We start from the raw sequence: 115,343 nt of genomic DNA, 5'->3' as shown, positions 1-115,343 counted from the left end.
CGCCGGCAGGTTTGAGCAGCGGGATAATTTCTTCCTCTTTGTAGGAAGACTGGCCGCGGAGAAAGGTATTACTGTTTTGCTAAATGCTTTCCGTGCCTTACCGGACGCCAATATTGTTATTGCCGGTGACGGACCTGATAAAGAGGCGTTGGTCCGGGAGTTCGGTGGCTTGCCCAACGTACGTTTTGTTGGAAAGAAAACGAAAGAGGAAGTCATCGGTCTTATGAAATCGTGCCGGGCGCTTGTTTTCCCTTCTATCTGGTATGAAGGATTACCACTTACCATTATTGAGGCATTTGCTACCGGAACTCCTGTAATTGCATCCAGGCTTGGGGCGATGGAGGAAATGATCAGTCATGAAGGGAATGGTATTCTATTTGAGCCAGGTAATGCCAGGGAATTGGAGCAGGCCATTTTAAAGTATAATCAATATATTGCCCAGGGAAATTACTCATTATATGAGGCGGCCAGGCAAAGCTACCTGGAACAGTTTCATCCCGATAAATGTTATGAAGAAGTAATAAATATATACAAGCATGTTATAGCATCCAGGCAACTCAAAAAAAACGGGATCTATGGATAATGTAATAGCGCCGGAATCACCGATACAATTTAAAGTCAATAAATGGGCTTTATCATTCTTTTTGATAGCCATTTTGATCGGGACTTTTTTGAGGATTTCGCTGCTCGTAATTTATCCACTGGTCTCTTTATTCATTTTCTTACAACTAAAGCTGCGTGTATCGAAGTATAGTATTGTATTGCTTGGCTTAATTGGCCTATCGCTGTTCCTTTCTTTTTTTAGCGGATGGTATTTAAAGTATAAGCTCCTCTCTCTTTATTACATGCTGCCTTTTATTTTCCTGTTATTCGGTAATCCGGGGAAATACCTGGCTGATGGTCAAAACCTGGTAAGCATTTTTTTTAAATGCCTGTCGGTAATAGCTACTATAAATAATATGATAGGAGTGATCCAGGTGATCCGGAACCCTACTTCTGATGATAGTTTTATAGGTATTTATTCTACCTATTCTATTTCTATGGGGGGGCTGGTTATACTGAATATGGTTTTGTTTGCTTATTATTTCTATTTATACCTGGCCACAAAGAGCAAAAAAAGGTTATGGATTTCTTTATTCTTTCTGGCTTCCTGTGTGATGGGATTTTATGGAGGCGGGCTGGTGGCATTTGTTATTGCTTTTATTCTGTCTTTCTTCCGGCTACGGTTCTCAGCAATCATCAAATCGGTTTTCATTTCCCTTGTTTCTATTGTCGCCATTTATTATGCACTGGCCTGGTTAAAGCCCAGCGTATTGCGTTATAATATTGCTAATATTAAGAAAGTTGTGCAGTTTGATCTTCAGAATGGACCGAGGAAAGTAATCGCTTTTCATAATTATGGGGTGGCTTATCCTTCCAATGTTAAGGACTTTTTGTTTGGCTCAGGGCCTGGCACCTTTAATAGCCGCAGTGCTTTTATGGTGGGGAGCCCTTCTTTCTTTACAGCAGTTTCTTTTTTAAAATCGGGCAATCAGCCTTATTATTTCAGAGAGTATGCCTATACACTCTGGAATGATACCAATACGTCTCAGGCGCTGTTCCAGGATGGATTCCGGAACCAGCCTTTTTCGTCACTGCTGGCCTTTTTAGGCGAATATGGCTTTTTATTCACGCTCTTTTTCGGGTGGTTTTATTACCGGCATTACCGGCAAATTACTCATATACAGGTTATAAATGCCCCACCGGAATATGCAGCTTATCGAAAGTTGCTGAAGTTTCTATTTATCTTTTTACTACTCTTGTTATGCATGGATAATTTCTATGAGTACCCTGAAATTATGTTACTGATCCTTATTATTATTAAGTTGATGCATGTAGAAATAACAAAGATGTCGCGCATAACTGCTTAGTTTTTCCTTGCCAATACTACATTGTTGAAAAAAAGCGATCTGTTGCGGGGCAGTATAAAGGAGATGATAGCCCCGGTAATATTGATAGGCACGATCAATAACATGGATAACAGGTAGTGCAATGCCTTGGATTTTACGGCACTTTTTATGACTTCATAAATGTACAATGACGAGAACTGACTGATGACCTGTGAGAAGTGCCCGCTTTTATGGATCTCAATGATAGAAAAACCATGCTTTTCAAGCAGGTGCTTTATGCCAAATGAAGTATACCTGCCGAAATCATAAGGGATTTCATGTTCGTTCCAGCAAAAAGGTACGGTGATAAGGATCTGCCCATCCTTTTTTAAGACCCTGCTTAATTCGGGAAGGACCTCATCAATATTGAACACATGTTCAAGTACTTCACTGCAAAAGACAGCATCAAAGCTATCCGCACTGAATGGGAGGGTCTTTCCATCATAAAATACATCTATCTGCGAATTGGTATGGTCATGGCCGGTTTGCTCAATATCTACGCCGATATAGTCAGTAACATGGGTAAATAAATTCCGGTAGGGCTTTCTGCCACATCCAAAATCCATTAGCTGGCCTGTTTGTTTGGCTGCCAGCATTTTGATATGTATAAAGATCCCTCTCCTGACAAAGAAAAGCGGATTGACCAGTATTCCTGCCAGGGTTGGCTGAAAGCTTTGTTTTCTAAGATATTGAACTATTTTTTGCTTCATGAAATAAGAAGTTTGTTATTTGGGCTCAAACAATACCATTGCATCTTGAAAAATAACAGTCTGGTAATAATCTATTCCATCTATCGTATATTTCTCCCTGCGTCCTTCAAGGCTGATGATGGCATCGGGTACATAATGATCAGGGTATATGGTAGATTCATTCTTGACGAAAACATGTTTTATAGTTCTGTGCACCCCGTCCGAGCATGACAAATATTTGTAATAAGGATAGTCCCATGAATCGCCTCCTATGTACAGGCCCAGCCTGGTATAGGGCTTGTTCTTAAGGTATGCCCTTATTTCTTTGGCAACATTAGGAATAAGAGCGTTGTCAAGCTGGGAATGATACACTTGTTTGTTATAAGGAAATGGATGGCTGTTACTTTTAAACAATGCATTGAATGAAAAATACAGCACTGGTAGGTAACTGGCAAGCTGTATCCATTTATTAAACCTTCCTATTTCCATACCCAGCAACACACAGTACAACATGAATAAGCCTGTCTGCAACCTGTTTGTCCATGGCTGCCACTTCAAAAGTACGCAATATAGCAGCGCTGTTGCCATGAGGGTAGCTACAAAGAGCGTATAATAGCTGATACGACTGTTGTACAGACTCTTTTTAAACAGGAAGAGGATACTTGCCAATAAGATCAGCAGTATATGTATAAAGTTTTGCATGTAATCTTCGTGGTAATAGAGGCCCTCACGCATCCAGTAAGTGGGCACAAAACTGTATTGGGGATCATCAATATCCACCCCCATTGCTGCAGCTTCGGCTGTCAGGCCATCCTTCATTTTTCTGTTGACAGGAAGGTGGGTCATCAAATTTTTGATAGCAATAAACGCAATCGGTTTGATGGCCATGCCTCCATTGCCGGTACTTGCATGGGTAGTGCCCAGCGGTGAGCCGGTAAGAAATGTATTACGATAAAAGTAACCACTGTTGATGAACACAGCTATTACTGGAACCAATGCGAATAAAAAGGCTTTTCCAAGCGCTTTTTTAAAAGGCTGCCGGTATTCTTTTATCAAGGTCAGTAAATACCAGCCACAAAAAGGAAGGGCAAATATATAGGCTGTTCCTTTGGTGAGGAGCGCTAATCCAAGAGAGGCGCCTGCCATCAGAAGTAAAATACCTGTGACACGCCTGAGCAGGAGAATGGTACAATAAACAAAGGCGATAATAAAGAAGGCCACAACGATGTCATTCTGTGTAGTATTGCTTTGAATAATGGCCATTGGTATCAGGCAGGCATAGAAGGCGGTGGCCAATTGCTGTTGGGCAGAGCCACCCAATTCTTTAGTAATAAGGCTGATGGTTGTAATACAACCTATGAAATAGAAAAGCTGGACCGAATTGGCAAGTATATCCCCTCCGGCCAAAACCTGAAAATGTAAGATAACCCATTCTGCAAATGGTTGCAACTCGAGCTGACGTACTATATGTGTTTGATAATACGCGATGTTTTTATTTTGCACCCAATGGGCTACCCTGGCCATGTGATAGGTCATGGAGTCATAATTATTGGGTGGGTATATGATAGCCAATATGAACGATACTAATACACAGATCGCCATTATCCAAACCATCCATCCAAAACGGTAAATGCTAACCGTAGCAATTAGTATTTCCCTAACCTTAGCCAGGCGGATACGCTTATATAAACAGGCTCCTAATAAAGTCAGGAGTATCAGTAACCATGATAGTAATACATACCCGAAACTGAGCATGGAATAAGCGCTTAATCCTTCTGTAATAAGAACGAGTAAAAGGCCATGCAGAACTGTAGAGAACAGGAATGCGATACGTAATTTTGTGAATGTACCCGCAGCATCAACAGTGGTATATAGGAGAATGAAAAGTACGAACCAGCAAAGAACAGGAGCCAATGTGAATAAGACCATATAATACACTGTTTAGGATGCCTTCTGATGAAGGCCAAAAGTACTATTTTTGGCATTCCATAGCTTTAATCCGGGGCTTGCGTTCCAATCTCAGACCGGAATACCTTTCTGTATTACCCTATTGTGATCAAACCTTTTTAAGGCTTCCTGAACCTTTGTTGTATCAATGCTTTTAACAGCAGCCAGATAAATAAAGAGTTGGTGTACAGGTACCGTTTAAACATCCGGCGCGGTTCCTGCAGCAGGCGATATAACCATTCCAGTGAAAGTTGTTGCATCCACCTGGGCGATCGTTTGCGTACACCAGCCATAACGGGAAACGCCCCACCTAATCCGAGCAAAGGGGCATTAATGGCAGTGGAACTGGCTGCCATCCATTTTTCCTGCTTGGGACATCCTAATGCTACCAATACGAAATGGGCGCCTGAGTCGTTGATGCGCTGAATATCGGCCAGCTTTTCCGCATCTGTTAATGGCCTGAAGGGAGGAGAAATGGCGCCTGCCACCATAACGCCGGGATATTGGGTGTTGATCAATCCGGTTAATTTGTTCAACACCTCCTCCGTTGAGCCGTATAAGAAGATCTTTGCCGATAGTGCAGATGCGCGTTCCAGTATGGCCGGCATAAAATCCATTCCGGCTATTCTTTCCTGTTGCTTCCTGTACAGCCAGCGGGTAGCCAATGAAAGCGGTTTTCCATCAGGTAATACCAGGGAGGCTTTGTCCAGCTCATTTTTGAATGACGGATCATTGTAGGCTTCGATGGTCATATGTACGTTGGCAAAGCATACAAAGCCCGGCCGGTGTTGTAACCCCCATTCGCTGATGGTATCAAGGCTTTCTTTAAAAGACAGACTATGAACGTGCAAACCAATGATGTGAAACCTTTCATACATACCTTGCCAGGCTTGTTTTTGAGGGGGCCAAAAAATTGGTGCAAAGATATGTGTATGTAGGCTTGCTTTTTGCTTATTCTCCGGCAGGTGGGTGCTTACAACGTGTAGGCATGACATATCACCATGGTTAATATAAAAAGTTGTTAAAAAGGCAGCTAATAAAAGAATCTGCTAAAAATAAATAATTCAAAGCAACGTTTACTTTTCGCAAAGGGTCAGGTAAATAGAATTTTAGTATAAACAATAATGCTTATCCGAGCATGCTTATAATAAAATTTAACAAATTACCATATTGATTGCCATGGTATTTTGACAAAATTTACTTTCTTTGCAACCAGAAAGGCGTAAGTAGAATTAATCACTATTATTGAATGGCCTTCCTTAATCAGGAAGGAAAAGCATTATTAACGATGATGATAACGACCTTCTCCAAAATCCAGTCCTTTGAAAGAACGACTGGAGTATCTGTTGACACTGCCGCCTTACGAACTTACCTCATTGAGAAGCGTAACTACTTCTTAGCCAAGCGTATATTTGATATTATATTGTCTTCTTTCGTAATTGTTTTCCTCCTGAGCTGGCTGGTTCCTATTATTGCAATACTGATTAAACTTGATTCTGCAGGCCCCGTATTCTTTGTCCAAAAGAGGGTAGGCCGTTGGGGTAAAAGCTTTAAATGCTTGAAATTCAGGACAATGATTGTTAATGACCAGGCCAATTCAAAACAAGCTACTGAAAATGATAACCGTATTACCTGGATAGGTCATTTTCTGCGCAGGTCAAACCTGGATGAATTCCCCCAGTTTTTTAATGTGCTGATGGGACAAATGAGCATTGTAGGCCCCAGGCCTCATATGCATGCTGATTGTAATGCTTTTTCCTCTGTTGTTCATAACTATAAGTTCAGAAACACGGTTAAACCCGGTATTACCGGTCTGGCCCAGGTAAAAGGATACCGTGGTCCTACCAAGAACTTTGAAAGCATCTTCCACCGCTATCAGTTTGATGCATTTTATGTGCGGAATGCCAATTTCTGGCTGGATATGCGCATTGTACGCAAAACAGCGTCACAAACGTTCAAAATGATCTTTTCGAAATTTTTCCCTGCCGAGATACAGAACCAGGAGATCGCTGCTCCTGCGCCCAGGAAATGGGCAGCTTCTTTCAGAAGCCTTAACTAATTGTTATTTGCCCCATCCTTCGCGGTCCAGACTCCTGTATTGAATGGCTTCTGCCAGGTGTTCGGGCATAATTTCATCACTTACTGAAAGATCGGCAATGGTGCGACTTACCTTGAGTATACGGTCATAAGCCCTGGCAGAAAGGTTGAGCTTCTCCATAGCAGTTTTAAGCAAGTGTTGTCCTACTGTGTTGATGGTACATATCTGTTTCAATTGCTTACTGCTCATCTGTGCATTACAATATATGCCGGGATGATCTTCATAGCGGGCCGCTTGTATGGCCCGGGCCTTTATAACCCGCTCCCTGATAACCGATGAAGGTTCTCCATTCTTTTGTGTACTCAGCTCCCCAAATGAAACGGGCGTTACTTCTACATGCAGGTCAATCCTATCCAGTAAGGGACCGGAGATCTTGCTTAAATACTTTTGAACATTACCCGGCGGACAACTACAGGCCTTGGTTGGATGGTTATAGAAACCGCACAGGCAGGGGTTCATAGCCGCTATCAGAATGAAGTTCGAAGGGAAGTCTACTACCATCTTAGCCCTGGAAATAGTTACGCGTCTTTCTTCTATGGGTTGGCGCATTACTTCCAACACAGTTCTTTTGAATTCAGGTAGCTCATCCAGGAATAAGACACCATTATGGGCAAGCGATATTTCACCAGGCTGTGGTATGCCACCCCCACCTACCAATGCCACATCGCTTACTGTATGATGAGGAGAGCGGAAGGGGCGTTTGGCTATCAGCATCGAGTTGTCGGGCAGCTTGCCTGCTACTGAATGGATCTTGGTCGTTTCCAGCGCTTCCTGCAGCGATAGGGGCGGCAGGATGGTAGGTAGCCGCTTTGCCAGCATCGTTTTGCCCGCACCAGGAGGACCTACCAGGATGGCATTATGTCCACCAGCCGCCGCTATTTCCAATGCCCGCTTTATATTCTCCTGGCCTTTTACATCGGTAAAGTCAAAGTCAAAATTATGTTGTGCCGTAAAAAACTCATCCTGGGTATTGACAGTAACCGGTGGCAGGGACTGTTCATCCTGGAAGAACTGGATGACTTCATTGATATGACCTGCCCCATATACGTTCAGGTTATTGACAATGGCTGCTTCCCTGGAATTCTGTTTGGGTAGTATCAATCCTTTGAATCCTTCCCTGCAGGTTGTTATAGCTATAGGCAAAGCCCCTTTAATGGGGCGGATGGTACCATCGAGATTAAGCTCTCCCATAATTACATATTCCTGTAACTTCTCCGGATCAAGTAATTGTTCGGAAGCTGCCAGTGTGCCTATTGCAATGGCGAGGTCAAAAGCAGAACCGGTCTTTTTAATATCTGCGGGTGAGAGATTGACCACCAGCTTACGCCGGGGCATAAAGTAATTGTTGGTCTTCAGGGCGCTTTCCACCCGTTGTAGACTTTCTTTAACAGCGCTGTCGGGCAAGCCTACGATATAATAATCGGCGCCGCTCATTTCATTCACTTCAATGGTTATGGTGATGGCTTCTACACCATATACGGCGCTTCCAAAGGTTTTAACAAGCATGGATATTGGCAGTTTATCTTTGGTTAAGTCAGTAAGATAAACAAAATATGTAATATAATGACGGCCCTTAGCGGTAGAAGTAACTATTGCCCCGGCAGTCTCAAGATGGTTTTACAGTTCCTTCATACAATAGCTTGACTGATGGATCTGCCGATACCTGTTCTACCGGGGTGGTAACAGGTATTGACAGGCTGGTTTGTTTATCCTTTACCAGGATTGTTTTATTAAAGAAAAACTTACCGCTTTGTCCATAGAAGGATAACTCCAGCGGAAATTGGAAAGGAGTATCTTGTTTTTGATTTACAGTGACCAATACTGCTTTTTTGGGTTTGTCGTATTGCCAGGTAATATCCAACACGGGATGACCGGGCGTAAATAACCATTGCCTGAAGAAGGGTTGAAGGTCGCGGCCGGATACTGCTTCCATAGCTTTGCGCAGGTCATCAGTAGAAGCATTCTTGCCACTGAATTTTGCATAATAGGAGCGAATGCCTTTCCAGAACAGGGAATCACCCAGTTGACCCCGTAACATATGCAATACCCATCCGCCTTTCTGGTAGGAGTTAGGATTAAGTAAGGCCATATAATCTTTAACGGAGGAATCAACCACCGGCTTTTGTGTCCGCTTCGTATAACTGATCACCTGACTGCGGTCTTCCAGCAACATATGCCGGGCGGTGTCTGATCCATATTTGTTTTCAAAGTAAAGAATGGTCATGTAAGTGGCAAATCCCTCACTTAACCAGATATGCGCCCATTCTGTTTCAGTAGCCATATCCCCAAACCACTGATGGGCTATTTCATGGGTCAGTAAGGATTCTGATTTACGGGTACCTGTTACAGAGTTCTCAGAATAGAAGATGGCGCCTGCATTTTCCAGGCCGCCAAACATGGTCTTGGATTGCACGTTGGCCAGCTTCTTATAGCCGTAAGGACCTACATTTTTGATAAAGAAGGGAAGGATCTCTGTAGCCTGGGCATAATCATAAAAACCTTTCTCTTTATTCTCCGGGTATACCCAGCTATAAACAGGAATACACTGAACATCCCCGGCATATTGAACAGCAAAATCAGCCACGCCTATCACCATTATCTTCATAGGCAGGGGAGCGGTTTCCTTATAATGGGTAAGCTTAAGGTTATTCTCAAGGGATGTTTCTTCTACCTGTATTCCATTGGCTACTACCTGGTAATGGTCGGGGGCCGTAACAAGGAAATCTACCGGCGCCTTATCTGCCGGATGATCTACACAAGGAAGCCAGTTACGGGCACGGTTGGGCCAGTTGTCTGCAAAAAATCCACGGTGCTTGTATTTGTTATTGGCTATGATAAGACCATCGGCAGGAATACCTTCATAGCTGATCTCAATGGTCTTTTTATCGCCGGCTTTGGCCGGGAGGTCTATGTGAATAGAATCGGCAGACTGATGAAAGGGCAATATCTGATTGTTGGCTGCTATTTTTTGTACCGTCATTCCCTTGCCATCGGCCCGTTTGGATACGAGTTCAAACGTAAGGGAGCTTACATTTTTTAAGAATAATACCTCAATGGTGGCTTTCCCCTGGATGTTGTTGTTGTTATCGTTGAGCGTTACTGCGAAGGTATAGTGCTGTACATCTATGGCAGCGCCGGGCTTTTGAGCGAGGGCGTGGTTAATAACAGCCAACACCAGTACCAGGAAAACGACTTTCTTCATGCCGGGAGGATTTTGGATGAAGATATAAGAAAACCGGAAAAAAACCGGTAGCATAGTGAGGAATGGTTACAATTTCTCCAGCAGCTCTACCACCTTCTCCCGTTTCAGGATCAGGTAGCCCAGCCTGTCATTGCTGATGCCTTCTTTTAGCTGGTAGCTAAACTGCAACTGGTCGCCGTTTACGGTAGTTTCAAAGTAGCGGAAGGAAATATTGGGGTATTTACGCAGGTCTTCACCAATCTCATACAGGTGGGTAGACAGGATAAAGAGCGCACTTTTTATTTTGATCAGTCCCTGGATAACAGTAAAGGAGCATTTCATGGCATCCTGTACATTCGTGCCTTTAAATAGCTCATCAATCAATACCAGCCATTTGCGGCCATCATTGATCTTGATAATGGTATTGCGAATACGTTGTACTTCATTGAAGAAATAGCTTTCCCCCTTTACAATATTATCTACCACATTGATATTACTCAGGAGGCCATCAAAAGTTGTCAACCGCATGGAAGCGGCAGGTACGCCCATGCCCAGGTGGGCCAGGAATACTGATGAGCCTACAGCCTTAATGAAAGTACTTTTGCCAGCCATATTGGCCCCTGTGAGGAAAACGAAATTGCTTTCCTTGTTCATCTGCACATCATAAGGCACAGGTGTTGGCAACAGGATATGGTATAATTGTTTGGCATCGATCAACGGCTGGTCCTGCACAATGAATTCCGGAAATGAAAGCTGGTAATGTTTCATGGCGGTAGCCATGGAATACCAGGCATCAAAGCGGCCATAGATATTGATCAGCTCAAATACGGGCGCCTTGAAATGATCTTTCACATAAGCCCCGTAATAGATAGTCTGTGTCAGGTTAAACTTGGTCCCTGCAGATACCTGGCTCAATTCCCGGATCTCTTTTTTATTCATCAGGTCCCGGGCGCGGTGCAGGTAGGAGCGGATTAAGACAGGCGCCTCATTATTTTCAAACAGCTCAATCAACTGGTGCATGCCCCGCAGGAAGTCGGCAAAGTGCGAAAGGGAATACCTGACCAGTGAAAAATCGGCTGCATGGAATACTTTATAGGTGAGGGCATTCAGTAAATTGGCCCCCGGCATTGAATCAATATTGCTGTCATAGAACCGTTCAATCACCATCACTGTTCCATTGGTAATAGTGAGTGGCCAGTCATTGATATTATTGTAAATGGTGCGGATGATCTGTTGGGTTTCCTGTATCTGCCGCAGTTCGCTGAAAGGATTACTGAAGAATTTCAACAACCACTCCCGCCCTTCCACTGTACGGGTAAAGTTCAGCTTGTGAAAAATAGAAAATTCCTCTTCATGCTGAAAAATGGAAAGGTCGTTATACGTGGTATTGTCTAATTCCATAGTGTTGAATTGTGTCCTGGCCTTAACCTCCTTCACCCATTTTAGTATGTTTTGTTCAGACAATTTAGGAATTTATCGGTCAAAAGACAAACGTTGACCTTTTTGAGATTCATTCCATACCCCATTTCCATAAACCATATGCCCATTGACAAACGTATTTGTTATAGTAGCGGGGAAGGTGAATCCTTCCAGCGGGCTCCAGCCACATTTATACAGGATATTGCCGGGGGTAATAGTATAAGGCTTTTGAAGGTCTGCTATGACCAGGTCGGCCTTGTAACCTTCCCGTATAAAGCCCCTGTCGGCAATCCGGAAACAGGTAGCAACCGCATGGCTCATTTTTTCTACTACCTTCTCCAGGGAAATGGCGCCCTGCTGCACATAATGCAGCATTAAAAGCAGGGAATGCTGTACCAGGGGCAGGCCGGCATGTGATTTTTCATACCCCCCATTACCGGCTACCAGTTGTAACGTGCCGTCTGGCTTTCGCTCATATCCTTTTTCTTCCAGGGTATGAGGAGCATGATCGGTGGCAATAATATCCAGCCGGTCGTCCAGCAGGGCTTTCCATAAAGCGGTACGGTTATGCGGCGCTTTGATGGCGGGGTTGCATTTAATGCGATTGCCCAGCGTGGCATAATCATCGCCCGTAAAATGCAGGTGGTGTACACATACTTCAGCCGTAATGTTTTTCTGTTCCAGTGGCACCATGTTGGAAAATAGCTGCAACTCTTTTTCCGTGCTGATATGTAATATATGCAGGCGGCTGTTGTGCTTCTTGGCAAACTGGATGGCCGTGAGTGAAGATTCAAAGCAACCATTTTCGTCCCGGATCAATGGGTGATCTGATGCTTCCAGGCTGCCTTTTTCTTTCTTAATGCGTTCAAGGTTGGCTTTGATGATCTTCTCATCTTCACAATGCGTGGCGATCAGTACTTCACTGCCGCCAAATATCTTATCCAGGGTAAGATAATTGTCTACCAGCAGTCCGCCGGTAGAAGATCCCATGAAGATCTTCACTCCGCAAATGTCTTTTTTGCGGTCGTTGGTTCTAAGTACTTCATCAATATTATCATTGCTGGTACCCATAAAAAAGGAGTAGTTGGCCAGTGATGTGTTGGCACCAATGTTGTACTTGTCTTCCAGCAATTGCTGGGTAAATACGGGCGGCATGGTGTTGGGCATCTCCATAAAAGAGGTAACACCTCCGGCTACTGCTGCTTTGGATTCTGTGTAAATGCTGGCTTTGTGGGTAAGGCCAGGCTCCCGGAAATGCACCTGGTCATCAATAGCGCCGGGTAATAAATGTTTGCCTTCGCCGTTTATTTCTGTAACAGCGATGCCAGGTTGAACAGAGGCGCCAATCTTTTCAATACGGCCATCCTTAATGAGTACATCATTGACTACCGACCTACCCTCGTTGACCACCGTAATATTCTTAATCAGGTAATTTTGCATATCTTGAATTCTGAATAGTATGTTTTTAGCTAATCTATAGTCCCATGAAGCTCTTTTATAAGCACAGCTTTAAAGAGCAGTTAGGACCTTCATTAGCCCATATTAAATAAACGAACATGCAATTTATCGCAAAATCCATTCTCCGGCTATCCGTTTTATTGTTTCCTGCTGTTTCATTGGCCCAATCCACTTACCTGCCACAAGGAAGTAAGCATCAGCCTTTCCTGGACCGGCTGGAAATAAAGCTGCAGAACAATACAGACCTGAATGTAAGCACCTTAAAGCCATTAAGCCGCCGCATGGTAGTACGGGTAGGGGAGTATGCCGATTCCATACAAAAAGCAAGCGGTAACCTGCTATCGGTAGTGGATCAATACAACCTGACAAGCTTATTAATGAATAGTTCGGAATGGGTGCAGGGCGATACGACCGGCTTTACCAGCAAAAGACCCATCTGGAATACCTTCTATAAAACCAGGGCCAATTTCCTGGAAGTAAACCAGCCCGATTTTTTCCTGGCGGTAAATCCTGTTATACAGCAACAGCAATCCATAGAAAGTGATAATACTGATGAACGGATATTTCTGAATACAAAGGGATTGGCCATACGGGGGATGATCGCCAAACGGCTTGGCTTTTCGGCTTATTTTACCGATAACCAGGAGCGGGCCCCTTTGTTTGTACAGCAGCGTATCATCGGCAATGATGCTGTGCCCGGGGTGGGCTTTTATAAGGACTTTAAAACAACAGCCACTGATTATATTGATGCCCGGGGTTCTATCAATTTTACGGCTGCGAAATACCTCGATTTCCAGTTTGGTTATGATAAGAACTTTATTGGTAATGGCTACCGCAGTTTATTCCTGAGCGATTTTGGTAATAGCTACCTGTTCCTGAAGATCAATACGCGGATCTGGAAGCTGGATTATATGAACCTGTTCATGGAGCTGGTGCCGCAAACGATCAATATCAGCGCGGGAGATAAATTGCTCGACCGCAAGTATACTGCCATGCATCACCTGAGTATGCAGGTTACGCGATGGCTGAATATTGGCGTATTTGAAGCGGTGACCTTTGGCCGTAAAAACCGTTTTGACCTGCTGTACCTGAATCCCCTTATTTTCCTGCGGGCTTCTGAGCAACAGGCCGGCAGTGCCGATAATGCCATTATAGGGCTTGACCTGAAAGCCAATGTAGCCAAACGCTTCCAGTTTTACGGACAGTTCATGCTGGACGAATTTGTACTGAAAGAGATCCGGGGAGGCAATGGCTGGTGGGCCAATAAATTTGGTATACAAGCCGGCGCAAAATACATTGATGCCTTTGGTATCAGGAATATGGATCTGCAGGGAGAATTGAACCTGGTGCGTCCCTTTACCTATTCGCACAGTGATTCAGTGGCCAACTACACCCATTACAATCAACCGCTGGCGCACCCGCTGGGCGCTAATTTTGTGGAAGCCATCGGTGTCATCCGCTACCAGCCCCATCCGAAATGGACTACCTCGGCCCGGCTGATACTGTGGCAACAGGGTACCGACACGGCTAACAGCAATGTGGGCAGCAACATCTTTATGTCTAATACCACCCGGGCCTACGATTATGGTTATAAACTGCCCAACGGCCCCAGATCTACCGGCATCAATGCCCAGCTACTGGCATCCTACGAATGGAAGGAAAACCTGTTTATTGAGGCTTCGGCCCTTATCAGGCGCCTGTCTTCGGACATGACGTCCGACCATAATATTTCCGTATTTACCCTGGGGGTACGGATGAATATGTTCAGGCGGGAATATGATTATTAAGTCATAGCAATAAAAAAGCAGGGGCACTACTGCCATCCTGCTTAAATGTAACCGGTATAGCCTTAACAAGAGCTTAAGGGTTATACCTGTAGGAAACCACCACTGTTTTTTTGGACCTGACTAAATCCGAATTGCTAAAGTACAGGGTAGATCATAGCATCGTCACGGGCTGTATGTGAATACCCGGACTTTGTATGTGAAATGCAGAAAATAAGGGGTGAAGGGGGACGCGTTCCGGGAAGTTTACCTGAAGTCAAAGTTCCTTAGAAATTCTTCCTTGTAATTACGGCCGATGGGCAGCTCAGCCTTATTGATCTGTACCTCCTGGTCATTGAAGGACTGAATGGCATTGATATTAACGGCATAAGACCGGTGTATGCGTACCAGGGGCTTGTAATTGATCTTTTCCAGTAATTGGCTGAGTGATAAACGCAGTACAAATTTTTTCTCCTGCGTAATGACATTTACGTAATTGTTGTCTGCTTCTATGTACAATAGATCGGGTAGCTTGATCTTGACGAATACATAATTGTTCTTCACAAAGATGTAATCATTCATTTGCAGTACGGTCTCTTTGTCCGAAGTATCCGGTACCGGGCGTTCTGCGTTTTTTTCCATGGAGATCACCTTGCCGGAAGCTTCCTGGTGGCGTGCCATGGCAAAGTTATTAATGGCCAGTTCAATGGCTATGCGTACGTTGGTAACGCTGTAGGGTTTGGTAAGAAAGGCAGCCGCCTGTATATGCTTTACGCGATTCACGGTTACCGGATCGGTAAACGCGGTAAGAAAGATAACGGGTACTGTTCTTTGTTGCAGCAGTTCTATGGCCGTATCAATACCGTCTTTATCGCCAATGATGTTAACATCCATCAACAGGATGTCTACTTTATTGTTGCTGAATAATTCTTTGGCTTCTGCTGCATTATCGGCAATGCCGGCAATATGATAACCATCATTTTCCAGTCCAGCCGCCAGGTCAAGCGCTACAATGGATTCATCTTCTACGATCAGTATGTTTATCTTTTCGGTTGCCATGTGTATCTTTTTAACAGTGCTGCGGACAGCATTAAGCCACCTCCCTCGGTATGGTGATGGTGAATGCCGTGCCGCCATCAATTACCAGTGTTTGTTTTGCCCGCATTTGTTTGCACAATGCGCCGATCAGTTGCTTGCCAAATGAATTGCTTTTCTGCTTCCAGGTTTCTTCATTAATACCAATGCCATTGTCCCTGATCAGGAAAACCATATTGCTGGTATCTTCTGTAAGGCTGATCAGCAAGGAGGGATGTTGAATGTCCCGGTACGCATATTTCAGTGAATTGGTGATCATCTCATTAATGATAAGGCCAATGGGTAAAGCCTTGTCTATATCCATCATTTCACGGTCAATCCTGATCTGGAGGTCAAAATGGTCCCGGTCAAAACCATAAGAAGCAAGCAGTGACTCTGCAAGGTCAGTGAAATACTCCTTCATATTCACGGATGTCAGCTCATCTTTTTTATAGAGGCGCTGGTGAATAAAGCTCATGGCCTGTACGCGCTGCTGGCTTTCCCGCAATACAGATACAGCTCCCGCATCCTGTACTTTATAGGTTTGCAGGCTTAGCAGGCTGCTAACGATCTGCAGGTTGTTTTTTACCCGGTGGTGCAACTCCTTCATCATCGTTTCCAGGTTCTTCGACTGGAGGGCTATCTGCTGCCGTTGCTTTTTTACCCGGCGATAAAGCCATATCATACAAACAGCCAATGCTGCAAATACGATCACGCCGATCACCAGCACCGTGATCCGCTTGTTCTTATCGCTGCTCTCTATTCGCAGCGTTTGGATCTGCGATTCCTTCTTAGCTGTTTCGTATTTTGTTTGCAGGTCTACTACCTCGTTGGTCTTAGCCACATTGTTTAATGAATCATCGAGCTTGTCAGCCAGTACATAATAATGCAGTGCCGAATCGTATTGCCTGCTGGCCTGGAAAGAAGTGTGTAATTGCCGGTAGGCATTTACCAAACGTTCCGGCCAATGTAACTGGAGGGCCGTTTCCTCCATCTTACGGGCATACAGCAAGGCCTGTGTAGGATTGTTCAGTTTGACATATACATTGGAGATATTGCCATAGTTGAATGACAGGCTGGAAAAGTTATGATGGCTTTTATTGAAGGCAACAGCCTGAAATAAATAGTCCAGTGCTTTGGTATAATCTTTTTTGTGTTCCAGGTATACCTGGCTTATATTATTGTACAGTTTGCCGGTATGCTGTGTTCCTTTCCCCGACCGGATCAATTGCAGTGCCTGGGTGTATACCCGGTAAGCAGTGTCGTAATAATGCTCCCTGCCCGGCATTTTACCCATATCCCGGTAAATAATGCCCTGGCTACTAAGGGCATCAACCATGCCTGCTGTATCTGGTTTGGAATGATAAAGCTGGTAAGCAAGCTGGCTGTAATCAATGCCTTTTTCCAGGTATTTCAAAGTGAGGTTTGAGCCCGACATGTCTTTGTACACCTGTGCGATGTGAAGATAGCCGCCTGCCTGTGAACTGGTAGCCTTTAATTGTTCATAGATCTTTATGCTGCTGAGAAATTCATCCAGTGCGGCAATATAGTTGCCCCTTTGGCGCTTGACAATCGCTATGTATAGCGTGGCATCTGCTATGCCTTTTTCATATTTTATCTGTTCGGCCAGCGCTTTGGCCCGCTGAGCGATGCTGGTTATACTATCCTGGTTGATCTGGAGATAGGACGCTGCCAGTTTATTCAGCAGGTTCACTTTAGCAGTATCATTGGGGAGCGTTGATAATTTCTTTCGCAGGCTATCCTGCCGGATAGCGCGATCCTGGGCCATGGCAGGCAGGCTAACGATAACAAGCATCAAACTGATACCTGTAAGATATAGTGTTTTTGTAGGCAGGGCTCGTGGGTTTCCTGTTACGAAGTTAATGGGGAAACGGGCTTTTACATAATCGCTTTAGAAAATGATGTAATACGCCTTGGCGATGCAACATAAAGAATTGAAAATTAAAGATAAAGAGAGGCATCCTTGTTTATCAGGCATAAAAAAACCTCCCGTTTTGGCGGGAGGTGCACTAATCAAAATACATTAACCATTAAACCTTATCCTATGATGATACAAAGATATATAAAAAAATATCAATACCATTCTTTGTGTAAAAGATGTGCTTTATTTTAATAGTCTTTTAAACACTTGTGCCGGAAGCACAGATTGTCACTTTTTTTTCGTATATTATCAGTAACCGCAGCTATTGTTTACCCTTCAAAAATTAAAGAGAACAATATCATCCTTGAGTTGAGCTTGTCAATGGTGTTGGAGAACTTCAGGTTCGGGTCACGGGAATGGGTATTCATGAGGCCATTGCTGAATTTGATTTCCGGGGAAAGGATAAATACCGGGAAGTAAAAGCTGAACCCAATGCCGGCCTCTACGCCAAAATCATATTTAGACAGTTTCACCAGGTTCTCTGCCCGCCGGGCGGTGGAATTGGAAGCGATATCATATTCAAACTTGGCTCCCCCAAACATGTATACACGGAAATTATTGATCCGGTCCGACCGGAATTTAAGGTGAACAGGCAGGCCCACCAGGATGGATTCCAGCCTTTTGGTCATTACCTTTTGCTCTTCCTTGGCCCCATCGGGCGTTTTTAAATGGTAGGTGAGATTTTTATAAGAGAATAATAATTGCGGGAAGATGGCCCTTATTTCAAAGCGTTTGGAAATACGGTAAGTGTGCATACCCGCCAGTCCAAATCCCCCGGCATTCTGCGCCTCTATACTTTGTATACTATCCTGTTGCAGGAAAGTGGGGTCGTGGGTAATATTGAAACGGGAAGAATTATAGATAAGTCCAATACCTAAAAAGTACTTCTTATCATCATGATCGGGAAGATTCAGCTCTATTTCCTGTGCCTGGCTTTGTAAGCAGGCGACCCATAAAGTAAGCACGGACGCCAATCGTATCAACTGGCCCTTTTTCTGCCGCAATAAATAGTACATATTCCTAAACTCAGCCTTTTTAAAGAAGTGTCCGAAAACCCAACTTGTTGTAAAATGTGTAGAAATGTTTCGCCTTCAGGAAATGCTTTAACTGATTTATTTAAATATTGATACGCGTCTTTATTCTTGGTCAGCCAGCGCCCCGCCTGGGGTGCTATGATCTTCATGTAAAGGTTATAAAGTCCTTTAAACCAAACCTTTCTGGGCTTTGAAAACTCCAATATCACCACTTTTCCTCCCGGCCTGACTACCCGGTACATCTCACTGAGCCCTTTCTCCAGGTTTTGAAAATTCCGGACGCCAAAGGCAACCGTAATGGCATCAAACGAATGGTCAGGGAAATTTATTGCCTCGCTATCGCCCTTCTGCAATTCTATATGATTATTTAACAAGAGCTTCGCAATCTTCTGCCTGCCAAGCTGGAGCATACCCTCCGAAATATCTATGCCAATTATTTTCGCGGGTTGCAGGTATTTCCAGGTCGTAATGGCCAGATCAGCCGTACCCGTAGCCACATCCAGCACCTGCTGGGGTTTCAGTTCCTGCAATTCCCGGATAGCCCGCTTGCGCCAGTATACATCAATACCGCCCGACAGGAACCGGTTCATAAAGTCATACCGGAAGGCAATCTGGTCAAACATACTGGCCACCTGCTCTTTCTTGCTCTGCTCTGACCCTTTAAAGGGCACTATGGTATCGTGTGAATAACTGGGCATGGAGCGCGAAGTTAGGATAAAGTTGCTGGTTTCCGGTGCGGGACAGCCGTACTCTCTTCCCATTCCCCATCCATAGCGCTTCCGGAGCGGCTTCTATGCGCAAGCTCTAATAACCCCTATATAACCCTAATACATCCTCTACTTATCCCGTACATATCCCCTTCTTTATAAGATGGGAATATATACGGGATATCATGGGGTTATATAGGGAATATCTACGGGATATTCCGACTTCCGGGTAGGGTGTTCCATGCCTCAGCAGCGGAACAGCCATGCTCAACAGCCGCTAATCGGTATATTTACCTCAAAATGAGGGTTCCCGCTTGCTGCAACGCTCCACGATACAATTGCTCCGCTTCCATTTCTCCTTCTTCCTGTTGCCCGTCTACCTGTTTGCCCTGAGCCAGGTACCGGCTATCCAGGTGGCGCATGCCCTGCTGATCTTTTTTATCCTGCACGGGCTGGTCTATCCCGCCAGCAATGGCTATAATTCGTATATGGACAGGGATGAGGGGAGTATCGGGGGGCTCAAAAATCCCCTGCAACCCACCCGGCAATTATTCCGCGTAAGCGTGGTAATGGACCTGGCGGCAGTGGGGCTTAGCCTTTTGGTGAGCTATCTGTTTGCGGCTTGTATTATTGCCTATATCCTGGCTTCCCGGGCCTATAGCTACCGGGGTATCCGGCTGAAGCAATACCCGGTCATTGGTTACCTCACCGTGGTGATTTTCCAGGGCGCTGCTACTTTTTTCATGGTATACCATGGCAGCAGTGTAAGTAAAACGGTAGAGGTGCCCTTAACAGGAATGGCGGCTGCCAGCCTGCTGATCGGCGGTTTTTACCCGCTCACGCAGATCTACCAGCATGAGGCCGACAGGAAGGATGGGGTGCGAACCATCAGCGCGGCATTGGGATACCGGGGTACCTTTATTTTCACGGCTATCGTTTACAGCCTGGCCATGGGGCTGCTGGCTTACCTGTTCTTCAGCAAGGAGGAGCAAACAAAATTCCTTGTTTTGGCAACTTGCATGCTGCCAATCCTCGTATATTTTTTTAAATGGGCGGGCGGTGTATGGAAAGATGAAAACGTGGCCGATTTTACCCATACCATGCGTATGAATATGCTGGCATCGGTTTGTACCAATATTGCTTTCCTTGTATTATTAACCTGGAATTTATTTGAGTAAGATCATCTCTATCGGTACCGCAGTACCCGCCTTCAGGCACCGCCAGCAGGACATTATGCAGTTCATGCAGGCTGTCTATGCCCTTACAGAAGCTGATAAGCGTAAGATACGTTTCCTGTATCACCAGAGCGATATAGATTCCCGTTATTCTGTGATCCCCGATTACAGCCGCCCGGCTGCCGAATGGAAATTTTACCCTTGTACGGAGAACCTGGAGCCTTTTCCCTCCCTGGAACAGCGGATGACCTGGTACCATAAATATGCAGCGCCCTTATCTATTCATGCCGTGCGTGATTGCCTGGACGGAAAAATAAAGCAGGGCGACATTACGCACCTCATCACCGTAAGCTGTACCGGCATGAGCGCACCGGGGCTGGACCTCCAGTTGCTGGAATTGCTGCAACTGCCCAAGCATGCCTGGCGCAGTTCTGTAAACTTCATGGGTTGTTATGCGGCTGTTCATGCCCTCAAAATAGCCGATGCCCTTTGTGCAGGAGATAAAAAGGCAAAAGTACTGATCGTGTGCACAGAACTTTGTACGCTGCACTTTCAACGGCAAGCTTCCGTGGATAATATTGCTTCCAGCTTATTGTTTGGCGATGGCAGCGCTGCTGTACTGGTAACCCATGCCACAGATCCCCATGCCGGGTTACACCTGGATAGCTTTTATGCCGAAGTGATCCCCAAAGGCAAACAGGACATGGCCTGGGAATTGTCGTCTTCTGGCTTTCTCATGACGCTGAGCAGTTATATTCCGGAGCTGATAGGAGAGGATATTGGCGCCTTAACCGGCAGGGCATTGAAGCAAGCCGGTATTACACCGGAGCAGGTGACCCATTGGTGCATACATCCCGGCGGTAAAAAGATACTGGAAGCGGTGACAGCCAGTTTATCGTTAAAAAAAGACGCGCTGAATACCTGTGCCGATGTGTTGAGGAATTACGGAAATATGTCTTCTCCCACCTTGTTATTTGTGTTGAAGAAACTGATGCAACAAATGACTGCGACAGCGCAAAAAGATACCCGGCAAACTGTTTTCGGTGTGGCTTTTGGGCCTGGGCTGACCATGGAAACGTTTGTAGCTTCCGCATAAGCGATGAAACCTATATCTTTTTTTAATAATAACTTTAACCCTGTGAATCTCCACCGGCGCTCATACCAACAAGAATTATTGGACAGGGATGATATTCCTTTTGCTGATATCAAAAGGAATATGCAGGAGCTTGATTTTATCAATACCTGGTTGGGTGGCCATGCAATAACACTCGCGGGGTTACGGCAATTATCCCGGAACCAGTTGAGTATTTCCGTATGTGAGATAGGTTGTGGCGGAGGCGATAACCTGGCGGCTATTGCACGATGGTGTGAAAAAAGGAAGATCATCGTTTCTTTTACCGGGATTGATAAAAACCCGGACTGCATAACGGTGGCTGCTGCCAGGAACCTGCCCCATTGTACATGGATCACGTCTGACTATAAAGAAGTGCAGTTTGAACGTAAGCCGGATATTATCTTTTCCTCCCTGTTCTGTCATCATTTCCCGGAGCGGGAATTAAAAACACAACTGCTATGGATGCATCACCATGCACGAATGGGTTTTTTCATTAATGACTTACACAGGCATCCATTGGCTTATTATTCTATTCAATGGCTCACACGATTATTTTCCAAAAGCTACCTGGTAAAAAACGATGCGCCATTATCAGTAGCCAGAGGATTTGTTAAAAATGATTGGGAACAACTTTTTGATAGCGTAGGAATCACTACCTTTTCCGTTAAATGGAAATGGGCCTTCAGGTGGCTGGTAGTAGTGAACAGTTCATCCTGAAAAACAACACAACATTAATAGCACTGGTTGACTTCCGACCCCAAATACGATATCGCGATTATAGGTGGTGGCCTGGCAGGGCTTGCCCTGTCTATACAATGTGTACGGGCTGGTTACCGTACCATCGTATTTGAACGGGAAAAGTATCCCTTTCATAAAGTGTGTGGTGAATACATCAGCCTGGAAAGCTGGAATTTTCTCGAAGAGTTGGGCGTGCCGTTGAGTGATATGCACCTGCCCGTCATTAACCGGTTACAGGTAAGTGCTCCCAATGGTAAATACCTGGAAAGCCCTTTGCCATTGGGTGGATTTGGGATCAGCCGGTATACGCTGGATCATTTGCTGGCCAATATCGCCAGGCGGGAAGGGGTAATACTGATGGAAGAGACTAAAGTGCTGAATGTAGTATACCGGAATAATGCTTTTGTTATCTTTTCTTCCCGGGGTGAAACGGAAGCAACGATCGCTGCCGGCACCTATGGAAAAAGAAGTAACCTGGACGCCAAATGGAAAAGGCCCTTTACACAGGTAAAACCCAACAAATTAAACCATTATGTGGGGGTTAAATACCATATCGAGACATTTTTTCCGGAGGATATGATCGCACTCCATAATTTTGAGAACGGTTATTGCGGTATATCCCGCATAGAGAACAATAAATATTGTCTTTGTTACCTTACCACTGCCAGGAATCTGCGCAAAAGCCACAATGATATCCAGGCGATGGAAAAAAATATCCTGCAGAAAAATCCTTTCCTGGAAAAGATATTTTCCAATGCCCGGTTCCTGTATGCAGAACCGCTTACTGTTTCCAGGATATCCTTTAACAGAAAAAACCAGGTAGAGAACCATGTGCTGATGATTGGCGATGCCGCCGGCATGATCACGCCGCTTTGCGGCAATGGTATGAGTATGGCCTTGCATGGCAGTAAGCTGGCTTTTGAAGAGATCGGCCAGTTTATGAAGGGCCATATCACCCGGTATGAAATGGAGCTGCAGTATACACAGCAATGGGAAAAACATTTTGGCCGCCGCCTGCAGGCGGGGCGCCTTATACAACGTTTTTTTGGCAGTGCCTCATTATCCAATTTTTTGATAACCACCGTAAAACCTTTTCCGAAGTTCGTTGCCTTTTTGATTGGACAAACGCATGGTAAACCTTTTTAGTGAAGTGGTATGGTCAGGACCTTTCTTTTTTTAATGGCGTTATTATTGGGGCAGTTGGCAGTGATTGCGCAGAATTATCACGCAGTTAATGGCTCTTCCTATGCAGGCAGCCTGGGAGTAGGCAACAATCCTGCTTCCATTGTGAACACACCTTTTGCCTGGGATATTGATATTTTCTCTGTGCAGGCAAAACCGGCCACCAATGCCGTTACCGTATATAAATATTCGCTGCTTTCTTCTCCCGCCAATTCCGAATACCTGTTTGATAAAGGGTATTACAAGCGTTTTGTGCAGGCCAATGCCAACGTGAACCTGCTCAATACGCGCATTGCCCTGAACCGGCGGGCGGCTATTGCCGGAGGCATCAACATCCGCAGCTATACCGGTATTAAGACCAGCCCTTATAATTTCATTGATACCCTGAGAAGCTCCCGTGCTTTCTTTCAGATGAATGGGGGAAATACAGATTATAGTCTTGATATGGTTTCCAGTAGCTGGCTGGAGATCTTTGGCACTTATGCCCAAACCATCCTGGATAATGAGCGTAGCCGGCTGAATGCCGGTGTTACCGTGCGGGTATCCCGCGGCCTTTCGGGGGCACATGCCAACCTTGCGAGCGGAAAGGTAGAAAGGGTCATAGAGAACGGACAGGAAATATATGTGCTCAGGGATGCCTATGCCCGTTATGGCTATTCCTCCAACTTTGATGATTGGGAAGATGGTAAAGGATCGGGACAGAATGTGCGGAGCTTTATGACGAATACAGAAGGAGGGGCTTCTTTTGATGTAGGCGTGGAATACCTGATCAAGCCTTATGTGATAGCCGATTTCAATGATCCGGAAGAACGTTATTATGATTATGACTGGAAGATTGGTATTTCGGTGCTGGACATCGGGTTCAACCAATATAAGCATGGTGTTAACAGCCGTATTGCGCGGGGCTTCCGGGAGAATGTTACCGACATTGACCTGGATACGAAATTTAAAAACCTGGATGGCATCAGGGGATTTAATGACAGCCTGGCTACTATTGCGGGCGCCATGGCGCAATTGACCGGGAAGTTTAATATTATCAATCCAACCAGGCTGGTCATTAATGTAGACCGGTATTTGTTTGATGCTTTTTACCTCAATGCAGACCTGTCCATCAATCTTTCTCCGCTGGCGGGGGATGGCCGGTTATATGTGCGCGAAACCAACCTGCTGGCGGTAACACCCCGCTGGGAAACCCGGCGGCTGGGATTTTATATGCCCATACTCTATAATACAGAAAAACAGCTTCGTATAGGTGGAGCAGTGAAGGCGGGGCCGCTGCTGATAGGCATTCATAACTGGGCTACCCTGTTTGCCAAAGACCGTATGCAAAACGGTGGGGGATATCTGGCGTTTATTGTCCGTGCCGGCAGGAACAGCGAGGCTAAGCGAAGCAGGAAATATGATTGTCCTCCTTATTAAGTTTCCATTTCTTTACTGGCTGCAGATCAATATTGTCCTGTGCTTAATAGAACCAGCGTACAGGCTTCCATAGGTTGTATGCCTTGCTTTTCGGCCATAGCAGCCAGCTCTTCATTTTCTGCGCCGGGATTGAAGATAATGCGTTTGGGATGCAGGGAAAGGATATAATCGTAGTATTCCTTTTGATGAGTTGGGTTCAGGTATAAAGTCACGGTATCTACATCGCCTGCCGGCTGCTGCTCCGTTTGTACATTCACATCGCCCACTGTCGACTTTTTGCGTCCTATAGCTACCACGGGATGATTATGGGCCCGTAGCTTATTAATAGCCAGGAAACTATAACGTGCCGGATTATCAGAAGCGCCCAATACCACTGTCTTTTTAGCTGTGCCCATACTAAATGCTTTATAGTATAACGAATATACCGGTTATTTGGTTGAGGGGTTAAAACAGGTGATACTTCTTGCGGGGTGTTTTGCTTACAATATCCTGTAAGGCATCTTCCACCTGCACGTATTTAAAACGGAACCCATCCTTTAATAACCTGCCTGGCAATACCCAACGGCTTTTCAGCACCAGCTCTGTTTCGGTCCCTATTAACCGGGCGCCCAATTCCAGCATCCAGGTAAAAGCAGGCAATCCAACCTTATGCCCCGTAACCCTGCGCAGTGAGCGCATGAAATCAATATTGGTAACCGGGTTGGGAGCCGAACAGTTGTACACGCCTGCTGCTTCGGGATGCTCATAGCACCATTCCACCACACGGCACAGGTCTTCTTCGTGCACCCAGCTATACATCTGTTGTCCGCTTCCCTGGTAACCGCCAAGCCCTGCTTTGAGCAGGTTGAAATAAGGGACCATTACTCCACCCGCTCCCAGGGTAATGGCGGCCCGCAAAGCTACTTTCCTGGTGGCGGGCGTTTGCTCATTGAAGAAAACCTGTTCCCATTGCTTACAAATGCCTACCGAAAAGTCTTTGTTCAGCAACCGGTATTGTTCCGCCTCTTTACCATGCAATAATCCCGCCTTCCACTTTTTCCACCGGTAGCGCAACCTGTCGAGGAATGAATAAGGCATATTGTCGTTTTTGAGGTCGCTGATCTCCCCATTTTCTTCTTCCTGTGGCCTGTCCATGGCATGCCGGTAAATGGTGGCTGAAGCAGCATTGATCCATAATGGGGGAGGGTTACTAACACGCCTGATCGCTTCTCCAATGGTATGCGTAGCATCTATCCGGCTGTTGAGCACTTCTTTCCTGTTGAGTTCATTATACCGGCAATTTACCGATTTGCCTGCGAGGTTGATCACGATATCACTGCCTTCTATATCATCCAGCCAGTGCTTTTCTACATGCCTGCCGTCCCAGCGCCAGTAGGTGATATTGTATCCGTCTGCTGCTTTTAGCAGGTGGTGGCTGTAATGGTTATTTCTATTATTCATCGCTTGGCGGCTGAGAATAATAACATGATTGTCTTTTCCGAAATATTGAGCCATTGCCTGACCAATGAAGCCGGTGCCTCCTGCAATGACTATTCTCTTGTTTCTCATATTTTCAGAAATTATTGAAATAGTATAGCTTAAAAAAAACCGGTTACCCGGTCCTGCGCTTTCTTCCCCAGGTTTATGCGTTCACCTGGTCAGACACTGCAGGTGGCATAGCATCGAGTGTCAGGGCTTTTGTTTCCCGTATACAGGTTACGAGGTAAAAGATGGCCATCAATGGGCTCACGATCAACAGCACCAGCAACCCTGAAATAATGTTCTCTCCCGGCAAACAAAGCAACAGCATCAGGATAACAAGGCCCAATGAAATGAGGTAGCCTTTGCGCATCCTGGTTTTGTAAGGCGCCCGGTAAAAGAGGTGGACTATTGCACTGAGTAACTGCCATCCTCCTACAATGAAATATGCTGCGAAAAAGAGTTCACTCAATATTTCGCCAGACGCAATGGCCATGCCTATGCCCAACACGATCAATACTGCCTGAAGAACACAATCTATCCTCTTGAATGTCTTCATAATGCCTGTTATTTAAAGAATTTCATGAGGCTTCCTACAAACCAGTTCTCATCGGCCTTTACGAGTACATCCAGCATTTTATCGGCCTGGTTGCCGAAGCGTTTGATGCCCTGCATGGTTTCCACAAACTGCTTTACTTCCTTATCCTTCTTGTCGCCTTCCACAGCGGCCAGTTGGTCCATCAGTTTCAGCATGGGATCCAACTCCCTGCGCTTACGTTCTTTAATGATCGTGGTAGATACCTTCCAGATATCCTTCTCCGCTATAAAAAACTCTTTACGCTCCCCGGGTATACTGGTACGCTCTACCAGGCCCCAGTCTATCAACTCCCGTATATTCATATTCACATTGCCCCGGCTTACACTCAGTTGTTCCATAATATCATCCTGGCTCAATGGATCGGGACTAATAAGCAACAGGGCATGTATCTGCGCCATGGTGCGGTTAATGCCCCAATGCGTTCCAAAGGAACCCCAGGAATCGATAAACTTCAGTTTTGCATCATTCAACTTCATGGAACTACTTTTCAGGTATAAAGATATACTCTATTTCTGAATTTTCAAATATTATTGAAAGTTTATTGAAGACGGAAAATCACAGGCTGTGTTTTGTAGCTTTTCACTTTACGGCCGTCCTTGACAGCGGGCGTCCATTTGGGAGAAATACGTATTAACCGTATGGCTTCATCATCCAGTGACAATTCAACAGATTTTGCTACCCAGGAATCCTGTACAATGCCATCTGTATCAACCGTAAACCATATCCTGACCGTACCTTGGATCTCCCGTTTGCTAGCGGCTTCGGGATATCTGAAGTTTTTATTCAGATACCGTTGCCAGCGGGCAAGGCCACCCTCAAATTCAGATTCTTTCTCTCCCTCTTTTAATTCATATTTTTTATGGGACGTATCTTTTGAAAAGTCTTTTTCCCACACCAGTTTCCCCATTGCAAATCGCTTCTGGTAACGCAGTCCGCCCGTATCATTGTAATAATACCAATCGCCATTAACGATACCATTTACATAATTCCCCAGGGAATCCATGTAACCTTGCCTATCGTACCAGGAATACCTGCCATGCGCTGTTCCGTTCTCATCTTTTTTATTAGTCTCTATCCTTATCAGTGGCCCATTCAAACGGTAAACATCCCATTGTTCGCAGGAATCGCCCGACGGTTTTGCCCGGGCAAAATACCGGGCATCTTTTAAAACAGTAGTACTTTTCCAGGCTGAATCAAACAAATAATAGCTTTCGTCACTTCGCTGACCGCGTACATGTAGAACCAGCACTATGCATGTAACAGTAGCAATTAGTTTTGCGTCACTCAACTTCATAAACAGCTTTTCAGGCATAAAAATAGATGGTATTGAAAGTTTATTTGGGCGTCTTGTAAGTAATAGGTTGTATTTTATAACTTTTCACCTTGCGGCCATTCTGTTGGGCAGGCGTCCACGAAGGCGATACTTCTATCAGACGCATGCTTTCCTTGTCCAGGGACTGCTCAGCAGATCTGAACACCCATGTATCCTGTACCGCGCCTGTTGTATCTACTAAAAACGCGACCCTCACCTCACCACCTATTCTTGCATTAATCGCCTCCCGCGGATAACGCAGGCTCTTTTGAAGATACAGTCGCCAGATAAAGAGCCCACCCGTAAATTCAGCCTCTTTTTCCCCTTCCTTTAAAGGCTCTTTTTTACTACCCGGTACTCTTTCGTGCTTTTTTTCACTTACTACAACATCCCTATTGTATTCTCTCGACAAATAGAGTTTCCCTTTATCATTGTAATAATGCCAGGTACCATTTCGCTCTCCATTGACATAAAAACCGGTCGAGTCTACCCACCCATCGTCATCATAAAAAGCAAAGCGGCCATGGGCTATTGTTTTCTTTTTGTCTTTATAAGACTCTATCCTGAAAAGCGGACCCCTGCGCACGTAATAATCCACCCGCCAGCAAGTATCACTGACCTTGGTGGTATAATCTACCATACTCTGGCTATAAAGATCCGTTACAGTTAATAAAAGCAGGGGGATAAACAGTATGAGAAATCGGTTCATATAAAAAGGGGTTACCTGCAAGATGCGAAAAAATCGCATTTACACAAGTAAAATCGAAGAATTAACAGGGGAACTAATCCTGAAACAGACCCGACAGGTTTCCTTATTCGAAAGAGAAAGACCCTGACAGGTTTCGTTTGCAACGAATAAGGAAACCTGTCAGGTCTTGCGGTATATAGATAGACTTTACTCCGTCTTTAAACTCTTTGTCGGATTGGCCAGCGCTGCTTTGATGGCCTGGAAGCTAATGGTTAATAAGGTGATCAGCAAGGCGCCTGTTCCTGATGCCGCAAATATCCACCAGGACATAGCAGTCCGGTACTGGTAGCCCTGCAGCCAGTTATGCATGAAATAATAAGCAAGGGGTATGGCAATGAATAAAGAAACGATTACCAGCACTACAAAGTCTTTTGACAACAGGCGCCACACGTTCAATACAGATGCTCCCAGCACTTTGCGTATGCCAATCTCTTTGGTACGCTGCTCAGCCATAAAGGAAGCCATTCCAAAAAGCCCGAGGCAACTGATAAAAATAGCCAGTATAGCAAAGAAGCCGGCTAATTTTCCCACACGCTCTTCATCTCCAAACTTCCTGGCATATTCTTCATCTACAAATTGATATTCAAAAGGCTGCTCAGGGTTCATTTTTTTGAACACGGTTTCAATGCTGCCTAAAGCGTCTTTCGCGCTTACGGCCGGATTGATCCTGATGAGTACAAAGCTTTGTGCATAGTCGCCCAGGCGGAAGACGGATGGCCGTATCTGTTCATAAGGTGATTGCATGATAATATCCTTCACTACCCCCACTACTTTAAAGGGTTCCCCAAACCGCATGATCGTTTCGCCCACCGGGTTTTGAAGGCCCATGAACTTTACGGCTGCTTCGTTCAATATCAATCCAACGGAATCGGAAGCAAAGTCTTTTGAAAAGTCACGGCCTGCCGCCAATTCCCAGCCAATAGTTTTGCCATAATTATAAGAAGTATTAATAACAGGGAAATCAACCGATAAATTAGGGTCTTTCCCCTTCCAGTCGAACCCACTGCTGGTTTGCCATGTTTCTGTTACCGGATTGTCGGTCTCTGTCATGGACAGGATCGTTCCTGTTTTTTTCAGTTCAGCTTCTACTACATTAAAATGATCATGGATGGCAGTGGTAACCATGTGCAGGGAAACGAGGCCATTGCCTTCGTACCCGATGGGACGGTTTTTGGCAAACTGTATCTGCCGGAATACAATGATGGTGCCAATGATCATGGTCACTGAAGTAGTGAACTGCACAATCACCAATGCTTTGCGTGGTACTGCCGCCCATTTACCTGCCTTGAAAGTACCCTTCAATATTTTAACAGGCTTAAAGGAGGAGAAATAAAAAGCAGGATAACTGCCGGCTATAAGACCGGTGATCAGGCAGAATACAAGTCCCAGTATCCAGAATAGTGGATTGCTCCAGGGCATAACTATTTTTTTGCCGGCCACCTCATTGAAGAAGGGAAGCAATGCTAACACAAAAATGAGGGAGAGCAGGAATGAAAAAGCTACCACCAGGATGGATTCGCTGAAGAACTGTCCAATCAATTGAATGCGCAAAGAACCAATGGCTTTACGGATACCGACTTCTTTGGCGCGCTTTTCCGAACGGGCGGTGCTCAGGTTCATAAAATTGATACAAGCCAGCAGCAATACAAATATGCCAATAATCCCAAACAGCCATACATACTTAATCCTGCCGCCGATATTCATGCCATCCTTAAAGTAAGAATACAAATGCCATTTACTCATCGGATGCAGGAAAAGTGCAGGCTTTTTCTTCGCCAGTTGCGCATTGACATTCTTTAGTTTTTCGTCTTTGATCTTTAAGGATACTTTGTCCAGATCGGCATTTTCTGCCAACTGAACATAGATCTGGAAGGCATTGGGCCGCCAGGGATCCTGTATCGTTTTTATCCAGGGAGTATTATTGAAATAAAGGTCCCAGGCCCCCATAAAATGCAGGGCAGCAAAGGAAGAGTTATCAGGCAGGTCCTCATACACACCGGCTACTTTTGCATCCATCTTATTATCAATTTTGATCACCTGGTCCATCGGGTCTTTATCTCCAAAGAATGCCTGTGCTGCAGATTGAGATAATATAATGGAGGTAGGGTCCTTTAATGCGTCTCTTGTGCCCTTGACCATTTTCAGCGTAAGCATTTCAGTAATGGCCGGCTCAAAATAATTACCCGGCTGTTTCAGCTTTTTATCACCTACCGCCAGGAGATGATCTCCACCGCCGCCACCCAGTACAACCCTGGTAAAGTCGCCACCATAATTTTTGCGCAACTCTTCGGCCAGCGGGTAGGGCACTACTGGTACGGTCTGCACTTCACCATTATTGGTTACGTGTTGCTCTACCTGTGCAATGCGGTCATAATTTGTATGGTTTTGGTCGAAGGATAATTCGTCCCATATCCAAAGGCCGATGAGCATACTTACACCTATGCCAACAGCCAGCCCACCGATATTGATAAAAGAAGAGAGTTTGTTCTTAACAATGTTTCGCCAGGCAGTTTTAAAGTAATTGGTGAACATACGTATGTTTTTACAAGGTTTTAAAGGTTTAAAAAGACCCCTAAAAGAATGGTATACTGGTTATTATCCTAACCAGTATAGTGCCATACCAGTAAATGTCTATGAATCAGTATGTTGTATATGGGTTGATTCTCCAGACTGTTCGCTTTTAATACACCAGGCGTTCATTGGCGGGCGGAGAAGCCCGGCAGGGGTCCATACAATAAATTTGACCAACGGCTAAAATAAATTTGACCTGCCTGTAAAATAACTGTTTCGCAAGAGCCGTTTATAATCTGACCCTGCTACTCTTTTCCTTTTTTTGATCGTACCCACTTATCCAATTCCTGATCGTTTAAATTGTAAACTGTATGAAAAACCTTTACACTCCAAGGTGCTCATCATGCTGTTTTTCTATTCTGTTTACTGACCCAACAATCTATAACTGACCCCGCAGGCGGCTGCCCTGTCACGCATAAGTCTGTGTACATGCGTGAGTGGTAACCGTTCATTTTTAGGTAATGACACAATAATCCCTACCCTTTAAGGTGGGTTATCCTGTAGTGGCAGGATGACCCATCCTTTCTTATGTAGCCGGAAAGTAATAATACATTAACAAACCGCTCTTTTGGTTAAGAGCTGATTTTTCGGTAAATTCGAAAAACCCATTTCAATATGATCTGGAGAAAGTTTAACGGCGATCCGCTTGAATTACCCGTCTATGATGCTGTGGAAGCAGCCATCAAACGTGAAAGCGACAAAGGTTACCACCTCAAGGTGTGCATAGGCACCGACTCCCAGGTAAAAGGTTCCGAGACAGAGTTTGCTACTGTTATTGTATTCCTGCGTGAAGGACATGGAGGTTTCATGTTCATTCACAATGAGAAAACAAAACAGCAGTATTCCATTAAGGAACGCATGCTGGTAGAGGTAGGCAAGAGCATTGAAATAGCCTACGATCTCTGCCATCTTTTTACGCAGTATGACGTAGATATGGAAGTGCATGCAGACATTAATACCAACCCGCATTTCAAGAGCAATGATGCCTTGAAAGAGGCCATGGGGTATATACTGGGGATGGGCTTTGCCTTCAAGGCCAAACCGGAAGCCTTTGCCAGCAGTAGCTGCGCCAATAAAGTGGTAAACTAAAAACCCTCGCCTTTACGAACGAGGGTTTTTTATTGTACAGTTGTGATGTATTCACGACTCAGGGCTTTGTCTCCCCCTTACAGGAGCATTATTCAATCTCACTCAGCGCTTTCTTCTTTCACTGTCTTATTACACTGCTCAATAAACTGCAGTATTTTATCTCTTCCCATTTTCTTTACCGCACTGGTTACAAAGCTGGGAGGCAGAAATTGCCAGGTCTTGCGCATGGCATCGAGGAAAGCTTTTACATTCTTGCTTACTTCTTTCTGCGATTCCTTATCGGCCTTGGTGAATACAATACAAAATGGCAATTCCCATTCACCAAGCTGGTTCACAAAATCAAGGTCTACCTTTTGAGGGGCATGCCGGCTGTCAATCAGCACGAAAATATTGGTGAGGTTTTCCCGCTTGCGCAGGTAGTTCTCAATCATCGTTTCCCATTGTTTACGCTGGCTCTGCGATACCTTGGCAAAACCATAACCGGGCAAATCGACCAGGTACCAGGGAGTAGCGATTGTTTTGCCGGGTATATACTTATCGGGCAGGCTCTCTACCTCAAAATGATTAATAAGCTGTGTCTTGCCGGGTGAGCCGGAAGTCTTGGCCAGCTTCTGGTTATCGGTCAGCATATTAATCAGCGATGATTTGCCCACATTGCTACGGCCAATAAAAGCATATTCCGGCCTGTCGGGTTTGGGACATTGTGCATAATCCGGACTACTGATGAGGTATTTGGCAGATTTGATAATCATGATAGGGCTGCAAGATACGGAATACCGTAGCAACCCGATTGTGCATGGTTTTATAACGTATGTACGCAAAAGAAATGGAGTGCAGGCACAAACCGGCAATTAAAGAAATTTAATGGTTATACAGGGCGTATCTGCACGGTGCAGTACTATTCATGGGATACAAAAAAAGCTATATTGCCTGCATGAAAAAGACATTCCTGCTTCTATGTTTACTGGGTGTGGCAGCACTCCTGCCGGCACAGATCAAACCCTTTCGTTTTGTTCATATCAGTGACACGCACATCGGCTCTCCCAACGGCAGTGCAGAAGAAGACCTGCGCCGTACTGTACGGGATATCAATGCCATGAATGATGTAGCGTTCGTCATCATCACCGGTGATATTACAGAGCTGGGAACAGATAGTCAGCTTCAACTGGCCAAACAACTCTTTGATAGCCTGCAGGTAAAATACTATATCATTCCGGGTAATCATGATAGTGGCTGGAGTGAAAGTGGCGGCGTCAGCTTTACTACCATCTTTGGGTACGATAAATTCCTGTTTGATTATAACGGCGTTCGTTTCATTGGTTGCGCTTCCGGTCCTTATGTGCGCATGAGCGATGGGCATATTCCACGCAATGCCGTAGTATGGCTGGATGAGGTATTGAAAAAAACGGATAAGCAGCAACCTATTATATTCTGCAACCACTATCCGCTCGACAATGGCCTGGACAACTGGTATGAGGCCACCAACCGATTAAAGCAATACAACACCATACTGGCCATTTGTGGCCATGGCCATAACAACAGGCCTATGAATTTTGAAGATATCCCTGCTGTGATGGGTCGCTCCAACCTGCGCGCCAAAGCAGCAGTAGGTGGTTACAACCTGGTGGATGTGCGCCCTGATTCTATTGTCTATACAGAGCGCCGCCCTGGCGTGGAAACGCTGCAGCCGTGGACAAAGGTAGCCGTGCAGGCACACCAGTATGCCGTGCCTTCCAAAAAGTTTGAACGGCCCGATTATGCCATCAATCAGCAATATGCCCGGGTAAAGCCCAAATGGACCATCGCCTCTGATGCCAATGTTATTTCCACGCCTGCTGTATACAAAGAGCACGTCATCTTCGGTAACCAGAATGGGGAAGTAGTGGCCCTCGATTTAAAGAATGGAAAACGTCAATGGTCATTCCCTACAAAAGGCTCTATCTTTTCCTCTCCGGCAGTAAAAGAGGATAAAGTAGTATTGGGATCGGGCGATGGGAAGGTCTATTGTCTCGATGTAAAGAACGGCAAACAACTTTGGGCCTATACTACGGGAGCGGCTGTATTGGGTTGTCCGGCTATATCCGGCGATACGGTATTTATTGGTGGCAGTGATCATTCCTTCCTTGCATTGGGATTGAATGATGGCCAACTGCGCTGGAAATACGATAGCCTGAACGGGCCGGTGGTAAGTACGCCGTTATTATATGAAGATAAAGTGATCTTCGGCGCCTGGGATACCTATTTGCATGCTGTAGACCGGCAAAGTGGCAAGCTGCTGTGGAAATGGAATCCCGGCTCTGCTGTCATCAACTTTTCTCCGGCATCCTGTATACCGGTGGCCGTGGATGGCGTAGTATATGTGGTAACGCCCAATCGTACGATAACAGCTATTGATGCGCAAACAGGCGCTACGCTCTGGCGCAATACAGAAACCCGTGTGCGGGAGTCCATTGGCATTTCCAATGATGGCAAATGGGTGTATGGCAAAACCATGCAGGACACCCTGGTAGCTTATGCCGCCAGCCGCGAATCGCAACGTCCGGCCTGGGTAATGCATGCAGGGTTTGGCTATGAGCATGTGCCTTCCATGCTCATTGAAAAAGAAGGGCAGATATTCTTTGGTACACGCAGTGGCGTAGTATATGCTATTGATCCGGCCCAGCGGAAAGTAATATGGGCACATAAAATTGATAACTCGATGGTCAATACGGTACGGGTATTGGACAGCAAACACATTATCGCTTCTACGATGGATGGTAAGGTAGTGTTGCTGGAAGTGAAATAGCTAAAAACAAAAATCCCGCTGATATTATCAGCGGGATTTTTTATCGGACGATAAACTAAAAACAGGGATGATCAACCACTATACCAGCATGGTGAGCGGTTCTTCCAGTAAACCTTGCAGGGTTTGCAGGAAGGCTGCACCAGTGGCGCCGTCTACTACACGGTGATCACAGGTGAGTGTAACCTTCATGATGTTGCCGATCACGATCTGACCATTCTTTACTACCGGTACCTGGTTAATAGCGCCAATGGCCAGGATACAGGATGCAGGCGGATTGATGATGGCAGTGAACTCTTCAATGCCAAACATACCCAGGTTGGAAATGGTGAAGGTGTTGCCTTCCCATTCGGAAGGTTGTAATTTCTTAGCCTTGGCTCTTTGTGCAAAGTCTTTTACTTCTCCGGCGATCTGCGACAGTGATTTCAGGTCGGCAAACCGTACTACCGGCACCAGCAATCCTTCTTCTACTGCTACGGCCACACCAATATCAATGTGGTGGTTTACGCGGATCGTGTCGCCCATCCAGCTACTGTTGATAGCCGGGTGTTTCTTCAGGGCAACGGCGCAGGCTTTCAGCACCATGTCGTTGAAGGAGATCTTATTGGTAGCTATTTCATTCAGTTTGGCGCGGCTGGCTACTGCCTTATCCATGTTAATTTCCATGGTGAGGTAGAACTCAGGGGCTGAGAACTTCACCTCAGATAAGCGACGGGAAATCGTTTTGCGCATTTGTGATACCGGCACATCGTCGAAGCTTACCTGACCAGCTACAGCAGGCTGGGCTGGTGCAGCAGCGCCTTGTTTGCCGGCAGCAGTGGCTGCAGGAGCAGCAGAAGGTTTAAAGTCGTCCACGTCCTTCTTCACAATACGGCCACCATCACCACTGCCAGGTACCTTGGAGATATCAATACCCTTTTCGCTGGCCAGTTTGCGGGCGAGGGGAGAAGCTTTTACGCGGCCATTCTCGGTAGTAGCGGCTGGCTGTGCTGCTTCCGCTTTGGCAGCGGGCTGAGCAGCAGCGGCTGGTGCACCTTCCTTAGCAGGCTGGCTGCTTGGTGTGCTTACCGTTCCGCCACCTTTGGCGGCAGCTACGATCTTGTCTACATCTACCTTGCCTTCTTCGCCAATGATACACAGCAGGGCATTTACCGGTACCTTATCGCCTTTCTGGGCGCCGATATATAATAATTTACCTTGTTTGTAGCTTTCCAGCTCCATGGTGGCCTTGTCGGTCTCTACATCGGCCAGCAGGTCGCCTTTTTTCACATCATCGCCCACTTTCTTATGCCAGGCGGCAATTACGCCTTCTGTCATGGTATCGCTCAGACGGGGCATCAGGATCACTTCCTGCATATTGGCCAGGTCGAGCGCTGGTTGCTGGGTACTGGTTGCTGGTTGGTTGCTGGTTGCAGGTTGCAGGTTGCTGGTTGCTGGAGCAGCTTCTTTTTTAGGTTCTTCTTTCTTTGCTTCGGCTTTGGGAGCAGCAGCGCCACCACCGGAAAGCAGGGAGCTGATATCTTCGCCGGGAGCGCCAATAATGGCCAGCAGGTCATTTACCTGCAGTTTTCCGCCTTTATCTGTACCAATATGTAAAAGGGTGCCATCTTTATAGCTTTCCAGTTCCATGGTAGCCTTATCTGTCTCTACTTCTGCCAGGAGGTCGCCTTTCTTTACCGAATCCCCTACCTTTTTATGCCAGGCCGCAATCACGCCTTCGGTCATCGTGTCACTCAGGCGGGGCATTAAGATCACTTCAGCCATAGTCTTTATTAATAATTTGAGATTTAATACGTCAGGTTGCTAATTGAGCGCCGAAATTACGGCAAAAGTCCGAAAGTTGGAAAGTCGGATAAGTCCGGAAATCCTGACTTCTAATTATCCACTTCCAGCTTCAGGCGGTCGCGCAGTTCCTTGACCAGGGGATACTGCTCTACAATATGTTGGTATTTTTCGCGCAGGGTAGCCGGGCGTTCTGTGGGTTCTTCCGGCGCAATAGCGTTCTCATTAACTACGATCGTGAACAGCAACTGCCGGTTGTTAAACACCTGTTGCAGGTATTCTGATAATACGCGGCGTTCGCCTTCAATGAACTTTTGTTCCAGGTTATTATTCGTGACCACCTCAAAAGTCTGGTGGTCCTGTATCACCAGCGTGGCCATCAGGAAGGATTGGTTGGCGGGATTCTTGGCCTCTTTCAATTGCAGGGCAAACTGCCGCCAGCATTCGTGTAGCCTGTCCTGGCTGAGGGGAATAGGATCGCCGGCGCTTTCTATGGCTTTGCCCACAAATTGCTGCCGGAGCGCATTCAGTGAACCCAGTTTGGAAGACGTGGTTCCGGGTTTTGTGTTTTGTGTTTCGGGTTCTTTAGGTGCGGCTGGCTGATTGATCACTGGCTGACCGGTAGCAGTTGCTGTTTGCTGGTTACTGGTGGCTGATGCCTTAGATATGGCTTGCTGATTGCCAACTGCCGCTTGCCCACTTGCCACTCGCTTCTCACCACTTACCCCTTCTTTCGTCTCAATAATCAGCTTCGCCTCATGTCCTGCAGCCTGTTTGGAAGCTTCTGGCTTCTGGCTTTTAGACTCCGGCTGCTGTTTCACTACGCCCAGGCTCTTGAAAGCAACCGGTTTTGCTTCATCAATCAGTTTTTTTTTAACAAGGCCATCGCTGGCCAGCTCTACCGCCTGTTGCAGATAGGCGAGTTTGATCAGCGCCAGCTCTACATGCAGCCGTTTATTACGGGCCGCTTTATAATTGATCTCTGTCTCGTTCAATATATTCAGGGCACTGATGAGGTAAGCTACCGATACCTGTTTGGAGGTTGCTATATAGCGGTCTTTAAAACTCTCTACTACCTGCAGCAGGTTGGCCACCTTTTCATCTTTACATACCAGCAGGTTGCGGATAAATTCAGCAAAGCCATTCAGCACCAGGTCGCCTTCAAAACCTTTGCGGTCTATATCATCATACAACAGCATAGCGCCGCCCAGGTCCTGCTGCTGCATACATTGCATCAGCTTGAAATAATAGTCGGCATCCAATATATTCAGGTGCTCCAGTGTGTTCTGGTAGCTGACCACGCCGTTGGTAAAACTCACGATCTTATCCATGATGCTCAGGGCATCACGCATACAGCCTTCACTCTTCTGGGCAATGAGGTGCAGGGCAGATTTTTCTGCATTGATCTCTTCTTTTTTGCAGATATCCTGTAAGTGCTCTACGGTATCGTTGGCGGTAATGCGCTTGAAATCGAAGATCTGGCAACGGCTCAGGATCGTAGGAAGGATCTTGTGCTTCTCGGTGGTAGCCAGGATGAAAATGGCGTAGGGGGGCGGCTCTTCCAGCGTTTTCAGGAAAGCGTTGAAGGCCGAAGAGCTGAGCATGTGCACCTCATCAATGATATACACCTTGTACCGGCCGGCCTGTGGAGCAAAACGCACCTGTTCTACCAGGGTGCGGATATCATCCACCGAGTTGTTACTGGCGGCATCCAGCTCATGGATATTCATGGAAGTACCCTCATTAAAGGAGGTACAGGAGTGGCACTGATTACAGGCCTCGCCATCGGCGCCCACATTGGTACAGTTAATGGTTTTGGCCAATATACGGGCGCAGGTGGTTTTGCCCACACCCCGCGGGCCACAAAACAGGAAGGCATGCGCCAACTGTTGATTTTTAATGGCATTTTTCAGGGTAGTGGTAATATGTCCCTGTCCTACAACGGTATCAAAAGCCTGTGGTCTGTATTTTCTGGCGGAAACAATAAACTTATCCATGTATATCCCTCTTGCGGCAAATGTAAGTAAATAACAGGGGCCCTCATCTTGAAAAAATAAGGACAGAAATATTTGGATACTTAACAGTGTTAAGTATATTTGTGCTGTTAATTTACTACTATGGGTATTTCGGAAAGAAAGGAAAAGCAGAAACAGGAGATCCGGAAAATGATCCTGGACGCCTCTATGAAGCTGTTCGTGGAGCAGGGCTTTGAGAATGTCTCTATCCGTAAAATAGCCGACCTTATAGAATACAGTCCTACAACGGTTTACCTCTATTTTAAGGACAAGGATGATATTCTTTTCAACCTGCATGAATTGGGCTTCCAGAAAATGGCGGAATACAATGAAGGGTTATGGGATATTAAGAATCCTTTGCTGCGCCTGTACAAGATGGGAGAGAACTATATAAAGTTTGGACTTAGCCACCCTGAATTCTACGATGTTATGTTTATTCAGCGGTCCCCCATGCTGGTGGTGGAGCAATCTATAGCGTGTGAATGGAAAAGTGGTGATGTGGTGCTTGGAAGGCTCAAAGATACCCTGCAGGAAGCAATGGATAAGGGACTGATTATCAAAGGGGATCTAAATGCGGTATCCATGGCTATCTGGAGTTTGGTACATGGCCTTGTATCACTATCTATCCGCGACAGGTTTAACAAATTAGTGCCCCCTGAAACAGTAGTACCTATGATGCACCAGGCCCTGAACTGGTTACTGGAAACTATTGATTTGACCGGTAAACGGTAGGTCATTTTTTTTGCCCTGATACTTAACAGTGTAAATAATATTTACAACATAAATCATAAGCCATGATAGGAACACTTATCCGGGCCGCAGGCATGCGGTATGCATTGGCGGCAGGGATGCTTTTTGCCCATGCTGCCAAAGCCCAGGACATTTTAGCGGGCTATTTGAAAAGAGGGCTCGATAGCAATCTTGCCCTGCGTCAGCAGTACTTCGATCTGCAAAAAGCGCAACTGGACCTCAAACGGGCCCGGACCTTATTCTATCCGCAGGCCAATGTTACTTCCCAGTATACCCTGGCCCATGGTGGCCGTACGCAGGATCTGCCGGTGGGCGACCTGCTCAATAATGTGTACTCTACCTTAAATGAATTGACTGCCTCCAATAAGTTCCCGCAGGTGCCGAACCAAACCATTGCCTTCCTGCCCAATGATTTCCATGATACCAAACTGGAAGTGTCGGTGCCGGTGGTAAACGTGAACATCCGCTATAACCGGCAGATCAAAGAAGAGCAGATCAATACGCAACAAGCCACTATCGGGGTGTATAAACGCGAACTGGTGAAAGACATCAAACAGGCTTATTACCAATACCTGCAGGCCGATAAGTCGGTCACTATCTATAACAATGCGCTGGGGCTGGTACAGGAAAATCTGCGGGTAAGCGAAAAGATGGTCAACAATGGCACAGCTACCAAAGAAGCCATATTGCGGGCAAAGGCCCAGGTGAGCCAGGTACAGGCATCCCTGATTGAAGCTACCAATAACCGGAAGAATGCTGCCGCTTATTTTAACTTCCTCCTCAATGAGCCATTGGAAACAAACATCCTGGCCGATAGTATGGTGACAGAACAGTTGGCGCCGGTGCCCCCACTGGCCCAGGAAGTACCTGCGGTAAGGGAAGAACTGGCACAGTTGAAGAGCACACAAAAAGTGCTGACCACCAACCTTAAGCTCAATAAATCGCACCTGGTACCTACCCTCAATGCTTTTTATAATATCGGCTTTCAGGGTTTTCAGTTCAAATTCAACGGTGATCAGTTCTACCAGTTGGGTGGCCTGCAACTGCGCTGGGAGCTTTTCCGCGCCAACGATAACAAATACAAAATACAACAGTCACAGGTCGACCTGGAGGCGCTGACCAATCAATACAAAAGAACAGAACAGCAACTGAGCCTGCAGGTGCGCACCGCTTATAACAACTATTATTCTTCCCTGCAAAGTGTAGCTGCCCTGCGCGATGAAGTGCAGAGTGCCCAGGAAACTTATCGCCTTACAGAAAGGCGTTTCAGGGAAGGGCAGGCGCTGCAACTGGAACTGGTTGACATCCGTACCCAGCTCACCAATGCGCAGATCAGGTATTCCCTTGCCCAACTGGCTGTATTAACCAGGGCCGCTGAAGTAGAGCGTGCCACTGCTTCCTATACTTTTTAAAAACACTAGTCATGAAAAAGATATGGTATTCATTCCGCTTTCTGATCATTGCGATCACTGCTTTTGCTGTTGCCCATTGCAACGGAAAAAGCCAGACCAAACCAGTAACTGCTGTTGAGGAAAATGCAATAGCTGTAAGGCTTCAACCGGTATCCGATACTGCCTATACACCTGTATTACGGTATTCCGGTACGATGGCCTCTACCACAGAAGCCGCTCTTTCTTTTAAAGTCGGTGGCATTATTTCAAGGATCTACGTAAAAGAAGGAGATGCTGTAGTGAAAGGCCAGTTGCTGGCTACTCTCAATCTTACAGAGATCAATGCCCAGGTACAGCAGGCTACACAAAATGCTGAGAAAGCACAACGTGATGTAACCAGGGCCAGGAACTTATATAATGATACCGTGGCCACACTGGAACAATTACAGAACGCCACTACACAGCAGCAGGTAGCAGAAGAAGGATTGCGCATTGCCCGGTTCAACCAGCAGTATGCACAAATAAGGGCCACTGAAAACGGCATCATCCTGAAGAAAATAATGAATGAAGGAGAAATGGCGTCTTCCGGCGCGCCGGTATTCCGTCTCAGCGGCACGGCAGGCAATGACTGGGTAATACGGTTCGGTGTGTCGGATAAAGACTGGGCGGTGCTCCGGAAAGGAAATAAAGGCATTGTAAGTCTCGATGCCTATCCGCAAAAAACATTCAATGGCCTTGTTACCGAAATAGCAGAAGGGGCCGATATGGCCAATGGTACTTATGAAGTAGAAGTAAAAGTTGTTCCTGAGGGCGTTCGTTTTGCCACCGGGTTATTTGCCACTGTTCAGTTGCAGCCTTCTGCCCTGCAACGGGTAACGCTGGTGCCTATTGAAGCATTGGCCGAAGCGGATGGAAAGAAGGGATTTGTTTATACCGTTAACAGCGATCAGAAAACAGTACAACGCCATGCTGTTACCATTGCCTTCCTGGAAAAAGACAAAGCCGCCATTGTGAGCGGGCTGGATGGGGTGCGGGAAGTGATTACGGATGGGGTAGGATACCTGACAGAGAAAGCAATTGTGAAGGTAGTGAAGTAGGCGAGAGGTAAGTAGCGAGTGGCTAGTGGGCTTTATTTTCAGGTTGCTGCTTATTGTCAGCTTCACTAGCCATTTACCACTCGCCACTAGCTTTTTAAAAACTAATTCAATCAACGATTTATGAAGATAACTGATTTCTCAGTCAAAAACTATCAGTTCACGCTTATTGTGTTTGTGATGCTGATAGCCATAGGACTCAATTCGCTCTTTAATATGCCGCGCGGGGAAGACCCTGATATAGAAGCGCCAACATTTTCTGTTATTGTTATTTATCCCGGTACCAGTCCACATGATATGGAAGAGCTCGTAGTAGACCCTATTGAAAAGAAATTAAATGAGCTGGATGATATCAAGAAACTGGTCACCCGGATTGATGATGGCTTAGCAGTAGTACGTATTGAATTCAAATATGAAACAGATGTTGAAAGGAAGTACCAGGATGTGGTGCGGGAAGTAAATGCCTTGCGGGGGAAATTGCCGCCGGATATCCTCAGCATGGACATACAGAAGTTCACGCCATCGGATGTAAATATCTTACAGGTTGCCCTGTTGAGTGAAACAGTACCCTATAAAGACCTCGAAGAATGGAGCAAGGAACTGAAGGAAAGGCTGGAAAAAGTAAAGTCACTCAAGAACGTAGAGAACTGGGCCTTCCCCCAGCAGCAGGTGAGGGTATCCCTGCACCTGGAAAAACTGGCGCAAAACAAAATACCGCTCAGCAAAGTAATGGGCGCCATCCAAAGTGAGAATGTGAATATTCCCGGCGGCAGTATTGAAATGGGCGCCAGGAAATTCAACATCAAAACAAGTGGTAATTATCAAACCGTTGAGGAGATAAAGAATACCATCGTCAGCAGCGCCAATGGCAAGCTGGTGTATGTAAGGGATATTGCGGAAGTTGGGTTCGATTACGAAGAACAAAGCTATATCGGCAGGCTGAATGGCAAACGGGGTGTATTTGTAGTGGCCAGCCGGAAATCTGGTACCAATATATTTGCGGTGGAAGAACAGGTAAATCCTGTATTGGAGCAATTCCAGAAAGACCTGCCCAAAAACATAGTCTATGAGCAGAGCTTTAATAATGCCGAAAGTGTGCGCAAGCGGCTCAGCGGGTTCAGTGGCGACTTCGCCATTGCCATCTTCCTGGTGTTGTTAACCCTGCTTCCGTTGGGCCTTCGGGCTTCCATCGTGGTGATGATCTCCATTCCTTTGTCGCTGGCTATTGGATTGTTCCTGCTGGATATGTTTGGCATTACCATCAACCAGTTGAGCATAGTAGGGCTGATCGTCGCATTGGGCCTGCTGGTAGATGACAGCATTGTGGTGGTAGAGAACATTGAACGTTACCTGCGCATGGGGTATAGTAAAAGAGAGGCTGCTATGCAGGCTACCAAACAGATCGGGCTGGCAGTATTGGGTTGTACGGCTACCCTCATCTTTGCCTTCCTGCCGCTCATGTTCCTGCCGGAAGGGGCCGGTGATTTTATCCGTAGCCTGCCTGCCGCTGTAGTGACCACCGTACTGGCTTCTTTATTTGTATCGCTCACCATTGTTCCCTTCTTGTCAAGCCGCATATTGAGCCCGAGCCATAACCCTGAGGGCAACTGGTTCCTCCGTGGGCTGAAAAGATTTATCGGCGGCTCTTACCGCCGGTTATTGCACAGCGCTATCGCACATCCTGTCATTACCTTGCTGGTGGCGCTCGTTATATTCATTGGCAGTATCGCCCTGGTGCCTGTGGTAGGGTTCAGTGTATTCCCTGCTTCAGAAAAGCCGATGTTCCTCATCAACATTGAAACGCCATTGGGTACCAGCCTGGCCACCACCGATAAAGTAGCCCGCTACGTGGAACAGGAGATAAAGAACATTCCCGACCTGAAGAATTACGCTACCAATGTAGGGCACGGCAATCCGCGCATCTATTACAACATAATACCGAAAAACGAGGCCAGCAATTATGCCCAGTTATTTATTCAGCTAAAGGAAACACCGCCGGCAAAGAAGATAAAGCTCATTGATGAGTTGCGCACCCGGTTCAAGGATTATCCCAATGCAAAGATTGAGGTAAAGGACTTTGAGCAGGGGCCACCGGTGGAAGCGCCGGTTGCCATCCGCCTGTTCAGTGAAGACCTGGATACCCTGCGCGCTTTATCCTTCCGGGTGGAAGACCTGCTGAAGCAAACGCCCGGCACCATGTATGTGAATAATGAGCTGACCACCCTGAAAACGGATATTAAGATAAAAGTGAACAAAGAAAAAGCAGGCATGCTGGGCGTACCGGTGAATGAAATAGACCGGTCGGTACGGATGGCTATTGCAGGGCTCAATATTGGCACCTTCCGTAAAGAGAATGGCGATGAGTACAATATCAATGTAACCTTGCCCAGGGGCAATCACCAAACACTGGATGCCTTGCAAAAGGTGTATGTGAACAGCTATAATAATACGCCCGTACCGTTGGGGCAGGTGGCCGATATACAGTTCCAGGCATCCCCCACCAGTATCAATCACTACGATAAAGACCGTTATACCGTGACCACCGCTTTTATTCAAAGCGGGTACAATACGACGAAAGTAACAGAAGGACTGTTGAAAAACCTGGACACGATGCAGTTCCCGGCCGGCGCACACTATGTGGCAGCAGGTGAAGTGGAAAGTAAGCAGGAGAGTTTTGGCGGGCTGGGAACCATTGTCCTTATCACCATCTTTGGCATCCTGGGCATCCTGGTACTGGAATTTAAAACCTTCCGGGGTACCCTGATCGTATTGTCGGTAGTGCCATTGGGCATTATTGGCGCGGTGCTCATCTTACTGGCTACCGGCAACACTTTCTCCTTTGTAGCTGTTATTGGCCTGATTGCGCTGGTGGGTATTGAGGTGAAGAACTCCATCCTGCTGGTTGATTATACCGATCAGTTGCGTAAGCAGGGCATGGGGCTGGATGATGCGATACAGGAAGCAGGCGAAACCAGGTTTGTGCCCATCATCCTCACCACGCTCACGGCTATTGGCGGATTAATGCCCCTGGTGTTGGAGAATAATCCCTTGTACACACCGCTGGCACTTGTGATCATTGGTGGGCTGATCAGTTCTACACTGCTCACCCGTGTGGTAACGCCGGTGCTGTATAAACTGCTGGCGCCGAAGGTGGGATAATGAATAAGCTGCGAGCCCCGAGCTGCGAGCAACGAGCCAAAATAGCAGGCTCGCAGCTCGTTGCTCATAGCTCGCAGCTTTTCTTTTTAATTCAGCTTCGTCTTTGTAGTATCTCCCTTCAGGTGTTTATCCAGGAATTGAAGGATCTGTCCATAGCCTTTGATCTCATTTTCTTTCTTCACGAAGCCGTGGCCTTCATCAGGGAACACTACATATTCCACCGGTACGCCATTCTTTTTGACGGCTTCTACCACTTCATCGCTTTCGATCTTCAATACGCGCGGATCATTGGCGCCCTGTAGCACCATCAGGGGCTTTTTAATATTGCCGGCATGTAAGAGAGGAGAGAATTGTTTCAGCCGAACGGTGTCTGCTGTATTGGGATCTCCGATCTCTTCATACAATGCTTTCCTGAATGATTCCCAGTAGGGAGGTACTTCTTTCAGGGTACGCAGCCAGTTGGCTACGCCAAACAGGTCTACGCCGGTCTTGAATTCATCGGGTTGAAAACACAAGGCTGCCAACGTCATATAGCCACCGTAGGAGCCGCCGATGATACCTATTTTGGATGAGTCCACATAGGGTAGGGAAGCCAGGTACTTTTTGCCCCATACGCAGTCCTGCAAATCCTTTTCACCGTGATTGCGGTTATCCATCTTAAAGAATGTTTTACCGTAGCCGCTGCTGCCGCGGTTGTTCACCGCCAGTATAGCATAGCCATGATTTACCAGGTATTGGATGAGGGAGAAATAACCAGCCCTTGATTGTCCGCCCGGGCCGCCATGTACCCATACAAGTGCCGGCACTTTATTGTCCTTGCCGGCTTGCTGGGGTTTATAATAGATGGCAGGGATCTCCAGTCCGTCAAATGATTTATACCGTACTACTTCGGCCGATACCAGCTCGTCCTCTTTGATCTCCGGGTTGAGGGTATTGGTAAGCCGCTTCAGCTCTTTGGTGCTAAAATCATATACATAGATATTATTGGGCGATTTGGAATTGCCTACCGTAAGCCGCATCTTGTTTTCACTGCGGGAGATGCTCACGCCATGGATATCACCATCCTCAATTTTAGGGAAGTCTATGGGATTACCTGTTTTATGGTCAAAGATGTAGAGCTTGTTTTTCCCATCTTCGTTTACGCCAATAACACGGTATTTCTCATTGTACGAAAGATACATGTACATTAGGTCCCAGTTGGTGCTGTACAATTTTTCTTTCTTGCCGGTTGGTATATCATACTTCACCACATACTGGAATTCACTGCCTTCATCGGTGGCATAATACAGGGTATTGTTGTCCATGGAGAACTGTATAGGGAAGCTATTGCCTTCAATGCTATCCGTGTTCAGCTTGTTGGTTTGTTTTGTTTGTTGATCGGCCAGGAAGATATTGGTAGAAGAAGTTGTAAGGGTTTCTACCAGTACCAGGTATCGTTCATTGTCTGATAGGGCGCCTACATCAAAGCCGTTATCATTTTTGTAAACCATGGCAGGCTTCCAGGCAACGGTATCCATCTTATACAGGTCAAAAAAGCGGGGGTCGCGTTTGTTGCTGGTGTAATAGAAAGATTGATTGTTCCGGCTCCAGCTAAAAAAGGTGGCCTTTTCTTTGGCGCCGGGAGTAAGATCTTTTACGCTGCCGTTGCCCTTTTGCAGGAACAGGTGGTCGTTTTCGTTACCACCTTTATCCGAGCTGTAAATAAAATTGGTAGTGCCCGGCACATAATCATTGCCGAAAACAGACTCTTTCGTGGAAGTGGTCAGGGCCTTTTTTTGTCCGCTGCCAAGATCTATCTCGTAGGCATTATAAATACCGCTTTCATTACTGTTGATCAGCAATTTCGTATCGTCTGATGAAATGGCGCCGCCGCCTACATTCGTGCTTTTATAAAACTGTTCAATGGTATATTGGGTTACTTGCCGGGCTTCGGGTTCTTTGGTACCAGGTTGGTCATTACAGGCCAGCAAACTGCCGGCGATCACAAGCAGAGAAAGGTTTTTTTTCATGTCTATAAAGGTTTTAACAGAGAAGATAACACAATAAAGGTTTCCGTGAGTAGGTATAATGGTGAATGGTAAATGGCGAGTGGCGAGTAGCAAGTGGGCAGTGAGACACTTCCACTTGCCTTTGACCACTCGCTACTCGCCACTTCCCACTAGCCGGTATTACTGCTTCCTGCCTGCTACTTCTTCCTTGCCTGGCTTCCCAAATTCAAACTCTCCTATCAGTGCCCCTTCTGTCTTGCTGCCCTTTTCCATTTGCACGGTGATCAGCTTCCTTTCCTGGCGGCCGTCGGCATAATGCGTAAAGATCTCCGCCATCACCGTAGTAGGACCGCTGAACTTAAACTGCTGGTCGCCGTAATAGTTTACCTTTACCTGGTACCTGCCATTGATCGCTTTCTTCAGCAGGAACTGTTCCGGGCCATAGCCGCGGGTAAAATCATTGGAGATCCGCCCGCCGGTCAGGGTTTCTTTATGGCCGTAATAACAAGTTTCCTGATTGGGGTCTGTCACCCACAGGTCTATATCCGTATCATTCTTATTCCAGCTCAATACCACCCGTACATCGGTAGGCATGGCATGGATCAGCTTACTGTCAATGGCCGAAATATCCAGCTTGTTCTTATGCAGGCTGATGAGCTGGTTGATCTCCGTAACAATGATCTCTTCAATGCCATTGTACATACCGGAAATACTTACGCTGTAATTCTTTTGAAGGGCCGTATACAAAGTGTCCAGCGCCTGTTGATAATAACCGGCATCTGCCAGCGCCAGTCCATAATCACGGTAGCTATGCGGCTCCTGCGGACGCCATTGCAGCACTTTCCTGAAAACGGTTACCGCTTCTTCATAGGCGCCCGTCTCCCGCAGCTTAAATCCCAGCAGCTTGTACAGCTCATGGTTCTCCAGATCAATTTCGGCCATATTCGTCAGTATCTGCAGGCCGGTGAGGGTATCCCTTTCCCGCAGGAAGAAATTGGCCACATCATAATAGAAGGTGGGCGTGTAGAGGTAATCTTTGCGCAGGGCGAGGTAGGAGGCATAGCGGTTGCCGGCCTTCTCTTTGGCCAGTGCCTGCAGGTAAATTCTTTCCGGCGTCCATTGTTTAATATCAATCGAGCTTTTAACCCGCCTGGTATCATCAGCGCCGGGCGATTCATAGGTATAATGCAGTGCCTCTCTGTCCTTCACTAAATTGCGCTCCACAGCAGCATCATTGCGCAATAACGGATTTGCCTTGCGGCGGTTCACTTCTACGCCGGCTACACGCCCTTCCAGTTGGGCTGGGGCCTGGGTTGATACCGAAGGTGTGCTACCGACCACATCGCTCTTGCGACGCGCGTCATAACCCACTACGACTACCTCCTGTAGTTCGCCCGGCGTGGCAGGACGCGCATCTGACCTTTCTGTACGCCGGTATTCTTTATCTTTCTCCGGTCTGGGTACCGCTTGTGCCGTGAAATTCCTGTTCCACCAGCTTACCAGGTTATTAAAGTAGTGCAGCGCATTGATCAGCATGAGTTGTGTCCTGTCTCCCCGTTGTGCCAGTTGCTGTTTGATAATACGGTCATATTGGTCTCTTAACTCAGCCGGTGGTTCTATCTCATACCGCACATAATCCTGCACTGCTTCCAGTACGATCAGGGAAGTATTGCGTGTTACGATGGAGAACTGTTTACCCAGGAAGGTGATCAGCTCTTTGTGCTGCTCATATTGTACATCCAGTTCCCCGATCTTTTTTTGCGCCCACACACGCGACAGGTTCACTGCATCGGAGGCATGTTTACTGAAATCAAGCGTAATGGTTTTTTCTGCCGTTACCGTAGTGCCATAACCAAATTGCAGGGTAACGGTTGCTTTGGGTTCTGTCACCATGCCGGCGAGGGAAAAATGATTCAGCACTGGTTTGGGCATAGAGGGATAAGTTTCGCTCACCTGCCTGTTGGGTTTAATGCCAATGAACTGGAAGGGCTGTTGCGTAAGCAGGGTAGCAGCGGCTACCGTTTTCAGGGCATCAAGATTAATAAAGGCGCCTCCTGTTTTTTGGGCTATGTATTGCAGGTAAGAAAAGTCAGAACGCGGCGCTGAACTGATCGTATACACCGGCTTATTGGGCAACGGCATTTCCCCATCACTCAGTGACGATAGGCCATCTGTAAAGAAGAGGTACTCATCACTGGCCGGGTAGGTGATCCGGCTGTAGTTGGTGCCGCCATCATAGGCCAATTGTTCAATTGCGTTCTTCAATTCACTCCAGTTGCCATTCCGCACCCTGAATTCGCCTGCCTTTCTGAAAGTATTGTTGAGTATGGCCAGGCTTACCAGCAGGTTGCCATTGTGCTCCAGGTATTGGCCCAATAACTGTAACTCCTTCTTTATATCGCGGTTCAACCCGCTCAGGGAGGCATCCCAGATCACCGTTATCTCCTGGGGCTTTGCTTTGGCGCGATGTTCCTGTTGGGGAAAGCAATTGACCAGGAAATAATAATTGCCGCCTGATTCCTGCATCATCACCTCGGTATTGTCGGGCGATTTGGGAATGGTGATGGTGAGTGAATGCTCCGGTATAAAATGTTCTTTGGTCACGGAAGCCGTATAATTATTATTCCATGCTTTGAACTGTAATTCATCATCCGGCTCTTCTTCCAGTTGGGGTTTCATGGCCGGCTGCACCACGGCCACATCCAGCTTGAAATGGTCCACCGGCTTCTTATGGTCCAGTGGCAGGTGATAACGAAGAAGCCGCTTATTACTGAATGATAGTTCCTCTTCATAAGCAATCATGATGATGCGGGTGCCATTGGCGGGCAGGGGGTAAATGCGTGTGCGGAAATTATTACCTTCCACTTTTTCCAGCAGGCCGGGATCTACGCGCCGGCGTTCGATCTCTTCAAATACCTGGGTGGCTTTTACTTTTTCTACCGGTACGGCTTCCCGCATCCGGCCATTCATATCCAGGGCATACCTGCTTACAGATACGCCTTCCGGTAAAGGGAAGATGAGTTCACCTTCCAGCGGGCGGCTGTTGTTATTGCGAAAAGTCATTTCCATGGTAGTGATGGCGATCGTGCCGGCGATCTTTACGTCTACCGATAATTTACTCAGGTATACATTGGGGTCTTCTTTATCCTTGATCTTTAGTTGGGGCAATTGGGCCTGGGCAAGGGAATGGCAGGCCATGCCTATTGCCAGCATGACCACGCCGCAGCGTGTGCTTAACTTCATAAAGCGAGTATTTCCAGTAGGATGCGGGCGGGAAGGAATTTACATAATTAAACCTGGAAACCTGGCATGGCAGGAATTCCTTCAAAAGCAGTTGGGAAGCTGTATAATAAGTATAAGTTGAAGGGCAAGAAGGAGCAGCGGCAGGAGTTTGTCCCAAAGATTTTTAAGCCCTCCCCACATCCCTGGGGGTATTTTTTAGGACATCCCCGTAAAAAAAAGAAAATGCCATTTTGGCGGTATTTTAAACGGAATGAAACAAATCCCTGCCCCGATTATCCTCAGGCTCCACCACCTTAAAGCATAGTTGTTCCGGGGCTGCTCCATAGTTGAAGCATGGATGAAGGTACTTTATGCTAAACGAATGCTAGACTTATGCTAAACCAACGCTAAGCGGACCATTTTCAGGGCCTTTCTGGGGGCAGACCGGCAGCAGAGGCCGGAAAGAAGGGAAGGAGTGCAAATCAAAATAGGCAGGCCCATAATTCAACCAACTTGTATAAGCTAATTTACTGCAATAATGGCAGTAAGCCAAATATTTATCTCATCCACCGGTTATCCCCGCTCTTTTATATTTCTTACTTTCTATATCCAAATTCTCCTTTCCTCCCTTACCTTTGCGGCCTGAAAACACCCCCTGTTAAAGGGTGGTTAATAAAACAATACATTCTTAAAACATATGGCAAACGTTGGTAAGATCAAACAGATCATCGGCGCGGTAGTGGATGTGCAGTTCGAAGGAAAGCTCCCGGAAATTTATAACGCATTGGAACTGAAGAGACCCAATGGCGATACCCTGGTACTGGAAACACAACAGCACCTGGGTGAAGACAGCGTACGCTGCATCGCTATGGATGGTACAGAAGGCCTGGTACGCGGTCTGGAAGTAACAGACACCGGTATCGCGATCGCTATGCCTGTAGGCGATGACATCAAAGGCCGCCTGTTCAATGTAACCGGTGATCCGATCGATGGTTTGCCAGCCGTTTCCAAAAAAGGTGGCCGCCCCATCCACAGCAAGCCTCCCGCATTCGAGAACCTGAGCACTTCTTCTGAAGTACTTTTTACCGGTATTAAAGTAATTGACCTGATCGAGCCCTACGCAAAAGGTGGTAAGATCGGTCTGTTTGGTGGCGCCGGTGTAGGTAAAACCGTATTGATCCAGGAATTGATCAACAATATTGCCAAAGCATATAGTGGTGTATCTGTATTCGCCGGTGTAGGTGAAAGGACCCGTGAAGGAAATGACCTGATGCGTGAGATGATCGAAGCAGGTATCATGAAATATGGCGACGCTTTCAAACACAATATGGAAGAAGGCGGATGGGACCTCAGCAAGGTAAATATGGATGAGTTGAAGGAGTCTAAAGCGACCTTCGTATTCGGTCAGATGAACGAGCCCCCCGGCGCCCGTGCCCGTGTGGCCCTCTCTGGTCTTACCATCGCTGAATACTACCGTGATGGAGATGGTCAGGGTAAAGGACGTGATATCCTCTTTTTCGTAGACAATATCTTCCGTTTCACCCAGGCCGGTTCTGAAGTATCAGCCCTGTTGGGCCGTATGCCTTCAGCGGTAGGTTACCAGCCCACCCTCGCTACCGAGATGGGACTGATGCAGGAGCGTATCACTTCTACCAAGAATGGTTCTATCACTTCCGTACAGGCCGTTTACGTACCTGCGGATGACTTGACCGACCCTGCTCCGGCTACTACCTTCGCCCACCTCGATGCTACTACCGTATTGAGCCGTAAGATCGCCGACTTAGGTATCTATCCTGCGGTTGACCCGCTGGATTCTACCAGCCGTATCTTAACGCCTGCCATCGTAGGTGATGCTCACTACAACACTGCTAACCGTGTTAAGCTCATCTTACAACGTTATAAAGAATTACAGGATATCATCGCCATCCTCGGTCTGGATGAGTTGAGCGATGAAGACAAACAAACCGTTGCCCGTGCCCGTAAGGTACAGCGTTTCCTGTCTCAGCCTTTCCACGTAGCTGAGCAGTTCACTGGTCTGAAAGGTGTACTGGTTCCGATCGAAGAGACCATCCGTGGTTTCAACATGATCATGGACGGTGAGGTAGATGAGTATCCTGAAGCAGCCTTCAACCTCGTAGGTACCATTGATGATGCGATCGAAAAAGGTAAGAAATTGTTGGCTCAGGCACAAGGATAAGTTGTTGCGTGTTTCGGGTGTTGTGTTTCGTGTTGAAAAACCGAACTAAAGAACCCGGAACTCCAAACTCAAAACCCGAAATATGAATTTAGAGATATTAACTCCGGAGCGTAAACTTTTCAGCGGTGATGTATACGGCGTTCAGTTACCCGGCATTACCGGCTTGTTTGAAGTGCTCAACAGGCACGCGCCGCTCGTAAGCGCCCTGAAAGCCGGCCGGTTGAAAGTATTGAAAGATAAAGCCAATGACCAGGTGATATATGATATCCAAAGTGGTTTTGTGGAAGTACTGGACAATAAAGTAACTGTGCTGGTAGAAGGCGCTGCCCAGGTAGAAGGAAAATAATATTCCTGTTCTGTTCAGCTAATACATTTGATCCCTCCGCTTTGCGGGGGGATTTTTATTTGGCTTCGCCGGCAACTTCCGTGACCGGGGCTACTTTTACCGGCGGTGCAGCAGATTCACTGCCATACTTTTCCCGGCGTTCTGTGAAGGGTAGTTCGATATAACGGTAACTCAAAGCTGAGACAGCAATGGAAACAATGATAAATGATAACCAGATCAGGAACTGGTAAGGCAGTGCATATTCTTCTTTATAGATGTATTTGAACAAAAAGTCCGACAGCAGCGTGTGCAACAGGTACACGGAATAGGATATCTTACTGATAAAAGTAACCGGCGCCGAAAACAGGCCCATCGTTCTCATGTATTGCAAATAAGGCATGGCCAGCGCAAAGCCGATGCTGAACAGCGGGAAAATGAAAATGGCGCTGATCACATTGATCCGGTCCGGATGAACGAAACTGAAATACAACCACACAGAACCGGTAAGCAGTACAATGGAAGCCAGCAGTAACAGGTTCTTGTGTTTTTGCAGGAAGGACTTATAATTGTTCATCAGGTAAGCAGTGAATACGCCCATGGCGATAGCGTCGAGCCGGAAAAGGGTGATCCTGCGGATGTGCAGGTCCCAGTGTGCATTAAAGCCCGCCTTCAATTGTTGTATATAGCCCGATTCAAGCAATACGAAAGAACCTATTCTTAAAATAAGGGGTACTGCAAAGAAGAGCACAATCATTAACAGGAACGACCTCCGGAAAGGTAGCTTCCGGATATTCATGAAGAAGAACAACAACAGGGGGAACAGTAAATAGAAATATTCTTCGATGGTGAGGCTCCAGGCCGGTATAAAGAAATAGGGGTGGGGCCACAGGAAATTCTGTAAAAAGAAGGGAAACAGGAAGGCTGTTAAAGGTACACTGTGCGCACCGTCAATCAGTATCGTGAGCACAATATTCAGTACCAGTACAATGTAATACAGCGGCAGTGTCCGGAACCATCTCCTGATCCAGAATACTTTCAGGCCGTTCTTATCCAGCTTTTTCTGAAAGGCCTTGTACATGATATTGCCGATCAGGAAACCACTCAGCACAAAAAATATCTCTACGCCCGCAAAGCCCATAAAGGTAAAGAGGTATTCTTTGGGCCAGACAAATGGCAGAAAGGCCAGGGAATGACTCAACAAAACCAGCATCACGGCAGTTGTTCTCATCAGGTCGAAACCTATATATCTGTTTCCTGTCATAAATCTGTATAAGGGCGCGGTAAAATACAATTTTATTTCAAATCCTGCCAGTGTTTAGCCGGTAAGACGGTAAGGCGGGAAGAAAGTTGTGGAAGCAAGCAACAGTATTGAAGCCAATACCTTCCCGTCTTTCCGCCTTCCCGGCCATAATAAAAAAAGGGGCCGCCACAACAAAGTCGTGACGGCCCATGCCTTTCTTTGGATATTGGATAGTATGCTTATTGTTTAACGAACTTGCTCACTAAGCGCGTTTCATTACCTATTACTACTTCCAGGTGATACACTCCGGGCAGCAAAGAAGTGATGTTCAGGCTTTGCTGGTGGAATGATTGTGCTTTCTGGAAGCTTGTCTTCATAGCCAGCTTGCCGGCCATATCATAAACATTTACGTAAGAAGCTCCGTTGGTAGCGCTGGTCGTTTGCACAGCAATCTGGCTTTGTGCAGGATTGGGGTACAATAGCAGCTTGCTTTCCGTAACGTCGGCTTTTGCATCAGCAGTAGTACTGGCCTTTGTGGTTGCTTCGGTGGTCACCGAAGTAGTCCGGGCCGAACTTGTGCTGGTGAGGCTGGTAGCGGAAACGACAGTGATCACTACGGTATCGCTCCAGGGCCTCCAGTCAAAGCCCCATGCGGTGAGCTTGAACTTATAAGTACCTTCTACCAGGTTGCTTACAGTGGTAACAGACACCGATGCATTGGCAATATTGTGTTGTTCGGGACCGCTTATCTTAGCCCAATGCCAGTTTTTAATAGGACCTGCAGGATCATTGGATGCTGAGCCGTTCAGCGTAGTAGTGCTCGAGGTAATTGTCTGGTCCACGCCTGCATTGCAGATGCCGTTGCCGGTGGTGCCGCTGCCCGAGCCGGAGCTGGTGTTTGCCAATACAGTCACCTGCATGGTATCAGCCCGTGGAACCCATTGGTTATCCCATACAACCAGGCGGAACTTATAGGTGCCCTGCGTCAGGCCGCTGGCAGTAGCGATGGCTGCATTGGGAGTGGCAATAGTGGCGGCAGGACCACTGATCTTCGTCCAGTTATAATTCTTGATCGCACCATTGGGATCTGAAGAAGCAGAACCATTCAGGGTGGCGCTGCTGGTAGGTAATGTTATGGTAACATCAGCACCTGCATTGGCAACCTGGCCCGTAGTGGGTGGTGGCGTGGTGGTAGCTGCATTCACTGTCACCTTCTTGATATCGGCTGTGGGCACCCAGTTATTGTCCCATATTGTCAACTGGAATTCGTAAGTACCTGCTACCAGGTTGGTGGCAGTGGTTACTGCTGCTGAAGCATTCGTAATTGTGTATTGTGAAGGACCACTGAGCCTTGTCCACTTATAGGCCCTGATCGTACCGTTGCCGGTAGGGTCAACAGATGCTGAACCATCCAGACCAACACTGCTGGTGGGCAATGTAATGGTAGCGTCTGCTCCGGCATAGGCGCCGGTGATCGTGCCACCATCAGGTTTGGAAATTGCGGCTTTAACGGTCACAGTAACATCATCAGTGCCTGTGCCATTTACATTGTCAGTGGCAGTCAGCCTGAATACGTAAGTACCTTCCACCAATTTGGTAACAGCAGTAGAAGCTGCATCCGGGGTGCCAATGCTGAAGGTAGTAGGGCCGCTTACCTTGGTCCACTTAAAGCCGGCAACATAACCGTCCGCATCGGAGCCGGAACCGTTCAATGTTACAGTAGAAGTGGGCAGGGTAATGGTCAAATCAGCGCCTGCATTGGCAACGGGCGCCTTATTGGAAGTGGGAGGAGGTGCACCCAGGCCTACTGTTACAGTAACAGTATCCAGCGACCAGTCGGCACGGTCATCCACCACTTTCAGTTCATATTGGTAAGTACCAGGCATTGTTAAGCCAGTAACGGTTGTACTGTTATTAACAGAAACAGAAGCAGTGATCACACCGGCGCCGGGACCTGCAATCTTTGTCCATATATAACGGACAATCTTACCATCCGCGTCACTGGAGCCTGCTGCACTCAGGGTAACAATTCCCAGGGTGGAAAGAATAGACAGCGGGTTACCTGCCTGGGCTACCGGACGTTTGTTCACCGGTAAGCTTTTATTCTGTCCCAGGAACCATTCGTACAGGTTGGGGTTTTGCCAGGTATAGCCAACATCATACACGCGGCCCCAGATCCAGTGCTGGCCGGTGGGCCAGATGGTCATATAAGGTTTTACCGCGGGGTTCGCATTATTAATAGCCTGAATAGAGCTGGTGGTACAGCCGGCGCCTACGGTAGCATCATCAGCAGCATGGAAGGCCCATACGGGTAAGTTGGCATTGGCAATATTGGCAAAATTCACGTTCTGGCAGGTACCGCAGGAAACGCCGATAGCAGCCAGTTTCTGTGCATTGGCCAGCGTTACGCCGGCATAATGCCAGGTACCACCTCCGCCAAGGCTTAAGCCGGTGAGGAAGATACGGTTCTCGTCAATACGCAGGTTCTTCTTGGCATAGTTGATCATCTCTTCTACGTAGAAGTCTTGCCAGTTACCGTACTTTTTGTCTAATTGGGGAGTTAAAACCAGGAAGGTTTCTTTTTTACCATTCCAGTCGAAGGTCATGTTGTGACCATTGTTGATGGCGCCTGCCGGACCAGCTCCAAGGAGCATGGGTAGATCGGTGGTGCCATTTCCTCTTTCGCCAATACCGTGTAGCATGATGATCACAGGATACTTGGTGGTGAGGTTGGCATTGTAATCAGTAGGCGTATACTGATAGAAGCCAATGAATTGTCCATTGCTGGCGGTCAGGCTTTTCGGGACTTGCTGAGCGGTTACTGTCAGGGCCAATAACACACTTAGGCACAGGGATAGTTTTTTCATAGAGAATTCTGAAATTTAGCACATAGGTTATTAAATAGGTTACCCGCACGATCATAGTGGCATTCAACCGTCATGATCATGATGATGATTCACATCATCGTTACTCCGCTCCAAACTGTAGGCTATAAGGAGAAATGGCAGTCGGTTAGCTATAATTACCCGCCTTCACTCGTGGGAAAGGGTACGTGTGAAAATGCAGAGCCTTATTATTGGACTTACCGAGCTTAAATAGGGAAAGATTGAACGGCAGAAAAAGTCGCAATTACTATACCAATCTCGATAAAAGCTTGTGTTATTTTTAACTGAATTATAATTTCTTTTCCAATAGAAATTGGTTGTGTAAGTCTCTCTACAAGGATGTTGTTCATAAAATATTGTTTTTGAAGAAATCGCTGAAATCATGGCCTGTACAGCATTTCAGCAGAATAAAAAACAAAGCGGCTGTAGTTAGTTGTTCACCGCCTGCAGGCACACAAAAAAACAAAAAACGGGATGAAGTATTTCATCCCGTTTCCAAAGAATAAAGCGTTTAAGTATTTCTGTTTATCGTTTTATAAACTTTGCCACCATTCTCTTCTTACGTTCGATCTGTACTTCGATATAATAGTTACCCGATTTGAGGTGGCCGATGGCAAACGGGAACTCCTGGTATGCCTGCGATTTCACGCGGGTATGTACTTCCAGCGGGCGGCCAAACTGATCGATCACTGTAAAGGTGGCCACACCAAGGGTATCGGTGATACAGCGGACGGTGATCTGGGAAGCGCCCTGTGTCGGATTGGGATAGATCACGATATTATCCTTATACCGTAAGTTGTTCACCACCGAAACAGTTACGCTGTCTGTACTGGTATCACCGTCATTATCAGTGACTGTCAGCTCAAAAACATAGTCTCCGGGCAGCAGGCTATTGACCGTAGTGTTCATGGTGTTGCCACCGATGAGGGCGGTGGAAGGACCACTCACCTGCCTCCAGGCAAAACCGGTAAGTGTGCCGTCCTCATCATAGGAAAGCTGACCCTTCAGGGTAGTAGAAGTTGCCGGAACGGTTAGGGTAGTGTCTTTTCCGGCATTTGCTATGGGTTTCTTGTTGGGCTCAACAGGTTCTGCCAGTACAATAAGCCGCACCTTGTCTTTCGAAGTGCCGCCCCTGTTATCGGTAACGGTCAGCTCAAACTCATACTCCCCGGCTTGCACACCTATAATTGTTGGTGTACTGGATGCGGCATTGATAATTGTCAAAGCACCGGTGCCGGCTGTTTTTGTCCAGGTCCAGGAAACGATCGTTCCATCCGGGTCATTAGAGGCCCTGCCATCCAGGCTAATCACGGGGTTTGGCAGGCTCGCACTGAAATCATCGCCTGCATTGGCCACCGGCAGCACATTGGGCGGCAGCACTACTGTTACTGTTACGGTGTCTCTATCAATAGCATTATAATTATCAGTTACTGTTAATACGAAGGTATACACACCTTCTGCCAGGTTCGTAAGGTCGGTAGAAGCTGCATTCGCATCGGCAATAGTGAACTGGCCAGGCCCGCCGATCTTTGACCAGGCATAGGTAATGGTATTGTTACCATCGGGGTCAGCCGAGGCTGTGCCATTCAGTACAGTGCTGTTGTCGGGCAAGGTCAGTGTAACATCCGTGCCCGCATTGGCCACCGGCGCCTGGTTCGGATTCGGACTTACCGTGATTACTACGGTATCTTCATCAGACAGGCCGCCTCCATCAGTCACGGTCAGTTGGAACACATAAGTTCCCTGTACCAGGTTGCTCAGGGTGGTGGTAGCCGCACTGGGATTACCCAGCGCAAATTGGGTAGGACCACTTACTTTATTCCAGTAGTATGCTACGATCGTATTAGCGCCTTCCGGATCAGCAGAAGCAGTGCCATCCAGTGTTACACTGTTGGTAGGCAGGGCAATGGTCTGATCAGTTCCGGCATTGGCGACCGGCTTCCTGTTTGGAATAGGCATTACAGTAATTACCACTGTATCCATATCCGACAGGTTACCATTATCTGTTACCTGCAATTGGAAAGTATAAGTGCCTTCCACCAGGTTGCTCAGGGCAGTGGAAGCTGCATTCGGGCTGGCGATCGTGTATTGCGCAGGTCCGCTCACCTTTGTCCAGGCGTACGTGGTAATTGTATTATTACCGTTCGGATCGGTAGATCCGGTACCATCCAGGGTGGTACTGTTATTGGGCAGCGGAATACTGATATCTGCGCCTGCATTGGCCACCGGCGCCTGGTTGGGGTTTACATTCACGGTTACTGATACGGTATCCCTGCTGGTTAAACCGCCATTATCGGTAACAGTCAATTCAAACGTATAAGTACCCTGTACCAGGTTGCTCAACGTAGTAGAGGCTGTACTGGCATTGCCGATGTTGAACTGTACCGGGCCGGTAAGCTTAACCCATGCATAAGAGGTGATGGTATTATTGCCATCCGGATCAGCAGAGGCCGTACCGTTCAGCGTGGTATTATTAACCGGCAGGGTAATAGTGATATCAGCACCTGCATTGGCTACCGGCGCCCTGTTGGGGATAGGATGCACCGTTACAATTACGGTATCGGCATCGCTCAGACCTCCGTTGTCGGTAACCAGCAGGCGGAACGTATAGGTGCCTTCCACCAGGTTACTCAGGGCTGTAGTAGCTGCATTGGCATTGGCCAGTGTAAAGGAGGTTGGTCCATCGATCTTTGTCCATGCGTAGGTAGCAATGGTATTGTTACTATTGGGATCAGAAGAGGCTGAACCATTCAGGCCTGTACTGTTGGTAGGCAACGTGATCACGATATCGGCGCCTGCATCGGCTACCGGCGCTACGTTGGGTTCGGGTTTAACGATGATCTTAATGGTATCGAAAACCGGCACCCACACATTATCCCATATCCTCAGCCTGAAAGTATAAGTTCCTTCTACAAGATTGCTCAGGGTGGTTACACTAGCATTGGCATTGGCCAATGTATACTGGGCCGGACCTGTGAGTTTTGTCCACTCATAAGCTTTTATAACACCATCCGGGTCATAGGAAGCAGTGGCATCCAGCGTAGTGCTGTTGGTAGGTAAAGTGATCGTAATATCGGCTCCTGCAATAGCTACACCATTCTGGTTGCCTGCAGGAGGCTGGGAATTCACCACCACGGTTACGGTATCTTTTGCGGTGGCGCCGTCATCATCAGTCACGGTCAACTCAAAGGTATAAGTACCAAGCACCAGGTCACTCAACCCTGGCGACGCCACGTCTGTAGCGCTCAGGGTATAAGTAGCCGGGCCACTGATCTTTGTCCACAACCAGTTGGTGATCGTACCATCTGTATCTGCGGATGCCGAGCCATTCAGGGTAGTACTGCTGGCAGGCTGGGTAATAATAATATCAGTACCTGCATTGGCTACCGGCGGCTGGTTCACAGCGGGCGCGGGATTCACGATCACCTTCACTTCATCGGTATGGGTGAGTCCGCCATTATCGGTAACAGTGAGGGCAAAAGTATAGGTGCCTGCTACCAGGTTGCTGAGGGCTGTAGAAACGGCGCCCGCATTGTCCAGTGAATATTGGGTAGGCCCGCTAACCCAGCTCCAGGAATAACTGTTGATCGTTCCATCGGGGTCAGCCGAAGCAGTCCCGTTCAACGTAGTATTATCAACCGGCAGGGTAATGGTAATATCTGTACCGGCATTGGCTACCGGTGTTTGATTCACCGGCGCTGGTTTTACCGTTACCACAATTGTATCATTATCGGTAAGCCCGCCGTTGTCGGTTACTGTTAACTTAAAAGCATACGTACCCTCTGCCAGGTTACTTAAACCAGTAGAGGCAGCAGCGGCATCAGCCAGTGTATACTGGGTAGGTCCGCTGATACGGCTCCAGGCATAAGTACTGATCGTGCCATCCTGGTCGGAGGAGCCGCTGCCATTCAGCGTAACGCTGTTGGCTGGTAAAGTGATCGTAAGATCGGTACCGGCATTCGCTACAGGCGGCTGATTGGCCGGGGCGTTGACCGTTACCAATACTGTATCATCATCGATGAGTCCACCTGCATCTGTAACCAGCAGCCGGAAAGCATACGTACCTGCTGCCAGGTTGCTCAGGCCTGTAGAAGCAGCGCCTGCATTGGCCAGGGTAAATTGGGTAGGCCCGCTGATCCTCGTCCACGCGTAAGAACTGATGGTGTTATTCCCATTGGGGTCAGTAGCCGAACCATTCAGGGTTGTATTATTGATGGGTAAAGTAAGCGTAATATCGGTTCCTGCATTGGCTACAGGAGGTTGATTGGAAGTGGGGGGATTCACCGTCACCTTAATGGTATCGGCTGTAGGTACCCACAGGTTATCCCATATCACCAGTCTGAAAGTATAAGTGCCCTGTACCAGGCCCGTGAGGGCGGTGGTGGCGGAAGAGGGGCTGGCAATGGTATAGGTGGTAGGACCGGTAAGTCTTGACCAATCATACCTGCTCACGCTACCATCCGGGTCATAAGAGCCGGAGCCATTCAGGGTAGTGCTGTTGGTAGGCAGGGCGATCACAATATCCGGACCGGCCACGGCAACACCACTCTGGTTGGGGCCGTTCACGTTTACTTTTACGGTATCATCATCACTGAGTCCTTCCACATCTTTTACCACCAGGCGGAAAGTATAACTACCCAACGTCAGGTTACTCAGCGCAGGAGACGCTGTAGCGGCGCTGGCGATAGTGGCAGTATTGGGGCCTGTAAGTTGTGTCCAGGCATAAGAGGCCATCTTTCCTTCAGGGTCAAACGAGGCACTGCCATTCAATGTTGCACTGCTGGCAGGCTGGTTGATCGTAATATCGGTACCGGCATTGGCAGTAGGGGCCTGGTTAGGTCCTGCGCCGGGGTTCACGGTAATCTTAACGGTGGCCAAAGTCCAGTCGGCCCTGTTATCTACCACTTTTACCTGGTATTCGTAAGTACCGGCGGAGATAAGTCCTGTTACGGTGGTAATACCATTGGTAGATACCGGAGTGGTGATCGTTCCATAATTAGGGCCGGAAACCTTGCTCCATATATACCGTACAATATTACCATCCTGGTCGGTGGAAGCGGAGGCATTCAGCGTCACTGTTCCTACACCGGTAGTGATCGATTGGGCAGGTCCTGGATTGGCCACCGGTCTTACATTCACCGGCAGGCTCTTATTTTGGCCCAGGAACCATTCGTAAATATTGGGGTTTTGCCAGCTATACTCAGTATCAAATACACGGCCCCAGATCCAGTGCTGGCCAGTGGGCCAGATGGTCATATAAGGTTTAACAGCCGGGTTTAAATTATTAATGGCAGCAATAGAGCTGGTAGTACAACCAACCCCTACTGTGGCATCATCTGAAGCGTGAAACGCCCACACCGGCAGGTTCGCATTGGTAATATTGGACCAGGTAATGTTCTGGCAGGTACCGCAACAAACACCAATACAGTTCAGCTTTTTGGCGTTGGCCGCAGTAACCCCGGCATAATGCCAGGTACCACCACCACCAAGGCTTAAGCCGGTGAGGGTAATACGGTTGGTATCAATATTCAGGTTGGCCTTTGCATACTTGATCATTTCATCCACATAGAAATCCTGCCAGTAGCCATAGCTTGCAGAAAGCTGGGGCATGAGTACCAGGAAGGTTTCCCATTTGCCATTCCAGAAAAAGCGCATAGGGTGGCCGTCTTTGATATTCCTCGGTGTACCATTGCCCAGCACCGCTTCCAGTTGGGGCGATTGACCATTACCCCGCTCACCAATACCATGCAGGAAGATGATCAGCGGATACTTTGGCTGCAGGTTAGGATTATAGTCAGTAGGCGTATATTGGTAAAAACCAATAAACTGTCCGTTAGAAGCCGTAAGGCTCTTGGGCGCCAATTGAGAAAATCCTGTAAAAGATAAGAGGATGAGGAGGAGCAGTAATGTGGCCAGGGCATGCCACTTCCTCCTTGTGAGTGTACAGTTTTTCATGAGGTTGATTTTTCGGATTTAGGATAGCTTGGACTATCTGGACTTTTCGGATTACGAATATGAATATACAATAATCCTACCAGGAAACAACTATGTGGTGTTATTAGCGACATGAAAAAGCCCCGTTTTTTAAAAAGTAGATGCACTGACTTTCTTAGAAGTGGATCAGAGGGAACAGAATCAGAAGGTGTCGGGTAAGCAGGAAACTCACGCAAAATAAAGGCCAAACGCGTGTTCCAGCATTTAAAATGTACAAAATGTGGAAAACCCAGCTTGAATTGAAGGAGAAAAAAGCATGTAATTAAAATCTAATGCCTGTTACAGTTTTTGATGTATATCAAACTAATAATGGCTGAATAGCGTCTATTTCAGCTTGATATATATCAAACTATTCCCAGGGCATGCCCATATCAAACGTTAGTTATCCTGTGTAAACGCCTTGGGCGTATGTACGAACTCCTTACGATCTACATTCATCTTGAAGATACCCCGTATGACAGAAAGGATCAGCAGGGGGATATGGGCAATGGCCTTTGCTGTTTGCAGGGAATAAAAGTTGCCCGGTATAGCGATCACAAAAGTGAGCCCGTACATGGCCGTTAAACCAAACCACCAGGCGTAGGATGGTGACAGAATGGAAAAGCCGGTAAAGTATTCCAGCACAAACAGGGCAAATACCAGGAAGTAGCTGGCCAGGAAGATCAGGCGGGGAGGGGCCAGGTTACAGAACAGCTTATTCCAGTAGTCTTTTGTTTTGGGGATAGGCCCGCCTTTCTTATCGAAGAAGAGACGCAGGTGAATGATCTGTGATTCCAGCCACCGGGTGCGTTGCTTTTCAAATACCTCCTTGCTCGACACCTTTTCATCCAATACATAAGCATCGTCTATAAATTCAATGCAGATCCCGGCCTTCATAATTTCAAAATCCACCTCCCGGTCACAAGCCGGGTTGCCCAGGATACCGGGCTTGTTGTAGATCTCTTTGATCTTATGAAACTCAAAGGCCATACCCGAGCCAATGGTATTGCTGGAGAAACCCAATGCCCGCTGGCCTTTGCGGAAGATCATATTATTGATCTCTTCACTCATGGCATCCAGTATGGCCACCGGCGTATTGCGGTTTTTGGCAATACGGTGGCTTTGCACGGCCCGGAATCCCCGTTGAAAAGCAGCATTCACCTTCTCCAGGCAGCCGGCTTTCATAATATTATCGGCGTCCAGGATAATTGCCACATCATAGGCCGACTCCGGTATCCAGTTCAATAACTTATTCAGGGAGCGTGCTTTTGAGCCAATTTCAAACTGTACTTCCAGTACCTCTACATGGGGGATAGCCCGCAGTTGCGCGATCGTGGCAGGCTGAAGCTGATCGGCAGCAATGTACACCTTGAAATGGCTGGCGGGATAGTCATGCTCTGCAGCTTTGCGGGCAGTGTTCACGATAATATGGTCTTCTTTATAGGAAGGTATCAGTACTGCAATACGTTTTTTGGAAGGGTTGGGCTGGTATGCTTTCGGGCGGTACAGTTTAGCCGCCACCGACGCTATAAAGAAGTACAGCGTATTGATCGCAAAATATATGAACAGGATAAAAAAGAGTATATGTAGAATGTTCTGTATCATAATAATGTTCAATATTCAATGCTCAATGTTCAACTATACCGGTGAATAACTGGATGAGTACAGGTTCCAGGCAGCACCCTTCAAAAAGAACTTCAGATGGGTGAACTGCTTTTTCAACAGGTAGCTGATCGTATTTTTAGGTACTGCAAACAAGCCAAAATAAATTGTAAATACCAATAAAGGGAAAAAACGGGCGTTGCGGCGCATGTATAAAATGCGGTTGCGGGTATGGTAATACACTTTCATGGGGTTGGCCTTACCTACGCTCAGGGATTCTTTGTGGTAAATAACGGCCGGTGCAGTATACCAGATCTTAAATCCGGCCTTCAGTATCCTGGCCGACCAATCCCACTCTTCATAGTACAGGAAGAATTTCTCCGGGAACATGCCCACCTGCTCTATTACTTCCTTTTTTACCAGCATGGCGCAACCATGGGCGCCATAGGTAATGCCGGAAGTATCGTATTGTCCCTTGTCTTCCTCATGTGTGCCAATGCTGGTGGTACGTCCCGTAAAATTATTCATGGGATTGAAACCTGCATATTGTATTACGTTGGGCTGGTCGAAATATTTGATCTTGGGACAGGTAACGCCAATCGAATCGTCTTCATAAAAAGGCTTCAGCAATTCGTCCAGCAGGTTATCTGTAACCACGGTATCATTGTTCACGATAAACATGAAATCGCCTTTGGCCTGGCGCATGCCCCAGTTATTGCCACCGGCAAAACCCAGGTTCTCTTTGCTCAGCAATAAACGGGTATTGGGATAATTACCTGTCTCAATTTTAGGGGTGGGGTCTACAGCAGAAGCCATATCACAAACCAATATCTCGAAATTCCGGTACTTCAGGTTGCGGGTGGAAGCCAGGAAATCGCAGGTGACGTCGGTTTGGTTATAGTTTAAAGTAATGATGGATATGAAAGGCTGGTCCTTTCGCATGTCGGGTTCTTTTTGTGGTAAGCTACTAAAAAATTGCCGGGATGGCTGAGTGAGGAACCTTCCCGGCAGAAAACTAATGAACTATATAAAATATCACATCAGGCATTCGTGCGCTGGATCAGGGCCGATGGTGTATTAGCCATGATCCACAGATCGTACATAAAGCTGAACCTGTCGGCATAATCAATATCCAGGTTAATACGCTCTTCAATTGACATGTCTTCTTTACCTCTTTTCTTGATCTGCCATAATCCGGTCATACCTGCGGGAGCCATAAAACGCTTGGCCCATTCATCGGTAGTCAGGGATGCTGCCTCATACAAGGGTAAAGGCCTGTTACCTACCAGCGACATGTCGCCGATGAGCACATTGACCAGTTGGGGTAATTCATCCAGGCTGGTATTGCGTAAGAAAGCGCCTACTTTGGTAATACGGGGATCATTATTGATCTTAAAGAACATAGCGCCTGCTTCACTGGCATTGTACTGGTTCATGTGGGCTAGTTCAGCCACCTTCTTGTCGGCATCTACGGCCATCGTTCTGAACTTATAAAAATCAAAGATCTTATAACCACGTCCGGCGCGTTTGGCAATATAGAAAACAGGGCCTCTTGATTCCAGCCTGATGGCCAGGGCAACCAGTAAGAATATCGGGGTCAACGCCAGCAACAACAGGCCGGCTATCAGCATGTCGAAGGCTCTTTTAAGAACAGGGCTGGCAGGAGAGGTTACCTGAAGGTTGGTTTCCATGACGCGGCTGTTCAGCTCATTGACAAATTTGTGCTTCAGCTTCTTCAGGAAACTTACTTTCCGCAGCAGGCGCTGGCGGTTATAGTCCTGTAAAAAGATGATGTCGTCCACAAAACTGTAATTCTTGAAGCGTTCAATTTCTGCAGGTGTGGCGTTGGTAGCTTCCACTACCACGGGAACCGGTGTAAGCCCTTTGTGCATCAGCAGGAACAGGTGCAGGTCGCGCAACTGCTCAATGCCAATAGGGGCTTCAACAATAATGATATCGGGGAGGCTAATATTTTTTGAATTGTTCAGCAGGCGCCTGAGCATGGATTTGGCATTGCTTACAGACTCCGCCGCATAACCACTTTCGAACACGTTGATCAGACTACTGATATTATCAGCCTTTTTACCAATATAGAAGAATTCCAGCTTCTGCTGCTCTGTTGTAGGGGAGGCAGTCTGGGCATTGATGGTAAAATGCTTATAAACTCTCTTTGTTGCCTTTTCGCCTTGTAAAAATGTTAGTTCCATAAAGTAAGGTTATGAGATTTAAAAACTCAGGTATTACGAATTAACTGGCATGTGCCACAATGGCTGGCGACACCCTGGTATCATTGATAATCCGTTGTACCGCATTAATGAGGTCAACCGGATTAAAGGGTTTGGTAAAATTTGCTACCACGCCAAACTCTGCGCATTTGGCATCTACCTGTGCTTTGTCGAGCGACGAGATAACCATTACTGGTATATCGCGGTAAATACCGCTCGAGGTAAGCTGTTCTATCAGTTCCCAATCCTGCATATCTGGAAGCTGGGCATCTGTAATAATCAGGTCGGGCAGATTTCTTTTAGATAGCCAATACATAGCTGAACATCCATCAGAAGCCGTTACCACCGTGTAATCTTTGCCGAGTACAGTTTGCAACAAAAAACGTATTGCCTTACTGTCATCAATTGCGAGTATTTGCTTTTTCATGCAGGGAATAAGTTAAGCTTTAGAAAAATTCGCAATTTTTCAACAGGCATGTTGTTGGACTAACATGGCTTACATGGGTATTGAACAATCTAATTTAACAGGCAAGCCGTACGGAATGATCGTATCAGGCTTTACAGGATGGTATGTGGATTATCTGATGTGAAATCAGGTTACAGGGGAATTTCAAGGATTCGTGGGATCGAGAATAAGCTGCTATCATTTCATTTTGGCCTTATCGCCGTTTCCAAAAGGATAGTTGAACTAAGAGGTGGAGTGGTTTACTTTCGCCGGTAAAAGTAATAACAAAAATTAATAAACCAAATTTCCGCGCTTATTATATTTTTATTATATGGCAAAAGTCCACTTTTGCTATTAAACTACAAATACCCATTACGTGGTATTTTATAGTGATCAGGCTATCTTCTGCCGGGCAGCCTTTTCCCACAATACGGTTTGTTTATTCCGCAGGAAGCGACTGAAGCCGATAAATACCGAGAGATTCATAAAAAGGAAATAAAACGGAATATACACGGCTTTCAGGCGGATATTACGGCTGGCATAGATCCAGCCCGTGATACCCATTATATAAAATAATAGCTGTCCAGCCAGCACCACCTGGTAAAAGATACCGCCCCCCAGCCCCACAATGAGCAGGTTACTGATGAGCAACAGTACCAGGGCTACCGGGCAGGCCGTCCAGCGCAGGATGCGGTGGGAAATGAACTGGAATGAGGCCACCGGGTATTTGAACACGTTAAAGAGCTCTTTCAACAAGACCATGGCCTGGAAGGCGCCCGCACAAATCCGCACTTTACGTTTCATCTCATCCCTGATACTGGCCGAGGGTGCTTCGGCAGCATAGGCATTGGGCTCATAGCGAACTACATATCCATTGATCACCAGCTTTAAAGACTGCACGAAATCCTCGATAATGGTCCCTTCCGGTGCTTGTTCAAACAATGATTTCCGTACAGAGAATAATTCACCTGCGGCTCCCACGGTCGTGTATAAGGCAGAATCCAGCCTTTTGAGGAAGGATTCATATTTCCAGTACAAGCCTTCTCCCGCCGCTGCCGCAGCATCTTTTCCCTGCTGCATGATCTTTTTTTCACCGGCCACGCCCCCCACTTTGGGATTTTCATAATGTTTTACGATCTCCCGTACACAATCTTTATTTAATAGGGTATTGGCATCGCAAAAAATAACAAGAGGCGCCTGAACATGCTGAATGGCCCGGTTCATGGCCGCTACTTTACCCCTGCGCTCGGGCTGGTGTAATAATAATATGCCAGGGTGCCGGCTGATAATCGCGGGCGTGTTATCGCTGGATCCATCCGTGATGAAAATCAGCTCCAGCTTGTCTTTCGGATAATCCAGCGCCAGGGTGTTCTCTATTTTTTGTAGAATAAAATCCTCTTCATTATACGCCGCTACTACCAGCGCTACCGCCGGCCAGGCTGGCTCCGGCTTCCCGGTTTCCGGTTCCCGGCTCTTGCTGCTGAATACCGATTTAATGCGTAGAATGATCCACAGCAGGATACCATAACCTATATAACTATAGAAGATGATAAACAGGCTGGCCCAAAAAATAATGTTGATTGTATATATCACGCAAATGAAGATAAGATGGATTCCCGGCGCAATATTATTCTGTTTTTTTTAAATCGCCCCTTGACCTTTGTCAAAAATACCCGGAAGTGGTTATTGGATTGAATATCTTAGTTAAATAATTTCGCTTTTTAGAAAAGATTGTTACTTTTGCCCCATCTCCAATAAGCCTCCCTCCAAATATCCCATAGAATACCTCTCTGCTGTTTACCTCATTATTCTTAGACAAAACCATCCTTGAGTCATCTCCAATATGCCTCCTTTGCTGTAACAAGTCCGGGAATCATATCCTCATTTAAAGCCGTTCATCAGGTTTTACACGAACTCGATTTAACGTTTTTAACCATAGCGTATTATGAAGCGAATACTACTTCTTACCACAACAAGTATGTTGTTTTGTGTTGCCATGTTGCAGGCACAGAACGTTTTTAATCCGGCAGATCCCATCGTTCGATGGAACTCATCTGCGGCTCTGGGAACGGCAGCTAATCCTAACCCCAACATTGCAGGATTGCAAAAATGGGTGAGTGTTGCATCCAATGGGATCAGCACCGGTAACGGCGCCTGGGATAATAGTTCCTACAAGGCCTACTTCATCAACCTCGGACAAGGGATGAGTTTCCGGTTGAAATTCCCTAAAAGCTATTCGAATCCCGATAGCGCCAGCAAAAAATACCCCGTCATGTTATTTTTTCATGGCGCCGGTGAGCCAGGCTGTAATTCTAACGGAAACATTTACAACAATGAACGCCAATTGGCGCATGGTGGAAAGACCTTCCGTGACCGGGTAGACAATGGTTCTTACGATGGGTTTCTGTTCTATCCCCAGATCGCTACAAATGGCAACTCCTGCTCCAGCAACTGGGGCGTGGCTCCTTATACGCCCTGGTATAACCTTGTTTTAAGAGTAATAGATTCGCTGGCTAAATATTCACGGTTGGATATTGACAGGGTATTGGTAGACGGTTTGTCCAATGGTGGCGCTACTGCCTGGTCCATCACTTCTGTTTATCCACAGCGCATAGCCGCTGCCGCTCCTTCTGCTGCGGCTACCGGCGCTACCAATTTTAATGATTTCGTACACATTCCCATCTGGTTTGCCAGCGGTGGCAAAGACAGTAATCCTACACCCGGTTTTTCCATAGGTGTATATAACGCTTTAAAGGCTGTAGGTTCGGCTGTAAAGTATACGCTGTATCCCGATCTTGGCCATAGCGTATGGAACCAACACTGGGCTGAAGCCGGTTTTATAGATTTCATGAATACGGCGCATAAAGCCAACCCCCTTATATTCTTCCAGCGCAATGAATTTTGCCCCGATTCTCCCATCAATGTGAAGCTGGGTATTACGGCAGGATTTACCAACTATGAGTGGCAAAAAGACGGTGTTACCATCGCTACCACCACCAACAATTCACATACTATTATTGATGGTACTTCTATCATAAGCTATACCGGTAATGAAATTACCGTTAGGTCATTTGGTACCTACCGTGTGCGCTTCAAAAGAAGTAATGCCGGCGATTGGTCTGTCTGGTCTCCGATACCGGCTGTGATCAGCTCCAAACCTATCACCCAGACACCCGACATACAGGTGGATGGTATGAGAAGTAAAGTGCTGCCTGCTCCTGATGGAAGCACTTCTGTTCCGCTGAAATTACCGGAAGGTTATGTCTCTTACCAATGGCTGCAGGGCGCTACCACAGTAGGCACGGAAAGTACCTATGTTGCACAAACAGGGACCTATACTGCCAAAGTGATGGAACAATTCGGTTGTGGCGCGTTGCCTTCTGCTGCCTTTACAGTGATCCATGCAGATGGTTTGCCCAAACCCGAGCCGGCCAAGAATCTTTCTGCCGCTGCTGTTTCCCTGACGAGCATCCGTCTCGACTGGAGTGATAATCCCAATGCCGGTGAAAATGAAACAGGCTTTGAGATCTATCGCAGTACCAATCCTGGTGGTCCTTACCAGTTAGTGACCATCACACCGGCCAATACGATTACTTATACCAATACCGGTCTTGCCTCTAATACACAGTATTATTATATAGTACGTGCTGTAGGGGCTTCCGGTGCTGCTGTTGTGAGCGATGAAGCAGGCGCTAAAACAGCCGTAGACAATACAGGTCCCACTGCTCCTTCTAACCTGAAACTGCTGAATGCGTTCACTACTTATCTGAACGTACAGTGGACAGGCTCTACCGATGATGTAGGTGTTGATAAATATGACATCTTTATTAACGGTGTTAAGACCTATACTACTACACAAACAACCTTTACTATTGCCAACCTGGATAGCGGACAGCTTTATACCATCCATGTTAAAGCCCGTGATGCTGTTGGTAATTATTCCGCACCCAGTAACCAGGTCACTGTTTCTACGAAACTCGCAGTGAATGGTCTTACCTATAAATATTTCGAAGGCACCTGGAGCACGTTGCCGAACTTCCAAAACCTGACCCCTGTTAAATCGGGTACGATCAGCAACGTCAATGTATCGCCCAGGAACCGCACGGACAATTTTGGTTTCCTTTGGGAAGGTTATATCGACATACCCACTACAGCCAACTATACATTTGAGGTTTGTTCCGACGATGGCAGCAAACTGTACATCGACAATGGGTATGCCTTCAGCAATACAGCGCTGATCAGCCATGATGGCGTACATGCCAACACCTGCAAAACCGCCAGCATTAACCTTACTGCTGGTAAGCATGCCATTGCCCTGGCATACTTTGATGGTACCGGAGGTGATGCGGTATCCTGGAGCTGGCAAAACAATGCCGGACTGGCCAAACAGGCTATTCCCAACAGTGCCTTGTCTACCACAGAATTCATAACACCCACTATTATTGCTCCGTCCAACCTGGTAGCAACAGGAGTTGCTCATAACAAGATCAACCTTACCTGGACTGATAACAGTAACAACGAGGCTGGTTTTGAGATCCTGCGTTCAGCTACGCCGGCCGGCACCTATACCCAGGTGGCCACTGTAACAGGTACTTCTTATACCGACTCTGGTCTGGTAGCCAATACCAAATATTATTATAAGATAAGAGCGATAGGTCTTAGCGGTGAGTCTGTATATGCCAGCAACATCGTAGAAGTGAACTGGAAAGTCAATAACAACGGTGGCGACAGTAACGGCAGCGGTAGCCGCACCCTTACACTCACCGGTGCTACTTATAGCAATGCTTCTCCCAAAGAAGGTTCACATTCATTGAACCTGAGCGGCAGTAGCCAGTACGCTACTGTTAACAACAGTAATAACGGTGGTTTCCCCAGCGATGGCGGTTATTCCCAACGTACGGTAGCCATGTGGATCAATCCTACTTCTACTTCCAACAGGAAAGTGATCTTCGACTTTGGCAACAGCACCAATGGTCTGGCCCTGCGCTTTAACAATGGTGATCTGGAAGCTGGCATTGCCAGCAATAGCACCCGGTCAGTGGCTACCCTGGAGAATTTTGCCAGCGATGCCAACTGGATCAGCGGCAACTGGAATCATGTGGCTGTTGTATACAATGTAAATTCATTAAAGCTGTTCCTGAACGGTGTAGAAGTGGCTGCTAACAATGACCTGGGCGGTATTACCAGTGTGGTAGCTGCTGCTTCCAATAATGCCCGTATCGGTTATTCCGGTTCCAGCAACAGCGATGTGGCCTTTAACCAGGCCGCTACCAGTAGCGATTATTTTGCCGGTAAGATTGATGATATCTACATCTTCAACAGTGCTATGGTGGCTGAAGAGATCAACCACCTGAAGAACTTTACTTTTGCTCCTTCCAGTGCAGCTACCCAGGTTACACCGGCAGCGCCTACAGCTCCTTCCGGACTGGCTGCAACCCCAGTGTCTCCCACTACGGTAGATCTTACCTGGAATGACAATTCTGCTACTGAAACAGGATTTGAAATCTGGAGGTCTCCGACCGACAACAGCAATTACCGTGTAGTGGCGACTGTACCTGCAGGTGCTACCACTTTCTCCGACACTACACTGTTTGCCAATGTTACCTATTATTATAAGGTACGGGCTACCGGATTGGCTAATCCTTCTGCTTATAGCAACGAAATAACCGTGGTGACCCCCAATACGGCCCCTGTTTTTGTAACCTTCGAAGACTTTACCATCAAGCACGGTACTGTACATACCCTTACTGTACATGCCAATGATCCTGATGGGGATGCACTGAGCTTCAGCACAGAGAACCTGCCTTATTTTGCTACACTGCAAAATCAGACCAATGGTGGTGTTGATATCGTGTCTGCTCCATCTATAGCCGATCAGGGTGCTTATGCGATCACCGTATATGTTACTGATGCCTTTGGTGGAAAGGATACGATCGTGTATAACATGGTTGTTAATAACAACAGCCTGCCTAATATCAACGCCATTGCCGACGTAAATATGAATGAAGGCGAGGCCCGCAGTCTTGCGCTCGTAGCCAATGACGCAGATGGTAACAGCTCCATCGTATGGACTGTGGTAGATAAGCCTTCTTTTGCTACGCTGGTTGACAGTGGCAATGGCCGCGCTTCTATTTCCCTGCAGCCCAACCTCGCTTCCAGTGGTACTTATGCCATGACGGTAAGAACGGATGATGGAAACGGCGGCTGGAGCAACAAGACATTTACCATCATTGTAAATGAGAATGATCCCAATGAAACCATCCAGGTGAATATGAAGTATTACACCGGTGGCGTTGCAGGATGGAATGATGTGGAAACTGCATCCGGTAACTTCAACATGAGTAACCTCAAGAATACCAAGGGTGTTACCACCACTGTAAGTGTTAGTAAGCTGAGTGGTACCTTCGGTGCTTCTGATGCCGGTGTACTGGGTGGCGGCGTATACCCCAACAACGTAATGAAAGATGGTATCTTCTGGGGCTTCTCCTGGCAGGGTGGTGCTGCTGTGGATACACTGCGTATCCTTGTGAGCGGACTGGATGTAGCCAAGAAGTATAACTTCATCTTCATGGGTAGCAACAACTGTACTTTCTGCGGTTTAACGGCTACTTCCACTACTACCTATAAGATCGGTAACGAATCTGTGGCTATTCCTTACTTCATGAATGCCACTATTACCGATACGATCTACCAGGTACAGCCCGCCGCCAATGGTGATGTGATCATTACCATGATCGGCGATCCTAATCCTGGTGTAGGTGGTGTGCTGAACGCCTTCGTTATGGACGCACAATTCGACGACGGTACTACACCGGCCAAACCAGCTAACCTGGTGGCTGAAGCCGAAGCAGGCGTAGGTGTGCACCTCAACTGGACCGATAAGGCTTACAACGAGTATTCTTATAAAGTGTACCGCGCAACAAGCCAGGAAGGCCCTTATACCTTGCTGAATACACTTGGTGTTGATGCAAATACCTATACGGACGAGGCTGTACTGCCATTCACACAGTACTATTATTATGTGGCTGGTTCCAACAACCACGGCCTGGGTACTACCAGCGACACGGTAGCCATTACGACCGCCAACAATAAGCCCGTTATTGCAGGTCTGGTGGCCAGCATTGCTATGAAGACAGATGCTAATAGCCAGGATGACTTCACTGTAACCGATACACCGGGTGATGTGGTAACGGTTTCTATCGTGAACCAGCCTTCTTATCTTACGCTGCAATCACTGGGTGGTAATAACTACAGGATCATTGCTGCACCGACAGCCAGCGACCTGGGCAACGCTACCTTTACCGTGAAGGCGGTGGATGATAAAGGCGCTGAGGTGACCAGTGAGGTTACCATCGCAGTGACCGATAAGAACACCCGTTCTGTATATATCAACGTAGGTAACTATGGTGATGCGGCACCGGCTCCGTGGAACAATATCAACGCCTACGGTAACAACGGTACTACGCTGAACAACCTGAAAGATGAAAACAATGCCACTACACCATTCAGCTTCCAGTTGATAGGCGGATGGGCTGGTATTTCACCGATCGGTCATGAAACCGGCAATAACTCCGGTGTATATCCTGATATAGTACTGAAGAGCGGCTGGTGGCATAATAATGGCGATACCAAGCAAATAGTCTTTAGTGGTCTGGATAACAGCAAACGTTATAATGTGATCGTTGTTGGTTCACAAAACGAAGGCCTGGATGCATCTGCCCGCTACGTTTCCGGTAGCTCCAGCGATACACTCAATGCCCGTTACAATACGAACCAGACAGCCAACCTCAATAACCTCACGCCGGTTGCTGGTGTGATCACGGTAGATATGACCAAGCTCAGCAGTGCTACCTATATGTTCTTCACAGCGGTTCAACTGGAAGAATTCGCTCCAGGTCTTAACCTCAACCCGGTTAACCTGTATGTAGAGCCTAAGGACAGGAATGCTGCTATCCTGAGCTGGTCTGACAGGACAAACAATGAAGACGCAGTTGGCGGATTCCAGTTACAGCGCGCCACAGATGCAGCTTTTGCTAATGTGACCACTGTTGATCTGCCTGCCAATACAACTACTTACACCAGCACGGGTCTTACACCCAATACCAAATACTGGTACCGTGTACGTGCGAAAGTAGGCGGTGTATATACCGACTGGAGCAATGTTGGCAAGACCATTACACCGATGGCTATTACTTATGTGAACTTCAACTTCGCTACAGAGTACAACGCACCGGCGCCCTGGTACAACCTGGCCACATTGCCCACCGACTTCTATACGTTCAATAACCTGCCCAACCAGTCTAACCAACCAAGTGGCATGAGCCTGAGCATCACGAAGGTGATGAACGGTGACAATAACTTTGGTGTGATCACTGGTAACAATTCAGGTTTTGCTCCGGATGTGGTATTACAGTCCAACTTCTGGATCGACAATACCCAGCAATCTCAAATGAAGCTCAGTGGCCTGAATATGGCTAAGCGTTACAGGATCGGGTTCTTCAACAGTATGAGCACCAACGGATGGTTTGCCGGTAACTATACCTGTACCTATACCATCAATGGTCGCACTGTTTACCTGAACTCCTGGATGAACTCTACCAAGATCGTGTACATTGGTGATGTACAGTCCGATTCAAATGGTGAGTTATTACTGGACTTCTCTACTACTGAAACAGCGGTTTACGGCTTCAACGGTGGTATCATTGTTCAGGCATACGATGACGTTCCGGAAGGTGGTACTGTACTGAATGGCGGTCTGACCAAGCCCGGCGAAATGACCGGCACCGTTACCGAAGAGGCTGCTGCCCGTACAACGGCACAGGCTACCCAGGAAGTAACAGAAGGACGTATGTATCCCAATCCGTTCATTGACCAGGTAAACCTTGATTTCAATAACACTGCTGCCGACAATAACGTTAGCGTAGATGTTTATGACCTCAGCGGAAAGCTGGTATTCAGAAAAGCCTTTGGCAAACTGGCGGCAGGGTACAATACCCTCCGCGTAAATACAGGAAGTGCCAATCTGAACACTGGTATCTACATGGTAACTTTGAATGTAAATGGTAAACCGGTACAGGTAAGTAAAATGATAAAGGCTAATCAATAAGCCTTGCTTATAACGAAGGTGAGCCATTCCGGAAGCGGGATGGCTCGCCTTTATCCAATCAGGGCCAGACCCTGAAAAAAAGACCTAGCTTATCAAAATCCGGGAAACCATTATGGTCTCCCGGTTTTTTTTGGTACTTTTTCACCTCGAAACACACAAAAAAAAGAACCCTTTATGGACCTGTTGTATTTATTGTACTCGCTCCTGCGTAAGAAATGGATCATTGCTGGCTGTACAGTATTGGGGCTGGTAGCAGGTTTTGTATTTACGCTCTTTCAACCCAAAAGCTATGCGTCCTATGCCCAGTATTCTACCGGCTTCACCATGGAGCAGAAGGTCAGTATCAAAGAAGAGGCCGGCCTCAACTTCTATGAAATAGATCTACGCTTTAATAACGTAATTGAAACTTTCAGGTCACCCAAAGTAATGAGCATGCTTTCCTATAAAGTACTGCTGCATGACCTGGAAGACCTGAAGCCTTTCCGCAGCCTCAATGATGAACAAAAGAAGAGCAATGTATATGCATTGACCAATATGGACCATGCCAAACAGCTTTTGCGCCGTAAGATTGCCGGCATGGAACTCCTGAGCCCTTTTGACCCCGAAGAAAAGAAAGTATTTGATCTCATGTACCTGTATGGGTATGCGCCTGAATACCTGCAGGGATATCTCACCATTTTCCGGGCCGAACGTACCGACTATCTCGTGATCCATTGTAAGTCGGAAAATCCTGAATTATCTGCTTTTATCGCCAATACCATCGGTCAGCAATTCATCCGCTTCTTTAACGTGATCTATGGATTACGTAACCAGGAGTCGGCTGCCAGGCTCGACAGTGTGGCCAGCGCCAAAAAGAGAAACGTAGACAGCCTTACTGAATCGCTGAAGGCATTCAGGGAAAGGATCGGTACGCCCAACGTAGCCGACAGAGCCTCCGCCGCCATGACCGTAGTACAGGGCGTAACCAGCAATTACCAACAGGAACAGGCCAAGCTCAATAATTTAAAGGGTGAGCTGCGGTCGGTTGTATCGCAATTAAATGACCTGAATAGCCAAGGTACCGGCAGTAGTATTGTTAATAACAATGCTGCCATAATGGCCCTGAATAAAGAGAACCAGAACCTGGAGATAGAAAAGAATGGTAAATCAGATGAGGAGATCAGGAAGCTGCAGGACCGTATTGATGCCAATGTAAAGAAGATCAGGGATTATACAAATTCGGGAGGCACCCTTACCGATCGTCAGCAACGGCAGAACAGGACACAGGTGCGCCAGGAAGACCTGATAGCCCGCAAAACGGACCTGGAGGAACAGATACTGGCAGCAGAAGGGAACGTGGCATTATTCCGCAAGCAAAAAGAAGATTATGAAGTCATCACCAAAACAGGCGGCGGCGACCAGGTAATCCTCGATGCCATGGAGCGCGACCTGCGCATCGCTTCACAGGAATATGAACAATTGAAGAGAAGTTTACAATCTTCACTGGACCTCGATATTAACCCGCAGAATAACTTTAAGCAGATCCTGGTGGCGCAACCTGCCTTTCAGCCGGAACCATCACGCCGCTCACTCATATTGGGTTTGTGCGGTATGCTTACCTTATTCCTGTCTTCTTTCATCATCATAGCGCTGGAATTCTTTGATTCTTCTTTCAAAACACCGTCTATCTTCCAGCGTGCGACCAAGCTGCCTTTACTCAGCTCGCTCAACAAACTGAACCTGAAGAAAAAGCCTTTACAGGAGTATTTTAAGGAAACAGACCTGAGCAGGGAAGGAGAGGGTGCCCTGTTCGTTGAAAACCTGCGTAAATTAAGGTATGAGCTGACCAGCTCTGGTAAAAAGATCTTCCTGGTTACCAGCACCAAACCCAAAGAAGGTAAAACCACCATCATTGAGGCATTGGCCAATAGCTTTAGCCTTACCAGGAAAAAAGTGCTGCTGATCGATGCCAATTTTTCCAATAATACTTTAACGCAGAAGTTTGGCGCCAAGCCCACCCTGGAGCAGTTCAGCTTCACCGGCCAGGGCAATGTGATGGATAAGTTCTGGAGTACTACCAGCATGACTACCATTCCCAATACGGACCTGGTAGGGTGCACTGAAAATAATCATACCCCCTCAGAAATATTGCCTAAAAGCAACCTGTTGGAAAACCTGCCTAAAATTGCAGAGAACTATGACTTTGTTTTTGTGGAAGGAGCCGCATTGAATAACCATGCAGACAGTAAAGAGCTTTCTGCCTGGGTAGATGGCATCATAGCTATCTTTTCGGCTAAATCTTCTCTCGGACAAGTTGATAAAGACTCTATCCAGTATCTGAAGAGTACCGGCGGAAAATTCGTTGGTACGGTGTTGAACAATGTGGAAGCCAATAATATGGATTTGTAGTTCTTAAACCTTATACCGTGTCATGTTCAATTATTTATTTAATGCACAAACAATTTTAAACAGGAGCCGCTATCCCTGGATAGATTATGCCCGTGGGATTACTATTCTATTGGTCGTTTACCGGCATGTATTTGAAGGGCTTGGTAATGTGGGCGAAGGTTCCGGAAGCTTTGAATGGCTAAAGTATTTCAACATTTTCTTCTTTAGCTTCCGTATGCCCTTATTCTTTATCGTATCGGGCATCTTCATAGGGAGCAGCCTTATGCGTAAAGGGATTGGTGATTATATTGGAAACAGGTTCCAGACCATTTTCTATCCCTTGCTCGTATGGGGCAGTATCCAGGTTTCCCTGCAACTCCTGTTTGCAGGCTATGCCAATGCTGTGCGCGAGCCGATGGATTACCTGAACCTGATCATTGATCCCCGTAAGATTGAACAATTCTGGTACCTGAATGCTTTGTTCTTTGTAAGCGTCTTATACGCACTGGTGCATTGGTATGGCAAGATAAAGCCCTGGCAGCAGGTCATACTCGGGATGATCTTGTATGCCATAGCAGGATATTGTCATATCAATCATATCCAGATTGGCTTTTTGATTGATGTACTGTTCTTTTACCTGTTTTTTGCTGTTGGGCACGCATTTTCAGATTTGGTGCTGAATACCAAAAATCACAAGTACCTTACTTCCTGGCGCACCACCATCATTGCCCTGCCGGTATTTGTATTCCTGCAACACTATTTCACTTATCTGAACCTCCGGCACCAGGATGATTATTATGTGCAATACCAGCAACCGGCCATTTTCGCTTTTACCGCCCTTGCCGGTGGCGCTTTTGTGATACAGGTATCATTTCTGCTCCAACAGCTTAATATTATGCGTTTTTTGCGCGTAATTGGCTACCATTCACTGTACATCTATGTAATGCACCTCATGTTAACGGCTGCTACCAGGAATGTGATGGTGAACTTACTGGATATACAGGACATTCCTGTGCTGATGATTACCAGTGTGATCATAGGGATCATTTTGCCAATTATATTGTATAATATCGCAGAACATTTAGGCGCCTGGTGGCTATTCTCTTTAAAGAAACCGGCTACCATTACCGAAAAGAAACCAAAAGATAAAGAACGGCCTGATAATAGTGTGGTCGTAAGTAATTAAAATCCGGCATGACAATGGAGAACGAACAAAATAAATACAAAGCCTTCGAGATCATCAGCACCCTGTTTGCTATTGCATTCTGCGCAGGTATGTTTGTAAAGTTCCTGTTCTTTTAGACCTATGGTAAAAAATGTGCTACATAAGACGGCTGCAGCCCTACGTTCCTGGTTGCACCACCATTTCCTTGACAGGAAAATGGCTACTTCCCTGGGAGTGGCTATATTGGGCTTCTTAGCGATCGGTATGTCCTACCTCACTGTACTGGTAGATTCCAAGCTCAGTATCGGTATTGTGGTGGGAGTAGGTGGTATCCTTACCTTCCTGCTGTGTATCGTATATCCCTTTATAGGCTTTTATCTTACGTATGTAATTTCCTTGTTCCTCTCATTGCCCATGCGGCTGTTGAGCAATGATGCCATTATACCAACCGGGCTTATTCCCGAATATCTTTCTTACCTCGCCCTGCTCGGCGTTATTACCCGGCAGGAGTATAAAAAAGAAATTACCAGCAAATTCTGGAGCCATGCCATTACCATATGGACCATGATCCTGCTTGCTTATTTTCTTTTACAGGTCGTAAACCCTTCCATGAACAGCAAGATCGGCTGGTTCAATTTCTTCCGGAAGCAGGTGAGCTTTGCCGCTTTCTATTACATGAGCTATTGCTTTTTTAACTCGAAGAAGGCTATACAAACCTTTATGAAGTTCTGGATCATCCTGACCACCATAGAGGCCCTGTATGCCTGTAAGCAACAGTGGATTGGATTATTTGGGTTTGAGCATCGCTGGCTCATGTCCGATCCTGAACGGGTGGCCTTGTTCATCAATGGTGGGTTTATACGCCGTTTTGGATTGTTGTCCGACCCCGCCTCAGCAGGCATCCTGTATGCTTCTTCCTGTGTGCTCATCCTGGCGCTGGCCCTGCAGGCCAAAAACACGCGGGACCGTTTATTGTATTACTTCCTCACCATTATACATTTCATGGCTTCCAGCTACTCAGGTACGCGTACTGCTACCCTGATGATAGTGGCTTCCATCGTATTTTATTGTGTGCTTACCCTGTATGAGCGAAGGACCCTCATTGTTTCGGGCGTCTTTGCTTTTATGTTCACGGCGCTCATGGTGGCGCCGGTGTACGATAACATGGTCATCAACCGGTTACGTTCCACCTTCGAAGGTTCCAAAGATCCTTCGGCCCTGGTACGCGACCTGAACCGTAAACTGGTACAGCCTTATGTATACAGCCATCCCATTGGAGGAGGATTAATGACGGCCGGTGTGGTTGGACAACGTTACAATCCTGGCCATTACCTGTCGCTAATCCCGCCCGACAGCGCCTATATGGCCACCATGATGGAACAAGGGCCTATTGGCCTTGCCTTTTTGTTGATCTTTTATTTTGTGATCCTGCGCACGGGCATCCGGTATTTTTACCGCGTAAGGGATCCTGATAACAAAGCGCTGTATGTGGCCAACCTTGTTTCCGTATTTAGCTGGATGGTGGCGCAGTTTTCGCAGCTCGCTATCGGCCAATACCCCGGAGTGTTGTACTTTTATTCCGCATTGGCCATATTTTTGAAATTACATTTATACGATTCAGCAAACGCTGATGCAAACAATCAACATGAACCTTAAGACCATGAACAGAATAATCGCCGGAACCTGCTTACTGATACTGGCCACCGTCACCGTACAGGCCCAGCAACCTACTGGCCGTAATGTGTCTACTTACCATGCCAACCTGGATACCAGCCGTATAACGGATATCCGGGAAAGACTGGTGCAACTGGCCCTGCAAAACCCCGAATTTGAGATTGCCGACCGCAATGTAAACGTGTCTACTTACCAGTTACGCAGGGCCAAAGGCAGTTGGCTGAACGTTATCGCGGCCACGGCCAACGTGAATCAATATACCATTGAGAAAGGCACGGCCCCCAGCGACCAGGCTACCCTGTACCCGAAATACAACCTCAGCCTCAATTTGCCACTGGACTTTTTTATCCAGCGTGCCAATGAGGTGAAGGTCGCCCGGGAAAACCAGTACATCGCCGTTGCACAAAAGAACCAACGTTACCGGGAGATCAGGAAACAGGTACTTTCCAAGTATGAGGATTACCTGATGCACAAGGAAAAGCTCGATCTCCAAACCCGTATGACGCAATCCGAATACACGGAATACAAGCTGGCGGAGAAAGATTTTTCCGATGGGCTTATCACGCCTGAAGTATTTAAGAAAGCGGAGAATGCCTACTACCAACAGCAAATGCTTAAGCTGGACTATCAGCGCAACTTCAGTGTAGCCAGGCTGGAACTGGAGCAAATGATCGGCGTAAGCATTGATGATGTGCTGGGGAGGAAGTAAATGACGGATATTCAAAAAATCGATAAATGACCTTAATCCAAGCCAGTACGATCCCCATACCTCCGGCAACACCTGTTGCCAAAGCAAAGGTATTCTTTCCCAATCTTGATGGATTGCGGTTCATCTCTTTTTTGGTGGTGTTCCTGCACCATTGTTACCTGTCGTTCTTCAGTTATCTCCAGACTTCAGCACCCACTGCTTTTAAGATCCAGTCTTTTTTATTCAAATATGGTACCCTGGGCGTTAATTTCTTCTTTGTGCTCAGCGGATTTCTGATTACCTACCTGCTCATCAGGGAAAAAGAGGTAACGGGTACCATCCATATCGGCAACTTCTATGTTCGCCGTATCCTGCGTATCTGGCCCCTGTACTTCCTTTGCCTGCTCATTGGCTTCGTAGGATTTGCCATGCTCAAAAAAATGAGTGGTGAGCTACCGCAGGAAAGCGCCAATCCCTGGTACTATATTTTTCTTATCGGCAATTTTGACTATATGCATACCTGGCCGGTGAAGCCTGATGCCATCCTGTTGTCGGTGTTGTGGTCGGTATGCGTGGAAGAACAGTTTTACCTCGCCTGGCCGCTTATTCTCAAATTTGTACCGGTAAGGTTCTACAAATACATCTTTGGGACCATCATTCTGTTGTCACTTATATTCCGGTCATTTTATACCGGCAATACGGAAGCTGATCATGCTGTTCGTTACTTCCATACTTTTTCGCTCATTGGTGATATGGCACTGGGCGCCCTGCTGGCCTGGCTGGTGTCCTTTCCCAACAAATTCAAAGACTTTATTACCCATCTCAGTAAGCCTGCTATTGTCTTTATTTACATCGGCGCTTTGTGCGTAACCCTGGGTAAGGAATTCGTTTTCCCTTATGGTATTCCCATCATTTTTGAGCGACTGGTGATCGGTATCTTTTTCGCCCTCATTATTGCCGAGCAGAACTTTGCCCATAACTCCCTGTTTAAAATGAGCCGGTTTAAGCTCGTTAGCAAACTGGGCACCTATACCTATGGATTATATTGCCTGCACCTGCTCGGTATGTATGCGGCTGTAAAGGTGGTCGTAAAACTAGGCTGGCAGGAGGATAAACTATGGGTAGCGGCAGCTTCGGCTGTTATCGGGCTGTTGCTTTCCATTGCCATCAGTATTGCCGCTTACCATTTATTCGAGAAATGGTTTTTGAAATGGAAGGATAAATTCGCTTTCATTACCAAATAATGCAATGTATATTGTGGCCCGAAAGCTAACAGCTAAAGGCTGACAAGCCAATAGCTCACTTAAACCGTATTAATGAATCGGCGTCCGAAAGTTCCGGAGCAACTGTTTGTTTTTGCCGGATCACTTATATTCTTCCTGTGTACATTGGCGGCCAACTTTTCAGGTCCCCATGACTCCATTGGTTACCTGAATGGCATCATCACCAATAAAGATCCTTTTCATCCGCATCACCTGCTATACCATTTTATTGCGCATTACTGGCTCGTTTTCAGCCAGGCCCTGTTGCCCGGTGTTAAGGACTATTACCTGGTAGAGATTTTTACTGCCCTGTGGGGGAGTGGTACCATGGTAGTAGTATATAATTTTTTCCGGAACCGCTTTCGCATACCGGTATGGCAGTCGGTCATAAGCCTCACCGTTATTGCCTTTTCCTTCGGCCCCTGGTTCTACAGCGTCAATATTGAAGTATATGCGCCGCCGATATTTCTTTTGCTACTGGCCCTGTATATCCTTACCAGGGAAAACTGGCAGAAGGGCGATGTGTGGAAGGTGGCTTTGCTGCATGTGCTGGCCATTCTCTTTCACCAGGTACATGCCTTATTCACGGTAGTAATACTGTATAAACTATGGCAGCAACGCAAAAACGTTCCATTCCTGCCATCTTTGCTGCAATATGCGCTAACAGGTATTGTGCTGGTAGGTGGTACCTATTTCCTGATAGGGTGGGTACTGGAGGGACACAATAGCCTCACCCAATGGACCAACTGGCTGGAAGGATATGCACAACAGGAAGCACACTGGAAGCCTCTTAACAGTAAAACGCCTTTACTGGTTGCCACGGGGTATTCGCATGCTTTTATCGGCGGTCATTTTGTGTTTCGCCTCCCTCCTGTAGAAAAATATTTAAGCAGATCCCTGTCTACCCATTCCCTGGGTGATGAAATGTACCTGGCCCGTCATATATCCCATTCCCTGGCCGTTTTCCTGACCTTCCTTTGTGTGGTATTGGGCATTATCATGCTATGGCTGGTCATCCGTTTCGTCCGGCGGTATAAAACCATCAGCACTGCAGCAGGTAAGGTGGTTACGCCCCTGATGATTGCGGGCATTATCTATTCCGCCTTTTTTACCTTCTGGATGCCGGAAATCCTGGAATTCTGGATATTCCAGGTTGTACTGGTATGGCTGCTGCTGCTGGGCGCTCTTCAATATGGGGGGCAGGGCCTGCCGCCTTTTAAAGGATGGGGGCCTGTAAAACCTGTGTTCATTGTGGCTGCTATCAGTCTTATGTTATTCACAATCAATTTCTTTGGAAGTGTTCGGTGGATGCAGGACCTCAATAACGACCAGTACTACACCAAAATACAACAAGTAAAAGCAGCCGCCCGTAAGGATAAGGACATCATACTCCTGCAGGATGCCTGGCAACTTAAAGACTTCTTCCGCTATTTTACCGATATACCCGTATATGAAGCCCCTGCTGTTGATTCCCTAAAACCGGCTATTGACAAAGCTGTAAACGATTGCCTGGGCAATGGGGGCCGCGTGTACATCTATACGGAAGCTACCCATTACCAGCCGCAAGGCACCGTGTACATTGATTCCCTGCTTAAAATATATGAGCCGCGCAAAAAAGTACTTCCCGATGCCCAGGCTAAGATCATGGTCATAGAATAATTAGAATTTGAGGCAGATTATGTTAATGATTGTGATTTGCTTATTTTAGGGTGTATTTTTGCTGGAGTTGATTTCCCATACATCCAATCATCTTCCTGCCAAACCAGGCTTTATCCTAACCTTTTTTATCGTATCGTTTAATGGCCGGCAATCCCCCACTGGCTATTGATGGTTGTAAGACTTCCGTAATTCGGTCAAAACCCTGTAACAATGAGTACAACCTTTGATAACAATCTAATGCCGGCTTTTCATCAAAATGACCCGGGGGCGATTGAGGTCATCTTCCGGGAACATTATTCTTCCATGGTGCAGTATGCAGTACAACTGATCAATGACCAGCAGGAAGCGGAAGAAATGGTAGTCAATACCTTTATCAAGTTAATAGCCATGCGCACGAACTTTAAAACGCCGGCTGATATCAAAGCTTTCCTGCTAGTTACCGTGCGTAATGCCTGTTATGATTATTTGAGTTGCATAGACCTGGAGCGGCCATCCAAAAAAGAGTTGCTTTCCCTGTCCGATCTCGTACAAACGAAAAAGGATGGTACACCGGTCCTTTTTACCACAGACATGTTAGTGGCGCTATACGAGGGCATCAACAAATTGACCGCCCAATCCGCAGAAGTGTTCAAACTGCTTTTTTATAATAAGATGACTATAAAAGACGTGGCTGCCCAGTTAGGCATTCCCGTAAAAACCGTGAGGGTTCATAAGGCCAAAGCGGTGAGGTCATTGCGTACCGTACTGTCAAAGAGAGCTGTTATAACCTCCTCCCTTAATTGAGTTTAGTCAAATCTTTACCGTTTGCATCATTTTTTCCCGCACAGAACATCATTTTTTTAGGCTACTTCCGTAAAAGGACCAGCGCTAAACTGGGTTTTCCTGGATTTCATTGGTATATTTGGTTAATACGTGTACCCGCACTGACACTGCCCCCAATCCTCCCTTTATTATGGCTGAAAACTGACCGGGCTTGAAAACAAGCCCTTACAGGTGTAGATTTTTATGAACCAGGCAATAAACGATCCGCAAAACGGCCCTCCCGGCAGTGACCGGATTTCTTTGCATCCATTATGTGAAGAAGATTTTCCATGGCTGTTATTATGGATGGTGCAGGAAACCAATGCCAGTTTGGCCTTATTATTACAAACAACAAAAGGCAGTGCGGAAATAACAATTATAACCGGAGTCATTAACAACCATGAACGTGTTAGCCTGCTTACTGTGTATGCTGCTGCCTTCACCCGCTTAAAAACAGCCTATACTTTACAGCCAGGCGAATACAGCATCCAGCAGTTGCAGTTAAATCCATTAATACTGAATAAGAAAACGGTACTGTTCAGCCTGCTGGGTCATTACACCCATTATCTTTTTACCCGGTTGAAGGCGAATAAGATTTTCTGGGAGATTCCTAATATAGATGTGCTGTATCATGAGTTAGCTCAAAAGGCAGGTTTTCGTAAAACAGCCATCCAGGACCAGCGGCTCTATACCCTGTATGAATATGCAGGATAATCCTGTAATCATCCTGCCCCGGAGGGCGCCGGAGTGCAAAGAAACGCAGTCTGCTGCCGGATAATCTCTCTTTAGTCCACAAAATCAACCGGTTAATGATATTTTCTGTCCGGGGCTTTTTCTTCTCCCGCATTTATCCGACTTTTGAGGCCCTTTTCAATATAATCATAACATGGAAACAGTGGCTACTCAGGGGAAGTTGACAACAGCGATCATTGAACAATTCCGGCAAATTGCCGGGGCTGGTTTTGTACTGCTGGATGAAGAGTCCCTCAACAATTACGGACATGATGAAACAGAGCATTTATTATATCCTCCGGAAGTAGTAATCCGCCCGCGTACTACAGAAGAGATAAGTGCGATCATGAAAATCTGCAACCAGCATAAAATACCTGTAACCCCACGCGGCGCCGGTACTGGTTTAAGCGGGGGCGCCTTACCGCATCTTGGCGGTGTGCTCATCTCCACCGATCGCATGAACTCCATTTTATCCATTGATGAAAGGAATCTGCAGGTGATCACCGAGCCCGGGGTCATTACAGAAGTATTGCAGAATGCGGTGAAGGAGAAAGGCCTTTTCTACCCGCCCGATCCCAGTAGCCGCGGCTCCTGCTTCATTGGTGGCAATATTGCCGAGAACAGCGGCGGCCCCAAGGCAGTGAAATATGGTGTGGTGAAAGATTATGTGCTCAACCTGGAGCTCGTATTGCCCAACGGCGATGTGATCTGGACAGGCGCCAACGTACTAAAGAATTCCACCGGCTATAACCTCACCCAACTGGTAGTAGGTAGTGAAGGCACCCTGGGTATTGTGACGAAGATCGTTTTAAAGCTCATTCCCCTGCCTAAATACGACCTGTTGATGCTGGTGCCTTTCCAGTCGCTGGAAAAGGCTGGTGAGGCAGTAAGCGCTATCTTCCGCGCAGGGTTTACTCCCAGTGCCCTCGAACTGGTGGAAATCGATGCCCTCCGCATCGTGAGCCGCTTTGTAGATAGCTCGGCAGTGCCGGTTACCGAGGGTACGGCCGCCCACCTTATCATTGAAGTAGATGGCAACCACCTGGATACCTTAATGGTAGAAATGGAAACCATTGGCAGCCTGCTGGCCAACTATGATGCCGGCGAACCCTATTTTGCCGATGACGCACAGCAGAAAGCAGAGCTATGGAAATTACGCCGCCGGGTGGCCGAAGCGGTAAAAATAGATGGCTATACCATTGAAGAGGATACTGTAGTACCACGTGCTGAGTTGCCTGCCTTAATACGGGGTGTAAAAGAATTGGGTATTCAATACAACTTTCAGGCCGTATGTTACGGCCATGCCGGCGATGGTAACCTGCACATCCGTATCAAAAAGGAAGGTATTGCCAACAGCAATGACGATCCCGAAGTCATCAAGGGCATACGCGCCTTGTTTAAACTGGTACATGAATTAGGTGGCACCATCAGTGGTGAGCATGGTATCGGGCTGCTGCAGAAAAACTATATGGACATTGTCTTTAATGAGTCCCAGTTGCAGCTCATGCGGGGTATCAAGAAAACCTTCGACCCCAACAATATCCTGAATGCCGGGAAGATATTTGATTAATACCGGGAAAAGGCAGCAGGCATAAAAAAAGCCTAAATAACACCTGCTTTTACCGTCAATAGGATAGCCCCTGTATATTTGCAGGGGCTATTTTATTTTACTAAATTCAATCCATATGAACAGGAAAGCACTGTTGATAGCTATCACCCTCCTTACCACCCTGCACCTTACCACCCTGGCACAGGACGAAGAAGAACCCCGCAAAGGTTTTGATAAAAGCAAACTTTTCTTTGGCGGGAACTTTGGCCTGGGCTTTGGCAGTAATTCCACCCTTGTCAACGTATCGCCGCAAATAGGTTACCGGTTTAACCCCTACCTGGCGGCAGGTGCTGGCGTGAACTTTATTTATTCCAGCTACCGTTACCGCTACTATGTACCGGAATACAAATCAAATTATGGCGTGGCCGGTCTCAATATCTTTGGCCGTGTATATCCCATTGAATACCTCTTCCTGCAGGTACAGCCTGAACTGAACTATAGCTGGGGCAAATTCAAATTTTATGATGGTACACCCGATCTGAAGCTGGATGGGAAAATAGTACCCTCCTTGTTGGGAGGCGCCGGAGCCGCCATCCCGGCTGGCCGTGGTGCTTTTATCATCATGATCCAGTATGACCTGTTGCAGGAAGACCGTTCACCGTATGGTAACCGCGCTTTCTACAACTTTGGTTATAACATCGGGTTTTAATTAGCCAATCATATTGAAGATCTCTACCGGTGTATTGCATACAATAATCCTTTCTTCCACCGTTTCATACAGGAAGCCTTCTTTTTGCATTTGTTTTAAGTGGTGGATGAGGTGGTTATAATAACCGCCTGAATTAAGGATGTAGATCTTTTTGTCGTGTATCTTCAGTTGATTCCAGGTTACCATTTCAAACAACTCATCCAGTGTGCCGAAGCCACCGGGTAAGATGACGGCTGCATCACACATCTCATACATCATCCGTTTGCGGGTATGCATATCGGGTACAATAGCCAGTTCCGTTAGTCCTTCATGCTGGTGTTCCCATTCTATCAGTAATTTGGGAATAACACCCATGGCCTTTCCTTCATGCGCCAATACAGCATCTGCTATAGAACCCATCAGCCCTTTCTTCCCACCACCATATACCAGCTTTATCCCCAGCATGGCAAGCAGCTTGCCCAATTCTGCCGCATGCTCATTGAATATCGGGTTATTGCCTGTCTTTGATCCGCAGAAAACCGCTACCGCTTCTATCTTCATATATTGATTTGATAATTTTAATACCGTGCTCTGCAGCCTGCACCCATACAGGCTTATGCGCCGGAAGTGAGTGCTGTGGAGGCCTTCAGCCTTGCTAAGATAAGCGGAAAGCCTGCAATTGATCACAATTTTATTACCTTCAGACCCGTTTCTGCTGTATGTTTGTTAATTAATACATAGCTAATGTCTCCCACACTGCTGTTGTCTTTTGTTATTGGTTATTTCCTGTTGCTGTTGGTGGTAGCGTATATTACTTCCCGCAACTCCAACAATGAATCTTTCTTCATCGGTAACCGTAATTCCAACTGGATGCTTGTGGCATTCGGTATGATCGGAACGTCATTAAGCGGCGTCACTTTTGTAAGCGTGCCAGGTGCAGTAGGTAAAGATTCTTTCGCTTATTTCCAGATCACCCTGGGTTATCTCATCGGGTACCTGGTGATCGCCTATGTATTACTGCCTTTGTATTACCGGCTGAACCTTACTTCCATTTATAATTACCTTAGTTCCCGTTTAGGATTTATCTCTTATAAAACGGGCGCTTCTTTCTTCATATTGTCAAGAACGCTGGGAGCTACCGCCCGTCTTTACCTCGTGGTAAAAATTCTGCAGGATGCCATCCTTGGCAATGAGCCCTTTAATATTCCTTTCTGGCTTACTACACTCATCATCCTCATCATGATATTGCTGTATACTTACGAGGGCGGTGTTAAGACCATCGTGTATACCGATACCCTGCAAACCACCTGTATGTTGCTGGGGCTGGTGATATGCGTTGTCTACATCCTGAAAACCATGAATATCAGCCTGGGAGAAAGCCTGCAGGCCATGGGCGATAAAGGATATTCAAAAATATTCTTTACCGATCCCGGCAGCCGCTTCTTCTTTCTCAAACAGATAGCCGCCGGCGCTTTCATCACCATTACCATGACGGGCATGGACCAGGAAATGATGCAAAAGAATATATCGGTTAAAACCCTGAAGGATGCACAGAAAAATGTGGTTACCCTTTCCCTCATCATGCTGGGGGTGATTTTATTATTCCTTGTGCTGGGTGGTTTATTACACCTGTTTGCAGCGCAGGAAGGTATAACTGCCAAGGGTGATAATTTATTCCCCACCATTGCCTTGCAGCACATGCCGCCGGTAATCTCCGCCATTTTTATCATTGCGCTCATTTCTGCGCTGTTTCCCAGTGCCGATGGCGCTATTACGGCCCTGACCTCTTCCTTTTGTATTGATTTAGTTGGCTTGCAGCGCAATAAAGACTGGAACGAAGCACAGAAGAAAAAGATCCGCCAACGGGTACACCTCTCCTTTGCCGTTATTTTCCTGCTGTTTGTAATGGTATTCCGGTGGATTAATAATGATAGCATGATCACCGTGATCTTAAAAGTGGCTGGTTACACCTATGGTCCGTTACTGGGCTTATTCAGTTTCGGTATCCTTACCAAAAGGGTGGTGGAGGATAAATTTGTTCCCATTATCTGTGTATTGGCGCCCGTCATCTGCTATATACTCGATAAATACCAAAAGCAGCTATTGGGTTCCTTTGAGATCGGTCTTGAACTGCTGATCATTAATGGTTTGCTCACCTTCACCGGGCTATTAATCATTTCAAAAAAACCAGCCACCGCATAAACTAATTCCTGCATTCATCCGTTAAGCATATAAGTGGGTAACCACACAATGCCATCCACTTCAGGCGGATGGCATTGTAGTCTCCCCTGGTTCGTGTCCCCACGAACCAGCAAGTGGGGTCTCAACCTCTAAATATTAGTGTATGAATGGAACGATTAAAATCTCCAAACAACGTCGCTGGTCAGAATCAAAAGCACACTCAAGTTGGCAGATCTTTAAAATAATGGCTGAATTTGTAGACGGCTTTGAAGTATTGGCAAAAATCGGCCCCTGTATCTCCATTTTTGGCTCTGCCCGTACCCAGCCCGGCCATGCCTACTATGAGCTCACCGTAGATGTGGCCCGCAAGCTGGCCGAAGAAGGCTTTGGTATTATCTCCGGCGGCGGGCCTGGCATCATGGAAGCGGCCAATAAAGGCGCTCAGTTGGGAGGTGGTAAGTCTGTAGGACTGAACATTGAACTCCCTTTTGAGCAGCATGCCAATCCGTATATTGACCGTGATGCCAATCTTAATTTCGATTACTTCTTCGTGCGTAAGGTCATGTTCACCAAATATTCCCAGGGTTTTGTCATGATGCCTGGTGGTTTTGGCACCATGGATGAGTTTTTTGAAGTGGCTACCCTTATCCAAACGGGTAAAATGTCGCCTGTTCCCCTCATCCTGCTGGGATCGCAATATTGGGGCGGCCTGGTAGACTGGATGCAGGAAACCATGCTGCAGAAGGCCAATAACATCTCCGCTACCGATCTGGAACTGCTGAAGATTGCCGATACGCCGGAAGAAGTGGTGGAGCATGTTCTACAATTCTATACCAAACATCCCCTGCAGCCTAACTTTTAGAAGCAAGTCCGGTAGCCCGAAAGTCCGAAAGACCAACACGTTGGGTTGAACGGATACCTTTCACTTCCTGATTTTTCCGACTTGTATCCGTATTTTTGTCCGGATGGACATCATTTCCCCATTAGTACAATCCTATGCAGATTGCTTTACTTCCCCGGAAGATGAGCTGCTGAAGCAGGTAGCTGCCCAAACCTATGCTTCCCATCCGCAGGCACACATGCTCAGCGGGCATGTTCAGGGCAGGTTCCTCGCAATGATCAGCACCCTGTTGCAGCCAAAGCGGATCCTCGAAATCGGCACCTTTACCGGGTACAGCGCCCTCTGCCTTGTTAAAGGTTTGCAAAAAGATGGCCTTTTGCATACCATTGAGTTACGCCCGGAAGATGCGGCTGTTGCCCAGGCAAATTTCGATAGGTCAAATGCCCCTGAAAAGATAATTTTGCACATAGGAAATGCGTTAGAGATCATTCCTACCCTGAAAGAAACCTGGGACCTGGTATTCATTGACGCCGATAAGGTAGGTTATACCGACTATTATGAGCTGGTATTGCCGGGAGTAAAGCAAGGAGGGGTTATATTGGCTGATAATGTATTATTTCACGGACAGGTGCTCGAACAGCCCGTCACCGGTAAGAACGCAATCGCCATCCAGGCATTTAATGAACGGGTGCAGCAGGACGAACGCGTAGACCAGGTACTGCTCACCATCCGTGATGGTTTACTGTTGATCCGAAAAAAATAAAGTCAATGCCATTAAAACGTTTATTGATCGTATTACCATTATTGGCATCCCTGTGTGTAAAGGCTCAGAAAAACGAAGATATTTACGGGTATATCAACCTTTATAAGGAACTGGCTATACAGGAAATGGTGCGTACCGGTGTTCCCGCTTCCATTAAGCTGGCACAGGGTATTCATGAAACCATGGCCGGTAAATCGGACCTCGTGCTCAGGTCCAATAACCATTTTGGCATTAAGTGTAAAAGTACCTGGACCGGCGAAAAAGTGTTCCATGATGATGATGCCCGCGGCGAATGTTTCCGCAGTTATACTGCTGCCGCCGATTCCTACATGGACCATTCCAATTTCCTCAAAAACAGCCAGCGTTATGCCTTCCTGTTTCAGTTGGATCCTACCGACTATAAAGGCTGGGCCTATGGACTGAAAAAAGCCGGTTATGCTACCAACATCAAATATTCACAGATACTGATCAAGCTGATAGAAGATTATAACCTGCAGCAGTATTCATTAATTGCCCTGGGCAAACTGGCGCCGCAGGATGAGATACTGGCCGGTAATCCCAAAAAGCCGGCTACAGGCGAAAATACGCTGACCGGCCCCATTGTCATTGCTCCGTTTGAGGCCGTGGAAGAAGAAGTGAAAGAAACCCCTAAGGTTACCTGGCCCGAAGGTCAGTTCACCATCAACAATACCAAAGTTGTTTATGCCAAAGCCGGTACCGCATTACTGGCTGTAGCGCAGCAATACGATGTTTCATTAAGACGCTTAATGGACTTCAATGACCTCCGCAGCGAAGATGTGCTCACTGCCGGCCAGCTATTGTTCCTGCAGCGCAAGCGGAAAATGGGCGCCAGTGAAAAGCACATTGTTCAGGCCGGTGAATCCTTGTACGATATTTGTCAGTCAGAAGGTCTCCGGTTCGAATCATTATTGCACTATAATCATTTGCAGGGACAGGATATACCTGCTACAGGAGAGGCATTGTACCTGCAGGAAAAAGCGCCCGCAAGGCCCCGGCTCGCCAGCGAAGTAGCGCCACAGGCGCAGACGCAGGTACAGTCGCCTGCACCCCGTACCACCGATATGGCGTCGGCTGCTTATATTACCCATACCGTGCAAACAAAAGAAACACTGTATAGCATAGCCCGGAAATACAGCATCACCGTAGAGCAACTAAAAGAGTGGAATAAAATGGCTGGTTATGAACTGAAGATTGGACAGGAGCTGATCATTTACAAAAACTGATCTATGAGCACAATTCGCGTACATGATAAACAGTTTGAACCATATCTGACTGCCAATGAGATTAATGACCGCATAAAAGTATTGGCGAAGCAACTGGATAAAGATTATGCCGGCAAAAAACCTTTGTTTATAGCCATACTCAATGGCTCTTTCATATTTGCGGCAGATCTGTTTAAAGAGTTGACTATGGATGCCGAGATCTGTTTTATTAAACTGGCATCCTACAAAGGCACTAAATCAAGCGGACAGGTGATCACTGCCATTGGCCTGGATACAGATCTTTTTGGAAGAGATGTGGTCATTGTAGAAGATATCGTTGATACAGGCAAAACCCTGAGTGAATTCCTGCCCCAGTTGCACCACCAGCAACCCGCCTCTATGAAAATCGTGGCCTTGTTACATAAACCGGAGGCAACTGTTTTCCCGATACCCATTGACTATCTCGGATTTTCCATTCCCAACAAGTTTGTAGTGGGCTATGGGCTGGATTATGATGGTCTTGGAAGAAATATCCGGGAAATATATAAGTTGGTAGAATAAGTATTGATGGTCTGTCGTTTGTGAAGAATGGCGTTTGCTCTTATTCACGATTTCAAAATGACCCCTTGTTGAAAATTGCCGCTGCCATATCCTTTTTACTGATAACCGTTTCACCGGCCTTTGCACAATATTACCTGCGTGGAGAGGTCAGGGATGAAAAGCAGAACGTATTATCCAACGCCAAAATATTATTGCATTCCACCCGGTACATTTACTATTCCGGCAGCAGCGGCTCCTTTGGCATCCTGTCGTCCCGGCAAACCGATTCTGCGACCATCTCCCTCGAAGGCTATCAGCCCGTTTGTTTGAAGCTCGAAGCGACAAAATTCCAGCCGGTAGTCCTGAAAATGCTCTATTCTTCTTCCAACCTGCAACGGAACAGGCTGGTGTCTTTTACCCGGAACCTGAATCCTGCTGACCGTACCAACCGTACCATTGCCGGTGAAACCTACAGCTCATTGGTGGAAAATGAGTTTGTACCCGCCAGGAAATATCCCGAAACAGGGTGCGCCATCCATACTGATAAGGCTTCTTATAGCAATATCCGGCGTTTCCTGGGCATGAATACCCAGGTGCCTCCCGATGCAGTACGTGTTGAAGAACTGTTGAACTATTTCAGTTTCGATTATACAGCGCCGCCACCCGACAGCATTTTCGGCTTTAAATCCTGGCTGTCCGATTGTCCCTGGAATCCCCGGAGCCATCTCCTGTTCCTGCATGCCAGTGCACGGAAAATTGATCCCGATAAAATACCCCCTACCAACCTGGTATTCCTGGTAGATGTGTCGGGCTCTATGGACATGCCCAACCGCCTGCCCCTCTTAAAATCGGCTTTCAAATTACTGGTTGATAACCTGCGGGAGAAAGATACGGTCTCTATTGTTGTATATGGCAGTACTGTAGGTGTGTGGTTAACGCCTACTTCCGGTAAGGAAAAAGACAAGATCCGGAAATCTATTGAAGAACTCTATCCCGGCGGTTCCACGCCTGGTGAAAGCGGCATACGTACTGCTTACAGGCTGGCTAAAAGCCAATACATCAAAGGCGGTAACAACCGGGTGATCCTGGCCACAGATGGTGATTTCAATGTGGGACAAACATCGGAAGACGAACTGGAAAAAATGATTACCCAGCATCAGCAGTCGGGTATTTACCTTACCTGTCTGGGCGTGGGAATGGGCAATTATAAAGATTCCAAACTGGAAATACTGGCTAAGAAAGGCAATGGTAATTTTGCTTACCTCGACAATGAGAAAGAAGCCGAAAAGGTATTGGTGAAAGAACTTACACAAACGCTGTATACAGTAGCAGACGATGCATTTTTGAACGTGCGGTTCAATCCCTCCGTTATAAAAGAATACCGGCTAATTGGTTTTGACAATAAAGTAAATGCGCTGGCCGATTCATTAAATGAAGTGGAAGGTGGTGAGGTAGGATCAGGGCATTCTTTGTTGGCCATGTTTGAACTGGTGTCGTTCAATCAGTCACTGAATGACTGGGGATATGCAAAAGATGGGCTGGCCCAGGTATCTATGAACTATAAACTGCCCGGCGATTCAATAGGGAGGATCACTTCCTATACAGTGCCTGCTACGTATACAGAATTTCAGGACCTGCCCGAGTGTTACCGGTTTGCTACCTCTGTATCCATGTTTGCAGGACTGCTCAAAAACTCCCAGTACATACGTGCCGTAACCTGGAATGACGCAGCTATCCTGGCCGATGAATCCCATAACTCACAGGATGCCATACAAACTGAATTCATCAGTATGATCATAAAAGCCAAAAAGATCTACGGCAATAAAAGGAAGAAAAAGCAATAAAGAGTTTCGGGTTTGGAGTTTAGTGTTTCGGGTTCTTTTTGTGTAACAAGCTAATTAAATATTAAATAATTCAGTTGTTACTGTTTGGCTTGCTGCATAAATCGCGGTAGCAACGCTAAACCCGAAACACTAAACGCGGAACACTACGAGAACATTTCTCTTACTTTATCAAAGAAGTTCTTGTCCGACTTATCCGGTTGTGGTTTGAAGTTGGGTGAATTATTCAGCTTTTCCAGCATAGCCCTTTCTTCTGCAGTCATGTGCTGGGGAGTCCACACATTGATATAAATCAGTTGATCCCCCTTCTCATAGGAATTTACACCGGGAAAACCCTTTCCTTTTAACCGGAAGATCTTACCACTTTGTGTGCCTGCCGGGATCTTGATCTTGGCGCGGCCGTCAATAGTGGGCACTTCGGCATTGGTGCCAAAAGCTGCGTCCGGGAAGGAGAGGTGCAGCTCATAAGCTACATTCAGCCCATCACGGTGCAGTTCCTTGTGTTGTTCCTCTTCGATCAGGATGATCAGGTCGCCGGGAGGGCCGCCGCGTTCGCCGGCATTACCCCTGCCACCAACGCTCAGTTGCATGCCTTCCTGTACGCCGGCCGGGATATCAATGGTTACTGTTTCTTCACTGTATACCCTTCCCTCACCTTTACAGGCAGTACATTTAGCGGTCACTGTAGTGCCTTCCCCATTACAGGTAGGACAGGTGGTCACTGTTTGCATCTGCCCCAGGAAAGTATTCGTCACCTTACGTACCTGGCCGTTGCCGCCACAGGTAGCGCAGGTCTGCACGCTGTTCTTATCCTTGGCGCCACTTCCGCTACAGGTGGTACAGGTTACATACTTCTTAACCTTGATCTGTTTCGTACAGCCACGTGCAATCTCTTCATAATTCAGCTTGAGCTTAATGCGCAGGTTACTGCCCCGCACGCCACGGGGGCGCTGTCCGCCGCCGCCTCTTCTGCCTCCGCCACCAAAGAAATTGCCGAAAATATCATCTCCGAAAATATCTCCAAACTGGCTGAAGATATCTTCCATATTCTGTCCGCCGCCAAAACCACCACGGCCATTGCCACTTAAGCCGGCATGGCCAAAGCGGTCATATTGTGCCCGCTTATCTGTATCGCTCAGTACCTCATAGGCTTCCGCCGCTTCCTTGAACTTTTCCTCGGCAGCTTTGTCGCCCGGATTACGGTCGGGGTGATACTGCATAGCCACCTTACGGTAAGCTTTTTTGATCTCATCCGGCGAGGAGCCTTTTGCTACGCCCAATACTTCGTAATAATCTCTTTTAGACATTGTACAATTTTGAATTATTTACCTACCACTACTTTGGCAAACCGGATGATCTTATCATTCAGGTAATACCCTTTTTCTACCTCATCCACCACTTTTCCTTGCATCTCTTTTGTAGCGGCTGGTATTTCTGTGATCGCTTCATGGCGGTCCGGATCGAAATCAGTACCGATGCTTGGCATGGGTTTAACCCCCTTCGCCTGAAGGCTATTGCGCAGTTTGGTGAATACTAGTTGAACCCCTTCCTTGATGGCGGCTGCGTCATTGCTCGTTTGCAATTGCTTTTCGGCACGATCGCAATCATCCAGCACTTCCAGCAGGGGAACGATCACATCCTTACCGGCTGTTTGTATCAGCTCCAGCCTTTCTTTGGCAGTTCTTTTCCTGAAATTGTCGAACTCGGCCACCTGGCGCAGGTACTTGTCCTTCAACTCCTGCACTTCTGCCTTCAGCTTCTCTATCTCATCTTCATTGGCCACGGGCTCATTCAGGTGGGTGCTACCGCTCACGCTCTCGTCTGTATTGATGTCAATGGTGTTGCCATTGTCCTGGCTAAAAGATTCATTTTCTGTCATAGGTGTATCCGTATTTTTCTCGTTTTATACTGCAATATTGGCGGCTTTTCCCGGCTTCACAGGGCCGCCGGGATGCCAAACCGTAAAAATACAAGTTTTGATCAGCAAAGCCATCTGGCGCAATTATTTTGCCATTCGGTCAATAAGGTCAAAAAGGCAGGGAAATTGAAAGTCAGGTGTCAGAAATACGAAACTGCTTACATTTGCGCCTTATGACAACCGTGATTCTCAAAAAGAAGATCAGTCCGCGCGTGCTAAATGGTCATCCCTGGATCTTTGGTAATGAAGTAAACCTCATAGATGGTGATGCAAAGCCCGGCGATGTGGTGGAAGTTTTTACGCATGATAAAAAATTTATCGGTAAAGGATACCTCAATCCTCAATCCCAGATACCTGTCCGTATCCTTACCCGCGACAAACAAGAAACGGTCAATGATGATTTTTTCTACCAGAAACTCCTGCAAGCCTGGCAATACCGGCAGCAATTGGGATACGTGGAAAACTGCCGGCTCATCTTTGGAGAGGCAGATGGCCTGCCACAGCTCATCATTGACAAATTCAATGACTACTTTGTTATCCAGACACTTGCCCTCGGCATAGATGTATGGAAACCAGCCATTGTAAAGGCTTTGGAGAAAATATTCAAACCCAAGGGGATCTACGAACGCAATGATGTGCCGGTACGGGAACTGGAAGGATTGACCCAGCAAAAAGGCTTGCTGTCGGCTCCCTTTGAAACCAAGATCATTATACGGGAGAATGGACTGCAATTCTACGTCGACATAGAAAACGGGCAAAAAACCGGTTATTTCCTGGACCAGCAGGACAACCGCCGCGCTATTCAACATATTGTAAAGGGGGCCGATGTTTTGGGCGCCTTTACCTATACCGGCACTTTTGAAATACATGCCGCCCATTATGGCGCTAAATCTGTATTAGGCCTTGATATTTCGGCCAGCGCTGTGGCCCAGGCTAACCGCAATGCCGAACTCAACGGGTATGACAAGATCTGCCGTTTTGAATGTGTCAATGCCTTTGATGTATTGAAAGTATGGGCAAAAGAAGACCGTCAATACGATGTGGTAATGCTTGATCCTCCGTCCTTTACGAAGACCAGGGACAATATACAGAAAGCCATTACCGGTTATAAGGAGATCAACCTGCGCGGTATGAAGCTGGTAAAACCCGGCGGATTCCTGGTCACCTCCAGTTGTACCAACCTGGTGCCTTCCGCTATGTTCCTGGAAATCATTCAGATGGCTGCCAAAGACGCCCGCCGGAAACTAAGACAGGTCACTTTCCAGACCCAGGCTGCCGATCACCCGATTATATGGGGATGGGAAAATACCCATTACCTGAAGTTCCTGATTGTACAGGTGCTGTAATTTGTCACCCTGAGCCTGTCGAAGGGTTTCGATGGGTTCAGCCTTGCATTGATTATTTGGAAACCTGGAATTTGCCGGCTTCTATCAGCCTGCCGGCCTTGTCACGGAGCTGGAAGATGTAAATGCCCCGGAAGAAATCGGTGAGGCTAACCACGGTTTTGGGCGTAATATCAGTGACTTCATGCACTTTTTTGCCCGGTAAATTAAAGATTTGCAGTGTGTAGGACTTATCGTAACCGCGCTGAAAATCAAAGGTTATGAAGGAGGTAGCGGGGTTAGGGTAAAAACGGATGATTTTAGTCACAGGATCTCCGGCCGGGGTAGGCGTGGTGCGCTCCTGGCTTTTGACCTCGATTGATAATAAAAGGATGATGGACAGTGTGTAAAAAATCCTCATGCAGGATAATATTTTACGGTTTAAATCCAAGATATTCCCTTTTAACTAAAGTTACAACTCATTTATTGAAAAAATCCGGGGAATAAGGGATTCTACCCAGTCCCCGGAAGTTTTAAAATTATGTTAACATCGTTCTGTTGATATAAATCAATTGGTTACAGCCAATGCTGCCTCAATAGCTTCAAAATTGGGCAAATCACCCGCATTTTCCAATACTTCAGCATACTGCACAATACCTGCCTCATCAATTACAAAAGCCGAACGTTTCGACACGCCCTTCATATCAAACACAAAGGTATCATACAATGCCCCATAGGCCCTGGATACTTCCTTGTTGAAATCGCTCAATAAAGGGAAATTCAGTTGCTGTTCATCCTTGTATTTGGCCAGGGTGAAAACAGAGTCCACGCTGATGCCCAATACCTGTGCATTGACATTATTGTATAGAGCAATATTATCCCGGATGCTGCACAGCTCTTTGGTGCAAACACCGGTAAATGCCTGTGGGAAGAACAGCAATAACACATTCTTACCCTTATAGTCAGTCAGCGTTACCTTATTCTTGTCAGAATCATACAGGGAAAAATCGGGGGCTTTTTGTCCGGCTTCAATTTTCATATCATTGATTTTAGAGTGTAACAAAAATAACATGCCAGCCGGTTATTTGTTACAATCAGTCAGTGAAACCACACATTTAATAAATGAACTGCGTAAAAATTAAAATTTGGGGCACAGTACCTTGTCCCGGCTGGTATTATCCCGGTCAAGAAAACTGATCCAGGATACCGATAATTCAATGCCTCCGCGTCCCTGGCTGGCAGTTTTTAGCTGCGATACATTCACGTCATAGCTGAGGGCCACGGAGAGCGGGTAACGGTCCAGTTTGATAACAGGTATCAGGGCATCCTTCCAGCGCAGGAAAGCCCCTGCATGGATGGTATACAACGGGTCTACAGGATCGCCGCCCAGTTTATAGGAATACAGGGCGCCACCAATCGTTTCTGCAAAGGAGCCCTGCGTGGAATGATCGGCCTGAATAATAAAATAGGAATATTCATCCACCCCGAAAGTGATCCCGGCAGAGAAAACATACTTGGGGTTCAGTTCAATAGTGGCATTGCGGTAAAAAGAGTTCTTGGGCCGGTTCAGGTGATGGTAAGCAGCGCCCAGGAACATACTGTTTTCCTGGTCTTCCCCAAAAGAGGTATTAAAACTCATCCCCACGCTGGCATCCCAGGAAGTAAAATTGGGCGCCGTGAAATATTCACCGGTGGGCGCCGAAGGGTCATAACCACCACCGCCGTATTGGTTATCGGTAGTCATTTTAGACATATCAATGCTCTTGCGTACCATGCCTCCCATAAAACCCAGGCTCAGGTACATGGATTTTTCATTGCTCAGGGATTTATGATAGTTCAAGGCAGGTAATAAATGAACGGTGGTTAAACCTACGGTGCCGGCTTTGTCAAAAAGCACCTGCCCGCCCACTGTCATAAAATCATCTCCCTTGCCCACCGGCATCTTATATTCTCCATTCAGGGAGCCGGTACGGTAGGCGTTGGTAAAACTGTTCCATTGGTCCCGGTATACACCCTGTACCCTGATATCGCCGGTAAAAATACCCGCCAGTGAAGGGTTACGGAGCAGCGGCGCTTCAAAGAACTGGGAGAAATGGATATCCTGGGCTTGCGTGATGGTCATGGTACACATCAATATTCCTATAATGGAATACTGCATCCATCGCCTGCTGTTTTTCATAATACCCGGTTTTATATGGTATAGTATCGGATTCATCATTATCTCAGCAAAGTTACGTTGCCCTTATACGGGACAACGGAAGCATTATCGCAAACAAATTCTATTACATAAATATACACATCCGCGTTTGCGGGTTTCCCCTTATAGGTCCCATTCCAGCCTGCACTGGCATCATTGACCATGAAATTGTGCTTTTCATATACCAGTTGCCCCCAGCGGTTAAAGATCTGCATCCTGTTCACACGGTCTATACTCCTGCCCCTGGGCATAAATACATCGTTCTGCCCGTCGCCATTGGGAGAGAAGGTATTGGGAACAAAATAATTCTCGGTATTGCATATTACGGTGAGCGTGATATCCTGGCTGGCAGAACAGCCATAGATATCTTCTACCTGTACCTTGTAGGTGGTGGTAAACTTTGGATCGGCATAAGGCGTGGGACAATCCGTGCAACTCAGGTTTTTAGGAGGTGTCCACATGTAAGTAGCCACATTGGGACTATAGCTTACCGGTATGGTGAGGCCCGTGCCCACGGGTATGGTGGTATTGCCATTAATCGTTATCACAGGTGTGGGTGGCACATAAATATTCTTTGAGGTATTGTCTTTACAGCCCAGCTTATTAGTGGTTTCCAGCGACACGGTATAGGTACCCGTTTGCCCATATTTTACAGCAGTATTTTGATCGGATGACTGGCCATTGCTGCCCAGGTTCCAGGACCAGGTAATAGCGGTATCCGGCACGGTGAGTGTTCCCTGTAATGCCAGTACTTCATTGATACAGGCTACAGTATCACCAACGATCAACGGATGTGGTGTGCCATATATCCTGATGGTATCTGTAATAGTATTGGTGCACCCGGTTTGTGTGGTTACCGTATGTTTTACCACATACGTGCCTGGTTGGGTAAACGTGTGGGTAGGATCAGGGTCTGATGTAGTGGTACCGTCATCAAAGTCCCAGACCCGTGTTACTACCGGGTCATTACCGATGGTATAATTGGTAAAATTAACCGTACCCACATCACAGAAGTTCTTCTTGTCTACACCAAACAACGGTAAAGCCCCGATCACCCGGATCGTACTGGGGCCGCCTACCATTACCTGGCAGCCCAGGCTATCCTGTAATAACATGGATGGTGGATAGAAACCAGGTTGCTTATAAAAATGCTGGAATACTTTATTTTGGGAGTTGTCCAACCCTCCATCTCCATAATAAAAAGTAAAGCGTGTGGAAGGCGGCGTAACCAGCGAAAAGTCTACCATCAAAGCGTTACAACTGGTGAGCGGACTATAATTCATCTCGGTAGTGGTGTACGGATTGTATACATTAATGGTGTCACTTACAGAGTCAAGACAACCTCCATATCCTATTACGTATAACTTGGCCTCATACGATCCATAAGTATTATAAAAGTGGTTGGGGTTGGGCAGGGTAGAGGTGCTTCCATCGCCAAAATCCCAGTAAAAAGACTCATAGTCTGTTCCCTTGAAGGTGAATTTGGTTTCCAGCAACGTGCAAATGGAACTGGTATCCCGTACATCAAAAGCCGGGAATGGCTTCTTCACGGTGATATAACCGGCTTTTGTAGCAGAGTCCTTACAGCCCACCGCATCGGTGATCACCAGCTTTACCGTGAAAGTACCGCTGGTGGCGTTGTACCGGTGTATCGGCGACTGGGCCGTTGAAGTATTGCCATCACCAAAGTCCCAGGACCAGGTTAAGCCGTTGCCGGAGGAAGTATCTTTAAAGGGCAGGTCGGTATTGGGACAAATGGTCGTGAAGTCAGCCGTAAAACCTGCTACCGGCTTACTGATCACAATCGTGTCGGTGGATGTATAAGTATCCGGACAATTGTTGTTATCTGTCACCGTCATCTTCACCACGAACCTGCCGGTATCGGCATAGGTATGCGTAAAGGGAGGCGCTGTAAATGTTTGGCTATTGCCATCACCGAAATCAAAGGTCCAGCTCTTAATACCTGCAGTAGCGGTAGACAGATCGTTGAAGGTGATATTGGTATTGCTGCATCCTCCCTGTTGAACCGGCGTAAAATTAGCAGTTGGGCCTGTAACGGTAATGGCAGCAGGAACGGTTTTCGTATCTGCACATCCATTGATATCAGTAATGCGTAGCGCAACAGCATAGGTACCTGCATTGGCAAAACTACTATCGATGGTTGGCCCTCCTACGGTAAAAGGACCGCCGCCTATTGACCATTCATATCGATTGATATTGGCCGCATTGCTATTGATAACCGTGGCAGTAAAAGATTCATTTTTACAAATACTGGCATCACTCAGGCTGAAATCAGCTTTCTCGCCTACCAGTTTGATCGGTTGTGTATATGTATGGGAACAAGTAGCGGTAGATACCGTGAGGGTAACAGTATAAGTTCCGAGGGCTGCATAAGTATGTGGTCCGGGATTGGCTGCGGTAGACGTACTGCCATCCCCAAAATCCCAGGCATAGGTTTCCGGTCCATACACAGCAGGATTTACCTTCGACTGGTTGGTAAAGCTAACCTGCATGCCGTTGGCGCAATTGACCAGGTAGGTAAAACTGGCAATCGGGGGCTTAATATGAACCACCTGGATGGCCGAAGTGGTCGCACATTTATTATTGTAGGCCCTGAGCCTTACAGAAAAGTAGCCGCTGTCGGTATACGTGTGAGCAGGATTTTGCTGGTTGGATGTGGTACCATCTCCAAAATCCCATTGCCATTCATCTACGCCGGGTGTAGCTGTTGACAGATCGGTAAACTGGATAGCATCCGATGCGCAGGCATCTGTTGGGGCAACGGTAAAATTAGCCACCGGTGGCGTACCGGTACGTATACCATTAATGAGTTCAACAGATTCCGTACAACCGCCTGTAGTAGTAATGGTAAGTTTAATCGTATAGGACCCGGCTGCCGGATAAATATGGGAAGGTCCGGTTGGAACGGTGGTGGTAGCCGTAAAGCCATCACCATACTCCCAGAAATAAGTGGCCACCCCATCAATGGCATTCGCATTGGCAGTGGGTGTAAAGGTATAAGGGATACAACCACCGGTAGGCGCATTGCCAAAAGCTATAGTGGGCTTAATAATGCGTACAAAAGCCGGTTTGGTAATAGTATTGGTACAGCCTAACCGCGAAGTAATGGTTAAGGTAACATCAAACTGGCCTTCTGCAGTATATGGATGCGCCGGATTGCGTTGGGTGGAAGTGTTGCCATCGCCAAAATCCCATTGCCAGGCCACCGCGTCGGGCGAGGCATCCTGGAAGTTGACCGTTAATGGCGCTCTACAGGCTGTTGTGACCGGCGCTGTAAAATCAACCACTGGTTTATCCATCACTACCAGGGGCCTTGATAAAGAGTCGGTGCAAGTAGCATAAACATTGATCAACTTGACCGTATAGTTACCCGGTGTAGCATAGCTACTGGTATCATGCAGGTTGTTGGATTGTAGCCCGTTCCCAAAATCCCAGGTACTGCTTAATGGCGCAGGTGAAGAAGTATTCTGAAAACTTACTGTTGTATTCAGGCATACCGTATCCGGGCTTGTAAAGGAAGTACCGGTACCATTAATGGTAATGGGTTTTTGGATGCTGCCCGAACAACCATACTCACTGGTGGCATTCAAAGTAACCGTATAAGTGGCGGCAGCGCCATAAGTGGCGGTAGGGTTTTCCTGTGTGGAACTTGTACTATTACCAAAATTCCATTGGTAGGTAATATTGCCCGGCCCGCTGGTAAGGTTGGTAAAGTTAACGTTAAAGGGCGGGCGGCAGGTAACCGGTGTGGCAAAATCAAAGTCGGGTATTACACCAGGCACAATACGGATATAGCGGCCAATGGAAACTACTGACTGGCAGCCTGTACTGCTAACTATTCTTAGGGTTACTGTGTAAAAACCGGTAGCGGTATACTGATGAGAAGGATGCTGTTGTGTAGAAGTAGTGCCATCGCCAAAATCCCAGTTCCAGGATACAATATTACCAGCAACAGGAAGACTCCGGTCCGTGAATTGTATGGTAGAGGGCACGCAACCCGTAGTGTAATTGGCAGTAAAACTTGCCTGGGGAGAAGGGTTTACTACAATATAATTGTTCTTGGTAATGCCATTGGTGCCGTCGGCATTCCGTACCACCAGGGTAATGTTGTAAACGCCCGGTGTGCTGAATGTTATAACAGGATTTTGCAGGTTGGAGAGGTTGCCACCGCCAAAATCCCAGTTCCAGAAGATGGGATTACCGGTAGAAAGGTCTTTGAAAGCAACGGTAAGTGGTGCGCAGCCTGCCACAGTATTGGCAGTGAACTCAGCTACGGGCGCCTGTGCCCGTGCCGATTGGATCCCAATAAGCAATAGTAGTATTACTAGCAGCTTTTTTGTCAAGTTGCGATGTTTGTGGTTTACAGAGATATTTTCAATAAGGGTACGTCCCGGTAAACAATAATGATACCACTTAACGGATCAGCGCCACATTACCTTTATAATTCAGGGTCACATTATTCTCACAGATCACTTCCATCGTGTACACATACACATCCTGGGGCGCCGGCTGTCCTTTATGCATCCCATTCCATCCCTTGCCGGCATCATTCGCCTGGATATTCATCTGGTCATACACCAGGTCGCCCCACCGGTTGAAGATCTTTAAGGACCGGATGGAGTATACTCCTTTCCCCCTTGGATAAAATACGTCATTATTGCCATCTCCGTTGGGCGAGAAGGTATTTGGCATGAATACATTGGCATTGTTGCAGAAAACAAACAGCGTTACCTTATCCCGGCTGATACAACCTCCTCCGTTCACCGCCTCCAGCGTATAAGTAATCGTTTGTTTGGGAGCGGCCACCGGCGTGGTACAGGTTATACAGCTTAACCCTGCAGACGGATACCATTTTAATGCCGTGACATCTTTTGAGATTTCCGGGGTTAAAGTCACCGAATTACCCACCGGTACCGTTTGGTCCTGCCCGGCCTCTATCACAGGGTACGCATATATTACCATCGACACATAGCCTGTATCGGCAAAACAATGCTGGCTATCCCTTCCTATCACGCGGTAAGTCACAGATGTATCGGGCCTTACAGTGGGGTTACTCCTGGTAGGATTGTCCATCCATACATGAGGGGTCCAGGAGTATTCTTCTGCGCCGGAAACCATCAGTTGGAAGGATTCTCCCTTACACAGGGTATCTCCCTTACCTGTTGTCATAGTAAACGGTTGTTTTACCTGTATCCGTATAGAATCCATAGCGGTACAGCCAAAAATATTCTTCCCGGTTACAGCATAGGTAATATCCTCCAAAGGAGATGCCAAAGGCGTGGCGCAATCGGTGCAGGATAAGGCAGTGGCCGGGAACCAGTTATATTGGGTAGCCCCGCTGCTGGTAAGGGTGGCGCCGGCATTACGGCAAATAACCTGGTCGGGGCCGGCGCTAACCGTTGGCAGGGGCCAGGCATTCACTGTTTTGAATACGGTATCGGTACAGCCCGATGTATTGGTAACTAACAGCCGGGCCTGGAATGCCCCGGCAGTAGCATAGGTCACTGCAGGCGGGTTTTGTACCTGGGCTGTAGTGCCATTGCCAAAATCCCACTGCCATTGCAGGGCAGCAGTATCGGGGCGCAACAGGCTGCCGCGGAATTGCAATAAGGCCGGCACACAAGCCCCGGCATCACCCTCAATGGCAGCCTGCGGGCTTTGTACAATCTTTAATGGCAACGGGGTCCGGGCTGTATCCAGGCAACCATGTTGCGTGGTTACTACCAGTTGAGGCGTGTATAGCCCGGATTGCTTATAATGGTGGGTGGGATTTTTTTCTGCTGAATGCTGTCCATCGCCAAATGTCCAGTTATAGCGGGTGATCAGGTCATTGGATACCGTGGTATTGTTGAATTGCACCAGGCCCGAATCACAAAGCAATTCCTTATGAGGGGCAAAGGTTGCCGCTACACCATAAATACGGATGGTATCTTTTCCCATCACCGGTACCCGGCAACCCTGTGCATCAATCAATACCAGTCTGGGGAGATATTCTCCCATAGCAGTATAAGTATGGGTAATAATCCTGTCATCGGTTTCGTCAACCGTACCATCATTATAATCCCATACGAAACCTACAGATTGATTGGTGGTGGCCGTAAAACCGATAGTGGTGGGTACGCAACCGCTGGTTTTGTCATACGTGAAAGTGCCCTTTGGTCCTTTTACGATGATGATTTTTATCAAAGAATCGATACAACCGCCCGGACTGGTAATGGTCAGTTTAGCCCGGTAAGTGCCGGGATAAGTATAAAAGTGGGAGGGATCAGCCAGCGTTGATGTATTGCCATCGCCAAAATCCCATTCAAGAAGGTTGTAGTGCAGGGACTGATTGGTAAAGTCAACCCGCAACGGCGGACAGGTAGCAAAGGAATCACTCATGCTGAAGCGGGCCCGCGGGTCCCTGATGCGGATGTACTGTTGCCGGGTCATTGAATCGGCACAACCATAGCGGTCGCTGGCGACCAGCTTCACCGTATAGTCGCCTTCCTGTGTATAGGTGTGGGCCGGTTGAGTGGCTGCAGTGGTTTGCCCATCGCCAAAATACCAGGTATATACCGGGCCGTTGCCGGTGGTCTTGTTAATAAACCGGACCGGTTTGCCTGTACAGGATAATGTATCGGGCGATTCAAACTGTACTACCGGTCTTGAAATAGTAACAGCATGTTGTATCGTGTGGGTGTCAGTACATCCCAGGTTATCCACCACGGTAAGCTGTACTGCATATACGCCGCTTTGTGTATACGTATGCTGGAATGGTCCGCTCGTCAATGTTTCAGTGGCCCCGTCACCATAATTCCATTTCCATTGTTGCACCGGATGTTGCCCGTCGGATTGGGAGGAATCGGCAAACAGGATAGTGGTATTGGTACATACTTCCGGGTTGAGTACTTTAAAGTCGGCCGTCGGACCGTTTACCTGGATATACAATGCTTTGCTCAGGGTGTCTGCGCAGCCATAAATATCTTTAATAATTAAGCGCACATTATATTGCCCGGCAGCAGGGAAGGTGAACTGCACAGAACGTCCGGCAGGAGTACCATAAGCCCTGTTGTCTTTGGTAATTGTCCAGGCATAGCTGGCGATATTTTGCGTCTGGCTGTTAATGGCGGTCAGCGTTACCGGCACATTCTTACAAATAACCGTATCACTGGCGGTAAAGTCGGCTTTTTCCGATACGATCAATACCTGTTTCGAAGTAGTATGTTCACAAGTGGTATTCTTTACAGTAAGGATCACAATATAACTGCCTGGACTGGCGTAGGTATGTACCGGGTGGCGCTGGGTAGATGTATGGCCGTCACCGAAATCCCAGGCCCAGGTAGTAGCGCCGATTGACTGATCGGTGAACCGGCGTGTAAACTTGATGCTACAATCAACAGTAGCAGTAATAAAGCGGGCGATGGGTGGCTTAATATGAATGTAACGGGGAATAGTGAGTGAATCCTGGCAACCATTGCTCCATACCACCAGTTTTACGTTAAAGTAACCGGTATCCTGGTATATATGGGAGGGATGTTGTATTGTTGAAGTGCTGCCATCACCAAAATACCAGCGCCAACGGTCGGCTTTGCCACCTGTGCTGCCATCAGTAAATTGAACGGCTTGAAAAGCGCATACATCCCTTGGCGTGGCCGTAAAAGCAACAATGGGTTTATTGCCCACCCGGATAGCGTCGGTCACCGACACTGAATCTGTACAGCCCCCGGCTGTCATATACACCAGTTTCACCGTATAAGTCCCCGGCTGCGTGTAGGTATGGGTAGGATTACTTCCTGTAGCCGTATTGCCATCGCCAAAATGCCAAACATAATTCACCAGCGCATCTACTGTATTAACAGTAAAGGATGGCCGCCAGGTATAAGGCAGGCAACCTTCCTGCGGCAGGCCGGTGATCGTTATCTGCGGCACTTTGATCTGCACATATTTACTTTTCACCAGTGTATCTGTACAGCCTGCTGCATTGGTAACGATCAGGGTAACATCATATTCCCCGGATACCTGGAAAGTATGGGAAACGTGCAGGCCTGTATCCTTACCGCCATCGCCAAACAACCATTGATAACGGGTAGCCCCTGCTGAAGTAGCCGTAAAGTTGGCAGTAAAAGGCGCTTTGCAGGAAGTGCTGTCATCTGCTGTGAAAGCGGCTTTTGCTTTGGGGGTTACCTGTATGTTTTTGGTAACAGAATCTTTACAGGAGCCAAAATCACTCACCAGCTTGATGGTATAATTGCCCGCCTGCGCATAAGTTTTAACAGGGTTCATGTCGGTAGAACTGGTGCCATCGCCGAAAGTCCAGTAAGCGGCTACTGGTGCAGGTGTGGTATTATTAATTAAAGCGAAGGGCTCATTGTTACAGATGAGTGCCGGAACGGTGAAACCTGCTTTTACAGTGCCGATATTAATGATATTTACCTGAACGATGGAATCTGCACAGCCGGTGTTATTGCGTACCACCAGCTTTACAGAGTAAGTGCCGGTAGCCGTATAGGTATGTACCGGGTTGGGTTGTGCAGACGTACTGCCATCACCAAAATCCCATTCATAGCTTAGCGTGCCGGTACCTGTACTCTTATTGGTAAAACGTACCGCTGTTGGCGGCTTACAGCTATTGGGAACAGCAAAGCCAAAGTCGGCCTTTACCCCGTTGTTCAGTTGAATATATTGGGTGCGGGTAATGGTTTGTGTACAGCCATAACTATTGCGGATACGCAGGGACACACTGTATTTGCCTGCTGCGGTATAACGATGTTCCGGGTTGGGGTCAGTAGCAATCGTGCCATCCCCGAAATCCCATTCGCGGGATACGATGGTACCATCTCCGGGGCTGCTCAGATCGGTAAACTGTACATTCAGTGGGAAGCAGCCTGTTGTATCGGAAGCAGAAAAATTAACGATGGGAGAAGCGTATACAGTGATATGGTTCACTTTGACAACAGAGTCGGCTTGTACGCCATTCCGTATCACCAGTTTGATGGTGTAAGTGCCGGGATTAAAATAAGTAGCGGCCGGATTTTGCAGAAAGGAGATCGTGCCATTGCCGAGGTCCCAGCGCCAATAAGTTGGGTTACCTGTAGATTCATCGGAGAACTTCACCACCAGGGGAGCGCAGCCGGCTGCGGGGGTAGCAGAAAATCCAGCTTTTAATTGGGCCTGTAGAACGTTACTGCATAGCAATAACAGGCAGCCAAAGAATACTGGACGGTATATGAGGCGTATAGTCCTCATAGAATATTGGGAATTTTGGGTGTTCTAAATTGTGGTTGGGATAAAGCAGTATAAAATTACGACTTTACCTATTCAAAGGAATGAAAAATGTTAATAGGAGCTGTCCGTGGCCGGGTGATAATCGCGGGAGGTATATGCTATCTTTTCGTTGCCTAAGTAAAATCCACTAAACCCCTGTAGAACCTTTACTACAGCAAATGTAGAAGTTATTAGCAGGAGTGAAGAGCAGGCCTGACAGAGCTTGCTCGATGTTTATTCCTTCTTGCGCAGGCGTAGGATATTCTTTCCTGTTGGTGTAGTCATTTCCGCTTTTACGTAATCGCGGGAGCTGTCTTTGATCTTCCAGGTGCCATTCAACTTTTTGACCGGGTCGGGAGCGGTGGGAAAGTCGGAAGTAATAGATATGTTGGAGACATCTTCTGCCCAGGTGCCATCATATACTTCAGCACCGCGGGTGCCTGTAACAGTACGGTCTTCTTTAAAGCGGAACAGGTAATTCAGGAAGTCGCTGGTAATATTGGCAGAGCCTTCAAAGTATTGCTCTACATACCACTCGCCGCTGGTCATAATGTCCAGCACTATTTGCTCCTTTTTTTTATCAATCAGCTTTTGGCAGGAAGAAGCCATCACCAGCCATACCAGGGCAAAGGGTATAAGTTTTTTCATATTGGATATTGAGTTGGCAAGTGGCGAGTGGTAAGTGGCCAGTGGGTTGATTGCTGAATTTTCAGCCCCACTCGCTACTCGCCACTCACCACTCGCTCCCTAAAATTTGTAAATATCTTGGTATTTGTCAAGCATGTACCGTAAAAAATGCTGAATATCGAGTACTTCCCCGCTCACTTCCCGGCTTAATTCCTCGCTGGTAAACTGGCGGCCATGCCGGTGCACCCCCTTACGGAGCCACTCTAACAGGGCTGCCGTATCGCCTTTTTGTACCTGGCTTTCCAGGCCGGGAATGGCCTGGCTGGCCTTGGCATAGAACTGGGCGGCATAAAAGCTGCCGAGGCTATAGGTGGGGAAATAACCAAAACTGCCATGGCTCCAGTGTACATCCTGCAGGCAGCCACACTTGTCATCGGGCACCTGCACACCCAGGTATTGCTCGTAATGATCATTCCACCAGGCTGGTATGTCGTTGGTTTGCAAGGTGTTTTCCAGCAACCGCTTTTCCAGCTCATACCGTATCATCACATGAAAATGATAGGTTACCTCATCGGCTTCCGTACGGATCAGGGAAGGCGTCACCTGGTTAATACCCTGATAAAAAGCCTCCGTCGTTACATCCTTCAGTTGTTCCGGGAAATATTGCTGTAACAGGGGGAAATAATGCGCGCAGAAGGCCCGGCTGCGGCCTACATGGTTTTCCCACAGGCGCGACTGGGATTCATGGATCGTGAGGGAGGCCGCCTCGCCCAGGGGAAGGCCATAAGCCTCGTCCGGCAGTCCCTGCTCATACAGGGCATGGCCTGTTTCATGGATACAGCTCCATACCATATTGCCCAGGTCGTTCTCATCAATACGGGTGGTGACCCGTACATCCCTGCTGTTGAAATTGATCGTAAAAGGGTGTTCCGATACATCCTGCCGGCCTGCTTCCAGGTCGTATCCCAGGTCTTTCAACACCTGCATGCCAAAAGCCCATTGCTGGTCTTTCGGGTAATGCCGGTACAGGAAAGCATTGCTCACCTGCGGGCGCGATTGGATCTTATTTAAAATATCCTTCAATGGCTGCCTGATCGTATTAAAAACACCATCCAATAGCTGCACATTCGATCCCTTGTCATACTCATTCAGCAAGGCATCATAGGGATGCTGCCGGTAACCCAATAATTGCGCTTCCTGCCTTTTCAGCACAATCAGTTTGGAAAGCTCCCCGGCAAACAGGCTGAAACTATTCGCCTTCCTGGCTTCCAGCCAGCTATGGAAGCATCTGTTCACCGTTTCTGTAAGCTCCCGTACAAATGCGGGGGTAAACTTCTTCTGCTTTGAATAATCTTCCCAGGTAAGGGCTACATTCTTTTTTTCAGTGGCCGTCAGGTCATCGCGCCCATTCAGTTCCTGCAACAAAGCGCCCAGGCTATCCGCTGTAAAGTGCTCATGGGCCAGTTCAGACAATGTAGCAATCTGTTGCCCGCGGATGATGGCCCCTTTGGGAGGCAGGTAAGTTTCCTGGTCCCATTGCAATAATGCGGAGGAATAACGGATGTCCGCTATCTTGCGCATCGTATTGGTATATTGTTGGTACAGCTTGTCTGAAGTGGTAGTGATCATATATAATTTTTTGCCGGTCGCTGAATCTAAACGCCAGATATTTTGTTTATGTACTATGTGAGGGATAAATGTAAAAGGCTTTTAACAATTCAACGACAAAAATTTATCGGTTTTAAGGCAATAAAGCCATTAATTTGTTAATAAGAAGTTCTATACATGAAATACGCATCCGTCTTTTATACCTTATTGGCCCTGTTCGTTTTATCCGTTATACCCCGGTTCAGCCATGCACAGCAGATAGATTCCATGATCAATGTGTACGGTGAACGTTTCCCGCAGGAGAAAGTGCATATTCATTTTGATAAAGCGGTCTATAACCCTGGCGAGACCATCTGGTATAAAGCTTACCTGTTTTCCGGGCTGCTGCCATCCGCCATCAGTCATAACTTCTATACAGAGTTGATCGACCCTTCCACCGGTAAGGTGCTGCAGCGGAAAATAACACCCATCTTTGAAGGTACTACTGCAGGCAATTTCGACCTGCCCCTGGCGCTCAGCAATACCAATATCATCTTCAAAGCCTATACTACCTGGATGCTGAACTTTGATACTGCATTCGTATATAGCAAAAATATCCGCATCGTTAACAAGAACACGGCTGCTGATAAAACACCGGCCGACAATAAGACCTCCCTCAAATTCTTCCCTGAAGGCGGCGATATGGTGGCAGAGCTTTCCAATCCTGTAGCTTTTAAAGCAGTGGACAGGTATGGTTTCCCGGTAGGGGTAAAAGGCGTGGTGAAGAATGCCAAAGGCGTTGAGGTAGCTTCTTTCAGCAGCTTGCATGATGGTATGGGGAAATTTGAACTGGAGCCGGCTGCCAACACCACCTATTATGCAGAATGGAAAGATGAAAAGGGCAAATCCTATAAAACCGACCTGCCTGCTGTAAAACCCAGTGGCGCTTTGCTGCAGATGATCGGTTCTGAAAAACTGCAGTCTTTCATTATCAAACGTTCTACTACTGCACCACCCGCATTGCAGCGGCTGTACCTGGTGGGAAATATGTACCAGCAGGTAGTATACAAAGCAACCATTAATCTTTCCAGTAATTTCATGACCAGTGGCACTATTCCGCTCTCCGAGCTACCCAGCGGTATCCTGGAATTGACATTGTTCAATGCCAACTGGCAGCCACTGGCCGAGCGTATCGTGTTTATCAACAAGGAAGACTATGTATTTGATGCCGTCATCAACCCGCTTACCCGCAACACCAATAAACGGGGTAAGAATGTAATTACGGTAGAAGTGCCGGATACCCTGCGGTCTAATCTTTCGCTCTCCATTACAGATGCTGCTGTAGCGGATAAAGGGGAAGACAATATTATTTCCCGTCTTTTACTGAGCGGTGATATCAGGGGATATGTGCATGAGCCTTCTTATTACTTTAATGTAGTAGACGATTCCACCCGTTATTACCTGGACCTGGTAATGCTTACCAATGGCTGGCGCCGCTTTAAGTGGGAGGACCTGGCTGCCGGTAAGTTGCCTGTCATTAAATACCCACGCGATAATTACCTGGCCTTAAAAGGAGAAGTGCTGGGCATGCCGGCCAGTCAGATACCTGCTGGTTCTTCCATCAAT

General features: G+C 47.0%; 78 protein-coding genes (2 of these 78 running past the window's edge). 36 read left to right on the top strand and 42 right to left on the bottom strand.

What is annotated here, in order from left to right; all coding sequences use genetic code 11:
* Both HB364_RS01275 and HB364_RS01270 read left to right on the top strand, forming a co-directional pair.
* On the top strand, positions 1 to 583 hold the final stretch of the coding sequence (locus HB364_RS01275; protein WP_167286088.1) for a glycosyltransferase family 4 protein. 626 nt of this gene lie to the left of the window's left edge; the window shows 583 of its 1,209 coding nt (coding positions 627–1,209); its start codon lies beyond the left edge, outside the window; it ends in the stop codon at positions 581 to 583.
* Positions 576 to 1,910: a hypothetical protein gene (locus HB364_RS01270; protein ID WP_167286087.1), complete on the top strand. Its 1,335-nt coding sequence runs from the start codon at positions 576 to 578 to the stop codon at positions 1,908 to 1,910. The genes HB364_RS01275 and HB364_RS01270 overlap by 8 nt, the downstream gene beginning before the upstream one ends.
* Here HB364_RS01270 and HB364_RS01265 read toward each other — a convergent pair.
* From HB364_RS01265 to HB364_RS01255, 3 genes are all read right to left on the bottom strand, one after another.
* Complete coding sequence (locus HB364_RS01265) at positions 1,907 to 2,638, bottom strand: class I SAM-dependent methyltransferase (RefSeq protein WP_167286086.1); 732 nt, start codon at positions 2,636 to 2,638, stop codon at positions 1,907 to 1,909. The two genes, HB364_RS01270 and HB364_RS01265, sit on opposite strands and share 4 nt — an antisense overlap.
* Positions 2,639 to 2,653: 15 nt before the next feature.
* Positions 2,654 to 4,546 (bottom strand): ArnT family glycosyltransferase, encoded by a 1,893-nt coding sequence (locus tag HB364_RS01260; RefSeq protein ID WP_167286085.1) that lies wholly within the window; start codon positions 4,544 to 4,546, stop codon positions 2,654 to 2,656.
* A gap of 137 nt (positions 4,547 to 4,683) precedes the next feature.
* Positions 4,684 to 5,442 (bottom strand): WecB/TagA/CpsF family glycosyltransferase, encoded by a 759-nt coding sequence (locus tag HB364_RS01255; protein ID WP_167286084.1) that lies wholly within the window; start codon positions 5,440 to 5,442, stop codon positions 4,684 to 4,686.
* 371 nt (positions 5,443 to 5,813) lie between these two features.
* Between HB364_RS01255 and HB364_RS01250 the strand changes: the two genes are divergently transcribed.
* The gene (locus HB364_RS01250) at positions 5,814 to 6,623 is read left to right on the top strand and encodes a sugar transferase (protein WP_167286083.1); all 810 of its coding nucleotides are present in this window, start codon (positions 5,814 to 5,816) and stop codon (positions 6,621 to 6,623) included.
* A gap of 3 nt (positions 6,624 to 6,626) precedes the next feature.
* Here the strand turns inward: HB364_RS01250 and HB364_RS01245 are convergent, their stop codons facing one another.
* The 4 genes from HB364_RS01245 to HB364_RS01230 form a co-directional block, all read right to left on the bottom strand.
* Complete coding sequence (locus HB364_RS01245; RefSeq protein ID WP_167286082.1) at positions 6,627 to 8,168, bottom strand: YifB family Mg chelatase-like AAA ATPase; 1,542 nt, start codon at positions 8,166 to 8,168, stop codon at positions 6,627 to 6,629.
* 100 nt (positions 8,169 to 8,268) lie between these two features.
* Complete coding sequence (locus HB364_RS01240; protein WP_167286081.1) at positions 8,269 to 9,864, bottom strand: M1 family metallopeptidase; 1,596 nt, start codon at positions 9,862 to 9,864, stop codon at positions 8,269 to 8,271.
* Between the two features lie 66 nt (positions 9,865 to 9,930).
* Positions 9,931 to 11,244, bottom strand: coding sequence for a MutS-related protein (locus tag HB364_RS01235; protein WP_167286080.1), 1,314 nt, complete (start codon positions 11,242 to 11,244; stop codon positions 9,931 to 9,933).
* Between the two features lie 72 nt (positions 11,245 to 11,316).
* On the bottom strand, positions 11,317 to 12,702 hold the full coding sequence (locus HB364_RS01230) for a dihydroorotase (protein WP_167286079.1): 1,386 nt from the start codon (positions 12,700 to 12,702) through the stop codon (positions 11,317 to 11,319).
* 116 nt (positions 12,703 to 12,818) lie between these two features.
* Between HB364_RS01230 and HB364_RS01225 the strand changes: the two genes are divergently transcribed.
* Positions 12,819 to 14,507, top strand: a complete 1,689-nt coding sequence (locus HB364_RS01225) for a hypothetical protein (RefSeq protein ID WP_167286078.1) — start codon at positions 12,819 to 12,821, stop codon at positions 14,505 to 14,507.
* Positions 14,508 to 14,750: 243 nt separating this feature from the next.
* Here HB364_RS01225 and HB364_RS01220 read toward each other — a convergent pair whose 3' ends face one another.
* From HB364_RS01220 to ubiE, 4 genes are all read right to left on the bottom strand, one after another.
* A complete protein-coding gene (locus HB364_RS01220; protein ID WP_167286077.1) occupies positions 14,751 to 15,542 on the bottom strand; it encodes a LytR/AlgR family response regulator transcription factor in 792 nt (263 codons plus the stop codon).
* Positions 15,543 to 15,573: 31 nt separating this feature from the next.
* A complete protein-coding gene (locus HB364_RS01215) occupies positions 15,574 to 17,346 on the bottom strand; it encodes a tetratricopeptide repeat-containing sensor histidine kinase (RefSeq protein ID WP_167286076.1) in 1,773 nt (590 codons plus the stop codon).
* 422 nt (positions 17,347 to 17,768) lie between these two features.
* Complete coding sequence (gene porT, locus HB364_RS01210) at positions 17,769 to 18,482, bottom strand: type IX secretion/gliding motility protein PorT/SprT (RefSeq protein ID WP_246228277.1); 714 nt, start codon at positions 18,480 to 18,482, stop codon at positions 17,769 to 17,771.
* Positions 18,479 to 19,231, bottom strand: coding sequence for a bifunctional demethylmenaquinone methyltransferase/2-methoxy-6-polyprenyl-1,4-benzoquinol methylase UbiE (gene ubiE / locus HB364_RS01205; RefSeq protein WP_167286074.1), 753 nt, complete (start codon positions 19,229 to 19,231; stop codon positions 18,479 to 18,481). Before ubiE ends, porT begins: the two co-directional genes overlap by 4 nt.
* A gap of 323 nt (positions 19,232 to 19,554) precedes the next feature.
* Between ubiE and HB364_RS01200 the strand changes: the two genes are divergently transcribed.
* The 5 genes from HB364_RS01200 to HB364_RS01180 all read left to right on the top strand — a co-directional run bounded on the left by HB364_RS01200 (position 19,555) and on the right by HB364_RS01180 (position 24,868).
* The gene (locus HB364_RS01200) at positions 19,555 to 20,418 is read left to right on the top strand and encodes a UbiA family prenyltransferase (protein WP_246228276.1); all 864 of its coding nucleotides are present in this window, start codon (positions 19,555 to 19,557) and stop codon (positions 20,416 to 20,418) included.
* Entirely contained in the window at positions 20,411 to 21,511 is a 1,101-nt protein-coding gene (locus tag HB364_RS01195) for a type III polyketide synthase (protein ID WP_167286073.1), read from the top strand. Before HB364_RS01200 ends, HB364_RS01195 begins: the two co-directional genes overlap by 8 nt.
* A 120-nt stretch (positions 21,512 to 21,631) precedes the next feature.
* Complete coding sequence (locus tag HB364_RS01190) at positions 21,632 to 22,246, top strand: methyltransferase domain-containing protein (RefSeq protein WP_246228275.1); 615 nt, start codon at positions 21,632 to 21,634, stop codon at positions 22,244 to 22,246.
* A 27-nt stretch (positions 22,247 to 22,273) separates the two neighbouring features.
* Complete coding sequence (locus HB364_RS01185; RefSeq protein ID WP_167286071.1) at positions 22,274 to 23,413, top strand: NAD(P)/FAD-dependent oxidoreductase; 1,140 nt, start codon at positions 22,274 to 22,276, stop codon at positions 23,411 to 23,413.
* A gap of 33 nt (positions 23,414 to 23,446) precedes the next feature.
* Positions 23,447 to 24,868: a DUF5723 family protein gene (locus HB364_RS01180; RefSeq protein ID WP_167286070.1), complete on the top strand. Its 1,422-nt coding sequence runs from the start codon at positions 23,447 to 23,449 to the stop codon at positions 24,866 to 24,868.
* A gap of 26 nt (positions 24,869 to 24,894) precedes the next feature.
* Here HB364_RS01180 and HB364_RS01175 read toward each other — a convergent pair whose 3' ends face one another.
* The 7 genes from HB364_RS01175 to HB364_RS01145 all read right to left on the bottom strand — a co-directional run bounded on the left by HB364_RS01175 (position 24,895) and on the right by HB364_RS01145 (position 31,516).
* Positions 24,895 to 25,263 carry a CoA-binding protein gene (locus HB364_RS01175; RefSeq protein ID WP_167286069.1) on the bottom strand — a complete coding sequence of 123 codons (369 nt, stop codon included), beginning with the start codon at positions 25,261 to 25,263 and terminating at the stop codon, positions 24,895 to 24,897.
* Positions 25,264 to 25,312: 49 nt separating this feature from the next.
* Positions 25,313 to 26,416: an epimerase gene (locus tag HB364_RS01170; protein WP_167286068.1), complete on the bottom strand. Its 1,104-nt coding sequence runs from the start codon at positions 26,414 to 26,416 to the stop codon at positions 25,313 to 25,315.
* Positions 26,417 to 26,489: 73 nt separating this feature from the next.
* Positions 26,490 to 26,885: a hypothetical protein gene (locus tag HB364_RS01165; RefSeq protein ID WP_167286067.1), complete on the bottom strand. Its 396-nt coding sequence runs from the start codon at positions 26,883 to 26,885 to the stop codon at positions 26,490 to 26,492.
* An 8-nt stretch (positions 26,886 to 26,893) separates the two neighbouring features.
* Entirely contained in the window at positions 26,894 to 27,400 is a 507-nt protein-coding gene (locus HB364_RS01160) for a GbsR/MarR family transcriptional regulator (protein WP_167286066.1), read from the bottom strand.
* A 62-nt stretch (positions 27,401 to 27,462) separates the two neighbouring features.
* Entirely contained in the window at positions 27,463 to 28,218 is a 756-nt protein-coding gene (locus HB364_RS01155) for an energy transducer TonB (protein WP_167286065.1), read from the bottom strand.
* Between the two features lie 40 nt (positions 28,219 to 28,258).
* Positions 28,259 to 28,945, bottom strand: coding sequence for an energy transducer TonB (locus HB364_RS01150; RefSeq protein ID WP_167286064.1), 687 nt, complete (start codon positions 28,943 to 28,945; stop codon positions 28,259 to 28,261).
* 186 nt (positions 28,946 to 29,131) lie between these two features.
* A complete protein-coding gene (locus HB364_RS01145; RefSeq protein WP_167286063.1) occupies positions 29,132 to 31,516 on the bottom strand; it encodes an ABC transporter permease in 2,385 nt (794 codons plus the stop codon).
* A gap of 654 nt (positions 31,517 to 32,170) precedes the next feature.
* On the opposite strand from HB364_RS01145, the gene HB364_RS01140 reads away from it, so the two are divergent.
* Positions 32,171 to 32,644 carry a ribonuclease H-like YkuK family protein gene (locus tag HB364_RS01140; protein WP_167286062.1) on the top strand — a complete coding sequence of 158 codons (474 nt, stop codon included), beginning with the start codon at positions 32,171 to 32,173 and terminating at the stop codon, positions 32,642 to 32,644.
* Between the two features lie 98 nt (positions 32,645 to 32,742).
* On the opposite strand, the gene yihA is transcribed toward HB364_RS01140, so the two are convergent.
* Complete coding sequence (yihA, locus tag HB364_RS01135) at positions 32,743 to 33,396, bottom strand: ribosome biogenesis GTP-binding protein YihA/YsxC (protein ID WP_167286061.1); 654 nt, start codon at positions 33,394 to 33,396, stop codon at positions 32,743 to 32,745.
* A 182-nt stretch (positions 33,397 to 33,578) separates the two neighbouring features.
* On the opposite strand from yihA, the gene HB364_RS01130 reads away from it, so the two are divergent.
* Positions 33,579 to 35,429: an outer membrane protein assembly factor BamB family protein gene (locus HB364_RS01130; RefSeq protein ID WP_167286060.1), complete on the top strand. Its 1,851-nt coding sequence runs from the start codon at positions 33,579 to 33,581 to the stop codon at positions 35,427 to 35,429.
* Positions 35,430 to 35,507: 78 nt separating this feature from the next.
* Here the strand turns inward: HB364_RS01130 and HB364_RS01125 are convergent, their stop codons facing one another.
* Together HB364_RS01125 and HB364_RS01120 are read right to left on the bottom strand one after the other, a co-directional pair.
* A complete protein-coding gene (locus tag HB364_RS01125; protein ID WP_167286059.1) occupies positions 35,508 to 37,190 on the bottom strand; it encodes a pyruvate dehydrogenase complex dihydrolipoamide acetyltransferase in 1,683 nt (560 codons plus the stop codon).
* Positions 37,191 to 37,300: 110 nt separating this feature from the next.
* Positions 37,301 to 39,205, bottom strand: coding sequence for a DNA polymerase III subunit gamma/tau (locus HB364_RS01120; RefSeq protein ID WP_167286058.1), 1,905 nt, complete (start codon positions 39,203 to 39,205; stop codon positions 37,301 to 37,303).
* Between the two features lie 120 nt (positions 39,206 to 39,325).
* Here HB364_RS01120 and HB364_RS01115 point away from each other — a divergent pair, with 120 nt between their 5' ends.
* From HB364_RS01115 to HB364_RS01100, 4 genes are all read left to right on the top strand, one after another.
* A complete protein-coding gene (locus HB364_RS01115) occupies positions 39,326 to 39,955 on the top strand; it encodes a TetR/AcrR family transcriptional regulator (RefSeq protein ID WP_167286057.1) in 630 nt (209 codons plus the stop codon).
* 62 nt (positions 39,956 to 40,017) lie between these two features.
* A complete protein-coding gene (locus tag HB364_RS01110) occupies positions 40,018 to 41,385 on the top strand; it encodes a TolC family protein (protein WP_167286056.1) in 1,368 nt (455 codons plus the stop codon).
* A gap of 11 nt (positions 41,386 to 41,396) precedes the next feature.
* Entirely contained in the window at positions 41,397 to 42,461 is a 1,065-nt protein-coding gene (locus HB364_RS01105) for an efflux RND transporter periplasmic adaptor subunit (protein WP_167286055.1), read from the top strand.
* A 120-nt stretch (positions 42,462 to 42,581) separates the two neighbouring features.
* Positions 42,582 to 45,617 (top strand): efflux RND transporter permease subunit, encoded by a 3,036-nt coding sequence (locus tag HB364_RS01100; RefSeq protein WP_167286054.1) that lies wholly within the window; start codon positions 42,582 to 42,584, stop codon positions 45,615 to 45,617.
* A gap of 86 nt (positions 45,618 to 45,703) precedes the next feature.
* Here HB364_RS01100 and HB364_RS01095 read toward each other — a convergent pair whose 3' ends face one another.
* Both HB364_RS01095 and HB364_RS01090 read right to left on the bottom strand, forming a co-directional pair.
* On the bottom strand, positions 45,704 to 47,626 hold the full coding sequence (locus HB364_RS01095) for a S9 family peptidase (RefSeq protein WP_167286053.1): 1,923 nt from the start codon (positions 47,624 to 47,626) through the stop codon (positions 45,704 to 45,706).
* Positions 47,627 to 47,785: 159 nt separating this feature from the next.
* Positions 47,786 to 50,848 (bottom strand): VIT domain-containing protein, encoded by a 3,063-nt coding sequence (locus HB364_RS01090; protein WP_167286052.1) that lies wholly within the window; start codon positions 50,846 to 50,848, stop codon positions 47,786 to 47,788.
* Between the two features lie 676 nt (positions 50,849 to 51,524).
* Between HB364_RS01090 and atpD the strand changes: the two genes are divergently transcribed.
* Both atpD and atpC read left to right on the top strand, forming a co-directional pair.
* A complete protein-coding gene (gene atpD, locus HB364_RS01085) occupies positions 51,525 to 53,024 on the top strand; it encodes a F0F1 ATP synthase subunit beta (protein WP_167286051.1) in 1,500 nt (499 codons plus the stop codon).
* 82 nt (positions 53,025 to 53,106) lie between these two features.
* Positions 53,107 to 53,370, top strand: coding sequence for an ATP synthase F1 subunit epsilon (gene atpC, locus HB364_RS01080; RefSeq protein ID WP_167286050.1), 264 nt, complete (start codon positions 53,107 to 53,109; stop codon positions 53,368 to 53,370).
* 55 nt (positions 53,371 to 53,425) lie between these two features.
* Here the strand turns inward: atpC and HB364_RS01075 are convergent, their stop codons facing one another.
* From HB364_RS01075 to HB364_RS01035, 9 genes are all read right to left on the bottom strand, one after another.
* The gene (locus tag HB364_RS01075; protein WP_167286049.1) at positions 53,426 to 54,610 is read right to left on the bottom strand and encodes an acyltransferase family protein; all 1,185 of its coding nucleotides are present in this window, start codon (positions 54,608 to 54,610) and stop codon (positions 53,426 to 53,428) included.
* Between the two features lie 218 nt (positions 54,611 to 54,828).
* Positions 54,829 to 57,456 carry a PKD domain-containing protein gene (locus HB364_RS01070; RefSeq protein WP_167286048.1) on the bottom strand — a complete coding sequence of 876 codons (2,628 nt, stop codon included), beginning with the start codon at positions 57,454 to 57,456 and terminating at the stop codon, positions 54,829 to 54,831.
* A gap of 224 nt (positions 57,457 to 57,680) precedes the next feature.
* Entirely contained in the window at positions 57,681 to 57,824 is a 144-nt protein-coding gene (locus tag HB364_RS01065) for a hypothetical protein (RefSeq protein WP_167286047.1), read from the bottom strand.
* A gap of 175 nt (positions 57,825 to 57,999) precedes the next feature.
* Positions 58,000 to 63,429, bottom strand: a complete 5,430-nt coding sequence (locus tag HB364_RS01060) for a PKD domain-containing protein (protein WP_167286046.1) — start codon at positions 63,427 to 63,429, stop codon at positions 58,000 to 58,002.
* A gap of 417 nt (positions 63,430 to 63,846) precedes the next feature.
* A complete protein-coding gene (locus HB364_RS01055) occupies positions 63,847 to 65,052 on the bottom strand; it encodes a glycosyltransferase (RefSeq protein WP_167286045.1) in 1,206 nt (401 codons plus the stop codon).
* Positions 65,053 to 65,085: 33 nt separating this feature from the next.
* Positions 65,086 to 65,991, bottom strand: a complete 906-nt coding sequence (locus HB364_RS01050; RefSeq protein ID WP_167286044.1) for a glycosyltransferase family 2 protein — start codon at positions 65,989 to 65,991, stop codon at positions 65,086 to 65,088.
* A gap of 98 nt (positions 65,992 to 66,089) precedes the next feature.
* Positions 66,090 to 67,256, bottom strand: a complete 1,167-nt coding sequence (locus HB364_RS01045) for a sugar transferase (RefSeq protein ID WP_208419829.1) — start codon at positions 67,254 to 67,256, stop codon at positions 66,090 to 66,092.
* A gap of 40 nt (positions 67,257 to 67,296) precedes the next feature.
* Positions 67,297 to 67,701 (bottom strand): response regulator, encoded by a 405-nt coding sequence (locus HB364_RS01040; protein WP_167286043.1) that lies wholly within the window; start codon positions 67,699 to 67,701, stop codon positions 67,297 to 67,299.
* A 411-nt stretch (positions 67,702 to 68,112) separates the two neighbouring features.
* Positions 68,113 to 69,312 carry a glycosyltransferase family 2 protein gene (locus HB364_RS01035; RefSeq protein WP_208419828.1) on the bottom strand — a complete coding sequence of 400 codons (1,200 nt, stop codon included), beginning with the start codon at positions 69,310 to 69,312 and terminating at the stop codon, positions 68,113 to 68,115.
* A 352-nt stretch (positions 69,313 to 69,664) separates the two neighbouring features.
* On the opposite strand from HB364_RS01035, the gene HB364_RS01030 reads away from it, so the two are divergent.
* From HB364_RS01030 to HB364_RS00980, 11 genes are all read left to right on the top strand, one after another.
* On the top strand, positions 69,665 to 76,825 hold the full coding sequence (locus HB364_RS01030) for a fibronectin type III domain-containing protein (RefSeq protein ID WP_167286042.1): 7,161 nt from the start codon (positions 69,665 to 69,667) through the stop codon (positions 76,823 to 76,825).
* Between the two features lie 174 nt (positions 76,826 to 76,999).
* The gene (locus HB364_RS01025) at positions 77,000 to 79,213 is read left to right on the top strand and encodes an exopolysaccharide transport family protein (RefSeq protein WP_167286041.1); all 2,214 of its coding nucleotides are present in this window, start codon (positions 77,000 to 77,002) and stop codon (positions 79,211 to 79,213) included.
* A 22-nt stretch (positions 79,214 to 79,235) separates the two neighbouring features.
* Positions 79,236 to 80,378, top strand: a complete 1,143-nt coding sequence (locus HB364_RS01020) for an acyltransferase family protein (RefSeq protein WP_167286040.1) — start codon at positions 79,236 to 79,238, stop codon at positions 80,376 to 80,378.
* 132 nt (positions 80,379 to 80,510) lie between these two features.
* Complete coding sequence (locus HB364_RS01015; protein ID WP_167286039.1) at positions 80,511 to 82,013, top strand: O-antigen ligase family protein; 1,503 nt, start codon at positions 80,511 to 80,513, stop codon at positions 82,011 to 82,013.
* A 4-nt stretch (positions 82,014 to 82,017) separates the two neighbouring features.
* Positions 82,018 to 82,740 carry a TolC family protein gene (locus HB364_RS01010; RefSeq protein WP_167286038.1) on the top strand — a complete coding sequence of 241 codons (723 nt, stop codon included), beginning with the start codon at positions 82,018 to 82,020 and terminating at the stop codon, positions 82,738 to 82,740.
* Between the two features lie 26 nt (positions 82,741 to 82,766).
* The gene (locus HB364_RS01005) at positions 82,767 to 83,963 is read left to right on the top strand and encodes an acyltransferase family protein (protein WP_167286037.1); all 1,197 of its coding nucleotides are present in this window, start codon (positions 82,767 to 82,769) and stop codon (positions 83,961 to 83,963) included.
* Positions 83,964 to 84,035: 72 nt separating this feature from the next.
* Positions 84,036 to 85,640, top strand: coding sequence for a hypothetical protein (locus HB364_RS01000; RefSeq protein ID WP_167286036.1), 1,605 nt, complete (start codon positions 84,036 to 84,038; stop codon positions 85,638 to 85,640).
* Positions 85,641 to 85,850: 210 nt separating this feature from the next.
* Positions 85,851 to 86,423: an RNA polymerase sigma factor gene (locus HB364_RS00995; protein WP_167286035.1), complete on the top strand. Its 573-nt coding sequence runs from the start codon at positions 85,851 to 85,853 to the stop codon at positions 86,421 to 86,423.
* Between the two features lie 222 nt (positions 86,424 to 86,645).
* A complete protein-coding gene (locus HB364_RS00990) occupies positions 86,646 to 87,155 on the top strand; it encodes a hypothetical protein (protein WP_167286034.1) in 510 nt (169 codons plus the stop codon).
* 172 nt (positions 87,156 to 87,327) lie between these two features.
* Positions 87,328 to 88,743 (top strand): FAD-binding oxidoreductase, encoded by a 1,416-nt coding sequence (locus HB364_RS00985; protein WP_167286033.1) that lies wholly within the window; start codon positions 87,328 to 87,330, stop codon positions 88,741 to 88,743.
* 115 nt (positions 88,744 to 88,858) lie between these two features.
* Positions 88,859 to 89,431: a hypothetical protein gene (locus tag HB364_RS00980; RefSeq protein WP_167286032.1), complete on the top strand. Its 573-nt coding sequence runs from the start codon at positions 88,859 to 88,861 to the stop codon at positions 89,429 to 89,431.
* Here the strand turns inward: HB364_RS00980 and HB364_RS00975 are convergent, their stop codons facing one another.
* Complete coding sequence (locus HB364_RS00975; protein WP_167286031.1) at positions 89,432 to 89,971, bottom strand: LOG family protein; 540 nt, start codon at positions 89,969 to 89,971, stop codon at positions 89,432 to 89,434.
* Between the two features lie 183 nt (positions 89,972 to 90,154).
* Between HB364_RS00975 and HB364_RS00970 the strand changes: the two genes are divergently transcribed.
* The 6 genes from HB364_RS00970 to HB364_RS00945 all read left to right on the top strand — a co-directional run bounded on the left by HB364_RS00970 (position 90,155) and on the right by HB364_RS00945 (position 96,802).
* Complete coding sequence (locus HB364_RS00970; RefSeq protein WP_167286030.1) at positions 90,155 to 91,612, top strand: sodium:solute symporter; 1,458 nt, start codon at positions 90,155 to 90,157, stop codon at positions 91,610 to 91,612.
* A gap of 142 nt (positions 91,613 to 91,754) precedes the next feature.
* Positions 91,755 to 92,453, top strand: a complete 699-nt coding sequence (locus HB364_RS00965; RefSeq protein ID WP_167286029.1) for an LOG family protein — start codon at positions 91,755 to 91,757, stop codon at positions 92,451 to 92,453.
* Between the two features lie 103 nt (positions 92,454 to 92,556).
* Positions 92,557 to 93,195: an O-methyltransferase gene (locus HB364_RS00960; protein ID WP_167286028.1), complete on the top strand. Its 639-nt coding sequence runs from the start codon at positions 92,557 to 92,559 to the stop codon at positions 93,193 to 93,195.
* Positions 93,196 to 93,200: 5 nt separating this feature from the next.
* Positions 93,201 to 94,439, top strand: a complete 1,239-nt coding sequence (locus HB364_RS00955; RefSeq protein ID WP_167286027.1) for a glucosaminidase domain-containing protein — start codon at positions 93,201 to 93,203, stop codon at positions 94,437 to 94,439.
* Between the two features lie 3 nt (positions 94,440 to 94,442).
* Complete coding sequence (hpt, locus tag HB364_RS00950; RefSeq protein WP_167286026.1) at positions 94,443 to 94,979, top strand: hypoxanthine phosphoribosyltransferase; 537 nt, start codon at positions 94,443 to 94,445, stop codon at positions 94,977 to 94,979.
* Positions 94,980 to 95,044: 65 nt separating this feature from the next.
* Positions 95,045 to 96,802: a vWA domain-containing protein gene (locus HB364_RS00945; protein WP_167286025.1), complete on the top strand. Its 1,758-nt coding sequence runs from the start codon at positions 95,045 to 95,047 to the stop codon at positions 96,800 to 96,802.
* A gap of 143 nt (positions 96,803 to 96,945) precedes the next feature.
* Here the strand turns inward: HB364_RS00945 and dnaJ are convergent, their stop codons facing one another.
* Both dnaJ and HB364_RS00935 read right to left on the bottom strand, forming a co-directional pair.
* A complete protein-coding gene (gene dnaJ, locus HB364_RS00940; RefSeq protein ID WP_167286024.1) occupies positions 96,946 to 98,106 on the bottom strand; it encodes a molecular chaperone DnaJ in 1,161 nt (386 codons plus the stop codon).
* Between the two features lie 14 nt (positions 98,107 to 98,120).
* Positions 98,121 to 98,678 (bottom strand): nucleotide exchange factor GrpE, encoded by a 558-nt coding sequence (locus HB364_RS00935; RefSeq protein WP_167286023.1) that lies wholly within the window; start codon positions 98,676 to 98,678, stop codon positions 98,121 to 98,123.
* 212 nt (positions 98,679 to 98,890) lie between these two features.
* Between HB364_RS00935 and HB364_RS00930 the strand changes: the two genes are divergently transcribed.
* On the top strand, positions 98,891 to 100,063 hold the full coding sequence (locus HB364_RS00930; RefSeq protein ID WP_167286022.1) for a class I SAM-dependent rRNA methyltransferase: 1,173 nt from the start codon (positions 98,891 to 98,893) through the stop codon (positions 100,061 to 100,063).
* A 52-nt stretch (positions 100,064 to 100,115) separates the two neighbouring features.
* Here HB364_RS00930 and HB364_RS00925 read toward each other — a convergent pair whose 3' ends face one another.
* The 7 genes from HB364_RS00925 to HB364_RS00895 all read right to left on the bottom strand — a co-directional run bounded on the left by HB364_RS00925 (position 100,116) and on the right by HB364_RS00895 (position 113,759).
* Positions 100,116 to 100,460, bottom strand: coding sequence for a T9SS type A sorting domain-containing protein (locus HB364_RS00925; protein WP_167286021.1), 345 nt, complete (start codon positions 100,458 to 100,460; stop codon positions 100,116 to 100,118).
* A gap of 147 nt (positions 100,461 to 100,607) precedes the next feature.
* Entirely contained in the window at positions 100,608 to 101,078 is a 471-nt protein-coding gene (locus HB364_RS00920; RefSeq protein WP_167286020.1) for a peroxiredoxin, read from the bottom strand.
* 99 nt (positions 101,079 to 101,177) lie between these two features.
* Positions 101,178 to 102,218: a PorP/SprF family type IX secretion system membrane protein gene (locus HB364_RS00915; protein WP_167286019.1), complete on the bottom strand. Its 1,041-nt coding sequence runs from the start codon at positions 102,216 to 102,218 to the stop codon at positions 101,178 to 101,180.
* Positions 102,219 to 102,256: 38 nt separating this feature from the next.
* Positions 102,257 to 106,600 (bottom strand): PKD domain-containing protein, encoded by a 4,344-nt coding sequence (locus tag HB364_RS00910; protein ID WP_167286018.1) that lies wholly within the window; start codon positions 106,598 to 106,600, stop codon positions 102,257 to 102,259.
* 70 nt (positions 106,601 to 106,670) lie between these two features.
* Positions 106,671 to 111,485, bottom strand: coding sequence for a PKD domain-containing protein (locus HB364_RS33455; protein WP_167286017.1), 4,815 nt, complete (start codon positions 111,483 to 111,485; stop codon positions 106,671 to 106,673).
* Positions 111,486 to 111,737: 252 nt separating this feature from the next.
* Positions 111,738 to 112,151 carry a hypothetical protein gene (locus tag HB364_RS00900; protein WP_167286016.1) on the bottom strand — a complete coding sequence of 138 codons (414 nt, stop codon included), beginning with the start codon at positions 112,149 to 112,151 and terminating at the stop codon, positions 111,738 to 111,740.
* Positions 112,152 to 112,250: 99 nt separating this feature from the next.
* On the bottom strand, positions 112,251 to 113,759 hold the full coding sequence (locus HB364_RS00895) for a carboxypeptidase M32 (RefSeq protein ID WP_167286015.1): 1,509 nt from the start codon (positions 113,757 to 113,759) through the stop codon (positions 112,251 to 112,253).
* A 156-nt stretch (positions 113,760 to 113,915) separates the two neighbouring features.
* Between HB364_RS00895 and HB364_RS00890 the strand changes: the two genes are divergently transcribed.
* Positions 113,916 to 115,343, top strand: partial view of a hypothetical protein gene (locus HB364_RS00890; RefSeq protein ID WP_167286014.1) — the 5' portion only. 999 nt of this gene lie beyond the right edge of the window; 1,428 of the gene's 2,427 nt are visible here — the first part of the coding sequence; the start codon lies at positions 113,916 to 113,918; its stop codon lies off the right edge, out of view.

Origin of the sequence: Paraflavitalea devenefica, assembly GCF_011759375.1 — a bacterium.
GTDB lineage: Bacteria > Bacteroidota > Bacteroidia > Chitinophagales > Chitinophagaceae > Paraflavitalea > Paraflavitalea devenefica.
Note: the sequence above shows the minus strand (reverse complement) of the source record. Positions and strands in the feature narration are given on the sequence as shown.

What these genes read in the sequence shown, in the direction of transcription:
- HB364_RS01000 (WP_167286036.1), top strand. Translation starts at nt 84,036, where the DNA reads ATGAATCGGCGTCCGAAAGTTCCGGAGCAACTGTTTGTTTTTGCCGGA.
- HB364_RS01110 (WP_167286056.1), top strand. Translation starts at nt 40,018, where the DNA reads ATGATAGGAACACTTATCCGGGCCGCAGGCATGCGGTATGCATTGGCG.
- HB364_RS01075 (WP_167286049.1), bottom strand. Translation starts at nt 54,610, where the DNA reads ATGACAGGAAACAGATATATAGGTTTCGACCTGATGAGAACAACTGCC.
- HB364_RS01190 (WP_246228275.1), top strand. Translation starts at nt 21,632, where the DNA reads ATGCAGGAGCTTGATTTTATCAATACCTGGTTGGGTGGCCATGCAATA.
- atpC (WP_167286050.1), top strand. Translation starts at nt 53,107, where the DNA reads ATGAATTTAGAGATATTAACTCCGGAGCGTAAACTTTTCAGCGGTGAT.
- HB364_RS01180 (WP_167286070.1), top strand. Translation starts at nt 23,447, where the DNA reads ATGGCGTTATTATTGGGGCAGTTGGCAGTGATTGCGCAGAATTATCAC.
- HB364_RS01165 (WP_167286067.1), bottom strand. Translation starts at nt 26,885, where the DNA reads ATGAAGACATTCAAGAGGATAGATTGTGTTCTTCAGGCAGTATTGATC.
- HB364_RS00980 (WP_167286032.1), top strand. Translation starts at nt 88,859, where the DNA reads ATGAACAGGAAAGCACTGTTGATAGCTATCACCCTCCTTACCACCCTG.
- HB364_RS00995 (WP_167286035.1), top strand. Translation starts at nt 85,851, where the DNA reads ATGAGTACAACCTTTGATAACAATCTAATGCCGGCTTTTCATCAAAAT.
- hpt (WP_167286026.1), top strand. Translation starts at nt 94,443, where the DNA reads ATGAGCACAATTCGCGTACATGATAAACAGTTTGAACCATATCTGACT.
- HB364_RS00985 (WP_167286033.1), top strand. Translation starts at nt 87,328, where the DNA reads ATGGAAACAGTGGCTACTCAGGGGAAGTTGACAACAGCGATCATTGAA.
- HB364_RS01150 (WP_167286064.1), bottom strand. Translation starts at nt 28,945, where the DNA reads ATGAACCGATTTCTCATACTGTTTATCCCCCTGCTTTTATTAACTGTA.
- HB364_RS01120 (WP_167286058.1), bottom strand. Translation starts at nt 39,205, where the DNA reads ATGGATAAGTTTATTGTTTCCGCCAGAAAATACAGACCACAGGCTTTT.
- HB364_RS01115 (WP_167286057.1), top strand. Translation starts at nt 39,326, where the DNA reads ATGGGTATTTCGGAAAGAAAGGAAAAGCAGAAACAGGAGATCCGGAAA.
- HB364_RS00955 (WP_167286027.1), top strand. Translation starts at nt 93,201, where the DNA reads ATGCCATTAAAACGTTTATTGATCGTATTACCATTATTGGCATCCCTG.
- HB364_RS00915 (WP_167286019.1), bottom strand. Translation starts at nt 102,218, where the DNA reads ATGAAAAACAGCAGGCGATGGATGCAGTATTCCATTATAGGAATATTG.
- HB364_RS00935 (WP_167286023.1), bottom strand. Translation starts at nt 98,678, where the DNA reads ATGACAGAAAATGAATCTTTTAGCCAGGACAATGGCAACACCATTGAC.
- HB364_RS00990 (WP_167286034.1), top strand. Translation starts at nt 86,646, where the DNA reads ATGAACCAGGCAATAAACGATCCGCAAAACGGCCCTCCCGGCAGTGAC.
- HB364_RS01090 (WP_167286052.1), bottom strand. Translation starts at nt 50,848, where the DNA reads ATGAAGTTAAGCACACGCTGCGGCGTGGTCATGCTGGCAATAGGCATG.
- atpD (WP_167286051.1), top strand. Translation starts at nt 51,525, where the DNA reads ATGGCAAACGTTGGTAAGATCAAACAGATCATCGGCGCGGTAGTGGAT.
- HB364_RS00920 (WP_167286020.1), bottom strand. Translation starts at nt 101,078, where the DNA reads ATGAAAATTGAAGCCGGACAAAAAGCCCCCGATTTTTCCCTGTATGAT.
- HB364_RS01220 (WP_167286077.1), bottom strand. Translation starts at nt 15,542, where the DNA reads ATGGCAACCGAAAAGATAAACATACTGATCGTAGAAGATGAATCCATT.
- HB364_RS01105 (WP_167286055.1), top strand. Translation starts at nt 41,397, where the DNA reads ATGAAAAAGATATGGTATTCATTCCGCTTTCTGATCATTGCGATCACT.
- HB364_RS00900 (WP_167286016.1), bottom strand. Translation starts at nt 112,151, where the DNA reads ATGAAAAAACTTATACCCTTTGCCCTGGTATGGCTGGTGATGGCTTCT.
- HB364_RS01025 (WP_167286041.1), top strand. Translation starts at nt 77,000, where the DNA reads ATGGACCTGTTGTATTTATTGTACTCGCTCCTGCGTAAGAAATGGATC.
- HB364_RS01020 (WP_167286040.1), top strand. Translation starts at nt 79,236, where the DNA reads ATGTTCAATTATTTATTTAATGCACAAACAATTTTAAACAGGAGCCGC.
- yihA (WP_167286061.1), bottom strand. Translation starts at nt 33,396, where the DNA reads ATGATTATCAAATCTGCCAAATACCTCATCAGTAGTCCGGATTATGCA.
- HB364_RS33455 (WP_167286017.1), bottom strand. Translation starts at nt 111,485, where the DNA reads ATGAGGACTATACGCCTCATATACCGTCCAGTATTCTTTGGCTGCCTG.
- dnaJ (WP_167286024.1), bottom strand. Translation starts at nt 98,106, where the DNA reads ATGTCTAAAAGAGATTATTACGAAGTATTGGGCGTAGCAAAAGGCTCC.
- HB364_RS01060 (WP_167286046.1), bottom strand. Translation starts at nt 63,429, where the DNA reads ATGAAAAACTGTACACTCACAAGGAGGAAGTGGCATGCCCTGGCCACA.
- HB364_RS00895 (WP_167286015.1), bottom strand. Translation starts at nt 113,759, where the DNA reads ATGATCACTACCACTTCAGACAAGCTGTACCAACAATATACCAATACG.
- ubiE (WP_167286074.1), bottom strand. Translation starts at nt 19,231, where the DNA reads ATGCCCAGTTATTCACACGATACCATAGTGCCCTTTAAAGGGTCAGAG.
- HB364_RS01250 (WP_167286083.1), top strand. Translation starts at nt 5,814, where the DNA reads ATGGCCTTCCTTAATCAGGAAGGAAAAGCATTATTAACGATGATGATA.
- HB364_RS00925 (WP_167286021.1), bottom strand. Translation starts at nt 100,460, where the DNA reads ATGAGGATTTTTTACACACTGTCCATCATCCTTTTATTATCAATCGAG.
- HB364_RS01230 (WP_167286079.1), bottom strand. Translation starts at nt 12,702, where the DNA reads ATGCAAAATTACCTGATTAAGAATATTACGGTGGTCAACGAGGGTAGG.
- HB364_RS00960 (WP_167286028.1), top strand. Translation starts at nt 92,557, where the DNA reads ATGGACATCATTTCCCCATTAGTACAATCCTATGCAGATTGCTTTACT.
- HB364_RS01055 (WP_167286045.1), bottom strand. Translation starts at nt 65,052, where the DNA reads ATGATACAGAACATTCTACATATACTCTTTTTTATCCTGTTCATATAT.
- HB364_RS01245 (WP_167286082.1), bottom strand. Translation starts at nt 8,168, where the DNA reads ATGCTTGTTAAAACCTTTGGAAGCGCCGTATATGGTGTAGAAGCCATC.
- HB364_RS01255 (WP_167286084.1), bottom strand. Translation starts at nt 5,442, where the DNA reads ATGTATGAAAGGTTTCACATCATTGGTTTGCACGTTCATAGTCTGTCT.
- HB364_RS01265 (WP_167286086.1), bottom strand. Translation starts at nt 2,638, where the DNA reads ATGAAGCAAAAAATAGTTCAATATCTTAGAAAACAAAGCTTTCAGCCA.
- HB364_RS00970 (WP_167286030.1), top strand. Translation starts at nt 90,155, where the DNA reads ATGTCTCCCACACTGCTGTTGTCTTTTGTTATTGGTTATTTCCTGTTG.
- HB364_RS01125 (WP_167286059.1), bottom strand. Translation starts at nt 37,190, where the DNA reads ATGGCTGAAGTGATCTTAATGCCCCGCCTGAGTGACACGATGACCGAA.
- HB364_RS01045 (WP_208419829.1), bottom strand. Translation starts at nt 67,256, where the DNA reads ATGGAACTAACATTTTTACAAGGCGAAAAGGCAACAAAGAGAGTTTAT.
- HB364_RS00975 (WP_167286031.1), bottom strand. Translation starts at nt 89,971, where the DNA reads ATGAAGATAGAAGCGGTAGCGGTTTTCTGCGGATCAAAGACAGGCAAT.
- HB364_RS01240 (WP_167286081.1), bottom strand. Translation starts at nt 9,864, where the DNA reads ATGAAGAAAGTCGTTTTCCTGGTACTGGTGTTGGCTGTTATTAACCAC.
- HB364_RS01130 (WP_167286060.1), top strand. Translation starts at nt 33,579, where the DNA reads ATGAAAAAGACATTCCTGCTTCTATGTTTACTGGGTGTGGCAGCACTC.
- HB364_RS01145 (WP_167286063.1), bottom strand. Translation starts at nt 31,516, where the DNA reads ATGTTCACCAATTACTTTAAAACTGCCTGGCGAAACATTGTTAAGAAC.
- HB364_RS01005 (WP_167286037.1), top strand. Translation starts at nt 82,767, where the DNA reads ATGACCTTAATCCAAGCCAGTACGATCCCCATACCTCCGGCAACACCT.
- HB364_RS01260 (WP_167286085.1), bottom strand. Translation starts at nt 4,546, where the DNA reads ATGGTCTTATTCACATTGGCTCCTGTTCTTTGCTGGTTCGTACTTTTC.
- HB364_RS01235 (WP_167286080.1), bottom strand. Translation starts at nt 11,244, where the DNA reads ATGGAATTAGACAATACCACGTATAACGACCTTTCCATTTTTCAGCAT.
- HB364_RS01030 (WP_167286042.1), top strand. Translation starts at nt 69,665, where the DNA reads ATGAAGCGAATACTACTTCTTACCACAACAAGTATGTTGTTTTGTGTT.
- HB364_RS01175 (WP_167286069.1), bottom strand. Translation starts at nt 25,263, where the DNA reads ATGGGCACAGCTAAAAAGACAGTGGTATTGGGCGCTTCTGATAATCCG.
- HB364_RS01170 (WP_167286068.1), bottom strand. Translation starts at nt 26,416, where the DNA reads ATGAGAAACAAGAGAATAGTCATTGCAGGAGGCACCGGCTTCATTGGT.
- HB364_RS01070 (WP_167286048.1), bottom strand. Translation starts at nt 57,456, where the DNA reads ATGAAAAAACTATCCCTGTGCCTAAGTGTGTTATTGGCCCTGACAGTA.
- HB364_RS01215 (WP_167286076.1), bottom strand. Translation starts at nt 17,346, where the DNA reads ATGGCCCAGGATCGCGCTATCCGGCAGGATAGCCTGCGAAAGAAATTA.
- HB364_RS01155 (WP_167286065.1), bottom strand. Translation starts at nt 28,218, where the DNA reads ATGAAGTTGAGTGACGCAAAACTAATTGCTACTGTTACATGCATAGTG.
- HB364_RS01040 (WP_167286043.1), bottom strand. Translation starts at nt 67,701, where the DNA reads ATGAAAAAGCAAATACTCGCAATTGATGACAGTAAGGCAATACGTTTT.
- HB364_RS01160 (WP_167286066.1), bottom strand. Translation starts at nt 27,400, where the DNA reads ATGAAGTTGAATGATGCAAAACTGAAGTTTATCGATTCCTGGGGTTCC.
- HB364_RS01050 (WP_167286044.1), bottom strand. Translation starts at nt 65,991, where the DNA reads ATGCGAAAGGACCAGCCTTTCATATCCATCATTACTTTAAACTATAAC.
- HB364_RS00965 (WP_167286029.1), top strand. Translation starts at nt 91,755, where the DNA reads ATGAATGGAACGATTAAAATCTCCAAACAACGTCGCTGGTCAGAATCA.
- HB364_RS01140 (WP_167286062.1), top strand. Translation starts at nt 32,171, where the DNA reads ATGATCTGGAGAAAGTTTAACGGCGATCCGCTTGAATTACCCGTCTAT.
- HB364_RS01225 (WP_167286078.1), top strand. Translation starts at nt 12,819, where the DNA reads ATGCAATTTATCGCAAAATCCATTCTCCGGCTATCCGTTTTATTGTTT.
- HB364_RS01065 (WP_167286047.1), bottom strand. Translation starts at nt 57,824, where the DNA reads ATGAACAACATCCTTGTAGAGAGACTTACACAACCAATTTCTATTGGA.
- HB364_RS01095 (WP_167286053.1), bottom strand. Translation starts at nt 47,626, where the DNA reads ATGAAAAAAAACCTTTCTCTGCTTGTGATCGCCGGCAGTTTGCTGGCC.
- HB364_RS00930 (WP_167286022.1), top strand. Translation starts at nt 98,891, where the DNA reads ATGACAACCGTGATTCTCAAAAAGAAGATCAGTCCGCGCGTGCTAAAT.
- HB364_RS01010 (WP_167286038.1), top strand. Translation starts at nt 82,018, where the DNA reads ATGAACAGAATAATCGCCGGAACCTGCTTACTGATACTGGCCACCGTC.
- HB364_RS01100 (WP_167286054.1), top strand. Translation starts at nt 42,582, where the DNA reads ATGAAGATAACTGATTTCTCAGTCAAAAACTATCAGTTCACGCTTATT.
- HB364_RS01270 (WP_167286087.1), top strand. Translation starts at nt 576, where the DNA reads ATGGATAATGTAATAGCGCCGGAATCACCGATACAATTTAAAGTCAAT.